Consider the following 115,099-nt stretch of genomic DNA (forward strand, 5'->3'; position numbering starts at 1 on the left):
CGGGGTTCAGCTGGCGCTTGTGACCGGAGGCTTGTTCCGGCACGGCGCATCAGGCAGGGTTGTTGAACAGAATTCAACAGGCCCGACCCGAGGCAATCTCATGCACCATGACTGACAGTCAGCTCCACCGGCTCGACCTCAATCTTCTCGTGACCTTCGAGGCGCTCATGACCGAGGGCAGCGTCGCGAAAGCCGCCGAGAGGTTGAACAAGACCCCCTCGGCGGTCAGCCACGCGCTGGCGCGGCTGCGCGACCAGCTTGGCGATCCGCTGATGGTCAAGGTCGGTGGCCGGATGCAGCCCTCGCCCTTCGCCCGGACCCTGATCGAGGATGTCCGCCCGATCCTGCGCAGCATCCAGCGCGTCGTCGCGCCGCCCCAGCCCTTCGATCCCGAGACCAGCACCCGCACCTTCCGCATCGCCGTGCCCGCGATCACGGCCCTCATCGCCGAGGTCTTCGCGCGGATCAACCGCGACGCGCCGGGGGTATCGCTGGAATGGGTGGGCCTGGGCCCACATCTCTATACCGCCGTGGCGGATGAACAGGTCGATCTTGCCCTTCTGGGGGCCGACAGCCCCCTGCCCGACGGGCTGATGGAGCAGAAGATGCCGACCCTGCACCGCCTCACCTTCCTGCGCGCGGGCCATCCGGCGGCGGAAAACTGGACCAGGCAGGCCTGGCTGGACTGGCCGCATGTGATGGTGGGCCTGTCCAGCGCCGCGCGCGAGACCGTCGAGGACCGCGTCGCCCGCGACGGGTTGCAGCGCCGCATCGGCGCGCATCTGCCCGAGTTCTCCGGCGTCGCGCCGCTGCTGGCCCGCACCGACATGCTGGGAACGACCGTGCCGCCCTTCATCGCCGAGGACATGCGCACCTACGGCCTGATCGCCAGACGCCCGCCGGTGGACCTGCCCGACATCACATTCCGCTTTTTCTGGAGCGCCCGCCTGTCGCAGGATCCCGGCGGCAAATGGCTCCGCGCCCTGGTGATCGACGCCTACCGGGCCGTCCACGACCGGGCGCTGGAGATCTGCCAGCCCTCCGGCTGAGACCCGCGCGAAAGATCGCCTTCCCTCCCCCCCTTTCCTTTTTCGTCCCACCCGCCCAATACTCGTCCCCACCAATGGGGGGAGGACCACGATGGGCTGGATGAAGGACGAAACCGGGCTGGAGAAACGCGCCGCGAATTACGTGCCGCTGACCCCGCTCAGCCACCTGGCCCGCGCGGCGCAGGTCTTTCCCACCCACGATGCCCTGGTCTACGGCACGTTCCGCAAGACCTATGCCGAATACCATGCCCGCGTCTCCCGCCTCGCCTCGGCCCTTGCCGCGCGTGGCGTGCGCCCCGGCGATGTGGTCGCCACCGTGATGCCCAACATCCCCGCCCAGGCCGAGGCGCTCTTCGGCGTGCCGGCCTGCGGGGGCGTCCTCAACACCATCAACACGCGGCTCGATATCGGCACCATCTCCTACATCCTCGATCACGGCGAGGCGGCGGTGGTCCTCGTCGATACCCAGTTCCTCGGCACGGTCGAGGAGGCCATCCGCGCCCAGGAGGCCGACACCCTCCCCCTCATCGTCGAGGTGCCGGACGAGCAGGCCGGCTACCCCGCCTCGACCCGCCACCTGACCTATGAGGAGCTGCTGGCCGAAGGCGACCCCGACGCGCCCTGGCAGATGCCGCAAGATGAATGGGAATCCATCGCGCTCAACTACACCTCCGGCACCACCGGGCGGCCCAAGGGCGTCGTCTACCACCATCGCGGGGCCTACCTGATCACGCTCGGCACGCCGATTTCCTGGCGCATGATTCTGCACCCGCGCCTCCTGACCATCGTGCCCTTCTTCCACTGCAACAACTGGTGCCACACCTGGATGCTGCCCGCGCTCGGCGGCACCGCCATCTTCTGCCGCGACGTGACCGCCAAGGCCATCTACGACGCCATCGCGGATGAGGGCGTGACCCATTTCGGCGGTGCCCCCATCGTGCTCAACGCCATCGTCAACGCAAACCCCGCCGACCGCCGCGACTTCGACCATACCGTCGAGGTCTTCACCGCCGGCGCGCCACCCGCCGCCGCCACGCTGGCCCGGATCGAGACCATGGGCTTCAACGTCACCCAGGTCTACGGGCTGACCGAAACCTATGGCCACGCCACCGAATGCGTCTGGAAGGATACGGATTGGGCCGATCTGCCCCAGGACGACATCGCCGCGATGAAGGCCCGCCAGGGCGTCGCGCTCCCCAATATGGAGCCCGTGGTCGTGACCGCTGACGACATGACCCCGGTGCCCCGCGACGGCGCAACCCTGGGCGAGGTCATGATCCGCGGCAATTCGGTGATGAAGGGCTATTACAAGAACCCCCGCGCCACCGCCGAGGCGTTCCGGGGCGGCTATTTCCACTCCGGCGACATCGCCGTGCAGCATCCCGACAGCTACATCCAGATCGCCGACCGCGCCAAGGACATCATCATTTCGGGCGGCGAGAACGTGAGTTCGGTCGAGGTCGAGGGCGCCCTCATGCACCACCCCGCCGTCCTGCTCTGCGCCGTGGTGGCGAAACCGGACGAGAAATGGGGCGAGGTGCCCTGTGCCTTCGTCGAGTTGAAGGAGGGCGCGGAGGTCACGGAAGCCGCCCTCATCGCCTTCGCCCGCGAGCGCCTGGCAGGCTTCAAGACGCCCAAACAGGTGGTGTTCCAGGAACTGCCCAAGACCTCGACGGGGAAAATCCAGAAGTTTGAGTTAAGGAAGATGGTGGTGGGGTGAGGGGGGGCTGCGCCTCGCCGAGGGCGGCCCGCCAAGCACATCCGCCCTCCGAGCGTCGCGCAGGAGGCAGCCAATCGCCGTGCCGGGGGGCGGCCCGGCGATGCGCGGCGGCCTGCGGCCTTGGTTCCGCTCGGTGGGATGGTGGGGGGCGGAGGTTCGCGGCAGCAGCAAGAAATCAGATTCTTGATGTGCTGAGACTGCGTTAGACAACTAAGTGAGACACTCCTCAAGCACGGAGAACACCACTTCAAAGCGAGCAAAGTCTGCGGCATTTCCATTGTCGCATAGCCAATCGCACAAATTGCGCTTTTCATCCCTGTTTATCACCCAAGTCTCGGGACTTTCGATTTCTTGCCCTCTTACTGTGCGCGTCGTAGCCGGTGTGTGATCGATAAAGGCTAATTTGTGGTCTCTAGCTTTTCGCAAAGTGTCTTCTGTGAAGAGGTTCTCGATTCCTTTTTCAACCATCGAGCCCATCTTTGGAATCGTCCTTTGGAAAGCTTTACCGATCTCATTATCTTTAGGGTTAACATCGCAATCGTAGAGCAAAACGGTCTTTTGCGTTACATTTGACCATCGCTCAGCGTAGAGATTCTTCCAAATCTTGTCGAGTCCCTTGAAGCCGTCCCCATCAAGAATTTCAAATGAATCAAGGATATCTGTCTTTCCTAGATGCTCTGCGGCCTTCCTAATGTAGTCGATGTCAGTGGTGCCCTCGACAATCAGTAAAGGCTGGGTCGCATCAGATAGTCTTGCGTTCAGATCGGACTCAAACTTCCTGGTACTAGCAAGGTACTCATAGGCTTCCTCGAATTCGGAGAACCGCTCGGCCGAAATTTCTGCACCAGATGGCATTTCGAGAATGGTCACACCAGCTTCGCCGAAGCACTTCTCCATCCCAAGAAGGAACAACGGCGAGTGGCTTGAAAGAATAAACTGTACTCCGGGTAGCATATGGATAAGGTTCGGGAGCATTTCAAACTGAAGACTTGTATGCAAATGCAGGTCAACCTCGTCGACCACCACCAATCCTTTCACTTCGCTCAGTTCATTGACCTGTTGACCAGAAAGATCGGCATGACGCAGGATTGTTAGAAATAAATCGAATAGAACAGCCTGCCCCGTCGATAGCGCAAGCAAGTTTGACGTGAGTTCGTTTTCTCCAGCACTGACAGATATTGTCCTTCTAGAGCGCCCTCCAACTCCCCATGCTACTTGTCCCTCACCACCCAATAGGAGTTTTACAAAATTCTCTATCTCGCTGAGAATTTTCGTGGCATCCCCATCCCTACTTACAGTGTATAACCCGGCAGGAACTGCCGGTATTGAAATTGGAGTGTGCTTACGTTCAACAGCAAAGGAGTCGTAGATTAGGTCCAATAGCCAACTTTGGTTGTCTCTCATGGGAGCATACTGGATTACTGGTCGATCTGACATTCCGTCGACTCTCTTCGCATCAAAATATGCAACCACGTTCTTTAGGTTGGATTCATTTAGCCACGCCGGGTCTTCAAATCTGCTTGGAGGGAAGTACAAGTGCGGCCCGATAAACGCCGCCTTCACCTTTGCAAGTTGATCGTAGAAGTTGCTGACAACTGCTGAATTCGAGTGAGGTTGGACTTTTTTCCATTGCTTGAAGATTGGTGTGGTCTTGTAGGTCTCTTCGTAGTCTTTCTTGCTGCGCACTAGCGTGACTTCGTCTTCAAAAAGGCCGTCAGTAAACTCCATGCGACATAGAGAGTACGTCTGACCTCTTCGGATGTAAGAAGGACTGCGAAGCTTGTAGACTTTGCCCTTCTCCATGTCGGTATCTTCAAAAATGGCATTGTGAGCGTTTATCATCGCCGAGACGATGTGGGACAAGAATATGCTTTTTCCTGAACCGTTAGGGCCAACCAGGATCAACGGCTTTGGCGCATCTTCACCTTCTGCCAGCAGTTGCTTCTCTAGAATGTCAATTGGTCCGGCGTTTTCAATTCTGATTGTTTTGAGGTACAAACTCTCGCCTTTCAAAAAAGCACAGGAATTGGCCGGCATAATAACTACTGTGGGCCTGTAACGAAAGAGGTATGTAGAACCCTTCGACGCAGCAAAAGTGCCGATGTTGAAGGCAGCTTTGGGCCACCCCCACCCTCCGTATGCACAGGGGGTGCATCGGGGGGTGTACGCATATGCACCCCCCTCGAATCCGCCCGTCCCCCTCCCCCGGACCCGTCACGTCTGGACATTCAGCCCCCTTAGATGGTCTCCTGCGCGGGGCGAGCAATCGAAAGGACCGGACAGATGGATGGGCTTCCCCAGAGCGTGGATGAGACGATCAAGTCCTTGTCCACACAGGATTATTTCAGCGGGCGAGATCTGGCCACGGTGGCCTTCCTGGCGCTTCGCCTCGGCAAGCCCCTGTTCCTCGAAGGCGAGGCCGGTACCGGCAAGACCGAGATCGCCAAATCCCTCGCCGCCGCCCTCGGCCGCCGCCTCATCCGCCTCCAATGCTACGAAGGCCTCGACGCAAATTCCGCCATCTATGAATGGAATTTCACCGCCCAGATGATCGCCATCCGGACCGCCGAGGCGACCGGCACCGCCGACCGCAAGTCCCTGCAATCAGAGCTTTTTTCCGAGGCGTTCCTGATCAAGCGCCCCCTCTTGCAGGCGCTGGAGCCGCATCCGGAAGGCCCGCCCGTCCTGCTCATCGACGAGGTCGACCGCACCGATGAACCCTTCGAGGCTTTCCTGCTGGAGGCGCTCTCGGATTTCCAGGTCACCATCCCGGAACTCGGCACCGTCACCGCCGAAACCCCGCCCATCGTCGTGCTGACCTCGAACCGCACGCGTGAGGTGCATGACGCGCTGAAACGCCGCTGTCTCTATCATTGGGTGGACTACCCCGATTTCGAGCGTGAGGTTGCAATCCTCAACGCCCGCGTCCCCGGCTGTTCGGACACGCTCTCGCGCGAGATCGTGGCCTTCGTGCAGGGCCTGCGCGGCGAAGACCTGTTCAAGACCCCCGGCGTTGCCGAAACCATCGACTGGGCGCGCTGCCTGATCGCGCTGGACGCGGTGGCGATCACCCCCGATGTGATCTCGGACACGCTCGGCGCACTCCTGAAATACCAGGACGACATCGCGCGGATCGCGGGCTCCGAGGCGATGCGCATCCTGACCGAGGCGCAGGCGCGGCTTCGGCTGGCCTCGTGACCCCTGATGCAAGCGCTGCCGCATACCGAGGGCCGTCTGGTCGAGAACATCGTCCACTTCACCCGCGCCCTGCGCAAGGCGGGCGTGCCCGTCGGAACGGCACAGTTGCGCAACGCGATCGAGGCGGTGATGGCGGCGGGCTTCACCCGCAAGGACGATTTTTTCGTCACCCTGCGCGCCACGCTGATCTCGCGCCCCGAGCATTTCGAGACATTTGAACAGGTCTTTGCCCTTTTCTGGCGCGACCCCGAATTCCTGGAACGCATGGTGCGCGAGATGCTGCCGCTGATGCAGGTGATGCAGCCAGACCAGCCGCCGCCGAAACCTGCGCAAAGGCGTGCCGCGGACGGGCTCTGGGGCGATCAGCCGGGGGCCGGGGACGCGCCCGAGCGCGAGGAGCTGGAGGTCGATGCCAAGTTCAGCATGTCCGACCGCGAGACGCTGATGCGCCAAGATTTCGAACAGATGAGCGCGGCGGAACTGACCGATGCGAAGACCGCCATCCGAACCCTGCGCCTGCCCGCCCCGCCGATCCTGACCCGGCGCTATCGGGCCTCTTCCAGCGGCGGCCGCGCCGATGTGAAGGCGATGCTGCGCCGGTCCCTGCGCAAGGGCGGCGAGATCGACCGGCTCAGCCTGAAACAGCGGCGACTGCGCCCGCCCAACCTGGTGGTGATCTGCGATATTTCCGGCTCGATGTCGGTCTACAGCCGGATGATGATGCATTTCCTGCACGCGCTGACCTGGGCCTCCGATGCCGGATGGGGCAAGGTGCATGGCTTCACCTTCGGCACGCAGTTGACCAACATCACCCGCTCGTTGCACCTGCGCGATATCGACATGGCGCTGGACGATCTGGGGCGCGAAGCCTCGGACTGGAAGGGCGGCACCCGCATCGGCGAGGCGCTGCACCGCTTCAACCGCGACTGGTCGCGCCGGGTTCTGGGGCAAGGCGCGGTGGTGCTGCTGATCACCGACGGGCTGGAACGCGGCGACGTAGGGCAATTGCGGGCCGAGGCCGAACGGCTGGCGAAATCCTGCAAGCGGCTGATCTGGCTCAACCCGTTGCTCAGATGGGACGGGTTTTCGCCGCAGGCGGCGGGCATCAAGGCGCTGCTGCCGCTGGTTGACAGCTTCCATAGCTGCCACTCGCTGGACAGCCTTGCAGAGCTTGGCGCGGCCTTCGCCCGCCATGGCGCGGGGCGGCCATCTTCCGCCGCGCCGTCATAATTTCTTGCATTGGGTCAAAGGGTTTCTAAACTCGGGGCCGGGAGACGAGGGAGGATAGATCGGGTGTTCCAATGGATATGACCGGCGAATATCGCATAGCCGCCCCGCGCGATGCGGTCTGGGCCGCGCTCAACGATGTTGATGTGCTGGAGGTCTGCATCCCCGGCTGCGAGGAAATCCACCAGGACAGCCCCACCACGATGACCGCCAAGGTGGTGCAGAAGATCGGGCCGGTAAAGGCGCGATTCGACGGCGCGATCGAGCTTTTGAATATCGAGGTCCCGGCCAGCTACACCATCAAGGGCGAGGGCCAGGGCGGCGTCGCGGGGTTCGCCAAGGGCTCCGCCGATGTCACGCTCGAGGAAGACGGCGACGAGACCGTGCTGCGCTATGAGGCGCGGGCGCAGGTCGGCGGCAAGCTGGCCCGCCTGGGAAGCCGGTTGATCGACGCCACCGCCAAGAAGGTCGCGACCCAGTTCTTCAACAATTTCCAACAGCATCTGAACGATCCCGATCCGCCGGAGGACGGCTGATCGGGCGAGATAACGCGGGCGTCAGACCCGCAAGCCAGGGAGGAAGAGATGACCAAGATTTCCATGAATGTGAACGGCAAGGCCGTCAGCCGGGATGTGCCCGACGAGACGCTTCTGTCGGACTACCTGCGCGAACATCTGCGCCTGACCGGCACGCATGTCGGCTGCGACACCAGCCAATGCGGCGCCTGCGTGGTGCATGTGAACGGGCGCGCTGTGAAATCCTGCTCGGCGCTGGCCGCCTCGCTGGAGGGGGCCGAGGTGACCACCATCGAAGGCATCGCGCAAAACGGCGAGTTGCACCCGATGCAGCAGGCCTTCACCGATCATCACGGGCTGCAATGTGGCTTCTGCACACCGGGCATGATCATGACCGGCGTTGATATGGTGAACCGCTACAAGGCCGAGGGCCGCGACCTGACTGCGCAGGCGATCCGGCATGAGCTTGAGGGCAATATCTGCCGCTGCACCGGCTATCACAACATTGTCCGCGCCGTCGAAGACGCCGCGGCGAAGATGTAAGGGAGGGTCACGCCATGTCCACGGGAATTGGTGCGCGCGTCAAGCGCAAGGAAGACAAGCGGTTCATCACCGGCAAGGGCAAATACACCGATGATGTGCGCAGCGAGAACCAGGCCTACGCCGCCTTTGTCCGCTCGCCCCATGCCCATGCGAAGATCAGGGGCATCGACAAGAGCGCGGCCCTGGCGATGGAGGGGGTCATCGACGTGCTCGACGGCCATCAGCTGACCGGCGACGGCATCGGCAATATCATCTGCGGATGGGCCATCACGTCGAAGGATGGCAGCGCGATGAACATGGGCGCATGGTCGGCGCTGGCCACTGAAAAGGTGCGCTATGTCGGCGACGCCGCCGCCGTGGTGATCGCCGAGACCCAGGCGCTGGCCCGGATCGCCGCCGAGGCGGTCGAGGTCGATTATGAGGTGTTGCCTGCCGTCTCCAATGCCGCCAAGGCGCTGGAAAATGGCGCGCCCGAGATCCACGACAACGCGCCCGGCAACCTGATCTATGACTGGGAGATCGGCGAGGAGGCCGCCACCGACGCGGCCCTTTCCGAGGCCGCCCATGTCACCGAAATGGAGATCACCAACAACCGCCTCTCGCCCAACCCGATGGAGCCGCGTTCCGCCGTCGCGACCTATGACGCGGCGGAGGAGCATTACACGCTCTACACCACCAGCCAGAACCCGCATGTCGCGCGCCTGGTGCTGTCGGCCTTCTACCAGGTCGCGCCGGAGCACAAGCTGCGCGTGATCGCGCCCGATGTGGGCGGCGGTTTCGGGTCGAAAATCTACATCTACCCCGAGGAGATCACCTGCCTCTGGGCCTCGATGAAGACCAACCGTTCGGTCAAGTGGACCTCGGACCGGTCCGAGGCCTTCATCACCGACGCCCATGGCCGCGACCATATCTCGACAGCGAAGATGGGCTTTGACGCGGATGGCAGGATCACCGGCTTCAAGGTCGACACAATCGCCAATTTCGGCGCCTACATGTCGCTCTTTTCCTCGGCGGTGCCGACCTATCTCTATGCGACGCTGCTGTCGGGGCAGTACGACATCCAGAACATCCACTGCAACGTGCGCGCGGTCTATACCAACACGGTGCCCGTGGATGCCTATCGCGGGGCCGGACGGCCCGAGGCGTGCTACCTGATCGAACGCATGATGGAGACCGCCGCGCGCGAGATGGGCAAGGATCCGTCCGAGCTGCGCCGGGCAAATTTCGTCCGTGAATTCCCGCATCAGACGCCGGTGATCATGGCCTATGACGCGGGCGATTTCGACGCCAACCTCGACCAGGCGCGCGAGGCCGCCGATGTCGCGGGCTTCCCCGCCCGCAAGGAAGAGGCGGCGAAACGCGGCAAGCTGCGCGGCTTGGGCTATTCCAGCTATATCGAGGCCTGCGGCATCGCCCCCTCGGCGGCTGTCGGCTCGCTCGGGGCCGGTGTGGGCCTCTGGGAATCCGCCGAGGTGCGGGTGAACCCCGTTGGCACCATCGAGATCCTGACCGGCTCGCACAGCCACGGCCAGGGGCACGAGACCACATTCGCGCAGATCGTGGCCGAACGCTTCTCGATCCCGATCGAAAACGTCTCCATCGTGCATGGCGACACCGACAAGGTGCAGTTCGGCATGGGCACCTACGGCTCGCGCTCGGGCGCGGTCGGCATGTCGGCCATCGTCAAGGCGATGGACAAGGTCGAGGCCAAGGTCAGGAAGATCGCCGCGCATGTGCTGGAGGCCAGCGAGGATGACATCGTCATCGAAGGCGGCGAGGTGAAGGTCAAGGGCACCGACAAGGCGATGGGCTGGCACGAGGTGGGCCTTTCCGCCTACACCGCGCATAACCTGCCGCCCGACATGGAACCGGGCCTGAAGGAAAGCGCCTTCTACGACCCGGCCAACTTCACCTTCCCGGCGGGCACCTATATCTGCGAGGTCGAGGTGGACCCCGAAACCGGCGTCACCGAGATCGTGCGCTTCACCGCCTCGGATGATTTCGGCACCATCATCAACCCGATGATCGTCGAGGGGCAGGTGCATGGCGGCATCGCGCAGGGCATCGGGCAGGCGATGCTGGAACAGGTCGTCTATGACGATGACGGCCAGCTGATCACCGGCTCCTACATGGATTACACCATGCCGCGCGCCGCCGATCTGCCGTTCTACGACGTGCATCACGCCTCAACCATCTGCCCCAACAACCCGCTCGGCATGAAGGGCTGCGGCGAGGCGGGGGCCATCGGCTCGCCGCCTGCCGTGATCAACGCGATCACGGACGCCATCGGCAGCAACACCCTGGCCATGCCCGCAACCCCGCACGCGGTCTGGTCCGCGTTGCAGGCGGCTCAGTAACGGAGGGACTGAACATGTATCCGACGAAATATCACAAGCCCGACAGCGTGGACGCGGCGATCACCGCCCTTTCCGGGGCCGAGGATGGCAAGTTCCTGGCCGGGGGTCAGACCCTGCTGGCAACGATGAAACAGCACCTGGCCGCGCCTTCCGACCTGGTCGATGTCCGGGGCATATCCGACCTCTCGGGCATCCGCATGGATGGCGACACGCTGGTCATCGGGGCGGCCACGACCCATGCCGAGGTCGCCGCCAGCGCCGATGTGAACTCGGCCTGTCCGGGCCTGGCCAGGCTGGCGGCGGGCATCGGCGATCCGGCGGTGCGCCACATGGGCACGATCGGCGGCTCCATCGCCAATAACGACCCGGCGGCGTGTTACCCGGCGGGGCTCCTCGCGCTCAACGCCACCATCGTCACCAACAGCCGCGAGATCGCCGCCGACGACTTCTTCCTCGGCCTCTTCACCACGGCGCTAGAGGAGGATGAGATCATCACCTCGGTCCGTGTGCCCGCCTGCGCCAAGGCGGCCTATGCCAAGTTCCGCCAGCCTGCCTCGCTCTTTGCGCTGGTCGGCGTCTGCGTGGCGCAGACGGCAGACGGGGCACGTGTCGCCATCACCGGCGCGGGCGAAGATGGGGTCTTCCGCCACGAGGGGCTGGAGGCGGCGCTGTCCTCGGACTGGTCCGCATCGGCCATTGACGGGGTCGAGGTCTCGGCGGACGGGCTGATGAGCGACATCCACGGCAGCGCCGCCTACCGCGCCAACCTGATCAAGGTCATGGCAAAACGCGCGGTTGCCGCCGCCTGAGCCCTGCGACAAGGACCGCCCCCGCCCTGCCGATCCGGCGGCGGGGGCGGTCCCCTCGCACACGCATCCTTGCCCCCTCCCCCCCCTTCGGGTAATCTGCCCGGCAAAACAAGGCGGTAGTCGGGCATGACGGCGCTCAATGAATATGCGAGGCTGGAAACCACGGGGCTCTGGCGGGAAACCCCGGACAGCCAGCGCCGCGAGGTCGTCGTGTCGCTTGGCGATGCCACGCTGGTGATCTCGGCGATGACCGATACCGCCCTGTCGCATTGGTCCCTGCCTGCCATCCACCGCCTCAATCCCGGCAAGCGCCCCGCCCTCTACGCCCCCGATACCGAGGCCGACGAGACCCTGGAAATCTCCGAACCGACCATGATCGAGGCCATCGAGAGGGTGCGCAGCGCCATCGAACGCCGCCGCCCGCATCCGGGCCGGTTGCGCCTGTGGCTGGCGGCGCTCCTCTTCCTGATCACATTGGGGATCGGCATCGTCTGGCTGCCCGACGCGCTGGTGCGGCAGACGGCCTCCATGCTGCCTGCCGCGAAACGCACCGAGATCGGGCAATTCATCCTCGCCGACATGGCCGATCTTGCCGGACGGCCCTGTTCCGGCACCCGTGGGTTGCAGGTCATGCGCGAGCTCAGCACCGCCGTATTCGGCCCCGGCGCGCCGCTGGTCGTGGTGCTGCCCTCCTCGGCGCAAAGCACCGCCGCGCTTCCGGGCAATATCATCGTGGTCAACCGCTCCCTCGTCGAGGATCACGAAGGCCCCGAGGTTCTGGCAGGTTTCCTCTTGACCGAAGACCTGCGCCGCAACACGCGCCCGCCCATGCGCCGCCTGCTGGACGAGGCCGGGATCTTCGCCACCCTGCGCCTCATGACGACGGGCGAGATCAATCGCAGCCACCTGCGCGACCATGCCGCCATGCTGCTCAGCAATTCGCCCACCCCGGTCGACACGCCCGCCCTGCTGGAGCGGTTCGAGAGGGCCGGTGTCAGCACCGAGCCCTTTGCCTATGCGCTTGATCTGTCAGGCGAATCCGTCCTCCACCTGATCGAGGCCGATCCCATGCGGGGCCGCCTGCGCGCGCCGCTGATGTCGGATCAGGACTGGATCGCGTTGCAGGAGATCTGCGGCGGCTAGGCCCCGCCCCCGTGCCGGTCCCGTCAGCGCGTCACCGCCCCCGAATAACCAAGCCCATGCGCCCGGCTCAATGTCCGGCTGAGCGCGGCGGCATCGTCGAAGGGACCGGCCAGCAGGACCAGCGACCCGCTGCTGCTGCTTTGGCCCAGGCTGGTGGGCATCCCCTGCCCGGCCAGCTGCGCGCGGGCGCGATCCGCCGTGGCGCGGTCGGAATAGCGGGCGATCTCGACATAGCGATGCGAGGACGCGACCGGGGCCGCCGGGGCCACAGGGGCTGCTGCCACAGGGGCCGTCACGGCCGGTTCCGCCACGCTTGGCGCGGGGGCCGCGATGTCGGGCGTGCTGGAGGCGCGGGTGACGGTGCCATAGCCCGGTTCGGGAATGATCACCACCATCAGGTCGATGGCCGTCAGCGGCACGTCGCCTTCCCAATAGCTGTCCTGCGCCGCATAGCCCTGCGGCGTGGCGAAGACCAGCCCGCGATAGGGGTTGAGGCGCCCATCCTCCCAGGCAGGCTCATACCCCGCCGGGACGCCGCCGCCAAAGGCCGCGACGCCGGGATGAACGGCCTGCGGCCCGCAGCGCACGTTGGTCCCCTGAATGTAGCGGCCCGCCGACGCCGGAAGGTTCGGGCAGCCCGAGACCCCCGCGGCGACGGTGGCTGTCGTGGTCGTGGTCGGCGCGGGCGCGGTGGCGGCGGGCCGGACTGTCACTGTGGTCTGCGCGGGCCGCGCGGGCGCAACCGGGGCCTGGGGCGCTGTCGCAACCGTGACGGCGGGGCGCGCCGGGGCGGCGGGGGCCTGCGGCGTTGCCGGGACCGCCGGGGCCGCGACCGTCGTGCCGCCCGTCGGCTGATAGCCGCAGAGCGGTTGCCGCGTACGGCTCACGCGGGGCACCCAGGTCTCCTGCCCGCCATAGCCCGCGCGGATGAACACGCAGCCCCGACTGTCGACATATTGATCGGCGCTGTAGCTGGCCGGTGGCGTCTCCGCCGGACCGCCCAGTTGCGACACGCTTTGCGCAAGACCGGGTGCGGCCCAGACCGCCCCCATTGCCAAAGCCGAAACCAAAGAAAGAATCCGCATAACAACCCCCATTGTCTATGCCCGGAAGACTGACAGAGCTTGCCCGCGACGTAAAGGGTGCAGGGCCTATTTGGTGCCGAACATGCGGTCGCCCGCATCCCCTAGTCCCGGAACGATATATCCCTTGTCGTTCAGATGGCTATCCAGCGCGGCGGTGACGATGGGAACATCCGGGTGCGCCTCCTTCATGCGGGCCACCCCCTCGGGCGCGGCCAGCAGGCAGAGAAAGCGGATATCGGTGGCGCCGGCCTGTTTCAACAGGTCGATGGCGGCGGCGGAGGAATTGCCCGTGGCCAGCATCGGATCGACCGCGATGACCAGCCGATCCTGCAATTCCGTCGGCACCTTGAAGTAGTATTGCACCGGTTGCAGCGTCTCCTCGTCGCGGTAGAGCCCGACGAAACCCACACGGGCCGAGGGGATCAGTTCCAGCATCCCATCGAGCAGCCCGTTGCCCGCCCGCAGGATCGAGACCAGCGCCAGCTTGCGCCCCGCCAGAACCGGCGCGTCCATCTCCTGCATCGGCGTGGTGATGCGCTTGGTCGTCATCGGCAGGTTGCGCGTCACCTCATAGGCCAGAAGCTGGCTGATCTCGCGCAGAAGCTGGCGGAACACGGCGGTCGAGGTGCCCTCCTCGCGCATCAGGGTCAGCTTGTGCTGCACCAGCGGGTGGTCAACGACGGTCAGGTGATCGGTCATGCGGCAGGCTCCAGTTTCTTGGCAATCTTGGCGCGGTTATCGGCATCGCAAAAGGCCGCGTCCAGCGCGTTTCGGGTGACCTCGGCAAAGATCTCGTCATCCCATCCGAAGGTCTCCGCAAGCATCTCGTATTCGCGCGTCATCGTGGTGTGGAAAAACGGCGGGTCGTCGGTCGAGACCGTGACCTTGACGCCTTTTTGGCGCAGCTTCTCGATGGGATGTGCCTTCCATGACGGGAAGACCCCAAGAAAGACATTCGACCCCGGACAGCATTCCAGCGTGATGCCGTCCTCGGCCAGTTGATCGACCAGGCCCGGATCCTCGATGGCCTGCACGCCGTGGCCGATCCGCTCAACCCGCAGGTCGCGGACCGCGTCGCGCACCGAGTCCGCCCCGCCCCATTCGCCAGCGTGACAGGTCAGCCGCAGCCCCGCCTCGCGCGCCATGTCGAAGGCATAGGCGAAATCGCCCGGCTTGCCCGCCATCTCGTCGCCCGCAAGGCCGAACCCGGTGACGAAATCGCCAGCAGTCTCGGCCGCGCAGCGCGCAATCGGCTTGGCGCGGTCCGGGCCGAAATGGCGAATGGGCGTGATGCAGGCGCGCAGGGCGATGCCATGCGCCGCCTCGGCCCGGTCCGCCGCCTCCCCGATAGCGTGCAGATACTCCCGCCACGCCCCAAGATCGCCACCCCCGCAGAAATCGGGCGAGATGAAGCTCTCGGTATACACCACGCCCTGCGCCGCGCTTTCCTCCAGCACCGCCGCCGTCAGGCGGGCGTAATCCTCGGGGCTTGTCAGCACGGAAGTCGCCGCCTCGTAGACACTGAGGAAATGGTTGAAATCGCGATAGGCATAGCCGCCATCGGCGTCAAAAATCCGGCTCAGATCGACCGATTTCTCCTTCGCCATGGCCCGGATGAGATCGGGCGGGGCCGCGCCCTCCAGATGCAGGTGCAACTCGATCTTGGGTGTCATAGGAAACTCCGTCCCGGTCCTTCAGCCGTCACGCCCAGATGCGCCGCCACGCTGGCGGCCACATCGGCAAAGGCGCACTGGCCGATCTGCCCTCTATAGGGACCAGCCGCAACCACCGGAACCCGCTCGCGGGTATGATCCGTCCCGGTCCAGCTTGGGTCATTGCCGTGATCGGCGGTGAAGACCATCAAATCGTCACCCCGCAGCCGCGCCAGGATCGGGCCGATACAGCGGTCGAACCATTCCAGGTGCCGCGCATAGCCCGAGATGTCGCGGCGATGACCATAGACACTGTCGAACTCGACGAAATTGGCGAAGACCAGCCCGCCCTCCGGGGCCTCGTCCACCAGATCTGAGAGATGCCCCATCAACACCTCATCCGGCCCCTTGCGCACCTCGTCGATACCGCGCATCGAGAAGATGTCGCCGATCTTGCCCACAGCCTGAACAGACCGTCCCGCCCCCTGCACCCAGTCGCAAAGCGTCGGCGCGGGCGGCGCAATCGCGTAGTCATGCCGGTTGGGCGTGCGGGTGTAATCGCCTGCCTCGCCGACAAAGGGCCGCGCGATCACCCGGCCCACGCGCATCTTGTGCAGCGTCGGGGCAAGCGTTTCACAAAGATCATAGAGCCGGTCCAACCCGAAGCTTTCCTCATGCGCGGCGATCTGGAAGACGCTGTCGGCGGAGGTGTAGCAGATGGGCCAGCCGGTTTCCTGATGGCGTTCGCCCTCGGCCTCGATGATGGCGGTGCCCGGCGCGTGGCGATTGCCCAGGATGCCACCCACACCGGCAATCCGCTTCACCTCTTCTACAAGATCATCGGGAAAGGCGGGCTGCTCATCGGGGAAATAGGTCCAGTCCCAGGGCACCGGCACGCCGGCCAGTTCCCAATGGCCCGACGGCGTGTCCTTGCCGCGCGACACTTCCGTCGCCGCGCCCCACAGACCGCGCGCCTCCGGGTCGATCCCCGGCGCGGCCTCGCCCGAGGCCAGCCGCACCGCCGCCCCAAGCCCGAGGCCCCCCAGATGCGGCATCGACAATGGCCCGCTGCGCCCGTCCTCCGCGCGCCCCTCGGCGCAGGCCGCCGCGATATGGGCCAGCGTGTTGGCCCCGGTATCGGGCCGGTCGCCGTTGAAGAACTGGTCCGCATCGGGCGCACCGCCGCAGCCCATGCTGTCCAGCACCACCAGGAACGCGCGCGCCATCAGCTAATCCTTTCCTGTATAAGATCGGGGCCGGAGCCACCGGAGGCCCCAAGCGTATAGGCCCGGTGCAGCGCCTCCGCCGCCTCTCTCGCCGCCTCCTCGCTGGCGGCATGGATGCGCGCCAGCGGGCGCTGTGTGTCCACCGCGTCGCCAATCCCGGCAATGTCGGACAGGCCGACACCATGATCCAGCTTGTCGGACTGCACCAGCCGCCCGCCGCCCAGATGCACCACGATCTCGCCCAGGGCCCGCGTGTCGATGGCCGCCACCGTGCCGGGATCGCGCGGGAAGACCTCGGCCACCACGGGCGAGGATGGCAAGCGGTCCCGCCAGCGGCTGACGAAATCGGACGGCCCGCCAAGCGCTGCCACCATTCTGCCGAAACGCTCTGCCGCCGCGCCCGTGTTGAGCGCATCGTTGATCCTGGCCTCGCCCACCGCCGCATCCTCGACCAGCCCGCCAAGCGCCAGCAACTCGCCGCCAAGCGACAGCGTCAACCGGCGCAGCCGGTCCGAGCCGCCGCTGCCCGTCAAAAGCTCCATCGCCTCGATCACCTCCAGCGCGTTGCCGGCCGACCGCGCGGCAGGCTGGCTCATATCGGTGATCAGCGCCGAGCATCTGCACCCCGCCCCCTGCGCCGTGTCGACCAGCGATTGCGCCAGTTTCAACGCCTCGCCCGGATCGGCCATGAACGCGCCCGAGCCGGTCTTGACGTCCAGCACCAGCCCGTCCAGCCCCTCGCTCAGCTTCTTGGACAGGATCGAGGCGGTGATCAGGTCGATGCTTTCCACCGTCGAAGTCACGTCACGCACGCCGTAAAGCCGCTTGTCGGCAGGCGCGATCTGGCCCGACGCGCCGACGATGGCGCAGCCCACCTCGCCCACGACGCGGGCCAGTTCGTCATTGCCGACGATGGCGCGGTAGCCCGGAATCGCCTCCATCTTGTCCAGCGTGCCGCCGGTATGGCCCAGGCCGCGCCCCGAAAGCATCGGCACATAGGCCCCGCAGGCCGCCAGCGCCGGGGCCAGCGGCAGCGACACGGTGTCGCCCACCCCGCCAGTGGAATGTTTGTCCAGCACCGGCCCGGACAGGTTCCATTGCAGCACCTCTCCGGTATCGCGCATGGCATGGGTCAGATGCACCCGGCCCTCGCGCCCGATGGCCCGCGTGCAGATCGCCATGGCAAAGGCCCCGGCCTGCGCGTCAGAGACCGTCTCATCGGCCAGCCCCTGCGCAAACCATTGATATTGCTCGGGCGTCAGCCCCTTCCCGTCGCGCAGCCGCGCCAGTATCTCGCGCGCATCCATCGGCTCACGTCCCTTCCATATGGCCCGCGCCGAAGGCCCCCGGCAGCAGCTCCGCCACCGTCATCGACAATGTCGCGCCGCGCGTCGTGGCCATGGTCACCACCACATCCCCCTGCGCGAATTCCTTGAGCTTCTGGCGGCACCCGCCACAGGGCGGCACCGGCGCGGGGCTGTCGGCGATCACCGTCACCTCGGCGATGCCGGTGTCACCCGCCGCGATCATCGCCGCGATGGCTCCGGCCTCGGCGCAGGTGCCTTCCGGGTAGGCCACGTTTTCGACGTTGCAGCCGAGATGCGTATTGCCCTCGATACTGCGGATCGCGGCGCCCACCTTGAAGTTGGAATAGGGCGCATAGGCGCGTTCGCGCACGGATTTTGCGGCTTCCAGCAATGACATCTGCCTGTCGCTCCTTGGCTTGCGGGTCGCGCCAGTTTGGGCGTTGCCCCGCCGGGTTGCAAGGGGCGCTCACGCCTCGCGGGCGGCGCGGCGCTCGACCTGCTCGATCAGGATGGCCAGCGCCTGCCGGCAGGTTGCGACCGGCGTCGGTGCCTCCTCCAGCCGCCCGCGATGCGCGGTGGCATTGAGCGATTCCGCCAGCCCCTGCAACCGGTCCGCGCCGACAGCACCCGCCAGCGAGATCAGGATATGCGTCTGCGCGCGCACCAGGCCCGCGTCGCGCCCCTCCACGCCCACGTGCAGCAGACGCGCGACGGATCGCAGATCGGCCAGCAGATGGCGCAGGAACTCCTCTCGCCCGTCGGGGCCCGCCGCCTGCAAGATCGCGTCGAAGCGGTTGCGGTCCAACTGCCCGATGCGCTGCGTCACCTCGGGGTCGGGCACCGGGGCGGGGCCATCGCCGCTGCGATCGACATGACGCCGGATCGCCTGCCCGAAATCCTGGATCGAGCGGATCGGCTTGGCGATGACCCCATCGGCCCCGGCGGCATAGATCGCCTCGCGGTTGTCGCGCAGGATATAGGCGGTCAGCGCCACCAGCGGCGTCTCGGGCACCGCGCCGCGCGCGCGCAGGTCGCGCATCACCTCGATCCCGGTCATGCGCGGCATCTCGATATCCAGCAGCGCGATGTCGAAACTGTCCACCTTGAGCGCGGCCAGCGCCTCGACCCCGTCGCGCGCCAGCCGCATCCGCGCGCCCATCCGCTCCAGCATCTGGCGCACGATGATCTGGTTGGTCTCGTTATCCTCGGCCACCAGCACGCTGAGATCCGAGAGGTCCGGCAGCACCGGCTCCGCCTCATCCGGTTGCCAGCCCTCGGGCGGCAGGCGCAGGCGCACTTCCGCCCCGTGACCGGGCAGATTGATGACGGTCAGCTCCGCCCCCAGGCTGTCGGCCAGGTCCTTGGAGATATGCAAGCCCAACCCGGTGCCGGGGCGCGTCGCATCCTGCGGGCGGCCATCAGGGGTAAAGAGCCGCTCCAGCGCCGTGTCCGAGAACCCCGGCCCCTGGTCGCGCACGGAAAACTCCAGCTGATCGTCGCGGCACGCCACCTTCAGCGTGACCCGGCCCTGATCGGTGAATTTCAGCGCATTGGCAATCAGGTTGCCCAGGATCCGGTCCAGCTTGATCCGCGCCACGCTGACCCGCTCGGGCACGTCCCGGTCCACGTCCAGCCGAAAGGTCAGCCCCTGTTCGCGCGCCCGCCCCGACCAGCGCATTTCGACCCCGGCCAGGAAGCTGCGGAAATCGAACACCTGATCAACCGCGCTTTCATCCGCCCGGCCATCCAGTTCCAGAAGCGCCGCATCGACCAGTTCGGCCAGCGCCTCGCCGGCGATCTGGACCCGCTCGACCTGGTCCTGGGTATCGCTGTCCAGCCGGGCGCGGTCGATCAGGCGCAGCCCGCCGATCACGTCCGACACCGCGGCGCGGATATCGTGACTGTAGAGCTTGATTGCTGCCCGCACCGCCCGAATCTGCGCCCGGTCCGCCGCCGCGTTTCCCTCCCGCCGTGCCGTCACTGCCCGTGGTCCCCTTCCGTTACCCCGGGGGAGAGCCTAGGACAGATGGCCCAAAACCGGAAGCACCGAGCGCGGCGCGAGGCAGGAAACAGAGCAATTCCCGCCTTAACGCGGGTAGCCGAGCCCCTTCAGCGCCTCAGCGATCTCATCCAGGATGGCCGGATCGTCGATGGTGGCGGGCAGCTTGAAGTCTTCCCCATCGGCGATCTTGACCATGGTGGCGCGCAGGATCTTGCCCGACCGCGTCTTGGGCAGGCGACTGACCACGCAGGCCAGCTTGAAGGCCGCCACCGGGCCGATGCGCTCGCGCACCAGGCGGACGCAATCGGCGACCACATCGGCCTCGGACCGCTCCACGCCCGAGTTGAGGCACAGGAACCCCATCGGCATCTGCCCCTTGAGCGGGTCGGCCACGCCGATCACGGCGCATTCGGCCACGTCCGGGTGGCTGGCAAGAACCTCCTCCATGCCGCCGGTGGACAGGCGGTGCCCGGCCACGTTGATCACGTCATCGGTGCGCGCCATGATGAAGAGGTAGCCATCCTCGTCCCTGTAGCCCGCATCGCCGGTCTCGTAATAGCCGGGGAAATGCTCCAGGTAGGATTTGCGATAGCGCGCCTCGGCATTCCACAAGTTCGGCAGGCATCCCGGCGGCAGCGGCAGCTTGATGGCAATCGCCCCCAACTCGCCGCGCGGCACCTCGTGCCCGCCCTCGTCCAGGATGCGCACGTCATAGCCCGGCATCGGCACGGTGGGCGATCCCAGCTTGACCGGCAGCGGCTCGATCCCCATCGGGTTGCCCGCGATGCACCAGCCGGTTTCGGTCTGCCACCAATGGTCGATGACCGGCACGCGCAGCTTGTCCTGCGCCCATTCGATGGTGTCGGGATCGGCGCGTTCACCGGCCAGGAACAGGGTCTCCAGGCTGGACAGGTCATAATCGCCGACCAGCGCGCCCTGCGGATCGTCGCGCTTGATGGCGCGGAAGGCCGTGGGCGCGGTGAAAAGCGCCTTGACCCCGTGATCCTGGATCACCCGCCAGAAGGTGCCCGCATCGGGCGTGCCGACGGGTTTGCCCTCGAACACCAATGTGGTGCAGCCGAAGACCAGCGGCGCGTAGCAGATATAGGAATGGCCCACGACCCAGCCGACATCGGACGCGGCCCAGAACACCTCGCCGGGGTTCATGTCATAGAGATTGCGCATCGACCAGTTCAGCGCCACCAGGTGCCCGGCCGTGTGCCGGATCACCCCCTTGGGCGCGCCCGTGGTGCCGGAGGTATAGAGGATATAGGCCGGGTGGTTGCCCTCGACCGGCACGCAGTCCGCATCCTCGACCCCGTATTGAAACCCGTGCCAGTCAAAATCGCGCCCCTCTTCCAGGCGGGCCACCTCCTGCTCGCGCTGGAAGATGACGCAGAACTCGGGCTCGTGTTTGGCCTGCTCGATGGCCCCATCGAGCAGCGGCTTGTAATGCACCACGCGCCCCGGCTCCAACCCGCACGACGCGGCGATGATACATTTCGGCGTGCAATCGTCGATCCGCACCGCCAGCTCGCTGGCCGCGAAGCCCCCGAACACGACCGAATGGATCGCGCCCAATCGGGCACAGGCCAGCATCGCCTCAAGCGCCTCGGGCACCATCGGCATGTAGATGATGACGCGGTCGCCCTTCTCGATGCCCCTGGCCCGCAGCGCGCCCGCAAGGCTGGCGACGCGGGCCTGCAACTCGGCATAGGTGATCTCGTGCTTGGAATGGGTGACGGGGCTGTCATGGATGATCGCGACCCGGTCGCCGTGGCCGGCCTCGACATGGCGGTCGACCGCGTTCCAGCAGGTGTTGACCATGCCATCGGCGAACCACTCGTAGAGCGGGGCGTTGTCGGCGAACAGCGCCTTCGACGGGGCCCGGTCCCAGTCAATCGCCTCGGCGGCCCCCATCCAGAACCCCTCCGGGTCGCGCTGCGCCTCTGCATAGACTTCCTGATAGGACATTCATCTTCCTCCCGATCCAACCTGCCCCGTTGTTAGGCAGCGCCCGACGTTACGGCAAGCACGCAGGCGGGCGGGTGAGGCGGAAGGACGCAATTTATTTGCAGAAACGACCGGATCGGCTTTGCAAATTTTGCAAACCGACCGGGATCAGGGGAGCGATATGAATAGACGGCCTGGGTTTGCAAACTCTGCGCACCAGAGATGCAAACCCCGCTGATTCTGTCCTCAGCTATAGTGATGCACGGGCGTGCCCGCCAGCGCGGTCATGTTCAGCAATCCCCGCGCGGTAATCGAGGGCGTCACGATATGCGCCTTGTTGCCCATCCCCATCAGGATCGGCCCGACCTCCAGCCCGCGCGCCTTGACCTTGAGGATGTTGCGCGCCGTGCCCGCCGCATCGGTCGAGGAATAGACCAGGCAATTGGCCGCCCCCTCCAGCCGCGATCCGGGATAGATACGCTCGCGCAGCTCCCCGTCCAGCGCCGCATCGGTCAGCATCTCGCCCTCATAGGTGAAATCCAGCCCCATCGTGTCGAGGATCTGCATCGCCGCGCGGGTCCGCCTGCCGCTGTCGCTGTCCAGGTTGCCGAACTGCGAGCTGGAACAGATCGCCACTTTCGGCTCGACCCCGAACCGGCGCACATGGCGCGCGGTCCCGATCACGGTCTCGACGATCTGCTCGGGCGTGGGCATCGCGTGGACATGCGTATCGGCGATGAACAGCGGCCCGTCCTCCATGATCATCAGGCTCAGCGCCCCGACCGGGTGCAGCCCGTCGGTGTTGCCCAGAAGCTGGCTGATATAGTTCAGGTGCCACAGGTATTGCCCGAAGGTGCCGCAGATCAGGCTGTCGGCATCGCCGCGATAGACCGCGACCGCGCCAATGGCGGTGGTGTTGGTGCGCAGGATGGCGCGCGCCAGGTCCGGCGTGACCCCGTTGCGCTGCATCTTCTCCAGGTAGCTCTGCCAGTAATCGCGGTAGCGGGCATCGCTTTCGGGGTTGATCAGGTCGAAATCCCGGTCCGGCTTGATCTTGAGGCCCGCCCGCTCGATCCGGCTCTGCACCACTTCGGGGCGGCCAATCAGGGTCGGAATATCGGTCATCTCCTGCACCATCGCCTGCGCCACGCGCAGCACGCGCTCATCCTCGCCCTCGGCAAAGACGATGCGCCGCGTCGCGGTCGAGGCCGCCTCGAACACGGGCCGCATGATCAGCGCCGAGCGATAGACCGACTGGTCCAGCTTGGCGCGGTAGGCGTCCAGATCCTCCAGGGGCCGCGCCGCGACCCCGCTTTCCATCGCGGCCTTGGCCACGGCGCTGGCCACGACCCCGATCAGGCGCGGGTCGAAGGGTTTGGGGATCAGGTAATCCGGCCCGAAGGTCAGCTTCTCGCCCTGGTAGGCGGCGGCGGCCTCGGCGCTGGTGGTCTGGCGCGCCAGTTCCGCGATCCCCTCGACACAGCCGATCTGCATCGCGTCGTTGATCTCGGTCGCGCCCACATCCAGCGCGCCGCGGAAGATGAAGGGGAAGCACAGCACGTTGTTGACCTGGTTGGGAAAATCGCTGCGCCCCGTCGCGATAATGGCATCCGGTGCCACGCTGCGCACATCGTCGGGCGTGATTTCCGGGTTCGGATTGGCCAGCGCGAAGATGATCGGCTGATCGCACATCCTCGCCACCATCTCGGGCTTCAGCACGCCGGGCCCCGACAGCCCCAGGAACAGGTCCGCCCCGTCGATCACCTCGTCCAGCGTGCGCTTGTCGCTGGCCTGCGCAAAGGCCGCCTTCTGCGGGTTCATATCCTCGGTCCGGCCCTCATGGACCAGCCCGTGAATGTCGCACAGCCACACATTCTCGCGTTTCACGCCAAGTTTCAGCAGCATGTTGAGGCAGGCGATCCCCGCCGCTCCGCCGCCCGTCGAGACCACCTTGATATCGGCCCAATCCTTGCCCGCGACATGCAGCGCATTGGTCGCCGCCGCCCCCACCACGATGGCGGTGCCGTGCTGGTCGTCGTGGAAGACCGGGATGCCCATGCGCTCGCGGCAGATTTGTTCAACGATAAAACAATCCGGGGCCTTGATGTCCTCCAGGTTGATCGCGCCAAAGGTCGGCTCCAGCGCGCAGACGATATCGGCCAGCTTTTCGGGGTCGCTTTCATTCACCTCGATATCGAAACAGTCGATATTGGCAAATTTCTTGAACAGGACCGCCTTGCCCTCCATCACCGGCTTCGAGGCCAGCGCGCCGATATTGCCAAGCCCCAACACCGCCGTCCCGTTCGAGACCACGGCCACCAGGTTGCCGCGCGCGGTGTAGCGGGCCGCATCGGCGGGGTCGTTCTTGATCTCAAGGCAGGCCTCCGCCACGCCGGGGCTGTAGGCGCGGGCCAGATCGCGGCCATTGGCCATCGGCTTGGTGGCACGGATCTCCAGCTTTCCGGGGCGCGGAAACTCGTGATAATCCAGCGCGCCCTGGCGCAATGTCTCGCGTTCTTCCTTATCCATCACCGGACCTCCCTCTGGTTTAGTTTAGCACTAAACTATTTTTCTCACGCGCCCAAACGCGGTGCAACGTCGCGGGCCGCTCATGTGAATTGCTCGCTGATCAACCGCTCCTCCAGCCCGTGGCCGGGATCGAACAGGATGCGATGCGCGACGCTCGGCTCGGACCGGATCTCGACCGAGACCACATCCTCGACCGACCGGCTGTCGGCATCGGCGCGCACCGGGCGCTTTTCGGCATTGATCACGTCGAAGCGCACCACCGCATCCTTGGGCAAGAGCGCCCCGCGCCAGCGCCGGGGCCGGAACGCCGCCATCGCCGTCAGCGTCAGCACATCCGCCCCGATGGGCAGGATCGGCCCATGCGCGGAATAGTTATAGGCGGTCGAGCCCGCAGGCGTCGCCACCAGCGCCCCGTCGCAGACCAGCTCGGCCATGCGCATCCGCCCGTCGACGAAAATCCGCAGCTGTGCGGCCTGCGGCCCCGCGCGCAAAAGGCTCACTTCGTTGATCGCCAGCGCCTCGGTCACGGTGCCGTCGCGTTGCGTGGCGATCATGTGCAGCGGGTTGATCACCGCCTCCTCCGCCGCCTCAAGCCGGTCGATCAACCCATCCTCGGAATATTCGTTCATCAGGAACCCGACCGTGCCCCGGTTCATGCCATAGACGGGGGCCTCGATCTCCTGGGTGCCATGCAGCGTCGACAGCATGAAGCCATCGCCGCCAAGTGCGACGATCACGTCGGCCTCCTCGGGCGGGTAATGGCCGAACCGCGCCGCCAGCCGCGCCTGCGCCTCCGCCGCAATGGGCGCGTCCGAGGCGAGGAAACAGATGTTACGGGCAGCGGGCATCGCGCCTCCGGCGTTCATGAGCGTCCAGTGTTCACCCGGCCAGCGGCGAAACTCAATCCCTGATTAGGGCAATAGTCCCGCTCGAAATTCCGATCAAAGGACGGTTGCGGTCTTCAAAGCGGCGCTTTGAGGGCTTTCACCCCGCCCGCGCAAGCGCTATGGCGCACTCATCTTGCGCAACCCCGGACCCCAGAGAGGGAGTAGAGCCCATGACCGCAGCCCACCGTTCCCCCGGTTTCTTCACCGACAGCCTGGAGGCCCGCGATGCGGAGATCTCACGCGCCATCCGCTCCGAGCTTGGCCGCCAGCGCGACGAGATCGAACTGATCGCCTCCGAGAACATCGTCAGCCGCGCCGTGTTGGAGGCGCAGGGGTCGGTCATGACCAACAAATACGCCGAAGGCTATCCCGGTCGGCGCTACTATGGCGGCTGCGAATATGTCGACATCGCCGAAACCCTCGCCATCGACCGCGCCAAGGAACTCTTTGGCTGCGGTTTCGCCAATGTGCAGCCCAATTCCGGGTCTCAGGCCAACCAGGGCGTCTTCACCGCGCTGATCCAGCCCGGCGACACCATCCTGGGGATGAGCCTCGATGCAGGCGGCCACCTGACCCACGGGGCGAAACCCAACCAGTCCGGCAAATGGTTCAACGCGGTGCAATACGGCGTGCGCAAGCAAGACAACATGCTGGATTACGACCAGGTCGAGGAATTGGCGAAGGAGCACCAGCCCAAGCTGATCATCGCGGGCGGCTCGGCCATTCCGCGCCAGATCGACTTTGCCCGGATGCGCGAGATCGCCGATATGGTCGGGGCCTATCTGCATGTCGATATGGCGCATTTCGCGGGTCTGGTCGCGGCCGGTCTGCACCCCTCGCCCTTCCCGCACGCCCATGTCGCGACGACGACCACGCACAAGACCCTGCGCGGCCCCCGCGGCGGCATGATCCTCACCAATGACGAGGCCATCGCGAAAAAGGTCAACTCCGCCATCTTCCCCGGCATCCAGGGCGGTCCGCTGATGCACGTCATCGCCGCCAAGGCCGTGGCCTTCGGCGAGGCGCTGCGCCCCGAGTTCAAGGATTACGCCGCCCAGGTCATCACCAATGCGCAGGCGCTCTCCGATCAGCTCATCAAGGGGGGGCTCGATACGGTCACGCATGGCACCGACACCCATGTCGTCCTGGTCGATCTGCGCCCCAAGGGCGTCAAGGGCAACGCCACCGAAAAGGCGCTTGGCCGGGCCAACATCACGTGCAACAAGAACGGCGTCCCCTTCGACCCCGAGAAACCCACCGTGACCAGCGGCATCCGCTTGGGCTCGCCCGCCGGAACCACGCGCGGCTTCGGCGAGGAGGAGTTCCGCCAGATCGCCGACTGGATCATCGAGGTTGTCGACGGGCTGGCCGCCAATGGCGAGGACGGGAATGGAGACGTGGAAGAGAAAGTGAAGGCCGAAGTGGCTCAGCTCTGCGCCCGCTACCCGCTCTACCCCGACCTCTGATCCCATCTTCTTGGTCAAAATACTCGAAAAGAACCTGACCCCCGGCGCAACCCGTCGGGGGCCTCTTTTGCCCGTCCTTCTCCCTGCATATGCGTCAGGGGGTGTACGGGGGGTGCATCGGGGGGTGTACACAAAGGCACCCCCCCCTTTTTCGGCCAAGTCAGGCCGCCACCGCCTTGCGCACCATGTCCCAGTAGATCGCCTCGATATCGCCCCGCGCCAGCCGCCCGCCCTCGCGATACCAGGTGTTCACGCCGGTCAGCATGGCGATGATCGCCAGCGCGGCCAGCTTGCTGTCGGGCAGGTCGAAACTGCGCGCCGCCTGCCCCGCGCGCAGGATCATTTCCAGCCGATCCTCATACTGACGGCGCAGGGCTTCGATCACGGCGAAATTCTCGGGCTCCAGGTTGCGCAGCTCCATATAGGCGATGAAAACCAGTTCGGGCCGATCCAGGTGATAGCGGATATGGTGGCGGCAGAAGGCTTCCAGCTGTTCGACGGCCGAGCCCTCCGGCACCTGCCAGCTTGCCAGCAGATCCTCAAGGTGATCGCGCATGAGATCAAAAAGAAGTGTCTGTTTATCAGGGGTATAGAGGTAAAGCGCGCCCGCCTGCACGCCGACCTCCGCCGCGATCTGGCGCATGGAAACGGCGGCGAATCCGTGTCGCGCAAAGAGGCGCAGCGCCGCGTCGCGCACCTTGGGGCCGGTGATATCGGCGTGGGAACCTTGTTTGCGTGCCATGGGGGCACATTATCTGAACATACGTTCAATTCAAGCAGATGCTGGACGCGGGTGCGGCTTCCGCGATACAAAATAACAACGGCACATCATGCAGGCAGGCAATGCGGACTCTCACCCTCATCACGGTTCTCGCCCTCGTCGCCGCCTGTTCCATTCGCGCGCCCGAGCTTGACGCCTCGATCACCGATCAGAGCCGCGCCGCCGACTGGCCCGAGCTGGTGCCCCTCGGGCCGATCCTGACCCGGACCGAGCTTGCCGGGCCACCCCGCGCCGAAGCCGCGGGCCGCAGCCTGGAATGGCGCGCCGCCGATCTGCGCCGCCGCGCCGCCATCCTGCGCCGGATGCAGGTAAATTAGGGCAACAGCCTCTCGTTGCACCCCCCGGACGGGTCGGCTAACAGTTGCGCGACCGATTTCATTCCTGCCGGAGGCCCGCGCCACATGTCAGACCCGCTTCGCCTTGGCATCGCCGGGCTTGGCACCGTTGGATGCGGTGTCGTCAAGATCATCCAGCAAAAGGCCAACCTGCTGGCCGCGCGTGCCGGACGGCCCGTGGTGATCACCGCCGTCTCCGCCCGCACCCGCGACAAGGATCGCGGCGTCGACCTTTCGGCCTACGCGTGGGAGGATGACCCGGTCGTGCTGGCCGCGCGCGACGACGTGGACGTGTTCGTGGAACTGATGGGCGGGTCGGATGGCCCGGCCAAGGCCGCGACCGAGGCCGCGATCGCGGCGGGCAAGGACGTGGTCACCGCGAACAAGGCGATGCTGGCGGTGAATGGCCAGGCGCTGGCGGAACTGGCCGAGGCCGCAGGCCGCGTGATCCGGTTCGAGGCCGCCGTCGCGGGCGGCATCCCGGTGGTCAAGGCCCTGACCGAGGGGCTGGCCGGCAACCAGATTTCCCGCGTCATGGGCGTGATGAACGGCACCTGCAACTATATCCTGACGCGGATGCAATCGGCGGGCCTCAGCTATGACGAGGTCTTCGAGGAGGCCAACAAGCTCGGCTACCTGGAAGCCGACCCCAATCTCGACGTGGGCGGCATCGACGCAGGCCATAAACTGGCGCTGCTCTCGGCCATCGCCTTCGGCACGGCGGTCGATTTCGACGGCGTGACGCTGGAGGGCATCGGACAGGTCACCATCGAGGATATCGAACAGGCCGCCGATATGGGTTTCCGCATCAAGCTGCTCGGCGTCGCGCGCATGACCGGACGGGGGCTGGAGCAGCGCATGACGCCCTGCCTTGTTCCCGCCGACAGCCCGCTTGGGCAATTGGAGGGCGGCACCAACATGGTCGTTCTGGAAGGCGATGCCGTCGGCCAGATCGTGCTGCGCGGCGCGGGCGCGGGCGAAGGCCCCACCGCCAGCGCGGTCCTGTCCGACGTGATGGATATCGCGCGCGGCATCCGGCTGCCCACCTTCGGCCAGCCCGCCGCCGGGCTGGAACATGCCGCCCGCGCCGCCGTCGCGGTTTCGGCCCCCTACTATTTGCGCCTGAACCTTACCGACAAGCCCGGCGCGCTGGCCAAGGTGGCCTCGGTCCTCGGTGATTGCGGCATTTCCATCGACCGGATGCGCCAGCCAGAACATGGCGGCAGCGAGGCCCCGGTGCTGATCGTCACGCACAAGGTCTCGGCCCCGTCGCTGGCCGACGCGCTGGAAGCACTGCCGCAGACCGATGTGGTCCTGGGCCAGCCCGTGGCGTTGAGGATCGAAAACATCTGACGCGCGGCAGGCGGCCCGTCGACGGGCCGCGTATGCGCTCGGTCGACCGAGCGCGCGCGCCCCTGTTAGCGCAACCCTGACGCGACACGGGCTTGCGCGGCTTTCCGGCCACGGGTTACAGACAGGGGCAACCTCTATCCCACGAAGGACACCGGCCCCATGCCCACGAAAACCGATTTCAACGATCGCATGCTCTCGCTCGGGCTGGCCCGCGTCTCCGAGGCTGCCGCCATCGCCTCGGCCGGCCTGATCGGGCGCGGCGATGAGAAAGCCGCCGACCAGGCCGCCGTCAACGCGATGCGCGACCAGCTCAACAAGCTCGACATCGCGGGCGTCGTGGTGATCGGCGAGGGCGAACGCGACGAGGCCCCGATGCTCTATATCGGCGAGGAGGTCGGCAGCGGCAACGGCCCCGGCGTCGATATCGCGCTGGACCCGCTGGAGGGCACGACGCTGACCGCCAAGGACATGCCGAACGCGCTGACCGTCATTGCCATGGGGCCGCGCGGATCCATGCTGCATGCGCCCGATGTCTACATGGAGAAACTGGCGATCGGTCCGGGCTACCCGGAGGGTATCGTGTCCCTGGACATGCCCCCCGCCACCCGTGTCTCGGCGCTGGCATCCGCGAAGGGCTGCCTGCCCAAGGACATCACCGTCTGCATCCTCGAACGCCCCCGCCACCAGGAGCTGATCGCCGAGATCCGCTCGACCGGGGCCGCGATCCGCCTGATCACCGATGGCGATGTCGCGGGCGTCATGCATTGCGCCGAGGCCGAGGCCACCGGCATCGACATGTATATGGGCGAAGGCGGCGCACCCGAAGGCGTGCTGGCCGCCGCCGCGCTGAAATGTATGGGCGGGCAGATGTATGGCCGCCTCGTATTCCGCAACGACGATGAACGCGGCCGCGCGGGAAAGGCCGGGATCACCGACCTCGACAAGATCTATGGCCGCGACGAGATGGTGACCGAGGATGTGATCTTTTCCGCCACCGGCGTCACCAACGGCTCGATCCTGTCGGGCATCAAGCGCGAGGTCGGTTGGGTCACGACCGAGACCCTGCTGATGCGCTCCAAGACCGGATCGGTGCGGCGCATGACCTACCGCACGCCCGTCGCGTCCGAGGCATGACCAGCACGATCCTGAACGTCACGGCCTCGGCCACCGGGCGGCACTGGGTGGGCCTGTCACCCGAAGAGGACCGCCTGTCGGAGGCGCTGGCACAACGGGCCGATATCGCGCCTGCGCTGGCCCGCGTGCTGGCCCGGCGCGGCGTGCTGCCGGAGGCCGCCGACAGCTACCTGGCCCCTGCCCTGCGCGACCTGCTGCCCGATCCGCTGCGCCTGAAGGATATGGGGGTCGCCGCAACCCGCGTGCTTGCCGCCATGGCCGACCGCGAACGCATCGCGATCTTTGCCGATTACGATGTCGATGGCGGCACCTCCGCCGCCCTGCTGATCGACTGGCTGCGCCAGCAGGGCCATGCCGCGACGCTCTACATTCCCGACCGCATCGACGAGGGCTATGGCCCGAACGAGGCCGCGATGGCCGAGCTCGCCACATCCCACGACCTGATCATCTGCGTCGATTGCGGAACCCTGTCGCACGACCCCATCGCGGCGGCCAGGGGCGCGGAGGTTATCGTGCTCGACCACCACCTGGGTGGCGCGGAGCTGCCCGATTGCGTCGCCGTGGTGAACCCCAACCGGCAGGATGAACCGGGCGACCTGGGCTATCTCTGCGCCGCCGCCGTCGTGTTCCTGATGCTGGTCGAGGCGGGCCGTCAGTTGCGGGAAGCGGGCCGCAAGGGCCCCGACCTGATGGCGATGCTGGACCTCGTGGCGCTGGCCACCGTGGCCGATGTGGCGCAACTGACCGGTGTGAACCGCGCCTTCGTGCGGCAGGGCCTCAAGGTCATGGCGCGGCGCGACCGCCCTGGCCTGGTGGCGCTCTGCGACGTGGCGCGGCTGGACCGGGCGCCGACCTCCTACCATCTCGGCTTCGTCCTCGGCCCGCGCGTCAATGCCGGGGGCCGCATCGGCGAGGCCGACCTGGGCGCGCGCCTCCTGGCCTGCACCGATCCGGCCGAGGCACGAGCGATGGCCGAACGTCTGGACATGTTCAACACCGACCGGCGCGAGATCGAGGCCAATGTGCGCGATGCGGCCCTGGCGCAGGCCGAGGCGCGCTGTCTCGACGCGCCGTTGGTCTGGGCCGCCGACGAGGGCTGGCACCCCGGTGTCGTCGGCATCGTGGCAAGCCGCCTGAAAGAGGCCACCAACCGCCCCGCCGTGGTGATCGGCTTCGACGGCGATGACGGCAAGGGCTCGGGCCGCTCAATCGCGGGCGTCGATCTGGGTGCGTCGATCCAGAAACTGGCCGCCGAGGGGCTGATCCAGAAAGGGGGCGGCCACCGCATGGCAGCGGGCCTGAGCCTGAGCCGCGCGCAGCTAGAACCCGCCATGGCCCGCCTCTCGGAGCTCTTGGCCAAACAGGGCGCGGGCGAGGCCGGCCCCGCCGACCTGCGCATCGACGCCATGCTGATGCCGGGCGGCGCAACAGTCGAGCTGATCGAGGCTTTGGAGACGGCAGGCCCGTTTGGCGCCGGGTCCCCCGCCCCGCGCTTCGTGTTTCCGTCGCAGAGCATCCGCTTCACCAAGCCGGTGGGCGACGGCCACCTGAAATTCAGCTTCTCCGATGGCGGCCCCGTCACGCTGGAGGCCATCGCCTTCAATGCCCGCAGCACCGGGCTGGCCGACCTGATCGAAGGCCACGCAGGCCGCCCAATCCACCTTGCGGGCCGGATCGAGGTCAACCACTGGAACGGCCGCCAGAGCGTGCAATTGCGGCTGGAGGATGCCGCCTTGGCATGACGGAAGACCTTCGAAAATTTCCTTGCCCGATGCGTCAATTTCCCCTTGCGCATCACACCGGCTTTTCCTAGAACCCGCCTCACCGCCAAGCGTGGCCCGTTCGTCTATCGGTTAGGACGCCAGGTTTTCAACCTGGAAAGAGGGGTTCGATTCCCCTACGGGCTGCCACTTTACCTCTCCTTTATCGCGTCGGGTTCCGGGATCTCCCAACATTCCGATATGCTGCCCGCGAGTGTCTTTCATTCAAGCATCCGGCTCACGCGGGCGTGGCGGGTTCCGGCTTGCCTTTACCGCAAGGCCCATGATTGTAATGCACATTCATCCCGTTGCGCAGGCCGCTCTTCGACCAGGAAAGGTCCCCCATGTCCAAACTGACGGAATCCGCGAAAGGCGTCTACGTCATCGCCCCCACCCCTTTCGACGATTGCAGGACGATCGATGACGGCAGCATCGACACCATGGTGGAGTTCTTCCTGTCCGCCGGGGCCGACGGTCTGACGATCATGGGTATGATGGGCGAGGCGGAGAAACTGACGCAAGACGAATCCGTCGCCGTGATGACGCGCGTGATGGCCGCTGTCGCGGACCGGGTGCCGGTCATTGTCGGCGTGTCTTCGCCCGGGCTTGCCTCTCTGGTCGGGCTCTCGCGCACCGCGATGGATCTCGGCGCCGCCGGGGTCATGGTCGCCCCCACCCCTGCCTTGCGCACCGACGCACAGATCAAGGGCTATTTCGCGACCGTGGCCGACGCGCTCGGCCCCGATACGCCTTTCGTCTTGCAGGATTTTCCGCTGGCCACCGGGGTCCGGATCGACGCCTCGGTCATCATCGACATCATCCGTGACCACCCCAGTTGCGTGATGCTGAAACACGAGGATTGGCCGGGCCTGTCCAAGATCACTGCCCTGCGAAAGGCCTCGGATGGGGGCGGCCGCCGGATCTCGATCCTGTGCGGCAATTCGGGGCTGTTCCTGCCCGAGGAGATGGCGCGCGGCGCCGACGGCGCGATGACCGGCTTCGCCTTCCCCGAGATGATGATCGGCGTTTGCCGCCACGCGCAAGCAGGCGATCACGACAAGGCGCGGGACCTCTTTGACGCCTATCTGCCGATGATCCGATACGAAAGCCAGCCGGGTCTGGGGCTTGCCCTGCGCAAACACGTGCTGGCTCATCGCGGCATCATCGCGAACGCGGCCCTGCGCCGCCCCGGCCCCAAACTCGCCCCGCAAGACATCGCGGAGATCGACACGCTTCTGGACCGACAGGCCAGACGGCTGGCCGCCCTGGACGCGGCATGATGCGCCGCCCGCCTCATTGCGATAGCCGGGCGACCACGGCCTCCACCTCGGGGGCCTGGCGCTTGTCTGCGTCGCATCGGATGAAGTAGCACCAATCCTCGTCTATGGTGTGATCGGACAGCGTGACCAGGCGGCCCGCGGCCAGGTCGCGGCCCAGGAACCACTTTCGGCAGATCGCGACACCCAGACCGGCCACCGCCGCGCCTTGCAACAGGGCCGAGCCTTCCAGCATCAGGCCCGAGCCACTGGCCGGTTGGCGCGGGTGGCTTGAGCGCTCGTACCAGAGCGACCACATCCGCAGGTCTTCATCGAACAGAAGCGGTCCGGTCGTCAGCAACTCGTCCGGCTCCCGTCCCGCCAGCAGTGCGGGCGCGCAGACCGGAACCGCGTCGCCGGGGGCAAGCACGATATCATGCGTCATCAGCTGCGCGCGGCGGGCAAAGCGGATCTCGATATCGGGCGGCGGCGTCACCGGCCTGTCGGTCTGCAGAAGCGTGACATGCAGGTTGATCTCGGGATGCGCGGCGCTGAACCCCTTGAGGCGCGGCATCAGCCACCCGGTCGCCACCAGCGGCAGGCAGGCGATCGAGACACTGCGCAGCCCGCGCATCGGCAGCCGGTCCATCTCGTGCCGGATCGCGTCGAAGGCCTCATGCGTGACGCCCGCCAGGCTGCGGCCCGCATCGGTCAGCGTGGTCATGCGGCCCTGGCGGATGAACAAGGGCTCGCTGGCCCAGGCCTCCAGGATCTTGACCTGGTGGCTGATCGCGGAATGCGACACGTTCAGTTGATGCGCGGCATCGGTGATCGAGCCGGTCTGGTGGATCGCCTCCAGCGCGCGCAGGGCCTTGAGCGGTGGGAGGCGTCGTGTCGAGCTCATCTGTCCAATATGTTAGTTTTTTGAACGCTATCCAAGTTATTTGTGCTTTTTAAGTTAGGGTTTTGATTTCAGGATGAGAAGAGGGACAGGCATTCGGAGGACAATGTGCAGCGGAAGTTACGGCTATGCATGGCCCAGATGACATCGACCAACCGCCATGCGGGCAATATCGCCTTCGTTGAGGAGGCGGCTGCCCATGCCGCCGACCAGGGCTGCCACCTGCTCGCCCTGCCGGAAGCCGCGGGCATGATGAACAAGGACCGCGACGACGCGCGCAGCCAGATCACGCAGGAGGCCGATGACCCTTTCGTCACCGCCTGCAAGGCGCTGGCGGCCAGGCACGGCATCTGGATTCAAACCGGCTCGACCCCGGTTGCCAGCGGCGACGGGCGCTTTCTGAACCACGGCAACCTGATCGACGACACCGGCGCGTCGGTGGCGCAATACGACAAGATCCACCTCTTCGACGTGTTCCTGGAGGGCCGCCCGCCCACCGGCGAATCGAACCGCTACGCACCGGGCGGAGAGGCCGTGCTGATCGACACGCCCTGGGGCCCATGGGGCCTGACCATCTGCTATGACCTTCGGTTCCCGCATCTCTACCGCGATTTCGCCAAACGGGGGGCCACGGTGATGTTCATCCCCTCGGCCTTCACCGTCCCCACCGGCGACGCGCATTGGGAAACCCTGTTGCGCGCGCGCGCCATCGAGAACGGGGCCTTCGTGGTCGCGGCGGCGCAGGTGGGCCTTCACGATGACGGGCGCAAGACATGGGGCCACTCGATGATCGTCGATCCCTGGGGTAAGGTGATGGTCGATATGGGCGGATCCGAGCCGGGTCTTGCCGTTGTCGATCTCGACCTCGACCAGGTCACACGCACCCGCGACCAGATCCCGTCCCTGCGCAATGAACGCGACTACACGCTGCGGCATGTCACGGCCAGCGGCACCTGATCTTCACATCTCCCAGGAGGACTTGTCATGAAAACCACACGCAGAACCCTACTTGCCAGCGCCGCCGCCATCGGCACGGTCACGGCCCTGAAACCGTTTCGCGCCTATGCGCAGCAGGCGCGCCCCGACCTGGTGATCGCGGTCGATAACCTGTGGGAGACGATGGACCCGGTGATTGGCATCTCGACCTCGGGCGGCCGGGTGCATTCCAACCTTTTCGACACGCTTGTGCGCCGCAACCGGTGGGAAGACCCCGACGGGACCGAGCTTGTGCCCTGGCTTGCCACCAGTTGGGAACGCACGACGCCGACGATCTGGACGTTCCACCTGCGCGAGGGGGTCAAGTTCCATGATGGCCATGTGATGGATGCCGAGGATGTGGCTTTCTCGATCTCCGAGCAGCGGCTCTGGGGTGAGGAGCCCGACGCGCCGCGCGGCACGCGCTATGTCGCGGGCATCATCCGGGTCGAAGCGGTCGGCCCCCTGACTGTCGAGATCGAGACCGAGGCCCCCGACCCCTCGATCGCCTACCGCATGGTCACGCCGATCGGCTTTGTCCTGCCCAAGCATTATTACGAGGAGGTCGGCAAGGACGCCTTCGGCCAGGCCCCGATGGGCACGGGCCCCTACAAGCTGGTCTCGTTCGACCCGTCGACTGAACTGGTGGCCGAGGCCTTTGACGACTACTGGAATGCGCCGGTCCCTGCGGCGAGCCTGACCTTCCGCATCGTCCCCGAGTTCTCTACCCGCTACGCAGGTCTCGCCGCGGGCGAATTTGACGTCATCGTCAATATCCCCGCCGACCAGGTGGCACAGGTGCGCGATACGCCGGGCGTCGAGGTGATGGAGAAATCCATCGAGAACTACCCGATGTTCGCCTTCAACACGCTGGAAACCGAGGATCTGCCCAACAACCCGCTGACCGATCCGAACCTGCGCAAGGCGATGGTCTCGGCCATCGATCGCGAGGCCATCGTCGAGGCGCTCTGGGGCGACGCAACCTTCGTGCCGACGCCGTTCAACTTCCCCGAATACGGGCCCTATTACGACCCCGACCGGGAACGCGCCTACCCTTACGACCCGGACCGCGCCCGCGAGCTTCTGGCGCAGTCGGATTACGCCGGGGAGGAGCTGATCTGGCACATCACGCGCGGCTTCTACCCGAATTACGAAGTTGCGGCCGAGTTCATGGTCGAACAGTGGCGCGATATCGGGGTCAACGTGCGCATCCGCATCGTCGATAACTTCTCGCTGGCCTATCAGCGCCCGTTCCACCTGCTCAACATGTCGATGTCCAGCGAGTTCTCCGGCGACCCCTACCGCCCGCTCTGGCTGGACTGGGGGCCGAATTCCAGCCGCACCACGGCCGCGCACAGGACATGGGTGCCGACCGACCGTTTTCTGGAAATCGGCGAACGCTTCGCGGCGGCGCAGGAATTCGATGAACGTCATGCGGCCTATCTGGACCTCGTCGAGGAATGGGAAAACGTCACCCCCGGCATGTACCTGTGGCGCAACGTGGTCAGCTACGGCGTGCGCGAAGACCTTGACTGGGATCCGGGCAATGACTCGGTCACCATCTTCGACCGGATGTATATGGGCTGAATGACGCCCACGGACCTCTCTCCCGTCCTGGCGGTGCGCGATCTGACCATCGCGTTGCCGCCGGGTGCCGACCGCGCCCACGCGGTCACCGGTATCGACCTGACGATCGAACCCGGCCAGACCTTGTGCCTCGTGGGCGAAAGCGGGTCGGGCAAATCCGTGATCGCGCAAGCGATCATGGGCATGTTGCCTCCGGCCCTGCCCATGACCAGCGGCGAGATCGCCCTGCAAGGCACCCCCAACCCGCCGCAGCGCGCCTCGGCCTATCACCGCCTGCGCGGGCCCAAGGTGGCGATGGTGTTTCAGGACGCGATCTCCAGCCTCGACCCGATTCAGCGCGTGGGCCGCCAGTTGGAGGAAATCCTCGAAGTTCACGGCGTGCCGAAATCCGAGCGCCGCGCCCGCGTCATGGACATGCTGGCCGCCGTGCTCCTGCCCGACCCGGACCGCGCCTATCGCTCCTACCCGCATGAGATGTCGGGCGGACAGGCACAGCGCATCGTCATTGCGGGCGCGCTGCTGCTGAACCCCGCGCTCCTGATCGCCGATGAGCCGACCACCGCGCTCGATGTCACGACGCAGGCCGAGATCCTCGAACTGATCGAGAAGCTCAAGGTCGAATTCGACACTTCGGTCCTATTCATCACCCATGATTTCGGCGTTGTGGCCGATATCGCCGACCATGTCGTGGTGATGAAGGACGGTATTGCCGTCGAATCCGGCACCGCCCCCTCCGTTCTTCAAGACCCGCAGCACGACTACACCAAACGCCTGCTGGCCGCCGCAGCCCTGGCCCCTGCACGCGACCAGGCCGCGGATGGCGCGGCGATCTTCCAGGTCCGCGACCTGTCGCTGACCTACCGCCGGGGGCTGTTCTTCAACCGCACCGAGGTGCCCGCCGTGCGCGAGGTGACGCTGGACCTGCACAAGGGGCAGACCCTCGCCGTGGTCGGCGAAAGCGGCTCGGGCAAATCCTCGTTGGCCAAGTGCCTGTTGCGCTTGCAGGACACGGATGGCGGGCAGATGATCTTCAAGGGACGGGACATCACCGCGCTGCAAGGAGCGGCCCTGCGCGATTTCCGCTCCAAGGTGCAGGTGGTGCTGCAAGACCCGTTCGGCGCGCTCGACCCGCGCTTCAAGACTATCGACGCGATTGCCGAGGGGCCGATCATCCACGGTGTGCCGAAGGCTGAGGCTCGCGAGCGCGCGCTGAGGATGCTGGAGCTTGTCGGCCTGACCCCGCAGGCCGCCGACCGCTACCCGCAGGAGTTTTCCGGCGGCCAGCGGCAGCGCATCTGCATCGCCCGCGCGCTGGTGCTGGAACCCGAGGTGCTGATCGCGGATGAGGCGGTCTCGGCGCTCGATGTGTCGATTCAGGTGCAGGTGCTGGACCTATTCACCGACCTTCAGGACCGCCTGGGGTTCTCGATGGTGTTCATCACCCATGACCTGCATGTCGCGGCCGCGATCTCGGACAACGTGTTGGTGATGCAGCATGGCCGCGTCGTAGAACAGGGGCCGACGGCGCAAATCTTCGCCAACCCGCGCGACCCTTACACGCGGGCCCTTCTGCAATCGGCACCGGGGCAGAAGCGGGGGCTGGTGGCATGATCGGCTTCATCCTCTCGCGCGTCGCCCGCGCCATCATCACGCTGCTGGTGACGGTCACGCTGGTCTTTGTCTTCATCCGCTTTTCCGGCGATCCGGCGGCAGCCCTCGCCCCGCCCGACGCGCCGCAGGAGGTGATCGAGCAATACCGCCGCGCGCTTGGTCTCGATCAACCGTTCTGGGTGCAATATACCGGCTACCTGGGCCGTTTGATCCAGGGCGATTTCGGCTATTCGATCCATTCGGGGCGCCCGTCGCTGCAAATCTTCCTCGACCGCCTGCCCGCCACCTTGCGCCTTGGCGGCACCGCGCTTCTGATTTCGCTGGTCTGCGGCATCACGCTTGGGGCCGTGGCCGCGCTGAACCGGGGCAGGCCCATCGACCGGGGCGTAATGGCCTTTTCCGTCTTCGCCTTCGCCATGCCGAATTTCCTTTTCGGCCTTGTGGTGATCCTTGTCGGATCGCTGGCGTTCCAGGTCTATTTGGGCGGTCAGGGGGCCAGCAGCACCGCGCTTGGCCTGATCGCGCCTGCCCTGACGCTTGGCCTGGCGTCGATGGGCAGCTACGCGCGGTTCACGCGGTCCTCGCTTCTGGAAACCATCAACAAGCCCTTCATGCTGGCCGCCGAGGCGCGCGGCATCCCCTATAAACGCCGCCTCATTCGCCACGCCCTGCCCAATGCCGCCATTCCACTGGTGACGCTGGTGGGTCTGTCGCTCGGCTCTCTCATCGCCGGGTCCGTGGTGACCGAGCAGGTCTTTGCCTGGCCCGGTGTCGGCCAGCTTCTGGTGCGCTCGGTCGCCACGCGCGACATCGCCACGGTGCAGTTCCTGGTGCTGGCGATTGCCGCGACCATGATCACCGCCAACCTCATTGTCGATCTGCTCTACCTCGTGATCGACCCGCGCATCCGGGCCAAGTGACTTGAGCGACGCCACCACATATCAGCGCCCCGCCATCCCATGGGCCGTTCGCCTGGCGCTTGGCTTCATCGCGGTCTTCGTCCTCTTCGCCCTCTTCGGCCAGTGGCTGTCACCGCACGAGTTCCGCGCCACGTCGCTCCTCGATCGGCTGCGGCCCCCGGTCGGGTTCGGCGGCACCTGGGAGTATCCACTGGGTACCGATGCACGTGGGCGCGATTTGCTGGTGCGCCTTGCCGTGGGGGCGCAGATAACGCTGATCGTCGCCGTTGTCGGCACCCTGATCGGCGCGGTCCTGGGCTCGCTTCTGGGCGTGCTGGCCGCCGCACGGCGCGGCTTTGTCGAAACCGTCGTGGTGGGCGCGGTCGATGTGCAGGCATCGCTGCCGATCATTGTCGTGGCCCTCTTCGTGCTGGCCATGTTCGACAGCAGTTTCACCCTCTTCCTCCTCCTCATCGGCCTCACCGGGTGGGAGGTCTATGCCCGCCTGATGCGCGGTGCGGTGCTGTCGGCCAAGGAACAGGGCTATGTCACCGCCGTGCGCGCGCTCGGGGCCTCGCCCTACCGTATCTACCTGCGCCATATCCTGCCCAACGTGGTCTCGGTCGCGCTGGTCCAGTTCACCGTGAACATGCCGCTGACGGTGCTGCTGGAAACCGCGCTCAGCTTTCTGGGACTTGGCGTGCAATCGCCGCTGACCAGCCTGGGCCAGATCATGAGCGAGGGGCGCGACCGGCTGCTGACCGCCTGGTGGCTGACGCTCTTCCCCGGCGTGATCATCTTCCTGCTGGCGCTGTCGATCAGCCTGGTGGGCGACTGGGTCCGCGACCGCTTCGACCCGACATTGAGATCCGAAAACTGAGGGTTCCCCCATGTCCAAACCCCTGCCCCGTCCGCGAAAATACACCATCGGTCCCGAGCCCGCCGCGCTGGAGCCCGACCTGATCACGCTGATGGGCCGGCTTGAGACGACGATGCTTGGCCACATCCTCTACTGGGGCTGCATGGATCGTGGCATTCAGGCCAGCCGGGGGTTCGGGCCCCGCACCGTGGGCCGCGCCCTGACCGTGCAATGCCCGGCGGCGGATTCGACGATGCTGCACCACGCCATTGGCCTCGCGCGGCCCGGCGACATGCTGGTGATCGACCGGTTGGGCGATGACAAATACGCCTGCCTGGGGGATGGAGTCGCCTCTGCCGCCCAGGTGGCAGGGATCGTGGGCGCGGTGATCGACGGGCCCTGCACCGATGCCGACGAAATGGCCGGGATGGGCTTTCCCGTCTGGTGCCGCGGCACCGCGCCGGTGACAACACGCCTTCTGAACATCGCGGGCCGCGCGCATGTGCCGGTCAGCTGCGGCGGCGTCGTTGTGATGCCCGGGGCGGTGGTGCTGGCCGATGCCGATGGTGTCTTTGCCCTGCCGGCGGATGAGGCCCGCGCCATGGGCGAGATTGCCTTGACCCGAGGCCAGATCGCGCAGGAGCGTCGCGCCAATCGCGAACCGGGCGTGCCGCTTGGCCGGATTACCGGCGCGACCGCTCTGGTCGAGGCCGAGTTGAATGACGGCAGGGGCTGAGGGCCTAGGACGCCTCCGCCCCGCCCGCCTCATCCGAGAATGACGCGATCAATTGCGCACAGGCCCGCATCGCCAGGTCGTATTTCTTCGCCTTGATCTGGTCCTGCACCCGCAACAGCGCCTCCGGCGTGTTGTCCCGGTCGAACGCCCGCGCGCCCAGGGCCTCCCGGCGCTGCACCGTCAGGTATCGGGTCTCCTTGTCGGTGGTCCCGTAGGAGTATTTGTAGGGCTCGTTCCCATGGCAGAAATCATAGACCCGGTAGCCATGCGCGATGGCCCATTCGATGCTGCCCAGATGCAGGATTTGCCCCGCGAAGGGCACGTCCGCATCGACATCGCGCCCCGCCACGATGAAATGGACGGTCTTCTGTTCATGGTCGAGGATATGCCCCAAGGCCCCTAGGGGCGTATCCCCGCGCCACAGCACCGGCAGGAACAGCGTGTCCGTCTCAAGCCCCGCGCGCAGCGTGCGCCGGTACATGTCGGCGGCCTTCGCGGCGGTCGCGGCCCCCTTCTTCGGGATCCATTTCCGACCCCAGAACTCCAGCAGGATCTCCAGATGCGCGTCAAACGTCTCGGCGCCGGTATCGGTCAGGTGAAGTTCGCCCGTGTTCAGGTGCTTGCGCTCCAGCCGTCGGAACTTCTGCCGTGAATTCGCGCTGAGGCCCTCGTTCAGGAACGCGTCGAAACTGTCCGGCAGGGTCACCTGCGGCGACACCAGGTTGTCGGTCTCGCCCTTGTTGATGAGGTAGGGGCGAAATCTGGTCGAATACTCCGCCCGCGCAAACCCGGCCCGAAACGCCTTGATCCGGTCGATCTGGTCGACATAGCGCAGCGAGAGCGTGGTCCAGGGCATCTGGTCCAGCGTCTGCGCGAGGGCGGGCAGCGCCACCTCCTCCCAATCCGGGTCGCAGATGAAGCCGGTATATTCACCGCCGATGAGCCGCCCGGCGGCCTGATACTGGGTCTGGAACTCGGATTTCGACCGGCTCCAATGCACGCGCGACTTCAGCGGCAGGATCGCGACAACCTGGTCCGACACTGCATCGGCCCGCGCGACAAGCACGGTGAAGCGCCCCGGATTGTCACGAAACCCACGCATCATCCAGTCCCAGCTGAGGAACAACCCCGCCTGCGGATCGCGTCGGTGCAGTTCGGTCCAGTCGGCGCGCAAGTCCTCGACCTCCGAGAGGCTGCGCAGCAGGTGGACCGTCAGATCCTGCGAGATGTCGCGCGGGGCCATGTTCACACCCTGCCCTCCTCCAGCGTTGCCAGGATGATGCTCAGGAACATCTTCTGCGCCGCCTCGAAATCGCGCGCGATCGGCGCGGTCAGCCGGTTACGGGCGGCGAAATATGCTCCGACCCGGCAGATCTGCGCCCCGAATTCGGGGTGGACGCCCGCATCGTCATATTTACGGATGCGGCGTTTCGACAGCCAGCCCCGTTTGCCGGCCTCCTTCACGATCAGCTTGAAACGCTGCGCACAGTGAAAGGTCAGGTAGAGCGAGAGGTAGTTCAGATAGGGCTCCAGCGCATGGCCGCAGCCGGGGTCGAATTCCGAGCGCACAATCTCAAGCATCACCTCCGGTGGCACTGGCCACGCCTCGTCGCCGATCAGCCAGGCGATATCCTCGGCCCCGTGACGCAACCCGCTATACTCGAAATCGAACCAGCGCAGCACGTCGTCGCGGCCAATCGCGGCATTGCCCGACCGGCAATCCCATTTGACGAATTGCCGCCCCGGCTGCGCCACCGCCGCTTTGATCGCATCGAGGTCCACCGGGCCCGAGCGCCCGCCCGAATAGGGCTCCAGCCCGCGCACGCCCTCGGCGAAATTGTCGATCCAGTCGCGGTTGTTGCCCAGGTGCGGCATGATCTCGTGCAGCCGGGTCTTGCGGGACGCCTCCTGCACCTTGAAGATCGCGCGCACGGCTTCGGCCGCCAGATCGGCCTGCCCGCCCGCGTCACGGGCCGCGATTTCCATGTTCAGGCGGCGCCCGCCGACATCGGATTGGAACATCACCTCACCGACTACGCCGAGGCAGCGCGGGACCAGGTCGCAATGGGGTGCGAGCTGTTTCAGGACATGTGCCTCAAGATGGGTGCGGCGGAAATTCGGGCGCAGCGTGGCGAAGACCGTGCGGTCGTCGAAATGCAGCTTGTAGCTCGCACGCCCGTCGCCGCCGGGCGCCGTCACCCGCCGGATCTTGTTGCCGAAATGCCCTTCCGCGGCCCGGACGACCTGGGTCAGACGTTTCTGCCGAGAGCTGTTCGTCACGTGAATACCTAGCAGTTTGGCGCGCCGGATGCCGACGCGGATCTGGAACCAAGGCCATGAATACCGCGGAATTGAGCCCGAATTGAGAACAGTCTTTGGCAACAATGGGCAAAGGAGGTCGCGTGATTCGGGCGCGAATTGCGCCAAGACCGCAATGGATTGTTCCGGAACCCCGTGAGAATCTTAATAGTACAATCAAGACTGTTTCCCGATCGAAAACCAAGCGCCTCATTTTCGACGAAAAATAACGAAGAATTTGCCCGATTTCGGAATTGTCCGTAAAGTTCCTATCGGATGGGGGTCCGAAATCTGAACCGGAATAGTCGCCTTTTGCGCAAGTGAAAGTGCTGCCCGAATGAATGCTGCCTGAAACAGGGGGACTCTCGATGTCTGAAGAATACCAAACCATTTATGAAAATGCCGGTGCCGGAAATGGCTCCGGATCGGGAGGAACGCGCGGATCTGGCTCCGGTGGCTCCAAGGGATCGGGCTCGGGCGGATCGCAAGGCTCCGGCTCTGGCGGCTCCAAGGGATCGGGCTCGGGCGGATCGCAAGGCTCCGGCTCTGGCGGCTCCAAGGGATCGGGCTCCGGCGGATCGCAAGGCTCCGGCTCTGGCGGTTCCAAGGGATCGGGCTCGGGCGGATCGCAAGGCTCCGGCTCGGGCAATGATACCGCCAGCACGACCAAGGCCTATCACAATGGCGGCGTCGAGGGTGACTCCTTCGCGGATTGGTATTCGGCCAACCTGGAGACCGAGTTCAGCGCGTCCGGGTCCGAGGGCCAGACGATCCTGGACCTGTCCGATGCCGGTGCGGCCAAGACGATCAACGAATCCGTCGCCCCCGACGGCACCCATAGCGGCACGGTCGAGTTCTCCAACGCGGATGGTGAGCCCGTCGGATGGGGCCATTACGATGGCGTGGACGAGGTCATTCCCTCGGACGATCCGACCAGCAAGTATTACACCGAAGACGATCTCAACGTGATCGGAGCGCACGGCCCCGGCCAACCGCCGGAAGTCTCGCTCGATCAGTTCATGACGGATGGAAGCGACGGTTCCGACGCGGGCGGCACGAAAGGCTCCGGCACGGGCGGCTCTGGCTCCGGCGGCACGAAGGGATCCGGCTCGGGTGGCACGGGCGGGTCCGGGTCTGGCGGCACGGGCGGGTCCGGCTCCGGTGGCTCCAAAGGCTCCGGGTCTGGCGGCACGGGCGGGTCGGGATCCGGCGGCTCCAAGGGCTCAGGCTCCGGTGGCACCGGTAGCTCCGGGTCTGGTGGCTCCAAGGGGTCCGGCTCGGGTTCCGGCGGCACGGGCGGCTCCGGCTCCGGTGGCTCCAAGGGCTCCGGCTCGGGTGGCACGGGCGGCTCCGGCTCCGGTGGCTCCAAGGGCTCCGGGTCTGGCGGCACGGGCGGGTCCGGGTCCGGCGGCTCCAAGGGCTCCGGGTCTGGCGGCACGGGAGGGTCCGGCTCCGGTGGCTCCAAGGGCTCCGGGTCGGGTGGCACGGGCGGGTCCGGCTCCGGTGGCTCCAAGGGCTCCGGGTCTGGCGGTACGGGCGGCTCCGGCTCCGGCGGCTCCAAGGGCTCCGGGTCTGGTGGCACGGGGGGCTCCGGCTCCGGTGGCTCCAAGGGCTCCGGCTCGGGTGGCACGGGCGGCGGCACGCAGTTGACCGCGGCTGCGGCAGCGCTGCCGACGTTCAGCTATGACACCCAGGACGACGCCTTGTCGGTCGAGGACGTCATGGCCCTGATGAACCAGGATGTCGACGATCCGTCCAACCAGCAGCAGGGCTGGGAAGATGACGGGATGGACGATCTCCTCCTCTGACAGGAGGCCCATCCGATCAAACCGGCGCTGCGGGACCTGAACTGTCCCGCAGCGCCTTTTTCATGCCGGTGCGCCCGCGACATAGACCTGCGCAATGGCGCGGTCATCGCCCATGATCTGCAACACGAAAAGCTCTTCGGCCAGCGTCTCGGCGCGCTCCATCCGCAACGCCATCGCGTCGGTGGCGCGCGCGTCCAGCACCACGATATCGGCGTCGCTGCCGGGCGCGAGGGTGCCGATCTTGTCCTCCATCCCCAGGGCCACCGCATTGCCGCGCGTGATCCAGTGGAAGGCACGCAACGGGTGCAGGCGCTGGCGCTGGAGTTGCAGGATCTTGTAACCCTCGTTCAGCGTTTGCAGCATCGAATAGCTGGTGCCGCCGCCGACATCGGTGGCAATCGCGTTGATCGTCCCGCGCGCACGCAGGCCCGCATCGTCGAAGAGGCCGCTGCCCAGAAAGAGGTTCGAGGTCGGGCAGAAGACGGGCCGCGCGCCGGTTTCGACCAGTACGTCGATCTCGCGCGGTTTGAGGTGGATGGAATGACCAAGCAGCATCTTTTCCGACAGCAACCCGTGCGACTGATACACGTCCAGGTAATCGCGCGCCTCCGGGTAAAGCGCGGCGGTGAAGGCGATCTCGTCGTGATTTTCCGACAGGTGCGTCTGCACGAAACAGTCGGGATGCTCAGCGACCAGCGCGCCGGCCATCTCCATCTGTTCCGGTGTCGATGTGATCGCAAAGCGCGGCGTGATCGCATACTGCGCGCGGCCCCGCCCGTGCCACTCGGCGATCAGCGCCTTGCTGTCGTCATAGCTTGATTGCGGCGTATCGCACAGCCCGTCCGGCGCATTGCGGTCCATCATCACCTTGCCGCCGATCATGCACATGTTGCGGCGGGCGGCTTCCTCGAAATAGGCCTGCGCCGAGGTCTTGTGCACCGAGCAATAGGCCACCGCCGTCGTCGTTCCATGCGCCAGGATCTGGTCGTAGAACCTGCCCGCCATCGCGGCGCTGTGGGCGGGGTCTGCATATTCGGTCTCCGCCGGGAAGGTGTAGTTGTTCAGCCAATCCAGCAGTTGCGCCCCCCAGGAGGCGATGACCTGCACCTGCGGGAAATGAATATGCGGGTCGATGAAGCCCGCCATCAGCAGGTGCGGGCGGTGGTCGATGATTTCGGCATCCCCGGCCTGGCGGTTCACCTCGGCAAACCCGCCGCGCGCCACGATGCGGCCCCCCTCGATCAGGATCGCGCCGTCCTCGATATGGATATGGGCGCTGTCATCCTCGGGGCTCTGCGGCTCGGCCACGAAATCCAGGATGCGGCCGCGCAGGAGGGTCTTTTGGGTTGTCATGGCTCAGGTATCCGTTTCTTGAAAGCACAGGGCGCATGGGGTCCACGCGCCCTGTGAAGTGTCCGGGTGAAAACGAAGGATTATTCGCCCGGGGTTGCGTGTGGCGCATCGGTATCCATGAAATCGGGCTCGTCCGGCACGATGATACGATGTTCCAGATCCTCCTTCGGCGCAATTGCCGGGTAGAAATAGAGGAATGCGCCAATGATCAGGTATCCGATGGTGATGCCGTCGAATTGCGGGGCCTGCAGCGTGTTGCTGTGGATGATCCCGACCGAGGACATCGCCGCCGCCGCGAGGGCGAAGCCGCCCGCGAAGCGGAACCGCCCGTCGATCACATCGGCCACGATCGCGCCCCAGACAAGCCCGGTGATGATCGCGCCCTGGCTGAGCGCGAGGTGCCCTTCGTAATGCGCCCCCTCGATCAGCAGCGCGGCGGTCAGGTCGGCATCCCCCAGGCCCGGCAGCCCCTCGACCCCCGTTGTGCGCAGCGCGTTGATCAGCGATCCCCACTTGGTCACCAGGAAGGCCGAGATATGCGGCAGGATCGCGAAGGCAACGGCGGCCATATGCGCCGGTTTCACCGCGAAGGCCGTGTTGGTGATCAGGCTGACCGAGACGAAGACCAGCACCGGGGCGGCGGCGGCAATCGGGATCAGACCGGCCAGGAAGGACAGGAAGCCCAGGAAGGCCGCCGCCGCGATGACCAGCGCCACACCGACGATATAGCCAGCATGGGCATCCAGCCGCTTGTAGGCGGGATGGCCGATATAAACGGTCGTCGGAAAGGGCGAGCCGAAAAGCGCGCCGATCATGGTGCCCGCGCCATCGGTCACCTGGCAGACGGCGACGGGGTAATGGTCGCCCGCGGCTTCGGCCGATTCGACGTTGTTCATGGTCTCGATGAAATTGTAGATCTGGACCGGGATCAGCACCAGGAACAGCTCGGGGTTGGCGAAGAGATACTGGATGCCCACGATCATGTCGCCCAGGTAGGGAACCGGCGGGTAGAACCCGATCCCCTCGGTGGTGAAGCTGGACTGCCCCAGGAAGATCGCGATGACCGTGCCGACGCCGATGGCCACCAGACCCGCGGGAACGTTGCCCGGCAGGCGGAAGCGCCCTATCAGGCCCCAGAGGATGAACAGAAGCGAGGCAAAGCCGATGATCGGATACTCGAAGATCTCGGCCAGGGGCACCGATCCGATGAAGACCAGCGCGATACCGCAAAGCGTGCCAAGCATGCCCGCGCGCGGCGTGATCCGCTTCAGGAACGGCCCCACGATGGCCCCGAGCCCCGCGACGATACCGCCCATGAAACCCGCGCCGATGCCCACCTGCCAGGCCAGAAGCGCGTCATTGGTGGCCCAGTAGATCGGGCCGATCACGCCGAATAGATAGACGAACATCACCGGGGTCGAAATGCCATAGGGCAGCGCGGTGACATCCTTGCCCTGCCGGTTGGCCGCCCATTTCGCCAGGTAGGTATAGACCGCGACACCGGCGAGGATGGCGATGGCCGCCCCCGGCACGATGCGGCCAAAGACGATCTCGGCGGGCATCTGAAAGACGAATTGGCAGATCCCGGACAGGATCAGCAGGTTGACGAGGTTATCGGTAAACAGCGCCCAGAAGGCGTTGAAATCGCTACGCGTGAACAGCTTGTAATTGTAGGTTGTGCCGTCCATGACGGTCTCCTCCTCCTAAGACCGGGCCTGTTGCCTATGGGGCGACAGGGTGGCCGGTTTCCGTGCCCGTGGCGGGCGCTCCCTTTGGCCGTTCCGGCCGGTTCACGACAGTTTCACAGGTCAATTCGGCCATCACCTCGGCAACCACGAAGGCCGCGATGACGCCGGGCCGCTTGTCGCGGCTGCCGTTCGCCCCGATGGGGCAAATCAATTGGTCGATGGGCTGGCCCGCGTCGGCTTCACGGGTCCAGGTGCGGAATCTGGCGCGCTTGGTGGCCGAGCCGATCATGCCGACATAGGCGGCATCGCCCCGCTCCAGCGCCGCCGCCGTCAGCAGGAAATCCAACGCATGGTCATGGGTCAGCACGATGAAGGCGCTACCCTGGGGCGCGGCGGCAATCTCGGCCTCGGGGATGGCGGAAAGGCGCGTCTCCACATCGGCGCGGCAGAGCGCCAGCTCCTCGGCCCGCGTGTCGATGAGGATGCAGCGCACCGGCAAGTGCTGGAACAGATCGGCCAGCGCGCGGCCCACATGGCCCGCCCCCATCACGTAGACATGGGGGCGTGCCTCCGTCTCCTCCCGCGCCCGCTCCATCGCGGCATAGCGGTCGGTCCGGTGCATCCGGGTGAGGCGCAACGCCACCCGCCCGCCGCAGCATTGCCCGATCTCGGGGCCAAGCGGCACGTCCATATCGCTGCGTGTCTCGCCGCTGCGCAGCATCGCACGGGCCTTGTCCAGCCCCATATATTCCAGTTGCCCGCCACCGATGGTGCCGAAAAGGCCGGTCTCGCTCACGAACATCTCGGTCCCCGCCTCGCGCGGCGAGGATCCCCGCACGGAGGTCAGCAGCACCCGGATCACCGGGCCTTGGGACAGGAAGTCTTCGAGCCTCATCGCCTCAGGCCCCCTTCATCCGCTGGACGGCCATCAACACCCGCTCGGGCGTGGCGGGCGCATCCAGACGCGGGCATTCGCGGTAATCGGCAACCGAGGCGACCGCCATCGACAACGCCTCGAAGACCGAGATGCCCAACATGAAAGGCGGCTCACCCACGGCCTTGGACCGCTTGATCGTCAGCTCGCGGTTCTCGGACCAATCGGCCAAATCGACGTTGAAGACGCGCGGTCGATCCGAGGCCAGCGGGATCTTGTAGGTCGAGGGCGCGTGGGTGCGCAGCCGCCCCTCCGTGTCCCACCACAACTCCTCCGTGGTCAGCCAGCCCATCCCCTGGATAAACGCGCCCTCGACCTGGCCCCTGTCCAGAACGGGGTTCAGCGACCGGCCCACATCGTGCAGGATATCGGTCCGTTCGACCCGGTATTCGCCGGTCAAGGTGTCGATGGTGACCTCGGAACAGGCCGCGCCATAGGCGTAGTAGTAGAACGGCCGCCCCTGCCCCTTGTCGCGGTCCCAATGGATGTCGGGCGTCTTGTAGAACCCGGCGGCGGAAAGCTGTACCCGCGCCATATAGGCCGCCTTGATGAAGGCGTCAAAAGACAGGGTTTCCTCACCGATCCGCACCCGGTTGGGCAGGAACGCCACTTCTTCCGCCGCAACGCCCCAGTGCTCGCAGGCGAAATCCACCAGCCGCGCCTTGATCTGCTCGGCGGCATTCAGCGCCGCCATCCCGTTCAGGTCCGAGCCCGAGGAGGCCGCTGTCGCCGAGGTGTTCGGCACCTTCTCGGTGGTCGTCTTGGTGATCTTGATGCGCTCGAAGTTGACCTGGAACGCCTCGGCCACCACCTGCGCCACCTTGGTGTTGAGGCCCTGCCCCATCTCGGTGCCGCCATGGTTCAGGTGGATCGAGCCGTCATTATAGACATGGATCAGCGCGCCCGCCTGATTGTACCAGGTCGCGGTAAAGGAGATGCCGAATTTCACCGGCGTCAGCGCGATGCCCTTCTTCAGCACCCTCGATGAGGCGTTGAAATCAATGATCGCCTGCCGCCGCGCGCGGTAGTCGGCGCTCTGCTCCAGCTCGCCGACCAGACAGTCGAGGATATTATCCGTCACCTGCTGGTGATAGGGCGTCAGGTCGCGGCCCTCGCCGCCGTAGAAATTCGCCTTGCGCACGTCCAGCGGGTCTTGGCCGGTGGCATAGGCGATCTCCTCGATCATGCGCTCGGCCACGATCACACCCTGCGGCCCGCCAAAGCCGCGAAAGGCGGTGTTCGACACGGTGTTGGTCTTCATCGGGCGGCTTTCCAGCCGCACATGCGGATAGAAATAGGCGTTATCGGCATGGAACAGCGCCCGGTCGGTGACGGGGCCGGAAAGGTCCGAGGAATAGCCACAGCGCGCGGCGAAACTGCCGCCAACCGCCTCGATCCGCCCCTTGTCGTCAAACGCGACATCGTAATCGACCACGAAATCATGCCGTTTGCCGGTCGCGGTCATGTCCTGGTCGCGGTCGGGGCGGATTTTCACCGCCCGGTTCCATTTCTTCGCGGCCAGCGCGGCGACGGCGGCGAAGATGTTCATCTGGCTTTCCTTGCCGCCGAACCCGCCGCCCATGCGCCGCACATTGACCACGACCGCGTTGGACGGCACGCCCAACACATGCGCCACCATATGCTGCGCCTCGGACGGGTGCTGCGTGGAGCAATGCACAACCACCTCGTCATCCTCGCCGGGAATGGCGAAGGCGATCTGGCCCTCCAGGTACATGTGATCCTGTCCGCCGATAACCATCCGGCCCTTGATCCGGTTGGGGGCGGAGGCGAACCCTGCCTCGACATCGCCGCGCTCCAGCTTCAGGGGCGCGGTGACATGCGGATAGCCTGCCTCGATCGCCGCGACCGGGTCCAGCGCGTGGGGCAGCGCCTCGGTCTCGACCTTGGCCAGTTCCGCCGCCCGCCGCGCCGCATCGCGGGTTTCGGCGACCACGGCAAAGAGCGGCTGGCCATGAAACTGGATCAGGTCGGTCGGAAAGACCGGCTCATCATTCTGGCCCGTGGGGCTGATATCGGTATGGCCCGGAATATCGGCGGCGGTCATCACGCCGACGACGCCGGGGGCCGCGCGCACGGCGCTCAGGTCCAGTGAAACGATCCGCGCATGGGTGACGGTGGAGACGCCCAGATAGGCGTGCAGCGTGCCTTCGGGCTGCGCAATATCATCGGTGTAGTCTGCGGCCCCCGTGACATGCTTGATGGCGCTGTCATGGATGCGGTCGGTATGGGCGGAGCCGGTGATGGTGACGTTGTCTTTCATCTCTTTGATCCTTCCCTCAAGCCGTCAGTTGGACGGGTGATGCGGCACCGTCTTGTTCCAGGTAGAAGCGGCGGAGGAGGTTCTGCGCCGAGAGCATCCGGTAATCCGAGGAGGCCCGCCAATCGCTCAACGGTTTGAAATCCCTCGGCAATGCCTCGGCCGCTGCGCCAAAAGCCGCCTTGCCCCAGGTCTTGCCAAGCAACGCCGCCTCGGCCTCGCCCGCGCGCTTCGGCGTCGCCGCCATGCCGCCGAACGCGATGCGCGCGGCGGTGATGGTCTCGCCCGTCAGGGTCACGCTGATGCCCACGGCGACCGAGGATATATCCTCGTCCCGCCGCTTGGAGATCTTGTAGGCCGCGTCGCGCTGGCCCTGGGCGGGCAACGGCACACGGATGCTCTCGACGAACTCGCCCGCCGCGCGGTCCTGCTTGCCATAGTCGATGAAGAACGCCTCAAGCGGCAAGGTCCGGCGCGCATCACCCTTGCGCAGGACCACCTCGGCCCCGAGCGAGATCAGAACGGGGGGCGTGTCCCCGATGGGCGAGCCATTGGCGATATTGCCCCCCACAGTGCCCATATTGCGCACCTGCCAGCCCGCGATGCGGTCCCAATAGGGGCCAAGATGCGGAAAATGGCGCCCAATCGCGGCCTCGCAATCGGTATAGCTGGCGCCCGCGCCAATGGTCAGGGCGTCCGAGCCCTCCTCGATCTCTTTCAGCCCGTCCAGATGCCCGATGAAGATCGCGGGCCCGATGGGCTTGAGGAATTTCGTCACCCACAGCCCCACATCGGTGGCCCCTGCCACGATGGTGGCTTGCGGGTATTCCAGCAGCGCGGCGGCGAAATCACCGACACTGGCGGGCAGGATGGCGCGGTTGTCCTCGGGGCCGGTGACGATGCGTGCGCCGTCCTGCATCGCGCGCAGTTGCGCGGTGATCGCCTCACGCTCGGTGGTCAGGTAATCGGCGGCGGGGCTGCCATATTCACTGACCGCGACGGCGGCGCGGATGATCGGCGCGTAGCCGGTGCAGCGGCAGAGATTGCCTTGCAGCGCGGTCTCGACCTGTTTCTCGCTCGGCTGCGGGGTCTCCATCCACAGCGCATAGAGCGACATGACGAAGCCCGGTGTGCAGAAGCCGCATTGGCTCCCGTGATGCTCCACCATCGCCTGTTGCACGGGATGCAAACGGCCATCGGGGCCGCTCAGATGTTCCACCGTCACCACATGACAGCCGTCGCAGGAGGCCAGGAACCGGATGCAGGCATTGACCGGCTGATAGCTGAGGCCCTCCGCCCCGAGCCGTCCGACCAGAACCGTGCAGGCCCCGCAATCGCCCTCGGCGCAGCCCTCCTTGGTGCCGGTCAACCGGCGGTCGAGGCGCAGGAAGTCGAGCAGGGTCTGGCTGGCCCCCACATCCGCGACGCTGACCTCGCGCCCGTTCAGCAAAAACCGGATCTCGCGACGATGTTGCATGTGATTTCCCCTAACCATTCGGGCCGAACCTCCTCCGGCTTGTGAAAACACTACCGCGAATGACTGCCCCGAAAAATCCACCCAATCGGGAAGCACTTTCAACAACGCGTTGATAAAATCGCCGATCCGTGCCACCTTGGGTTGCGCGCGGCAGGGAAGAGGAAGGCAGATGTCCTATATCGAGAGCCTGCGGCTCTTCATCCGGGTGGTCGATCTCGGCTCGATCACCTCGGGCGGGCGCGACCTGCGCCTGACGCCTGCTGTCGCCAGCAAGCGCATCAAGGAGCTTGAGGCCCATCTGGGCGTGCGCCTCTTCAACCGCACCACCCGGTCACTATCGCCCACCGAGGTCGGCAAGGTCTTCTACGGCGAGGCGCGCAAGGTGCTGGCCACGCTGGACAGCGCCGAGGCGCGGGTGGCCAATTTCTCGGACCATCCGCGCGGCGTGATCCGGGTGACAGCACCGCTTGGGGCGGGCCGCAGGATCATCGCGCCCCTGGTGCCGCAATTCGTCGATACCTACCCCGAAACCGAGGTCCGGATGCGCCTGTCGGATCGCAAGGTCGACATCATGGCCGACGGGCTGGACGTGGCCTTTTTCATCGGCAGCCCCGGCGACAGCACGCTGAAACTGCGCAAGATCATGGATTGCGACCGGGTGCTGTGTGCCGCGCCCTCCTACCTGGCGGAGTTCGGCACCCCCGAAAGCCCCGAAGACCTGATGCACGGCAAGGCCAATTGCCTGCTGCTGCGGTTTCCGCGCAGTCCCGAGTATTTCTGGGTGCTGCAAACCCCCGATGGCCCGCGCAAATTCGAGGTCGAGGGCAAATACGACGCCGATGACGGCGACGTGCTGACCGCCTGGGCGCTGGACGGGCGCGGCATCATCAACAAGCCACGTTTCGACGTGGCCGATCACCTGCGCGACGGGTCGCTGGTCGAGGTTCTGCCCGACACGCCGCCCGCGCCGTCGATGTTCGGCTGCCTCTACCCGCACAAGAAACTGCTCGACCCCAAGATCCGCGCCTTTGTCGATTTCATCGTCGAGCGCGGCGCGCCCCGGCTGGACCCCGAGATCTGAGCCCCCCGCATGTCGCAAAGGGGCTTGACCGGACCGACCCGCGCGGAGCCTTCTGGCTTTGAACCGGAAGGCAGGGAACATGAAGACGCAAACTCGGGTCGTCGTCATCGGCGGCGGCATCGCCGGATGCTCGACACTCTATCACCTGACGCAGGAGGGCTGGTCCGATGTGGTGCTGGTCGAACGCGATGAGCTGACCTCGGGCACCACCTGGCATTCGGCGGCGCAGGTGACGAATTTCGGCATGACCCAGACCATGGTCGGCCTCAAATCGCATTCCATCGCGCTCTACAAGAAGCTGCGCGACGATCCCGATTACCCGGTCGGCTATCACCATGGCGATGGCGGCATCCGTCTGGCCAACCGGCCCGAGCAGATGGAGGGCTATCGCCATTTCGCCTCCGTCGCGCGTGGCATGGGGGTGGAGTTCGAGGTCATCGACGCCGCTGAATGCGCCCGCAGGCATCCGCTGATCACCACCGACAACCTGATTGGCGGGCTTTGGGATGGCGAGGATGGCGATATCGACCCGGCGCAGCTGTGCCAGGCACTGGCCTTCCATGCGCGCAAGGCCGGGGCCGAGGTCTATCGTAACACTGCCGTCACCGGGCTGACGCAGAAAGCCGATGACAGCTGGACCGTGCATACCGACAAGGGTGACATCGACGCCGAGATCGTGGTCAACGCCTGCGGCTACCGCGTGAACGAGGTTGCGGCGATGATGGGGGTGCAGCACCCCGTGGCCTCGATGGAACATCAGTATTTCGTGACCGAGGACATCCCCGAGATCGCCAATGCCGACCACCGGATGCCGCTCTTGCGCTGTCCGATCAGCGATTACTACTGCCGCCAGGAAAAGAACGGGCTGCTGCTCGGGTTCTACGAACAGGATTGCAAGACCTGGGGGCTGGACGGTATCAGCCCGGACTTCTCCAACGACCTCTGCCCCGACGACCTCGACCGGGTGATGCGCGTGCTGGAAGGGGCCTTCGCGCGGATGCCGGTCCTGACCGAGGCCGGGATCAAGCGGGTGGTGAACGGCCCGATCACCTACACGATCGACGGCGCGCCGCTGGTGGGGCCCATTCCGGGCAAGCGCAATGCGTTCTGCATCATCGGACTGCGGGCGGGCGTTGGCGAGGGCGGCGGGCATGGCTGGCTGCTGGCACAACAGATCGTGCATGGCGAGGCCTGCTATGACACCTGGGGGCTCGACCCGCGCCGCTTCGGGCCACACGCCAATGTGGAGCTGACCGCGCTGAAGGCCATCGAGGATTACCAGAACGAGTTTCGCTTTCACTTCCCCAACGAACACCGCCCCGCGGGCCGCATGGCGCGCACCACGCCGCTGACCCCGGTGCTGGCCGCCGAGGGCGCGGCGTTTACCGTTGTGAACGGATGGGAACGGGCCGAGTATTTCAAGCCCGCCCCCGGTTTCCACGTCACCCACGGCTTTCGCTTCGACGAGAGCTTTGACGTCGTGGCGGCAGAGGTCGCCGCCGTGCAGACCGGCGTGGGCCTGTGCGAAGTGAACGGCTTCAACCGCTTCGAGATCACCGGCGCGGATGCGGTCGGCTTCCTTGACCGGATGATCTGCGGACGCCTGCCGCGCAAACCGGGCCGCGTCGGGCTGGCCTATCTGCTGAACCACAAGGGGCGGCTGAAATCCGAGGCGACGATTGCCAACATCCCGGCCTCGGATCGGGGACCGGGCCGGATCTGGTATGGTTCCGCCGCCGCGTCGGAACTGCATGACATGGATTGGCTGCGGGCCAATCTGCGGCAAGATGAAGACGTGCAGATCCGATCCCTGACCAATGACATGACCATCCTCGTGCTGGCCGGTCCGAAGGCGCGCGCGGTCCTGTCCAGCGTCGCGCGCGGCGACTGGTCGGCTGCCGCCTTCCCCTGGCTGTCCTTGCGCGAATGCTTCATCGGCATTGCGCCCGCGACCGTTCTCGCGGTCAGCTTCTCGGGCGAGCTGGCCTATGAGATCCACATCCCCAACGCCTCGCTGCACGCCGCCTACCTGGCGCTGCGGCTGGCGGGGGCCGACCATGACCTGCGGCTGTTCGGCGCGCTGGCGGTCGACGCCATGCGGATGGAGAAAGGGTACCTGCACTGGAAGGCCGATATCCTGACCGAGTTCGACCCCTACGAGACCGGCCTCGACCGTTTCGTCGACATGTCGAAACCCGATTTCATCGGCAAGCAGGCGCTGGCGGCGCGCGGCGGCAGGGTCGAACAGCGACTGGTCACGCTGACCCTCGACAGCACGGACGCCCCGGCCCATCCCGGGGCGTCCGTGTTGCTGGACGGCGTGGTTGTCGGCAGCGTCACCTCTGGCGCATGGGGGCACCGGGTGGGGCAGAACCTGGCCTATGCCTTCATCCGCCCCGACCTGGCCGGACCCGGCACCGGCATCGTGATCGACAGCCTCGACCGACCGGTTCCGGCCAAGGTCATCGCCGCCTGCCCCTATGACCCCGAGGGCACACGGATGCGCGGTTAGGCCGGGTTACTCACCCAACACCGCTTGCAGCCGCGCCATGACTTCCGCGCCCATGGCGGGGTTGTTGCGGGCCTGTTCGATCGCGGTGACCAGCGCCTCGCGGGCAATGGCGCCGATCTCGGCCCCCTCGACCATCTCCAGCGCGGCATCGGCGTCGAAAGTGGGCAACCCGGCCTCGGTGCTGTCTTCGGTGGCGTCCTCCATCGCGCTGGCGGCCTGTGCCTCCTCCACCTCAGCCTGCAGTGCCGCCATGTCGCGCTCGGCGCGGGCAAGCTCCGCCTCCAGCGTCACGACCTGATCCTCAAGCCGGGCGATCTGCGCTTGCGCCTCCGACGCCCCGGCGGCGGTCCCCTCCAGTTCCGTGCTGCGCGCCTCGGCGGCGGCGAGACGCGCCTCCAACTCGGCGCGGGCGGCGGCCCCGGCCTCGACCTGGGCCTGTGCCTCGGCCATGGCGGCCTGTGCGCGGGCCTCGGCGCTCAGGCTCTCTGCAAGCTCGCGTTCCAGGCTGGCGATCTCGGCGGCATCCTGGGTGCGGGCGGCCCGCATCTCCTCCAGCGCGGCCTGCGCGGCATTGCGCTCGGCAATCGCCGTCACCAGATTCTCCTGGCTGGCCTCCAGCGCCGCGCGCATCGTGGCCAGACGCTGTTCAAGGGCCGCCATCGCGCCATCATCCGCAACGCTGCCCGGCGTCGGCACCGGGCCGGTCGCGGCGACGCAATCCCATTTGCCGACATCGGGCCCGCCACTGATCTGGGCGCGGGTCTCGCTCAACAGCAGGTTGCCTTCGGCCAGGGCGACGCGGTAATTGCCCTGCGCCATTTCGATGACGACACCGTCATGGCCGACGAGGATATCCCCCCTGATCGTGTAGCGCTCGGTTCGGCCATTGACCTGGCATTCCACATCCAGTTCAACATCCGAAGATTCCCCGACCATCGGCGCGACGCCGTCGCCGGGGCCTTGCGTGGTGACGGGCGGCCCCGCCAGCGCGGGCGCGGCGAGAACCAGTGACAGGGGCAAAGCGGTGATGAAACGGGTCATGGCGGATGAAACCTCCCTGGAATTGCGTATATTGAATAAACGGTGCGACGGACGAATTTGTTTCCGGCTCGCATCCTCCCGCCCGAAAGCCTAGCCAATTTCCCGCATTCTGCATAGGGCGGTGGGTCAGGTCGGTGCCCGTGTACTCTGGAACCTGTGCGGCGAAATGCCGAAACGCGTACGGAACCTGCGCGAGAAATGGCTGCTCGAGTCGAACCCGCAGGCCGAGGCGACATCGGCCACCTTCAGGTCGGTTTCCGCCAGCAGCATCCGGGCACGGGTCAGGCGCAGATCGGTCAGGTATTGCTTGGGCGTGACGCCGACATGGGCCAGGAACAGCCTCTCGATCTGGCGGCGCGAGACGTCGAACTCCTCCGCAAGCTCATCCAGCGTGAAGAGGTCCTCGATATGCTCCTCCATGTAGCGCAGGATGCGCAGAAGCTTGCGGTTGCGGGTGCCGAGCGAGGCGGCGCGGCTGGCCTGCTGCGCCTCCTCCTCGGCGCGGTGGACCGGGTGCAGGCACATGTTCAGCACCGCCTGCGACAGGCCCGAGCCGAAGCGCCGCGAGATCAGGCTGAGGAAAAGATCGGTCGCCGCCGACCCGCCGCCACAGGTCAGGATACGCCCGTCGATGACGTAGAGCTGATCGAGCGGCTCCAACCCCGGAAAGGTCTCGCGGAAGGGCGGGATATTCTCCCAATGCAGGGTGAAGTCATGGCCCTTGAGGATGCCCGCCTTGGCCAGCGCGTAGGCCCCCGAACACAGGCCGCCGACGCTGTGGCCAAGCCGCCAGTGATGCCGGAGCAGCCCCGCGACCCGGTCGGTCACCACGGTGTCGGGCTCGACCCCGGAACAGACAAAGAGGCTGTCGGTGATCTCGGCCCCCGCCATGTCGGTCGAGGCGCTGATCTCGACCCCGTTGGAACAGCGCACCGGGCCGCCATCCTCGGTGATGGTCTGCCAGCGGTAAAGCTCCTGCCCTGTCAACTGGTTGGCGATGCGCAGGGGCTCAATGGCCGAGGAAAAGGCCAGCATCGACAGCTTGGGCAGCATCAGGAAGCTGATCACCTCGGCGGTCTGTCCCCCGGCCAGGTCCACCTGCGCCACGCCTTTGGGCACCACCGGCACGATCATAGCCCGAGGGCCCTGCGCCGTTCCTCCGCGAAGCCTTGCACGATGCGGTCCGAGATCAGCGCCAGGATCGCCATCGCCGCCCCCGCCGCGATGCCGAGGCCGACATCCGCCTGGCCAAGCGCCAGGTAGATCGACTGGCCAAGCCCGGTTGTGCCGATAAGCGCGGTGATGACCAGCATGGCGAAGGCATAGAGGATGGTCTGATTGAGCCCCAACAGGATCGTGGGGGCCGCGAAGGGTGCCCGCACGTCGCGCATGATCTGGGTCTTCGTGGCCCCCGCCGCGACCGCCGCTTCCAACAGCTCGGGCGGCGTCGTGACCAGCCCATGCCGGGTGTAGCGGATCATCGGCACGATGGCGTAGAGGATGATCGCCAGGAAGGCCGAGAACTCGCCGATCTGGAAGAACATCAGAACCGGGATCAGGAAGACGAAAAGCGGGATCGTCTGCAGCATGTCGCAGACGGGGCGGATGATCGCCCAGGCAATGCTGGAGACCGCCGAGAGAAGGCCAAGCAATCCGCCAAGCACCGCGCAGGCGATGACCGCCGCGCCGCAGAGGTAGAGCGACAGTAGCGCCCGTTCCCAAAGCCCCGATACCAGGATCAGCGCCAGCAGGACCAGCGCCAGCCGCGTCAGCTTCCAGCCGCCCGCGACCCAGGCCACCGCGCCGACACCGAAGAGGACGAAGGGCCAGGGCAGGTCCGCCACCCCGGTCTCAAGCACCACGGCCATGACCGGCAGGCTGGCCCCGAACGCCACACGGCCCGTCAGCGCGACCGCGAGGCCAAGCGCCGCACCGCCACCAAGCAGCACCCAGGACATGGTGGCGGTCCAGGAAAACCCCCAGGTGAAGGGCAAGACGGCGCCGTCCAACCCGATCCGCAGCGGCAGAAGGCCATAGAACATCGCGGTGTTCTTGATGCTGTCCAGCGTGGCGCCGGTCGCGCGGGTGAATTGGGTCAACGCGCCATCCACGGCCTCGACCGTCGGTGCCAGCAGCGCGATATCCGAGGCCGCGGGCAGCGCCGCCCAGGCATAGACCGCCAGCGCAGCGGAGGCGGCCAGGATGATCCAGGAAATCCGCAGGTCGTGGCGGTCCCGGTTGGTCGCCATCCGGGCCGAGATGCGGTCGATGATGATCGCGAAGGCCACGATCACCAGCCCGGCCAGAAAGCTCTGCCCGAAATTGGCCTGCCGCATCGTCAGCAGAACCTCCCAACCGATATCGTCGAAGCCCCCGATCACGGCGGCGATGATGACCATCGACAGCGCCGCCATCAGCGACTGGTTCACGCCGATCATGATCTGGGTGGAGGCCGCCGGAATCTCGACCAGCGCCAGTTGCTGGCGGCGGGTGGCACCGGCCATGATGCCCGCCTCCTTCACCTCCGCTTCGACCCGTTGCAGGCCGAGAAGCGTGTTGCGCGCCATCGGCGGGGCGGCGTAGATCGCGCTGGCGATGAGGCCCACCACGGGGCCGAACCCGAACAGCAGCAGCAGCGGCGTCAGATAGGCAAAGGTCGGCACAGTCTGCATCAGGTCCAGCGTCGCCTCGATCCAGGGCCGCGCGCGCGGGCTTTCATTGGCCCAGATGCCGATGAAAAGGCCCAGGATCAGCGCCAAAGGCACCGAGACGAAGACCAGCGCCAGCGTGTTCATCCCCTCGACCCAGTAGCCCGAGGCCAGCACGAAACCGAGGCCGATGGCGGAAAGCAGGGCCAGCGACAGCCCGCCCGCATACCAGCCAAGCGCCACCGTCGCGCCGATGATCAGCGGCCAGGGCGTCTGAACCAGCGCGACATTCACCCAATCCATCGGATAGCGCAGCAAGGTCGAGATCACTCGCACCACAGGCCGGATCAGGTCGAAGAGCCATCCCAAACCTTGCGAAATCCAGTCGGTCACCGGCAATGTCCAGGCCTCCGGCCACTCCCACAGCCAATCCGCCCGCCCCTCCAGCGCCAGGCAGATCGCGGCGACCAGCAGGCTGGCCAGCGCCGCGCGGGTGCCGGGGGTCAGGTACGGCAGGGCGGTAGCGGGGGGGGCGGTCTGGTCGGTCATTCGCTATCGACCGTCAATGCGTCGGCCAGTTCCTTGGGGTGGACATAGCCCGCCATCTTGCCGTCGCGGTCATAGACCGGCACCGGCTGATACAGATACATGCAGGCGGCAAGCGCGTCGTCCAGCGTCATGTCGATGCGCAGTTTGGGGTCGTCCGGCATCTCGGGCAGCGGCCCCTCGGTCTGGATCACGGAATCGAGGCAGGCATGGCGGCCCCGCGCCACGTCCTTGGAAAACTCGCGCACATAACCATCGACCGGTTTCAGCACGATCTCGGCAGGCGTGCCGATCTGCACGATACGCCCGTCGCGCATGATGGCGATGCGGTCGGCCAGTTTCAGCGCCTCGGTGATGTCATGGGTGATGAAGACGATGGTCTTGCGCAGGCCCGACTGGATCTTGAGGAACTCATCCTGCAACTGGCGGCGAATGAGCGGATCGAGCGCCGAGAACGGCTCGTCCAGGAACCAGATATCGGGATTCACGGCCAGCGACCGGGCAATGCCGACGCGCTGCTTTTGCCCGCCGGAAAGCTGCCTTGGATAGCTGTCCTCGCGCCCGTCGAGGCCGACCATGTCAAGCACCTCGAAGGCGCGCGCACGCCGCTCCGCGCGGGACTTGCCAAGCATTTTCAAGGGGAAGGCGACGTTCTCGGCCACCGTCATATGCGGGAACAGGCCGAAATGCTGGAACACCATGCCCAGTTTGCGGCGGCGCAGCTCGATCAGGCGCTTGGGGCTGGCGGCAAGAATGTCCTCGCCGTCGATCAGGACCGACCCGGCGGTCGGCTCCACCAGCCGCGAGATGCAGCGCACCATGGTCGACTTGCCGGACCCCGACAGCCCCATGATGACGAAAAGCTCGCCCTCGCGGACCTCGAACCCGGCATCCTGCACGGCAGGGATGAGTCCCAGTTGCTTCAACTCCTCGGCGGCCTCGGGGGCGGATCCGGTCCGCCCCCGTGCCTCTTTCAGCCTGGCCCTGGCATCATTGCCAAAGACCTGCCACAGCCCCTCGACGGCAATCGCCGGAGTGCCGTTCGCATCGGGTGTGGTCATGTCAGGCCCTTATTCGGTTGCCGCGGCGATCATGGCCGAGATTTCCTCGGAGTTCGCTTCCACATAGGCGGCCGCGACCTCCTCGACCGATTGCCCGTCGACATCGACCGCACCCATCATCGGCTGCTGGTCCTCGGTGGCCAATTGGTAGGCTTCCAGGATCTCATAGGCGGCGGGCCATTGCTCCTCGAACCCGGACCAGGCCACCTTGAAGATGCGCGAGGGCAGGAAATCGCAGTCAAAGGTCGCATCGGGGTTCACGCCCCAGGACGGATCCTCGTAGCATTCCGGCGTGCCCGCGGGCAGATCGACAAAGGTCAGATCATAGGCCGAGACCGCCCAATGCGGCTGCCAGAACACCATCAGAAGCGGCGTCTCGCGTTCGGTCGAGGCGCGCAATTCGGCGATCAGCGCCCCTTCGGACCCTGCGGGCACGGCGCGGTAGGGCAGTTCCAGACCGGCAACGCGGTCCGCCCCCGGCGTGCCCCAATCGGCGGGGTAATCCACCAGGCGGCCCTGGGGGATGGTTTCCGCCGTTGCGAATTGCATCGCGCAGTCATTCAGCGCCTCCCAGGCCGGCAGGCCGGGGCAGATCTCGGCGACATGGGCGGGGTAGACAAAGCCCTCGCGCGCGGTCAGGCCAAGGTCCGAGACCTCGACCACGCCGCCCGCTTCCAGCTGGTCGTAATACTGGTCCGAGACGTTCGATTCCCACACTTCCAGCGCGGCGTGAATCTCGCCATCGGCCATCGCCTGGTACATGTTCATGTAGCCGGCGGTGACATATTCGACGGTATAGCCCGCCTCCTCCAGGATCTGGCCCGCGATTTGCGTGGTCAGGTGCTGCCCGGTCCATTCATTGATCGCCAGCCGGATCGGCGTGCCGGTATCGCCCAGTTCGGCGGCCTGCGCGCCCCCGATGGTGGACAGCACAACGGCTGCGATTGCGAGTTTCTTCATGTCTTGCTCCCTGTTGTTGGCCGCCCTTCGCGGGCCGCTCTGATCAGATTACGGGCGTCCCCCTGGTGATCCTCACCGGAATGGACACCAATTTGACCGGATCGGCCCTGGCGGGCCGAGCCGAAGCACTCTTCCTTGATGCAGACGGTCGCCGCCCGCGCGCCGGTAACTCCTGTATTCCGGGCGCAGTATGGCGCGGTTTCGTGCCAAGATTCCACCCCCTTGCGCGCCCTGCCCCCGCTTACTGCCCCTTGGCCGCCCGTTCGGCCAGCAGTTTCGACAGCCAGTCGGGGTCCATCTCGGGCACCGAGGACAGCAGCAATTCCGTGTAGGGATCATGCGGCGGCTGGAACATGTCGGTCTTGGGCCCCTGTTCGACCACCCTGCCCTCCTTCATCACCACGACCTCGTCGGCGATGGCCTTCACCGTCGCCAGATCGTGGGTGATGAACATATAGGCTAGGTCGAACTCGGTCTGGAGCTTGTCCAGCAGCTTGAGGATGCCCTCGGCGACCAGCTGATCCAGCGCCGATGTGACCTCGTCGCAGATGATGAACCGGGGTTCGGCGGCCAGGGCGCGGGCGATGCCGATGCGCTGTTTCTGCCCGCCCGACAGCTCGGATGGCAGGCGGTCGATATAGTCGTCCGGCTCCAGCTCGATCAGGTCCAGGAGGTTGCGGATGCGTTCGGTCAGCTTGCGGCCGCGCAGCCCCAGATACATCTGCGCGGGCCGGCCGATCAATTCGCGGATGCGCAGTTTCGGGTTCAGCGCGGTGTCGGCCATCTGGTAGATCATCTGCGCCTGGCGCAACTGGTCACGGCTGCGCTGGCGGTAATCGGGCGGCAGTGCCTCACCGTCGAACAGAACCTCGCCCCGGCGCGGCGGCAGGAGGCCGGTGATCACCCGCGCCGTGGTCGATTTGCCGGACCCGGATTCGCCCACCACGGCGACGGTGCGGCGCTGGTGAATGTCGAAATTCACATCCATCAGCACATCGACCGTGCCATATCCCGCGGTCACGTTGCGCACCGAGACAACGGGCGTGGTGCCTTTCCCGACCGGCGGCTGTTCCGCGCGGGTATGACTGCGCACGGCCCAAAGCGACTTGGTATAGTCCTCCTGCGGGGCGCTCAGCATCGTGTAGGTATCGGCCTCCTCGACCTCGTCGCCCTTCAGCAGCACCTTGATCCGGTCGGCCATCTGCGCCACCACCGCCAGGTCATGCGTGATGTAGATCGCGGCGGTGTCGAATTGCTCGACGATATTGCGGATCGCGGCCAGAACCTCGATCTGCGTGGTCACGTCCAGCGCCGTGGTCGGTTCGTCGAAGATGATCAGATCGGGGCGGCAGGACATCGCCATTGCCGTCATCGCGCGCTGCAACTGCCCGCCCGAGACCTGGTGCGGATAGCGAAAGCCGATGCTGTCGGGGTCGGGCAACTGCATCCGGCGGTAGAGGTCCACCGCGTCGCGCTCGGCCTCCGCCTTGCCCATGACGCCATGCTGCACCGGGGCCTCGGAATACTGGTCGATCAGCTTGTGGGCGGGGTTGAAACTGGCCGCCGCCGATTGCGCGACATAGGCGATGCGCTTGCCCAACAGCTTGCGCCGCGTGTCCTTTCCGGCCTTGCGCAGGTCGATCCCGTCAAAGTCGATGGTCCCGCCCGAGATGCGGCAGCCGTCGCGCGTGAACCCCATCGCGGCGAGGCCGACGGTGGATTTCCCCGCCCCCGATTCCCCGATCAGGCCCAGAACCTCGCCCTTGCGCAGGGTCAGGTCCACACCGTTGACGATCGGCGACCAGGTCTCGTCCGAGCGGCCCTCGATCCGGAGATCCTTGATGGTCAGCAGCACATCCTTGTCGGCGAATTGATCGCTCATATCGTTACTCCTTCAATCCGCTGGCGCGATGCAACTGCCAGTCGACGACGAAGTTCACCGAGACCGTCAGCAGCGCGATGGCGCCCGCCGGCAGCAGCGGCGTGATGTCGCCAAAGCTGATCAGCGTCGCGTTTTCCTTCACCATGGAGCCCCAATCCGCCATCGGCGGCTGCAACCCGAGCCCAAGGAAACTGAGCGCCGAGATCGCCAGGAAGACAAAGCAGAAGCGCAACCCGAACTCGGCCACCAGCGGGGCCAGCGCATTGGGCAGGATTTCCCGCGTGATCAGGTGCCACTTGCCCTCGCCGCGCAGCTTGGCGGCCTCGATATAGTCCATCACCACGATATTGACGGCGACGGCACGCGCCAGGCGATAGACACGGGTGGAATCGATCACCGCGATCACCAGGATCAGCGTCACAATGGAGGTGCCGAAGATGGTCAGCAGCAGAAGCTGGAAGATCAGCGACGGAATCGCCATCAGCGCATCGACAGCCCGGCTGAGAACCTGGTCCAGCCAGCCGCCCACGGTCGCCGCCAGCAGCCCCAGGATGGATCCGATGAGGAAGGCCAGCGCCGTGGTGGCGAAGGCGATGCCGACCGTGTTGCGCGCGGCAAAGATCATCCGCGACAGCATATCCCGGCCAAGCGTGTCGGTGCCGAGCCAATGCTCACCGTCCCAGGGCTGGAACTCGCGCCCCACGATCTGCGTCTCGGGGTATGGCGCGATCAGCGGCGCGAAGACCGCGACGACGATATAGATCAGGATCATCAGCATCCCGAAACTGGCGGTCAGCGGCGCGGTGCGCATCTCCTTGGCGATGCCCCTGGGGCTGACCAGGGTCATCACCGTCTTGAACAGCCAGCCCGCGGCCATGGCGGCCACGATGAAACCGATGAAGTAAAGGATGTTCAGCAGAATTCCCATATCCCAACCCCCTCAGCGACGATGGATGAGACGCGGGTTCGACAGGGTCGAAAGCACGTCCGCAAGAAGGTTGAGCAGCACATAGGCCGAGGCGAAGATCAGCGCCACCGCCTGCACCACCGGCATATCGCGCGAGGCGACGCTGTCGACCATCAACTGGCCGAGGCCGGGATAGACGAAGACCACCTCGACCACCACGACGCCAGTGATCAGATAGGCGAGGTTCAGCGCGATCACGTTGATGATCGGGGCCAGCGCATTGGGCAGCGCATGTTTCACGATCACCCGCATCGGGTTCATGCCCTTGAGACGCGCCATCTCGATATAGGGCGATGCCAGCAGGTTGATGATCGCGGCCCGCGTCATCCGCATCATGTGGGCGGTCACCACCAGCGTCAGCGTCAGCGCCGGCAGGAAGGTGCGATAGAGGATCTCTCCCCACCCCGCCGTGGCCGGGATCCGCGCCATTGACGGGAACACCCCGGTCTGCGCCAGCCACAGGATCAGGATATAGGCCACGAAGAATTCAGGGAAGGAAATCGCCGTCAGCGCGGAGGCATTGGCGATGCGGTCGAACATGGAGTTGCGAAAGAGCGCCACCAGGATGCCCAGGATCAGCGACAGCGGCACCGCGATGGCCGCGGCATAAAGCGCCAGGAACAGCGTGTTGCCAAGCCGCGTGGCGATCAGGTCGGCCACGGGGCGCCGGTTGGACAGAGAATTGCCGAAATCGCCCGTCACGACCCCGCCGAGCCAGTCGAAATAGCGCGTCACCATCGGTTGATCGAGCCCCAGTTCGCGCCGGATGGCGGCCACAGTCTCCGGCGTTGCGGACTGGCCCAGGAATTCTTGCGCGAAATCGCCGGGCAGAAGTTCCGTCGCCAGGAAGATCAGCACCGATACGATAAACAGCGTAAGCAGCCCGAGCGCCAATCGCTTCGCGATCATGCTCCAGATATGTGACATTCGTTCCCCCTCGTTGGGTCGCCGCGCCATCTTGCGTGCCGCTGGCCATGGGTCGTCATTTGAAAAACCCCCGGCCGTTTGGCCGGGGGTCAGGGGTGGGATCAGGCGAACCACCAGCGTTCCGCGATGCGGTGACCGTCATTGGCCCAGTTCGAGGCAATCTCCTCCTCGTGGGCAAGGCTGTCGGAATACGCGCTGACATAGGCCGCGAACATCGGGATGATGGTCGAGCCTTCGTCGGACACGATCCGCTGCATCTCGAAATACATCTCGCGACGCAGGTCGTCGTCCAGCTCGGACCGGGCCTGCACCATCAGCTCGTTGAAGCGCTCATGGCTCCAGTAGCTCTCGTTCCAGGGCGCGCCGTCGGCATAAGCCGTGGCGAACATCCAGTCCTCGGTCGGGCGCCCGCCCCAATAGGTGCCGACAAAGGGCAGCTGCATCCAGACATTGGACCAGTAACCGTCATTGGGCTCGCGTACGACATTGAGGTTGATCCCCGCCGCCGCCGCCGATTCCGCGAACAGAACCCCTGCGTCAATCGCGCCCGCAAAGGCCGCATCGGCCAGGTGGATATCGACATCCAGGCTGTCGACACCGGCCTGTTGCAGGTAGTAGCGCGCCTGGTCGGGATCGTAGCTCTTCTGTTCCAGCTCGGTGTTGAAATAGCGCTGGCCGGGGCCGATCGGATGGTCGTTGCCGACCGAGCCATAGCCGTTGAGGATGGTTTCGACCATCTGCTCGCGGTCGATGGCATATTTCAGCGCCATGCGGATGTTGTTGTCGCTGAAGGGGGCGGCGCGGCTGTCCATAGGCAGGCCGTAATGCTGCGTCCCGGTGATCGACAGGACCTCCACGCTCGGCGCGCGGGCCAGAAGGTGAACGGTGTTCAGGTCGACGCCGTCGATGTAATGCACCTCGCCCGACATCAGCGCGTTCTGGCGCGCCGCGTTGTCATGGATCGAGATGATCTGAACGCCGTCGAAGAAGGCCGAGTTCGGCTTCCAATATCCTTCATGGCGCGAGAAATTGGCCTCGACCCCCATCTCGATGCTGTCCAGCACATAGGCCCCGCAGCCGTCGGTCGTCATCGGATCAATCGCGCCATCGGTCGAGGGCAGGATCGGCAGGTGGTAATCCGACACGATGAACGGGAAGTCCGCGTTACCTTCGGAGAGCGTGATGATCACGTTCATGCCGTCGGCCCGCATCTCGGTGATCGATTCGATGATCGGCTTGGCGGCGGAGGTCGAATCCTCGCCCAAGTGATGCTGCAATGACGCGATCACGTCTTCGGCCGTCACCGTGCCGCCCGAATGATACTGCACATCGGGACGGATGGTGAAGGTCCAGATCCGCGCATCCGGGGAGGCTTCCCAGCTTTCGGCCACTTCCGGCACCAGGCTGCCATCGGTGGCGATCTCGGTCAGGAAACCGTTGCGCGTGTGCGACATCAAGATGGTGAAGTCGTTCTCCCACGAGCCGGGATCGAGGCTGTCGGTGGTCGAGCCATGCGCCAGCCCGATCTTCAGCGTGCCGCCGCGCGTCGGTTGCGCACGGGCCATGCCCGCGCCCATCGGCCCGATCAAGGCCGCGCCGCCAAGCGCCGATGCGCCCTTCAGCACGCCACGGCGGCTGACACCGCCGGTAATCAAGGATGAGTTCCTCATTTGTCTTTCTCCACTGTTGGTTAATTCAGGTCAGGGACCCTCCCGGGTTCATCCCGGGTTGGGCGCAGAAATCGGGGCGCGCCGGACAAGGCTAGGCCGCCGCGGCAAGAACTGATGGATTCCCCAAACATGAGCGCAGTTTTGCATGAGACGGTCGGGACCGGAACCACTTTTCGACAGGTTGGGGCCGGTTTGCGACATCACTTCACGGTGTAAGGCAATATTCTTTCGCGTTCACGCGCCGAAAACGTCCAAACTTCGCCGGTTTCGGATGCGCGCGAAATGCGTGATGTTGCGACAAACCGCGAAAACCGCAGCCCGACAGACCCGGAGGACCACGCATGCCCACCCCGCCCAATATCGTCCTGATCATGGCCGACCAGCTTGCCCCGCACTTCACCGGCACCTATGGCCACCCGCTGGTGAAGACGCCGCATATGGATGCACTGGCCGAAACCGGCACGCGCTTCGATGCCGCCTATTGCAACTCGCCGCTTTGCGCGCCCTCGCGCGCGTCTTTCATGACCGGGCAGTTGGTCTCGAAGATCGGCGCCTATGACAACGCGGCCGAGTTCGGCGCCTCCATCCCCACCTTCGCGCATTACCTGCGGATGATGGGCTATCGCACCTGCCTCAGCGGCAAGATGCATTTCGTCGGCCCCGACCAGCTGCACGGGTTCGAGGAAAGGCTGACCACGGATGTCTACCCCTCCGATCACGCCTGGACGCCGGATTGGGATCACCCCCACGACCGCATCGACAAATGGTATCACAACATGGAGTCGGTGCAGGAGGCCGGCCCCGCCGCCACCAGTTTCCAGATCGAGTTCGACGAGGAAACCACCTTTGCCGCCCGCCGCCGCATCTTTGAATACGCGATGTCTGGCACCGCCCCCTTTGCGATGGTCGTCAGCCTGATCCACCCGCATGACCCCTACGTGCCCCGGCCCGAGTTCTGGGACCTCTACGACACTGCCGACATCGACATGCCCGAAACCGGCCTGACCGACGACCCGCACACCCGGAGAGTTCATCACGGCATCGCCGCCGACATCCAGCCGGTCACCGATCAGCAAATCCGCAACGCGCGCCACGGCTATTATGCCAACACCTCCTATTTCGACAGCAAGGTCGGCGAGGTCGTGAAGGCCCTGAAGGAGAGCGGCCAGTATGACAACACGATCATCATCGTGACCTCGGACCATGGCGACATGCTCGGCGAGCGCGGGCTGTGGTACAAGATGAGCTTCTTCGAGCACTCCGCCCGCGTGCCGATGATCGTCTCCGGCCCCGGCGTGCAGGCCCGCGCCGTGGGCGAGCCTGTCAGCCTGATGGACCTGCTGCCCACCTTCCTCGACATCGCGGCCAGCGAAGGGGCCGATACGCCGCCCCCTGCCATGCCTCTGGATGGCCGGTCACTCTGGCCGCTGCTGAAGGGGGCTGTGGATAACCCTGATGGGGGCGAGGTGCTTGGGGAATATTGTGCGGAATGTGCAAGCCACCCCATTTTCATGATCCGGCGCGGTCCGTGGAAATACATTCACTGCCAGGTTGATCCCCCTCAACTCTTTAACATTTCCGATGATCCGATGGAGCGCAACAACCTGGCCGACGATCCCGCGCAGGGGGCACGGGTGGCAGAATTCCAAGCAGAGATTGCCGAGCGCTGGAACGAGGCCGATCTGTATTCCCGCGTTCTGGCCTCGCAAAGCCAGCGCAGGCCGGTCTATCAGGCGATGGAGATCGGCAAACTGGTCTCCTGGGACTACAACCCGCCCCGCGACGCGTCACAGGAATATGTCCGCAACCACATGGATTGGACCGTCGCAGCCGAGAAAACCCGCTTTCCACCTTTCCAAAAGAAATGAATGGCTTACAGGTCGTTCTTCCGTGGATATAAATTTGATCAAAAGATTTCGGCCTGTTTGCGGGCCGAAATCCCCCCTCCGGCCCCGTCATGTCTCTTGCGATTCAATGAACTGGACGGGACGCCGTTTAGACATTGTTTATCAAGGCCTTGCGCGCCCTGGATAAGGCAAAATAAAACGCTCTGGCCGATTTCCAGACCGTCACCGCCCCGCGACGCGCCAGAATCCGGCGAAAGCGTCAGCCGTCCCTGTCCAGAATATCGCAGGCCTTGCGCGCCAGCGGCCCCGCCAGCGCCCCCACGGCCATCGCACGATCCGAGGAGGCATTGCCCTGCAACGCGCGGAACTTCACGCCCTGCACAATCGCGGCCAGACGAAAGAGGCCGAAGACCAGGTAGAAAGGCCAGTCTCGGATCTCTGAAATCCCCATCCGCTCGCAATAGCGCGCGACGTATTCCGCCTCCTCCGGCAGCCCCGATGCGCCCCTCTCGACGCCCTCCAGACCGCTCAACACAGGTCCCGGCGGCATCCGCCACAACATGCATTGATAGGCCAGATCGGCCAGCGGATGGCCAAGCGTCGAGAGCTCCCAATCCATCACCGCAACCACCCGCGGGGCGTCATCCGCGAACATGATATTGTCCAGCCGGTAGTCGCCATGGACCAGCGAAACGCGCCCGTCATCGCCCACCATATTGGCCTCCAGCCAGGTCATGATGCGCTCCATTTCCGGCATCTCGCCGGTTTCCGTGGCGCGATACTGGCGCTGCCATGTGGCGAATTGGCGGGCGTAATAGCCGCCCGGACGGCCAAAATCCGACAGCCCCGCCGCCTCCAGATCGACCGAATGGATCGCCGCCAGCGTCGCGTTCATCGCGTCATAGACCTGCGCCCTCTCGCCCGCCTCAAGCTCGGGCAGGGCGGGGTTCCAGAACACCCTGCCCTGGACAAACTCCATCACGTAGAACATCGCCCCGATGACATCCTCGTCGGCGCAAAGATGCAGTGTGCGGGCCACCGGGACGTCGGAACCTTCCAGCGCGCGCAGCACCCGGAACTCCCGATCCACCGCATGGGCCGATTTCAAAAGCGCGCCACCGGGCTTGCGGCGCAGCACATAGCGTCCGCTGTCGGCCTCAAGCAGATAGGTCGGATTCGACTGCCCGTCGCTGAATTTCCGCACCGCGCGCAGGCCGCGGAAGCCGTCCAGATGCGCCTCCAGGTAGCGCCCGAGGGGTCCGACAGCCAGGTCACTGCCCATGATGCGCCCGCACCAATTGCCGCCCGAGCGCCATCATATGCACCTGGTCCGGCCCATCCGCGAGCCGGATCTGGCGCGCGTAATTGAACAGCTCGGCCAGCGGAAAGTCCCCGGTCAGTCCCGCGCCGCCATGGATCTGGATCGCCCGGTCGATCACTCTCTGCGCCATCTTCGGGGCCACGATCTTGATCGCCGCAATGAGGTCGCGGGCGGATTTGGCCCCTTCGGCATCCACCTTCGCCGCCGCCTTCAGCGTCAAGAGCCGCGCCTGCTCGATCTCGCACCAACTGAGCGCGATATCCTCGCGCACCGACTGATGCTCGCTCAGCTTCCGCCCGAAGGTGCGCCGCTCCTCCACGCGGGTCAGCACCAGGTCCAGCGCCCTTTGCGCTGCCCCCACCAGCCGCATGCAGTGGTGAATCCGTCCCGGCCCAAGCCGCCCCTGCGCGATCTCGAAACCGCGCCCCTCCCCAAGCAGCATGCTCTCGGCCGGCACCCGCACGTCGCGAAACACGATCTCGGCCTCGCCGAAGGGCGCGTCATTATAGCCGAAGGTCGAGACATGGCGCACGATCTCCAGCCCCTTCGCGTCGCGCGGCACCAGGATCATGCTCTGCTGCTTGTGGCGGTCGGCTTCCGCGTCGGTCTTGCCCATCACGATGAAGACGGCGCAGCTCTCGCGCATGCCGCCCGTGGTGTACCATTTGCGCCCGTTGATGACATACTCGTCGCCGTCGCGGCGGATCTCGGTGCGGATATTCGTTGCATCGGAGGAGGCGACATCGGGTTCCGTCATGGCAAAGCCCGAGCGGATCTCGCCCGCCATCAGCGGCGTCAGCCAGCGCGCCTTCTGCGCCTCCGAGCCATAGAGCAGCAGCGTCTCCATATTGCCGGTATCGGGCGCGTTGCAGTTGAAGATCTCGGGCGCCCACCAGACCCGCCCCATGATCTCGGCCAGTGGCGCGTAATCGAGGTTGCTCAGGCTGCCGCCATGCGCGGGCGGCAAGAACAGGTTCCACAGCCCCGAACGCTGCGCCTCGCGCTTCAGATCTTCCATGAAATCGGGCGTGCGAAAGGGCGTGTCCGTGGTCTCGAAATGCGCCCGGAACCCGGCCTCGGCGGGGTAGATATGGGCCTCCATGAACGCTTCCAGCCGCGCCCGCATCTCCACCACTTTCTCACTCGGTTCAAAATCCATGATTGCCCTTCCCGCCATTTGTCCAGAGCCTCCGCCGCCGGTCCGCCCAAGTCAACGCTTGCCTTCGGGTCCGCCCCCTCTTTAGCCTTGCCTGACCCATCAGGAGGCCCGCAGATGACCCCCCATCCCCTATTCGACCTCACGGGCCGCATCGCCCTCATCACCGGGGCCAGCCGCGGCATCGGTGAGGCCATCGCCCACCTGCTGGCCGAGCATGGCGCGCACGTGATCTGTTCCAGCCGCAAGCCCGAGGGGTGCGAGGCCGTCGCACAGGCCATCCGCGACAAGGGCCTCCGCGCCGAAAGCCATCCCTGCCATATCGGCGAGATGGACCAGATCGCGGCCACCATCGCGCATGTCGAGGCCAGGCATGGGCGGCTCGACATCCTCGTCAACAACGCCGCCACCAACCCCTATTTCGGCCATATCCTGGACACCGATCCGGGCAGCTTCCAGAAGACGCTCGACGTGAATATCCGCGGCTATTTCTTCATGTCGCAAGCGGCGGGCAAACTGATGCGGGCGCAAGGCAAGGGGGCCATCGTCAACGTCGCGTCAGTGAACGCGCTGGAGCCCGGAGACGCGCAGGGCACCTATTCCATCACCAAGGCGGCGGTGGTGAACATGACGCAGGCCTTCGCCAAGGAATGCGCCTCTCTCGGTCTCCGCGTCAACGCCATCGCACCGGGATGGACGCGGACCAGGTTCGCGGGCGCGCTTCTCGACAGCAAACCGCATCACGACGCGATCATGGCCCGCCTGCCGATGAAGCGCCCGGCAGAGCCGCAGGAAATGGCCGGGGCCGCGCTCTACCTCGTCTCCGACGCGGCAAGCTACACGACGGGCGAATTGCTGGTCGTGGATGGCGGCCTGACGATCTGAAGCGGCACCCTGCCCCCATCTTCTTGGCCCAAATACTCACCCTTCCGCGCCCGAAGGGCGCGTGGATCGACGCGCGCAACGCGCGCGGCGACACCTCCGCAGAAGCCCCGATTTCTCATCTTCTTCGTGTAATTACCTGAAAGAAAGCGCGCCCGAAGGGCGCGCGGATCGACGCGCGCAACGCGCGCGGCGAAACTCCTCCATACGGGAGAAAACGGCGGATCCCGAACGCGATCCGCCGCTCGATCCTTGTCACCCCGGCGACATCCCCCGCAGCCGTTCCGACCGCCGCCTGAGCAACTCCACCGTGGTCAGCAGGCAGATCGAGATGATCACGAGGATGGTCGCCACCGCCAGGATCGTCGGGCTGATCTGTTCGCGCAGACCGATGAACATCTGCCAAGGCAGCGTTTTCTGCCCCGCCGACCCCACGAAGAGGACCACCACGACCTCGTCGAACGAGGTGATGAAGGCAAAAAGCCCGCCCGAGATCACGCCGGGCAGGATCAGCGGCATCTGCACCCGGAAGAAGGTCGTCACCGGATCGGCGCCCAGATTGGCCGAGGCCCGCGTCAGCGACTTGTCGAACCCCACCAGCGTGGCGGTGACGGTGATGATCACGAAGGGAATGCCAAGGGCCGCATGGGCCAGCACGACGCCCAGATAGGTGCCCTGCAACCCGATCCGGCTGTAGAAGAAATACATGCCGGCGGCCGAGATGATCAGCGGCACGATCATCGGCGAGATCAGGATCGCCATGATCGCGCCCTTGAAGGGCACATGGCTCTGGCTCAAGCCGATCGCGGCCAGCGTGCCCAGTGACACCGACAGCAGCGTCGCGGCGGGCGCGATCTTGACCGAGTTCCACAGCGGCTGCTGCCAGTCGGGGTTGGTGAAGAAATCGCGGTAGTGTTGCAGGCTGTAACCCTCGGGGTCCAGCCGCAGCATCTCCGGCGTGAAGGTAAAGAAATCCTCGGCGTTGAAGCTCAGCGGGATGATCGTGATGATCGGCGCGATCAGGAAGAAGAAGATCAACCCGCAGATCACCCGAAAGCTGTAATACCAGATCTTCTGGCCGGTGGAGGCATAGATTGGAAGGCTCATGATCTTTACCCCAGTTTCACGTTGTCGATGCCGACGATCCGGTCATAGGCCCAGTAGAGCGCCAGGACGAGGATCAGCAGGATGGACCCGAGGGCCGCCGCCAGACCCCAGTTGAGCGAGGTCGAGATGTGATAGGCGATCCGGTTCGAGATGAAGGTGCCGGTGCGCCCCCCCACCAGTTCGGGCGTGATGTAATAGCCGATGGCGAGGATGAAGACGAGGATGCAGCCCGCCCCGATCCCGGGCACGCTTTGAGGGAAATAGACCCGCCAGAACGCCGTCCAGTCGGTCGCGCCAAGCGATTTGGCGGCACGCACATAAGAGGGCGGGATGGTCTGCATCACCGAATAGAGCGGCAGGATCATGAAGGGCAGCAGGATATGCGTCATCGCGATGATCGTGCCGGTCTGGTTGTTAATCAGCGCCAATCGGTCATTGTCGGCCACCAGGCCGATCCAGACCAGGATATCGTTGATCACGCCCTGTTGCTGCAACAGCACCTTCCAGGCCGAGGTCCGCACCAGCAGCGACGTCCAGAACGGCAGCAGAACCAGGATCAGCAGGATGTTCGATATCCGCATCGGCAGGTTCGCCAGCAGGAAGGCAATGGGATAGCCAAGCAGCACGCAGGAGCCCATGATCACCAGCGACATGAACATCGTGCGCTTGAAGAGCGTCAGGTAGACCCGCAGGTCTTCGGATTGCGGCTCGATCCCGTCGGCGGTCAGTTGCAGGTCGACGGCGGTCAGGAAATAGCCGGCGGTGTAGTTCGGGCTGTAGACCCAGATGGTCTCGAACACGGCCGGGTCCAGCCAATCCTCGTCGATCTCGGCGAATTGCTCGCGCAGCGACACGGTCTCGAACGCGCCGACGGCCTCCGCCGCCTCGGAGAGCATCGCGTTGGACCCATCATATCCGCGCGCCGCAAGATCACGATAGAGCGCCGTATAGACGTAATCTTCGACATCCTCCTCCAGAGGGTCATCCTCGTTGGCCTCGATGGTGACATTGACCCAGCCGTCATAGGCGCTGGCGGTTTCCGGCAGGGCGGCGCGGACGCTTTCATCCGCCATCAGCGTGGCCCAGACCCGCGGGTCGGCCCAATCGGCGTTCAGCTCGGTGAACTGGTCGGTATAGATATCGGTGTCGAACCGGCCCACGCCGCGCCCCGACTGGCGGAACAGCGACGACACGCCGGTCATCTCGTAATTCAGGCGGCTGCCGACGCGGCTGTGGATGCGGAACTCGGCGGCCTCGAAAAGGTCATAGTAGAGCGCGGCATAGACGTCTTCGGATGGCGGCTGATCGTGATCCTCCCAATCCTCCAGCGCGACCACCGTGCGCGGCAGCGTCTCGGAGACGATCTGGTTCTCGACCGAGCGAAACAGCATATCCGCGATCGGCATGATGAAGGTGATCATGATGAACAGCAGAAGCGGCGCGATCAGCAGAAGCGCCCGCATCTTCTGGGCCCTCAGCGCCCGGCGCAGGCTGGCCTTGAGGGGGCGTCCGTCGGCGGCCAGGACGGGGCCGGATTTCGCTTCGGTCTGTGCGGCTGCGTCTGTCATGTCTCAGGTGCCTTCCACGACGAGGATCACGCTGTCGGCACTTGCCCTGCGGATCGCTGCGACATCTTGATATTCGGGATCGTTATAGGCAGCGAGGGCCGCCTCATAGCTTGGAAACTCGATCACCACATGACGGTCGCCGGCTTGGCCTTCCATCACCTGCGCCTGACCGCCCCTGACGATGAATTTCGCGCCGAGACGTTCCAGGATGGGCGTGTCGCGGCGGATATATTCCGGGTAACTGTCGGGGTCTGTCACCGTGATATGGCCGATGATGTAGCCTTTGGGCATCTGTCCCGCCTTGTTGGTTTTTCTCTGGGCGGGGAAGGCGGGGAACCCCCCGCCCTACCCTGTTTTTCAGGTCGTGGGGCGGGGGTCACCCCGCCGCCACGGATCGCTTATTGCGACAGCCAGGCCTGGAAACGGGCGTCCAGGTCGTCACGGTAATCGGCCCACCACTCGTAGTTGTAGAGGAAGGTGCGTTCCGCGTTTGCCGGATCGGTCGGCATATGCGGGGCCATGGCGATACCCAGTTCGGCGTGATCCCCCACCAGCGGGGCCGAGCTTGCGCGCGCCGGGCCGTAGGAGATGTATGCCGCCTGATCACCCAGACGCTGCGTGTCGGTGGCGAAGTAGAGGAAGTCCAGCACGCGGGCCAGGCGATCCTCGGGCAAACCCTCGGGGATGATCCAGCCATCGAGGTCATAGACCTGCGCGTCCCAGAGCATGGCGACCGGCTGGTCCTGCTCTTCGATCACGCTGAAGAGACGCCCGTTATAGGTCGAGCCGATCACGACCTCGCCATCAGCCAGAAGCTGCGGCGTGTCGGCACCGGCGGACCACCAGACGGTCTCGTCACGGATGGTTTCCAGCTTGTCGAACGCCATCTGGATACCTTCTTCGGTCTCCAGCATGTCATAGACGTCTTCCTCGGCAACACCCGAGCACAAGAGCGCCCATTCCATGTTGTTGATCGGGCGACGCTCCAGCGACCGCTGACCGGGGAAGGCTTCCAGGTCGAACACGTCGCAGATGTCATCCGGCGTGCGGCCGTTCCATTCCTCGACATCGGTGCGATAGCCGAAGGTGGTGGAATAGACGATCTGCGGGATGAAGCAGTCGCTGACGATCAGGTCGCCGAAATCCTCGGAGGCAGGGGTGCCATCGGGGGCCGGGGCCAGAACCTCGTCATGGTCGATCTCCATGGCCAGACCCTCGTCGCACAGACGAATGGCGTCCGAGGCCACGACATCGACCAGGTCCCAGGTGATGTTGCCGGCTTCGTTCATGGCGCGCAGACGGGCCACGGCCTCGTTCGAGCTTTCGTCCCAGACGATCTCGACGCCGGGATTGTTCTCCATGTAGGGCTCCGCGTAGGCGGCAACCTGGCTGGCCTGATAGGCCCCGCCCCAGCTGACCAGGGTCAGGCTGTCGGCCATATGCGCTTCGGCGCTGGCCATGGTGGCGGACATCGCCATACCAGTTGTCAGCATAAGTGCTGATTTCAGTTTCATATTTCTCTCCTCTGTTGGTCGTTCTGTTCGCGTTATCGGCCCCCTTTGGCATTGCACGCGCCGGGGGCTCTCCACTTTGCTCAGGCGTCCAGTGCCCGGCAATCCTTGGCCCGCCAGCCGATCTCGATCTGTTCGCCGGGTTGCAACCGGCGCTGATCGGGGGCGTTGCGGGTCTTGATAAAGAAATCATCATTTCCGGCGACACGCAAACGGGTGCGGTAGATGTCGCCCATATAGATGAACTCCAGCACCTCGGCCTTGACGGTGTGGGCGCCGGGTTGCAGGCGGGAGGGGTCGTATTCGACCCGCTCGGGCCGGATCGAGACCAGCGTGCGGTCGCCCACCTTGGTGACGTTGACGGGCAGCGTGTCGATCAGCTCGCCATCGTCCAGCTTGACCACGGCAAGGTCGTTCTCGATGCTTTCGACCGTGCCCATCAGCGTGTTGTTCTCACCGATGAACTGCGCGACGAAGCTGTTTTCGGGCGATTCATACAATGTATCGGGTGCGGCAAGCTGCTGGATGCGGCCATCGTCGAACACCGCGACCCGGTCCGACATGGTCAGCGCCTCGGTCTGGTCGTGGGTCACGTAGACCGTGGTGATGCCCAGATTATGCGCCAGGTTGGTGATCTCGAACTGCATCTTCTCGCGCAGCTGCTTGTCCAGCGCGCCAAGCGGCTCGTCCATCAGCACCAACTCGGGCTCGAAGACCAGCGCCCGGGCGAGTGCCACCCGCTGCTGCTGACCGCCCGAAAGCTGCGCCGGACGGCGGCCGCCAAACGATCCCATCTCGACCATGTCCAGCGCGCGCTGCACCTTCTGTTCGCGGTCGGACTTGCCGATCTTGCGCACCTCCAGCGGGAAGGACAGGTTCTCCGCGATCGTCATATGCGGGAACAGGGCGTAATTCTGGAACACCATTCCGATACCGCGCTTATGCGGCGGGATGTTGTTGATCGGCTGGCCGTCCAGCAAGATCTCGCCATGTGTCGCGGTCTCGAAGCCCGCCAGCATCATCAGGCAGGTCGTCTTGCCCGAGCCCGAGGGCCCCAACATGGTCAGGAATTCACCTTTGCCGATTGCGAGATTGAGGTCTTTTACGACCAGGTTTTCACCGTCATAGCTTTTCTGCACACGGTCAAAGACCACGAAATGGTCTGCGTCAGAACTTGCGTTCATGAATCTTCCCTGTTCTTCGGCGCTTGCGCGCTTCCTGTGGCCATTGCGGCATCATTGCGGCGCTTCCTGATACAACCGGGTCGAAAAACGACAATACACGGCCAGAAAACGACATCGTCCCAGCCTCTTCACTGTAAGAGCTTGATATTCGCTGTCCACCCGTTTTCTTGAAGGTCACTGGAAACGACCTGCAAGAGGCCACCATCCCGGAACCTGCATTGAGGTCGGATGGCATCCTGAAGCACTCAATTTTTTCGTTCATGATCAGAGGGTTAGGCCCATCCTCTCCGGTCTTCAAAAAGGATGCGGACCAGCCCTTGCCACAATCGAACAGAGGTTCCGCACCCGGCCCGACGAACGCTTGTCAACCCTCCAAAACCGCGCGCCTCGAATCATGCCCCGTCAGCCCCTGTTCCAGCACCGCGAGGTCAGGCACCGGCAGCGCGGCCATGATCCGCGAGAACCGCTCTCGCGCCGCCACGCCCGGCCAGCCTTCGGGAAAGAACGCCGGTGGCAGGTCCGGGTGGCGCAGCAGGATCCGGCGCCAGCTATGCACCACCAGCCCGCGCAGCGCGGCGGCCTCGGCCCCGGTCAAGGGCGGGCTGCGGTCGAGGCAGTCCAGCACGTTCTCGAACGCCGCCAGACATTCCGCATAGGCCCGCATCAGCGGTTCGGGGCAGATCTGCGCGCGCAGCCAGTCGGGCACCGCGACCGCGCCCGTCTCGACCCCGAGCAGCCCGCCGTGATCGTCGGGCAGCGGACCGGGGGCCAACGCCGCCTGCCCGCCAAGCGCGATATAGTCGTCGCTTTGCAAGAAAGCCTCCAACCGCGCCGCGCCAACCGTGTCGCCCGCGATCAGCAGGTGCCACAGGTCGGGGCTCGGCACGCCGGTCCCGTAGATGCGCGGCGATGCGGCGGCCGATTGCGCACGGCCATAGCCCGTCAGGAAATGCGTGCTGGCCCGCCCCTCGCGCAGGCTCTCGATCCAGCCATCCTTGCGCAGCCGGTGCAGCGCCACCCGCATCGCCTCGGGCCTCACGCCCATCAGCCCGGTCAATTGCGACAGCAAGGGCCCGCTGATCGCGTCGCCCTTTCCTTGCGCGAGATCGCCGAAGATGGTCACGATCAGCGACCACACCCGATGCCCCTGATCGCCCGTGAGGGCGGCGGCGCAGGCGCGGAAGGTGGGGCTGGCGGACTCGTGCATGGAGGCCATGCTACGCGCGCCGCCCCGCCCCGCTCAAGAGGCGTTCATCGTCAGCAGCTCATATTCGGCCACCGCCTCGCCCTCCTCATCGGTCACCCGCACGGCCCAACGCACCTCGCCATACCCATCGTTGCGGCGGGTCTTCTTCCTGACCGTCAGATGAACCCGGATGGAGCTTCCCGCGACCAGCGGCTTGAGGAAACGCAGATTGTCGAGGCCCGTATTGGCCAGCACCGGCCCTTCATCGGGATCAACGAACAGCCCCGCCGCAAAGCTCAGCAGCAGGTAGCCATGCGCCACGCGGCCCGGAAAGAACGGGTTTCGCGCGGCGGCCTCCTCGTCCATATGGGCGTAGAAGGTATCGCCGGTGAATGCCGCGAAATGCTCGATATCTTCCAGCGTGACCTCACGCGGGTCGGTGGTGATGCTCTCGCCGATCTGCAATTCGTCGAAGGTGCGCCGGAACGGGTGCGCCGGACCTTCCCGCACCGTCGCGCCCTTGACGTAGACGCCGCCGATCGCGGTCAGGATGTCGGGGCTGCCCTGGATCGCCGTGCGCTGCATGTAGTGCATCACGCCACGCACGCCGCCCAACTCCTCGCCGCCCCCCGCGCGTCCCGGCCCGCCATGGACCATATGCGGCAGGGGCGAACCGTGGCCCGTGCTTTCCTTCATCGAATCGCGGTTGTTGATATAAAGCCGCCCGTGGAAGGCACCGGCCCCCAGGGCCACCTGACGCGCCACATCGCCGTCATGCGTGATGAGAGAGGCCACCAGCGACCCCTGCCCCTTGTTGGCCAGCGCAATGCCATGGTCCAGATCGCGGTAGCCCATGATCGTGCTGACCGGCCCGAAGGCTTCCGTGTCATGCACGCGGGCCGCCGTGTCGGGGCTTTCGCAATGAAACAGCATCGGCGGCAGGAACGCGCCCTTGGACCCGGCCATCGCGAAATCCTCGGGGTCGCCGAAGACGCGGGTAGCCTCCTCCCCGATGGTGCCGATCTTCTCCAGCACGTCGCGTTTCTGGCCGTTATTGACCAGCGCGCCCATCCGCGTACCCTCAGCCTTCGGGTCACCCACGGTCGTCTTGGCCAGCCGCGCCGAAAGCGCCTCGATCAGCGCCGCGACCTGCCCCTCCGGCGCGATGATCCGCCGGATCGCGGTGCATTTCTGCCCTGCCTTGGTGGTCATCTCGCGGGCCGCTTCCTTGACGAAGAGGTCGAACTCCGGCGTGCCCTGCACCGCGTCCGGTCCCAGGATCGAGGCGTTCAGACTGTCCTGCTCGGCCACGAAGCGCACCGAGTTCTGCATGATCACGGGCGCGGAGCGCAGTTTCAGCGCCGTCGCCGCCGATCCGGTGAAGCCCACGACATCCTGACAGGTCAGATGGTCCAGCATGTCGCCAAGCCCGCCCGAGACCAGTTGCAGCGCGCCCTCGGGCAGGATGCCGCTTTTCAACATGATCCGCACCGCAAGTTCGGTCACGTAACAGGTCGCCGTCGCCGGTTTCACGATCGCCGGAACCCCCGCCAGCAGCGTCGGCGCGAGCTTTTCCAGCATCCCCCAGACCGGAAAGTTGAACGCGTTGATATGGACCGCAACCCCTTGCAAAGGCGTGCAGATATGCTGCCCCAGGAAGGTGCCGTCACGGCTGAGCTGCTCAACCTCGCCATCGAGGTAGACATGCCCATCCGGCATTTCCCGCCGCCCCTTGGAGGCGAAGACGAACATCGTCCCGATGCCGCCGTCAATGTCGATCAGGTGATCGCTCTGCGTGGCCCCGGTCGCGAAGCTGAGGTCATAGAGCGCCTGCTTGTGCTTGCTCAGTTCCACGGCCAGCGCCTTGAGCATCCGCGCCCGGTCATGGAAACTCAGCGCACGCAGGGCAGGCCCGCCCTTGGTCCTGGCAAACTCCAGCATCGCGGCCACATCCAGCGTGTCATTGCCCGCCCGCGCCATCGCTTCGCCGGTGACGGCATTTTCGATCAGGCGCGCATTCGCGTCCGGCGCGATCCAGCGTCCGGCGGCAAAACTTGAAACATCTTGCAGGCTCATCTCGCTGCTCCTTTCAATTGATCGGCAATCACCCACGATCCCGGGCTCGCCTCGGCCACGCGGGCCATGTCCTGTGCCACCATGTCCCAGCCGCGTTCGGAGGCGTAGTGCATCGGCCCGCCGCGCCAGCGCGGAAAGCCGTAGCCGTGGATCTGCACCGTATCGACATCGCCGGGGCGTTCGGCGATCCCTTCCTCGACGATCCGCGCGCCCTCGTTGATCAGCGCCGCCATGAGGCGGTTCACGATCTCATCGGCGCCGAAGTCCCGTCGGGTGATCCCGCGCTCCGCCGAATAGGCCCGGATCATGCCCTCGACCTCCGGGTCGCGCTCGGGGATTCGGCTGCCCTCGGCGTAGCGATACCAGCCCTTGCCCGCGCGCTGGCCCAATCGACCGAGATCGCAAAGCGTGTCGGCAATCGTCTCGTAACGCTCGCCCTCGGGCCGCGTTGCCGCCTGCCGCTGGCGATTGGCCCAGGCGATCTGCAATCCGGTCAGATCCTGCAACTCGAACGGTCCCATCGGCATCCCGAAGTCGCGCATGGCCGCGTCCACCTCATGCGGCAGCGCGCCATCGGCCAGCAGGTATTCCGCCTCGCGCCGATAGGCGGCCAGCATCCGATTTCCGACAAACCCGTCACAAATTCCTGACAGAACTGTCATTTTCTTCAGTTTGCGGCCAAAGGCGAAGCCCGTCGCCAGCACCTCCGGGCCTGTCTCGGGCATCACCACGATTTCCAGCAGCTTCATGATATGCGCGGGCGAGAAGAAATGCAGGCCGAGGCAGCGGGCGGGGTTTGGAAGCCCCGCGAAAATCTCGGTCGGATCGAGATAGGAGGTGTTTGTCGCGAGGATCGCGTCGTCGCCCATCGCCTTGGCAAGGTTGCGGAACACCTCGCGCTTCACCTCCAGGTCTTCAAAGACCGCTTCAATCGCCAGATCGGCCCCGGCAGCGGCCCCGTAGTCCGGTGCAACGCTGAAATTATCCCGTTGTTTCTCAAAGTCTTCCCGGCTTATCTTGCCGCGTTTCAACGCCCCTTCCAGCAGCCCGGTGACGCGCACTTCGGCGGCTTCGGCCTCGGCCTTTCCCCGCTCGACGATCACGACCTCATACCCCGCAGACAGCGCCGCCGCCGCGATGCCCGCCCCCATCAACCCGCCACCGACAACGGCGATACGGGCGATGTCGCGCGGGGTGACGCCCTTGATCGCATCGGGCTTCGCGGCCTGCCGCTCGGCAAAGAAGGCATGGCGCAGGGCGCGGCTCTCGGCGCTTTGGCGCAGTTCCAGATGGCGCGCCCGCTCCTTCGGTTGGCCCTCCGCGAAGGGAAGTGCAACCCATTGAAGGGCATTGAGATTTTCCAGCGGTGAGCTCTGCCCCTTGGCCCTTTTTCGCACCTCATCCGCGACCCCGCTCAGGTCCGGCACATCGACATCGCGCGCGCTGACAGGCTCGGGCCGGGGCGGAAGATCCTCGGCGAACGCCTTGATATCGGCAATGATATCCTTTGAAATCAGGTCGATACCGCCCAGGTCAAAGACCTCTTCAGCCGCGAAGATCCGCCCCCGGCAGGCCATGTCAATCGCCGCCTCCATCCCGATCAGTCGCGGCGCGCGCTGCGTGCCGCCAGCGCCGGGAATGAGGCCCATATTGACCTCCGGCAGCCCGATCTTCACGCGAGGTGCGGCGATCCGCCAGGCGCAGCCCATGGCAATCTCCCAGCCGCCGCCAAGCGTCGCGCCATCCAGAACGGCCAGGAACGGCACCGGGCTGTCTTCGATTTTCTGAACGACATCAGGCAGATGCGGTTCCTCCGGGGGGCGGTCGAACTCGGACATGTCGCCGCCTGCGACAAAGCAATTCCCGGCCCCCCGCAGCACGGCCAGTCTTGCGCCATGCACCGCATCGACCGCCTGCCACAGCCCTGCGCGCACCAAAGTCGAGGTCGCGTTCACCGGCGGATTGTCGATGGTCACCCAGGCGATATCGCCCTCTCGCACCACCTGCACGACATCGCGTTCCGACATGAAAAATCCCCCTTGGTCTGACATGCGGAATTTATTGACCAACCGTTCGGTTTATGCAAGGTAATTGTCAGGCAAAGGGGGGATCGGCGGATATGAGCGACACGATACGCGTTGAAAACAAGGGCGACTGGCGGGAGATCACGCTGAACCGCCCGGATCGTTTGAACAGTTTCAACGATGAGATGCACGGGGCATTGCGGGCCGCACTTGAGGACGCCCGCGATGAGGGGGCCCGCGCGGTGCTGCTGACCGGCGCGGGCCGTGGCTTTTGCGCGGGCCAGGATCTGGGCGACCGCGACCCTTCAAAGATGGACGGCCCGCCCGATCTGGGCCGCACCGTGCGCGAGTTCTACGCGCCGCTGGTGCGCCTGATCCGCGAGTTGCCCTGCCCGGTGATCTGCGCCGTCAATGGCGTCGCCGCCGGGGCCGGAGCCAATCTGGCGCTGGCCTGCGATATTGTGCTGGCCGCCGAGAGCGCGAAATTTATCCAGTCTTTTGCGAAGGTTGGCCTGATCCCCGACACTGGCGGAAGCTGGCATTTACCCCACCTGATCGGCGAGGCACGCGCCAAGGGCTTGGCGATGACCGCGATGCCCCTGCCCGCCCGCAAGGCCGCCGATTGGGGGCTGATCTGGGATGTTCACGCCGACGACATGCTGATGGAAGAGGCCCGCGCGCTGACCGCGAGCCTCGCCGCCGGCCCGACCTTCGGGCTTGCGCAGACCAAGGCCTGCATCCAGGCCGCCGCGACCCATGACCTGTCCGATCACCTCGACATGGAGGCCGACGCCATGAAGCTCTGCGGTGAAAGCGCGGACTATGCCGAAGGGGTCAGCGCCTTCTTGCAAAAACGCCCGGCGGAGTTTCAAGGCAGATGACCCCCGAGACCCGCGCCAGCCGCGCCGCCCGTGCCATGTGGGAGGGCGATGAAGCCTCCAAGTGGTTGGGAATGAAGATCATTTCCGTCACCGAAGGCTGCGCCGAGCTGTCCCTGATGGTCGAGCGCCACCACGCCAACGGCCACGGCATCTGTCACGGCGGCATCACCTTCGCGCTGGCCGACAGCGCCTTCGCCTTCGCCTGCAACAGCCGCAATCAATCCACCGTCGCGCAGATGAACGCCATCACCTACCTGGCCCCGGCCCATGTCGGCGACACGCTGACCGCCCATGCCCGCGAGGTCAGCCTGAGCGGGCGCAGCGGCATCTATGACGTCACCGTCACCAGCCAGGCCGGAACGAAAATCGCCGAGTTCCGTGGCCATTCCCGCGCCATTCGCGGCCAGCTTTTCGAGGAGGAATAGACCATGAAAGACCTGACCCCCGCCAAGGACAGCCTCGACGCCATCGAGATCGCCTCGCTGGACGAAATCCGCGCGCTGCAACTGGACCGGCTGCAATGGTCGCTGAGCCACGCCTATGAAAACGTGGCGATGTATCGCAAACGGTTCGACGATGCGGGCGTGCATCCTTCCGACCTCAAGTCCCTGACGGACCTTGCGAAATTCCCCTTCACCTACAAGACCGACCTGCGCGACAACTATCCCTTCGGCCTCTTCGCCGTGCCGCGCGAACAGATTTCGCGGATCCATGCCTCCTCGGGCACGACGGGCAAGCCGACAGTAGTGGGCTATACGAAGAACGACCTCTCGAACTGGGCCGACCTCGTCGCGCGGTCGATGCGCGCCAGCGGCACGCGGCCCGGCGACATCGTGCATGTGGCCTATGGTTACGGGCTTTTCACCGGCGGGCTCGGCGCGCATTTCGGGGCCGAGCGGCTTGGCTGCACGGTGGTGCCGATTTCGGGCGGGATGACGGAACGCCAGGTCACACTGATCAACGATTTCAAGCCCGGCACGATCATGGTCACGCCCTCCTACATGCTCAATATCCTGGAAGGGTTCCGCAAGGCGGGGCTCGATCCGCGCGCGTGTTCGCTCGATGTCGGCATCTTCGGGGCCGAGCCCTGGACCAACGCGATGCGGACCGAGGTTGAGGCGGCCTTCGACATGCACGCCGTTGATATCTATGGCCTTTCCGAAATCATGGGGCCGGGTGTCGCGAATGAATGCGTCGAGACCAAGGACGGCTTGCATATCTGGGAGGATCACTTCCTGCCCGAGATCATCGACCCCGAAACCGGCGATGTCCTGCCCGATGGCGAGATGGGCGAGCTTGTCTTCACCACGCTCACCAAGGAAGGGCTGCCGATGATCCGCTACCGCACCCGCGACCTGACGCGGCTTTTGCCCGGCACGGCGCGGTCGATGCGGCGGATGGAGAAGATCACCGGACGCTCGGACGACATGATCATCCTGCGCGGCGTCAATGTCTTCCCGACCCAGATCGAGGAACAGGTGCTGGCCACCGGCGGCCTTGCCTCGCATTTCCAGATCGAGCTTTACAAGGCGGGCCGGATGGACGCGATGCGCGTCCATGTCGAGGCCACGCTGGATGCCGCCGACGAACTGAGCCGAACCGCCGCGACCCGGATGCTGGTCAAGCGGATCAAGGATGTGGTCGGCATCTCGACCGAGGTGATCGTAGGCGATCCCGGCGCGGTGGAGCGCAGCCAGGGCAAGGCCCGCCGCGTCGTCGACAACCGGGACCGGGGGTAGGCACATGGCGCGCACCATCGCCAAGGACCATGACCAGAAGCGCGAGTTGATCCTGCAATCGGCCGCCCGCATCTTTGCGACCGACGGGTTCGACCGCGCCTCGATGGCGCAACTGGCGCGCGAATGCGGGATCTCCAAGGCCAATATCTACCACTATTACGACAGCAAGGATGCGCTGCTCTACGATATCCTGGACAATTACCTGTCCAGCCTGCGCGACCGGATCCTGGGCACGAATGTCGAGGGGCTGGACCCGGAGGCGCGGCTGCATGAGGTGATCCGCCAGATCCTGCGCGCCTACCAGGGGGCCGATCACGAGCATCAGGTGCAACTGAATGCGCTCGGCGCCCTGCCCGAGGATCAGCAGGCGCAGATGCGCGGCTATCAGCGTGACATGGTGCGGTTCCTCTCCGACACCATCGCCGCAGCCGCGCCCGAGGTCCTCGCGGATGACAAGCCAAAGCTGCGCGCCACGACCATGTCCGTCTTCGGGATGCTGAACTGGTATTACATGTGGAATACCGGGGCGGGGACAGAGGCGCGCGAAGACTATGCGCGGCTGGTCACCAACCTGACCCTGCGCGGGGTCGGCGGGCTCTAGGGCTTGCGGCCCGGCCCCACAGCGGCCAAAGTCGCGCCCGCCACCCTTGCCGCACCTCGAAAGCCGCCCATGCCCCGCCTGTCCGAGATCGCCCGCCATACCGGGGCCGCCGCCATCGGCCTCGCTATCGGCGGCGCGTTCTGGGGCCTTTACTGGGTGCCGCTGCGCTGGCTGGCGGGGCTTGGCATGGGGGGCGCCTGGCCCGGCGCGGTGATCTTTGCGGGCGCGGGCGTGATCCTCTCGCCGCTGATCTGGCGCTACCGGGCGCAGATCCGGGCCAACTGGTGGGCGCTGGTCAGTTGCGGGATGCTGACAGGGGCGGCGTTCTCGCTCTTTTCTACCGCGATCCTGATGACGGATGTGATCCGCGCCATCCTGCTCTTTTATCTCACCCCGGTCTGGAGCACCGGGCTTGGCCTGCTGTTCCTGGGCGAACGCCTGACCGTGGCGCGGGGCAGTGCGCTGGCGCTTGGGCTCATGGGCCTTCTGATCATGCTCGGGCTTGGCGCGGGCTGGCCGGTGCCGAGGTCGCTTGGCGACGGGCTGGCGCTGGCCTCGGGCGTGGTCTGGGCCGTGGGGTCGCTGAGGCTCTACCAGGGGGGCCATATCGCGGTGCCGTTGCAGGTGATCGGCTTTGTCGGCGGCGGGCTGGTGGTGACGCTGGCCACCATCGCGCTTGGCGGCCCGGCGATGAATCCGCTGGAGGGCGCAGGCGCGCTGACCGGCGCGTTTGGCCCCGTGCTGATCCTGTCGGCGCTGATCGTGGTGCCGGTCCTGTTCCTGACGGTCTGGCCAGCGACGGTCCTGCCGCCCGCGCGCGTCGGGCTGATCCTGATGACCGAGATCGTCGCGGGCGTCGTCACGGCGGCCCTGTTCGCGGGCGAGCCCTTTGGCTGGCGTGAAGCCATCGGCAGTGTCGTGATCGTCAGCGCGGGCCTGGTCGAGGTGTTGGGCCACCGGATTTCGGTGCGCGCAGTTCGGCCTTGAAGGGGCTGGTTGCGTTCAACCAGTCGAGGCTGAACCGCCCCTCGAAACAGGCCGCAATGATCGGGTTCAAGACGCCCGTGCGCTTGAGATGCTTCGCCACCCCGTGACCGAGATCGGAAAAGAGGACGTTCGAGATATTGGGCGCCTCGGGAAAACGCCGCCATTGCCGCCAATCCGGCCCCTTGCGCCCGGAGAAGAGGAAATACTCGGTCTCGGGCGAAAACCGGTCCTGAAGGCTGGAATAGCGCCAGTCTGAAATGGCTGCGCGGTATTCGCTCCACCGCGCCTCCTTGGGGATCACCTTGGGCCGGACGCTGAATTGCGGCACGAAGCCAACGACGCGCCTGATCGGCCATAACTGCGCCGCCAGCACGGCGAGGAACCCGCCCATGGAATTGCCAAGCGCAAAGACCTCGCGCCCCTGCATATGCGGGGCCAGCACCGCGCCGATGGCGTCGAAATCCAGCGCGTTGCCCCAGGAGCGGGTGATGTCGGTGACAAAGATCGTGTTGGCGAAGCCGTTGCCCGCGCTTGGAAATTCCGGCTTCTGCACACGGCCCACGCTCTTGCCATGGCCGATCCCGGTGAAGGACAGCAGCAGGCGGTCACCCGGCCCGTCCTCGGCGTCCCGCGTCTGGATCAACACGCTGTCATCGCTGTGAAGCTCGCGCATCCGCGTTACACCCTCGGCCGCTGCATTTCCCAACGCAGATGCGCGGAGATCATCGGCCATTCCGTGTTCAGGATCGAATAGACGACGGTGTCGCGCAGGGTGCCATTGTCCATCCGCATATGGTTGCGCAGGATGCCGTCCTGCTTCGCGCCGAGCCTCTCGATGGCGCGGCGGCTCTGCTGGTTGAGGATGTGGGTGCGGAATTCAACCGCGACGCAATCCAGCGTCTCGAAGGCATGGCGCAGCAGCAGGAACTTGGCCTCGGTGTTCAGCGGCCCGCGCTGCGCGGCGCGCGAGATCCAGGTCGATCCGATCTCCAGCCTCGGCAGACTCGCGTCGATATTCATATAGGTCGTCATCCCCACCGCGCGGCCTGCCGGGTCCAGCACCGCGAAGGGCAGCATCGCGCCCGCCTTGCGCAGCGCCAGCCGCCGGTCGATCTCGGCCTCCATCCCCTCGGCATCGGGGATCGTGGTGTACCAGAGCTGGTGCAAGCCGCCTTCGCCCGCCGCCACGCGCATGCCGCCCAGGTGATCGGGGCGCAGCGGTTCCAGCGTCACGTGATCGCCGCTCAGGGTGATGTCGTCGGGCCAGGGCATTGTCGCACCTTCCGGTTTGCGTCACCCCGCAAGCAAGCACAGGACGCGACGCTTGACCAGTGCCCCGCCGCCAACCCGCGGCATCGCCGGTCAATTAGGATGGGATTAAGGTTAACGCGCCCGCGCCCTGCGCCCCCCGAACGCCCGCTTGAGGCAGTCCCTCCCGGATCAGGGCCGCCCTTCCCTTCTTTGTTCTTCAAATATCCTCGTCCATTGCCCGACAGGCGGCGGATGCGGCCGAGAGGGAAGGCTGCAGAACCGCAAGGCAGGCGGTCCGCTCGCCGAAGACGCGCAGATGCCCAGGGCACAGTCTACCCCGGCTGAATACCGACCCGGTCCAGCGCGGCAAGCGCCTTGGCTTCCCATTCCGCGCGCATCTCGTCATTGCTGCGCTGGCGCAGGCCCATCTGTTTCTGCATCTCGTAACGGGGCGAGTTGGCCTGTCCGAAACTGGCGGCCACGCGCGGGAACCAGTAGCCGATCGAGGCGACGATGGCCTCGCCCTCGCCTTCGCCCATCAGGCGTTGCAGCCCTTCCTCGGCCAGGTCCGCGTGCCGCGCCTCGACCGGCGCGATCTCGCGGAACGCCTCGGCCAGCGGCTGATAGGAGACGCTTGTGTAATCGGCCAGTTGCACGGCGACGGCGCAGCCCATCAGCAGGTTCATCACCACGGCATCGGTCCAGCCCTGAAGCGGATAGTTGAACACCGCCAGCCGCATGTCGTGATCGCCCCGCGTGGTGCCGATATCGGCGTCACGATCCAGCCGCGCGGTCCAGGGGTGGTGGTTGGCGTAGCGTTCACTGTCGACGCCGAAGCCCTCCATCACGCGCAGGACTTTCCCGGCGTGATCGGTCTTTTCCAGCACGATCCGCGCCGCCGCGATGCGTTCCTTGATCCCCGGGCCCTCGTTGATGATGTCGGCAAAGCCCGCCGCGCCCGCCAATTCGCTGTCGACGAAACTGGTCATCAGCTTCAGCAACTCCGCCCGGTAGCGCGGCGGCACATTGGTCGGGTTCGACAACACGCCGCCCTGGGCCAGGTAGTCCTCGATGCTCATATCCATGGGGTCCGGTCCTTTATTGATCGTAATCGACGATGACACGGTCGGTGACGGGGTAGGATTGGCAGGACAGGACATAGCCCTTTTCCACCTCGTAATCCTCCAGCGCGTGGTTGGCGATCATCTCGACCTCGCCCTCCAGCACCCGGCAGCGGCAGGTCGAACAGACCCCGGCCTTGCAGGCATAGGGCGCGTCGAGATGCTCGGCCAGCGCCGAGTCCAGGATGCTTACCCCCTTGGCCGCCGCGATGGTGCGGGTCGAGCCGTCGAGCGTATAGGCGATCTCGGCCTGGTTGGCGGTCTTGCCGGCCTCCTGACTGACCGCGGGGCGCTTGGCGCGGCCCGGTTGGGCGCTGGCGAAAAGCTCGAACTTGATCTGTGCGTCGCTCAGCCCGTGGTCGCGCAGCGCCCGGGCAATGCCCAACATCATCGGTTCGGGACCACAGATGAAGGCGGTATCCACGCTGGCGATGTCGATCCAGCCCTTGAACAGCTCGGCGCATTTCTCTTCCGTCACCAGCCCGGTGAACAGGTCGATCTCCTGCGCGTCGGTCTCGAGGATGTGGATGACATTGAACCGGCCCATATGCAGGTTCTTCAGATCCTCCAGCTCCTCTCGGAACATGATCGAGTTCACGCCCTTGTTGGCATAGACCAGCGTGAAACTGGCGCGTGGTTCCTCGGCCAGCACGGTCTTGATGATCGAGAGGACGGGCGTGATGCCCGAGCCGCCCGCGAAACCGAGGTAATTGCGCTCGGCCCCCGCATCGAGCTGCGTGAAGAAACTGCCCATCGGGGGCATGGCCTGCAGCCTGTCGCCCGGTTTCAGGTCTTCATTGGCCCAGGTGGAAAACGCGCCGCCCTCGACGCGCTTGATGCCGACCTGGAGGTGGCCCTCGCCGCGCCCCGCGCAGATGGAATAGCTCCGGCGCAATTCCTCGCCGTCGAACTCGCGGCGGAAGGTCAGGTATTGGCCTTGCGTGAAATCGAAGGCCGCGGGGTCGTCGGGCTGCAACGTCACCACCACCGCATCGCGGATGGTCTTGGTCACGTCGGTAACGGTCAGGTCGTGAAATCGGGCCATCCATGCCCCTCCCTCAGATACATTTGAAATAGTCGAACGGTTCCAGGCAGGTGCGGCAGCGCCAGGACGCCTTGCAGGGGGTGGAGCCGAACTGGCTCACCCTCTCCAGATCCTCACCGCCGCATTGCGGGCAGCGCGCGGGGCCGCCTGCGGCCTGCGGCGGCGCGATGCCGTATTTCTCCAGCTTCTCGCGGCCCTTGTCCGACAGCCAATCGGTGGTCCAGGGCGGTGCGATCTGTTGCCTGAGGCGCACGTTGTCGACGCCTTTGGCCCCCAGTGCCGCAACGATATCGAGGTTGATTACGCTCGTCGCGGGGCAGCCCGAATAGGTCGGCGTCACCGCGATCTCCAGCGTGTCGCCCTGCCACTCCACGCCCCGGATAATCCCCAGATCGACCAGGGAAATCACCGGGATCTCGGGGTCCGGCACCTCGTCCAGCCAGGCCCAGACCTGATCTGTCGTGGGCTTGTCCATGATCACCACGCCGCCCCCGGATAGGCGCGTTGCAGCCATTGCATCGAGGTCAGCAGGTGGCCCAGATGTTCCGTGTGCATCACCCCGCTGCGCCCGCCCTTGTGGCTGTATTTCGCGTTCGGAACGCTCAACGTCGCCTCACCCATGACCCGGCTGATCAGCACGTTGAAATCTTCCTGCAAACTGGCGGGGTCGGGCGCGATGCCGGTGTCAGCCATGGCGGCGTCCACCTCGTCGCCCGTGAACATCTCGCCCACGTAAGGCCACAGATAGTCCAGCGCCGCCTGCATCCGGGCGTGGCTTTCCTCGGTCCCGTCGCCAAGGCCCACCACCGTGTCGGCGGAGCGTTCGACGTGATAGGCAACTTCCTTGGACGCCTTGGCCGCAATCGCCGCGACACGTTCATCCGAAGAAGAGATCAGCCGCCCCAGAAGCACCGACTGATACGCATCGAACAGGAATTGCCGCATCAGCGTCTGGCCGAAATCGCCATTTGGCAGCTCGACCAGCAGCAGGTTGCGGAAATCCCAGGCATCGCGGTGAAAGGCCAGGTCGTCGGCGGTGCGTCCCTTCCCCTCGACCTCGCCCGCCAGGCCAAGCCAGAACTGCGTCTGGCCGATCAGGTCCAGCGCCGTGTTGGCCAGCGCGATATCCTCCTCCAGCACCGGGGAATGGCCGCACCATTCGCTGACCCGGTGGCCGAGGATCAGCGTGTTGTCCCCCATGCGCAGGAGAAACTGGAAAAGCGCCTTGTCATGCGTCATCACATCTGCCCCGCTTCGTCGGGAATGTCGTAGAAGGTCGGGTGGCGGTAGATCTTGGCCTCGGAGGGCTCGAACATCGGCCCCTTCTCGCCCGGAACCGTGGCCGAGATATGCCGCGCCTCGACCACCCAGATCGAGACGCCCTCATTGCGCCGCGTATAGACGTCGCGCGCATTCTTGATCGCCATCTCGGCATCGGGGGCGTGCAGGCTGCCCACGTGACGATGGCTCATGCCGTGCTGGCCACGGATGAACACTTCCCAAAGGGGCCATTCGTTTTTCATCTCGCTACTCCCTTATTCCGCCGCGACCTTGCGCGCGGCCCGTTTCTGCGCATGGGCCAGCAGCCCCTCGCGCACCCAGGCGCCATCGTCCCAGGCGCGGTTGCGCGCGGCCAGGCGTTCCACGTTGCACGGGCCCCCGCCCTTCACGACGGTGAAGAACTCGTCCCAATCCGGTTCGGTGAAATCGTAGCCGCCCTTCTCCTCGTTCCATGTCAGGTCGGGGTCCGGCACCGTCAGGCCCAGGTACTCGGCCTGCGGCACGGTCTGATCGACGAATTTCTGGCGCAGCTCGTCATTGGTGTTGATCTTGATCTTCCACGCCATGGATTGCGCGGAATGGACCGAGTCCTTGTCGGACGGCCCGAACATCATCAGCGACGGATACCACATGCGGTTGAGCGCATCCTGCGCCATCTTTTTCTGCGCGGGCGTGCCGTTCGCCATCTTCATCATGATGTCGTAGCCCTGCCGCTGGTGGAACGACTCCTCCTTGCAGATGCGGATCATGGCGCGGGAATACGGCCCGTAGGAAGTGCGTTGCAGCGGCACCTGGTTCATGATCGCGGCCCCGTCGACCAGCCAGCCGACCGCGCCCATATCGGCCCAGTTGAGCGTCGGATAGTTGAATATCGAGGAGTATTTCATCTTGCCCGACAGCAGCATCTCGGTCAGCTCATCGCGCGTCACGCCAAGCGTTTCGGCGGCGGAGTAGAGGTAGAGGCCATGCCCCGCCTCGTCCTGCACCTTGGCCAGCAGGATCGCCTTTCTTTCCAGCGTCGGCGCGCGGGTGATCCAGTTGCCTTCGGGCAGTTGGCCGACGATCTCGGAATGGGCGTGCTGGCCGATCTGGCGGATCAGCGTGGCGCGGTAGTCATCCGGCATCCAGTCGCGCGGCTCGATCTTGATGTCGGCGTCGATCTTGTCCTGAAAATCGCGTTCCTGGTCGGTCATTTCCTCGCGGGACTTGATCCCGGTTCCGGCGATCTTCACCATTTGGGCATACATGTTTCGTCCTCCCATTCCTGTTTTTCGCGCAACTTGATCCGAAAACCGGTTCCCACTTTTCGGGCTGCGCTACACGCGTTCCAGGATCAAGGCAGCGCCCTGCCCGACCCCCACGCACATGGTGCACAGCGCATAGCGCCCGCCGGTGCGTTTCAACTGATAGGCCGCCGTCATCACCAGGCGCGCGCCCGACATGCCAAGCGGGTGGCCAAGCGCGATGGCCCCGCCATTGGGGTTCACATGGGGGGCATCATCGGGGATACCAAGTTCCCGCAGGCAGGCCAGGCCCTGTGCGGCGAAGGCCTCGTTCAACTCTATCACATCCATGTCGGAAATGCTCAGCCCCGTGCGCGCCAGGACCTTGCGGGTGGCGGGTACCGGGCCGATGCCCATGATGCGCGGCGCGACGCCTGCCGCCGCCATGCCGACAACGCGGGCAATGGGGGTGAGGCCGTTTGCCTCCGCCGCCGTGCCCGAGGCCATCAGGAGCGCCGCCGCGCCGTCGTTGACGCCGCTGGCATTGCCTGCCGTGACGCTGAGGTCGGGGCCGTTCACGCCCTTGAGCTTGGCCAGTTTCGCCGCATCCGTGCCGGGGCGCGGATGTTCGTCGGTATCGACCGTGATCGCCTCGCCCTTGCGCTGCGGGATCGTGACCGGGGTGATCTCATCGGCGAAAAGCCCTGCCTCATGTGCCGCCTGCCAACGGGCCTGGCTGCGCGCGGCGAAGGCGTCCTGATCTTCGCGGCTGACACCATACTCGGCGGCGACGTTATCGGCGGTCTGGGGCATGGAATCGGTGCCGTATTCCGCCTGCATCCTGGGGTTCACGAAGCGCCAGCCGATGGTGGTGTCATGGACCGCGTTGGCGCGGGTGAAGGCGGTGGTGGCTTTCGGCATGACAAACGGCGCGCGGCTCATGCTCTCAACCCCGCCCGCGATGGCGAGGTCATAGTCGCCCGCCTTGATCCCGCGCGCGACCATGCCGACCGCGTCCATGCCGGAGGCGCAAAGCCGGTTCACCGTGGTCCCCGGCACGTCCTGTGGCAAGCCCGCCAGCAGCGCCGCCATGCGGGCCACGTTGCGGTTGTCTTCGCCCGCCTGGTTGGCATCGCCATAGATCACGTCATCGACGCTGGCCCAATCCACCTGCCTGTTGCGCGCCATCAGCACGACGATGGGATGGGCGGCCAGATCGTCGGCCCGGACCGAGGACAAGGCCCCGCCATAGCGCCCGATCGGCGTGCGTGTGGCGTCGCAGATGAATGCATCCATTGGCGTCGGACTCCCCCTTGGCTCGCGCGGTCAATAGCTGACCGCACGGTCGGGATATGGGCTTTGCCGATTCGACGCAAGGGAAATGTTACGGCTTTCGGCGCACATCGGTTTCGGCTGTAACACGCCAAGCCGACATCGCGTAGGCGCGGCCCGTCGACGGGCCGCATCCCTTCACCGCGCGTAAGGATCCTTCAACGCGGGCAGCAGCTTGCCCTCGCAAGGGCCAAACCCGATCCGGTAACCGTCGCCCTTCGCCACGCCATGCAGCTCCAGCGTATCGCCATCTTCCAGGAAACTCCGCTCCTCGCCTGTCTCCAGCGTCACCGGCTCCTTGCCGCCCCAACTCAGCTCCAACAGCGACCCGCGCTGCGATGCCTCAGGGCCGGAGATGGTGCCGGAGCCCAAGAGATCGCCCACCCGCATCGGGCAGCCGCTGGTCGTGTGATGCGCCAGTTGCTGCGCGGCGGAGTAATACATCTGGCTGTAATTCGTGCGCGCGATGGTGCTGGCCGCCTTGCCCTCGGGGGTGAGCGTCACGGCGAGGTCGATGTCATAGAGCATCGGGCCCGCGTCCTTCAGATGCGGCAACAACTCCTTCTCGCGCTCGGGCGTGTCGCAGCGGAACGGTTCCAGAGCCGCCGCCGTCACGATCCAGGGGCTGATCGTGGTCGCCGTCGCCTTGGCCTGGAACGGCCCCAGAGGCTGGTATTCCCAGGCCTGGATGTCGCGCGCCGACCAATCGTTGAGCAGCACATAGCCGAAGATCATCGCATCAGCCTCGGCGACCGTCACCGGCCCTTGCGAGGGCGTGCCGACAATCGCGCCCATCTCAAGCTCAAGGTCGAAGCGTTTGCAGGGCGCCCAGATCGGGGCCTCCATGTCGGGGCCTTTCAACTGGCCCCAGGGGCGGCGCACATCGGTGCCCGACACAACCACCGAGGACGCGCGCCCGTTATAGCCGATGGGGATATGCAGCCAGTTCGGCGGCAGCGCGTTTTCCGCGCCCCGGAACATGGTGCCGACATTCACCGCGTGGTTCTTGCCAGCGTAGAAATCGGTGTATTCGGCGACATCGAAGGGCATGTGCATCGTGGCATCCGCCATCGGCACCAGGAAAGGCTCGGCCCGGCGATCCATGCCGGTCTTCTCGCCCAACAGCACGATCAGCGCCTGCCGGAACCCCTGCCAAGCCTCGGACCCGAGCGCCATGAAGGCGTTCCAGGACGGCTTGGTAAAGACCGGCGGATCACCCGCCGACAGCACACCCTCGGCCTCAAGCGCCTGCACGTCGAGGATGAAATCGCCAATGGCCACGCCGCAGCGCGGCCCCTTGCCCTCGGTGGAAAACACGCCATAAGGCAGGTTGTTCAGCGGAAAGTCGCAGTCGGGCGCATTGGCGCTCTCGACCCAGGAACGGCGCAGGTCACTCATCTCGATACTCCTTCAGTCGGCATCAGGCTGGTTTTCGGGCCGCGCGGCGTCGAAGGCCGACAGGGCCAGCGCGCGGGATTCGATCTCGGTCAGGCGGGTCAGCGGGGCCAGGTCGACGCCCCACCGATGCGCGTTGTAAAGCTGCGGGATCAGGCAGATATCGGCCCAGGTCGGGCGGTCGCCAAAGCAGAAATCACCCGTCGGCGCGATCATCTGCTGAAACGCGGCCAGGTTTCGCGTCATGAAATGCACCATCCAGGCGATCCCGCCCTCGGCATCCGCGCCGTATTCCCGTTTCAGGTGACCGACGACGCCCACATTCGTCACCGGCTGCGTATCCATCGCAATGACATGGGCCGCGGCCAGCATCCGGGCGCGCGCCAGCGGATCCTCCGGGACCAGCGAGGGGCTTGGATAGGACGCCTCCAGCCAATCCAGGATCGCCATCGACTGGGTCAGTTCGGTGCCATCCTCCAGCACGAGCGTTGGCACGAAACCTGCGGGGTTATGCACCAGATAGTCCGGCGCGCTCTGCTCGCCCTTGACCAGGTGGACAGGAATACTCTCCCAGTCCAGCCCCTTCAGGCCAAGCGCGATGCGCACCCGGTAGGAACAGGAAGATCGCCAATAGGTGTAGAGTTTCATCGGTCCCGGTCCCGTCGCGTTTCGCCACAGCTTACCCAAGCCATGGGGCCGGGTCGAACGGCTTTTCCGTCACCCACCCCAATAGGCCTGCGCCGAGGGCACGCGTCCGAATTCTAGGTGGAAATCATCCAGTTGCGGCGGGTCGATCCCGGCCTCCAGCACCATGGTATGGGCCTGCCCGCGATGGTGGATCTGGTGCTGCACCAGATGCAGGATCAGCGCGCCGACCTCCTCCTGCACGGGTCCGTCCTGCCGTTCCGTGGTGCGGGTCTGGGTCAGGGTCTCCTCGGTCAGGTCGCTGCAGAACCGCGCGAACCGCAGATCGACATCGGCCTGCGCGCGGGCCAGGTCCGCGACCTGCGCAATCCCCTCCCGCTCATAGACCGACCGCCCGCGCCCGCCCGCCTCCAGCGCATCGACATAGTAGAGGTCGACCTCGTGGATATGGTTAAGCGTTTCGCGCAGCGACGGGAAGAAACCGGGGCGCGGCGCGGCGAACTCGGCCGCGCTCATCCCCGCGATGGCCCCGTAAAGCGTCGCGTTGGCCCAGGCATTGTTCAACGCCATGGTTCGGTAGGGGTTCGGTGTCATCGGCGCGGTCCTCGTCTTCGTGGCGCTTATCCGCCCCGATTTTGTAACCGTCAACCGATCAGCGGGCGGTGGCCAGGATCGCGTCGAGGTCCAGGTGCCGCGCCATGTGCTCGGCCAGATCGTCCAGCACCGCATCGACGCCTGCGCCGTAGCTGGCCGCGCCCGCAACCGCGCCGAACCCTTCCAGGTAGGCCCGCCGGAACGTATCGCTTGCGAAAAGCCCGTGCAGATAGGTGCCCTGAATCTCCCCGTAGAGGGTCGAGGCCCCCTCGGGCCGGTCACCCACATGCGCGAAGGGCCGCGCCCGATCAGGGCCGTCGCTCTGCCCGATATGGATCTCGTAGCCCGAGACCTCCTGCCCGGTGAAGACATGCCGCGCCGTCACCCGCTCCAGGCTCTTGTCGCGCGACATAACCGTTTCGATGCCAAGAAGCCCCAGCCCCTCGGTGCTGCCCGGCGGCCCCTCGATCCCCTCGGGGTCGTGAATGGCGGTGCCAAGCATCTGGTAGCCGCCGCAGAGCCCGAGCACATGCCCGCCGCGCCTGATATGGGCGGCAAGGTCCACGTCCCACCCCTCGCTGCGCAGGTAAGCCAGGTCGGCGCGGGTGGATTTCGTGCCCGGCAGGATCACCAGGTCGGTATCGCCGGGGATCGCCTGCCCCGCCCGGATCATGGTCAGCGACACGCCCGGCTCCTGCGCCAGCGGGTCGAGATCGTCGAAATTCGCGATGCGCTCGAAGGTCAGGCAGGCGATCTTGAGGCCTTGCCCCGCGCTCCTGCCCCGCAGGTCCAGCGCATCCTCGGCGGGCAGCCTGGCGGCCTCCGCGAAAAAGGGCAGGACACCGAAGCCGCGCCAGCCGGTCTGTGCCTCGATCAGCCTGTAGCCGTCGTCGAAAAGGCTCACATCGCCGCGGAACTTGTTGATCAGGAACCCCGCGATCATGTCGGCATCGCCCGGATCCAGCACCGCCTGCGTGCCGACGATCTGCGCGATCACCCCGCCCCGGTCGATATCGCCTGCCAGGATAACGGGGACATCCGCGGCCCGCGCAAAGCCCATATTGGCGATGTCGCCCGCCCGCAGGTTGACCTCCGCCGGACTGCCGGCACCTTCGACGATCACCAGGTCATGCGCCGCCTTGAGACGCCCGAAGCTCTCCAGCACGCGGGGCAACAGGCGCGGCTTGAGATCGGCATAGTCGCGCGCCTTCACCGTGGTCAGCCGCCGCCCGTGTACCACGACCTGCGCGCCGATCTCCGATTCGGGCTTGAGCAGGATCGGGTTCATATCCGTCACCGGCTCCAGACCCGCCGCCTGCGCCTGCAACGCCTGCGCACGCCCGATCTCGCCGCCATCTACCGTGACGGCGGCATTGTTCGACATGTTCTGCGGCTTGAACGGGGCCACCGACAGCCCCCGCCTGCGCGCGGCCCGACAGAGCCCCGCCACCAGCAGCGACTTGCCCACATTCGAGCCCGCCCCCTGGATCATCAGGGCCGTCACCTTGCACACCCCGCTCGGCCCCGAGAGGGCGGGGTAAGCGCGGCGGCAGGAGCGCGGGGACAAGACCCTGCCCCGCAGGATCGAGGCTGACAGGAAATGATGAACAAATCCCTACCATCTTCCTGGCGGCAAATACTCACGCCCCGCCCCCTGCCGCGCGCACGAGATCGGCGGGCAGGAACGCCTCCACAGCCGCGCTTGCGATCACCGTGATCGAGCCACTGTCCGGGTTGGTGACGTTCAAACCGCCATGGACGGCACGCACCGAAACCTTACCGCGCGGCAACCCGTCGCGCAGCGCGTCACAATCCACCGCGTCCGGCGCCTGCACGCCGACCGTGACCCGCACCTCCATCGCCGCATGGTCGATCCCGAGCGCCTCGAATAGCGGGATCGAGGAGTGCCGGATCGCATCCTCGATCGCACGGGCCGCCGCCTTGGTGTAGTCCCGCCCGTAGAGATCGTTGCCCATCCCCATCTCGATGATGAACCGCTGCATCACGCGCCCTCCCGGTCGAAGGAGACCGAGATCGCGGCATTGGCGATCACCGTCGGGGCGCCATCCGGACGCGGCATGTCCAGCCCGCCCTCGACGATGCGCAGATCGACATGGCCATATGGAAATACCGCCGCGACCCGGTCCCGATCGACACGCGACGGCGCAGCGACACCGATCTCGACGGTGATCCGCATCTCGGATTTCTCGCGCCCGAACAGGCCGGCGAGGTTGATCGAGTTGTGCCACAGCGCATCCCGAACCGCCCGAATGGCGGCCTCGGTGTAATCCTGCCGGCGCAGGCTGGTACCCATGCCGAACTCGGTCAGAAGCCGCGGACCGGTCATGAAAGGACTCGCAGCAGAGGACAAACGCACAATCTTGGAGGCAGCCCCCGTGACAGATGTCGGAGCCTCCGGCGGAGGTATTTCGAGCAAAATGAAAGCATGGATGCACAAGAGACACGCCACGCCCAGTGCTGACAGATCAGGTTAGGCGCGGCGCTTTCACTTTGCGCGGTCATCGGGACCTCTCCCTGTACCGCTTCACCACCCTGGCAGGCAAATCCTAACAAACCATTGCTTTCATTTTGCTGAAAATACCTCGGGGTCCGGGGCAGAGCCCCGGCGGGTCGGATTGCCGAAGGCAATTCGAAGCCAAAGTCAAAACTCCACCCCCTTCTGCCCCTTGATCCCGGACCGGAACGGGTGCTTGACCAATGTCATCTCGGTCACAAGGTCAGCCAGGTCGATCAGGTCGTCCTTGGCGTTCCGACCGGTCAGCACCACATGCGTCATCTCGGGTTTTTCCTCCGCCAGGAACCGCACGACCTCGGCCAGATCGAGGTAGTCATAACGCAGCGCGATGTTGATCTCGTCCAGCAGCACCATCCGAATCGCGGGATCGCGGATCAGCTCCTTCGCCTTCTCCCACCCTTTCTCCGCCATCTCGATATCGCGGGTCTTGTCCTGGGTTTCCCAGGTGAAGCCCTCGCCCATCGCGTGAAACTGGCACAGATCGCTGAAATTGCCCTCCAGCAGCCGCCGCTCGCCGGTATCCCAGGCCCCCTTGATGAACTGCACCACGGCGCAGGGCATCCCATGCGCGATGCAGCGCAGGATCATGCCGAACCCGGAGGAGGACTTGCCCTTGCCCGGTCCGGTATGCACGATGATCAGCCCCTTCTCACCCTCCTTCTTCGCCATGATCTTGTCGCGCGCGGCCTTCTTCTTGGCCATCTTCTGCGCATGGCGGTCTTCGTCGGAAAGCGGTGTGTCGGTCATCTGGCGTCATCCTCATGCTTGACAAAGGGCTCGGTGATGGAGCAGGTGCGTAGCCGTGCTGGTTCCTGTCTTAGGACAGGCGAAGAGGGAATGCGACAGGCTTTGCGACCGATCACCGGTGGAAAGCCGCAAGCGCAGCCGCCCCCGCGACCGTGACCGGAGAATGGCCCCCGTATCCCACTGGCATCGACCGGGAAGGGTGAGGGGTCGCCGGGGCATCGCTCCGATATCCGCAAGCCGGGAGACCTGCCAGCACGGGACGGATGGATGAAGACCGCGCGAACGGGGTGTTTCGGGCTGGCTTTGGGGGCATGTGGCCAATTCGCCCCCGGCTGGCTTTTCCCCTTTTCCCGCATCGACCAAAGGGGGCCCGCGCATGGCTCAGGTGACACTCACGGTCTGCACGACCTGCCGCAAGACGGTGGATGGTACCCGCGTGGCCGAGGAGCCGCGCCCGGGCCTGCGCCTCTATGAGGCCCTCCGCGCCGCCGACCTGCCCGAAGGCGTGCGCGTGATCGGCAATGAATGCCTCTCCGCCTGCGACAATGGTTGCTCGCTGGTGCTGTCGGGTGGGCCCGAACGCTGGACCTATATCTACAGCCATCTCGATCCCGACGCCCATGTCGACGAGATCCTCCAGGGCACCGCGGCCTATGCCGCTACGCCGGACGGCATCGTCCCCTGGCGCGAACGCCCCGTCATCTTCCGCAAGCAAAGCCTTGCCCGTATCCCCCCGCAAAAGGACTGAGCCGATGTCTGAGCTTTCCAAGATCCCCGTCACCGTCATCACCGGCTTTCTGGGCGCGGGCAAGACCACGCTCATCCGCCACCTGATGGCGAACCCGCAGGGCAAGCGTCTGGCGGTCCTGGTCAACGAATTCGGCACGGCGGGCGTCGATGGCGATATCCTGAAATCCTGCGCCGATGAAAACTGCCCCGAGAATAACATCGTGGAGCTTGCCAATGGCTGCATCTGCTGCACCGTGGCCGATGATTTCATCCCCACGATCCAGGCGCTGATGGCCCTGCCGGAGACGCCCGAGCACATCCTTATCGAGACGAGCGGTTTGGCCCTGCCCAAACCGCTGCTCAAGGCCTTCGACTGGCCCGCGATCCGCAGCCGCATCACCGTCGACGGCGTCATCGCGCTGGCCGATGCCGAGGCCGTGGCGGCGGGCCGCTTCGCCCCGGATGTGGACGCCGTGCAAAAGCAGCGTGAGGCCGATGACAGCCTCGATCACGACACACCGCTTGGCGAGGTGTTCGAGGATCAGATCTCCTGCGCCGATATCATCCTGCTCTCCAAGGCCGATCTGGCCGGCGCGGACGGGCTGGCCAAGGCGAAAGCCGTGATCGAAGCCGAGATGCCGCGCAAGGTGCCGCTGATCGCCATGACGGAAGGCGTCATCGACCCGCGCGTCGTGCTTGGCCTGGGCGCGGCGGCCGAGGACGATCTGGATGCCCGCCCAAGCCATCATGACGGCGCGGATGACCATGAACATGACGATTTCGACAGCGTCGTGATCGAGCTGGATGAGGTAGAGAACCCCAAGGCGCTTGAGGCCGCGATCCTGCGGCTGGCGCGCGAGCAAGGGGCGCTCAGGGTCAAGGGGTATATCGCGGTGACAGGCAAACCGATGCGGATGTTGGTGCAAGCCGTGGGGGAGAGGTTGCGCACGCAGTATGACCGGCCCTGGGGCGAGACGCCCCGCCGCTCGCAGCTGGTGGTGATCGGCGAGCATGACAATATCGACGCCGCAAGGATTCGCGCTGTTCTGGAGGGCTAGATAGTGCCACACCGTTTGCCCCACGCGCCCAAAACGATGCGTCGACGCATCGTTGTCACCGGGCGTCGATGCCCGGTCGCGCGCCAGGCGATGGGGCTGCGCTAATGCACGTCGTCTTTCGCGAAAGCCATGGGTTGGAGGAGACCGACACGCCGCAGGATCTGGGCCAGAGCCCGGCCGATCTGGTGGTGCTGTCCTTCTCCGATTCCGACCTCGGGGCTTTCGCGGCAGGTTATCACCGGGCGCGAGCCAATGGGTTCGACCCCACGCTGCGCCTGGCCAACCTGGTGGCGCTGAAACACCCCCTTTCGGTCGATACCTATGCCGAACAGACCCTGGCCGGGGCCAAGGCGGTCCTCGTCAAGCTTATCGGCGGCGAGAGCTACTGGCCCTACGGCCTGGCCACCCTGCGCGAGATCGCCGACACCACCGGAATGGCGCTGGCGGTGCTGCCCGCCGATGGCAGGCCGGATGCGCGGCTGGACGAGATCTCCACCCTGCCCGTCTCCACCCTGCGGCGGCTGCAGCATCTTTGCGACGCGGGCGGCGCGATTGCGGCCCATGCGGCGCTGGCGCAGCTGGCACTGGCGGGCGGCATGTATTGCGGGCCGGTGATCGGTGAGAAGACCGTGCCGGATTTCGGGTATTACCACCCGGACACGGGCGCCACCCAGACCGCCCCCGCATCGGACCGGCCGCGCGTTCTCGTCAGTTTCTACCGCTCCTACCTGACCGCCGCCGATACCGAGCCGGTCGATGCCCTGATCCGCGCGCTTGAGGCCGGGGGCTTTGACGCCATCGGCCTCTTTGCCAATTCACTGAAGAACCCCGCCGCCGCCGACTGGATCCGCGCGCAGGCCGCCGACCACGCCCCGGCGGCCATCGTCAACGCCACCGCCTTTTCCGCGCAAGGTGCGGATGGCGCGCCCTCGCCGCTCAATGCCAGCGGCTGCCCGGTCTTCCAGGTCGCGCTGTCCACCGCGCGCCGCAAGGAATGGGTCGAGGCCGAGCGCGGGCTGTCGCCTGCCGATCTCGCCATGCATGTGGTGCTGCCCGAGGTCGATGGCCGGATCTTCGCCGGTGTCGCCAGTTTCAAACAGCCGGGGCGCAAGGATCCCGAGCTGGAATACTCCCGCTTCGCCCACCGCGCCGATGCGGGGCGGATCGCGGCGGTGGTGGCGCGTGTGGCCGCCTGGCACCGCCTCGCCACGACAGCGCCCGAGGAGAAACGCCTCGCCGTGGTTCTCTCGACCTATCCCGGCCGCGAATGGAACCTGGCCCACGCCGTCGGCCTCGACGCTTTGGCCTCGACCGACGCGTTGCTGAACGCGCTGGCGGAGGAGGGTCATGACACCGGCACCCGCCCCGAACTGGGCAAGGCCCTGCTGGACAGGTACATCTCCTGGCCCGTCGCGGAATACCGGGCGGCCCTCGCCCGTCTGCCGGACGCCATGCGCGAAGACCTCAGCGCCGCCTGGGGCGCCCCGGAAACCGATCTGGCCTGCAAGGACGGCGCGTTCCACTTCGCTGCGCTGCAAAGCGGCAAGACCACCATCGCCCTGCAACCCGAACGCGGCGACGTGGCGGCCCGCGACGACGAGTACCACGACCTCGCCCGCACGCCCTGCCATGGCTATGTCGCCTTCTACCTGTGGCTGACCGCGCGCACCGACGCCCTCATCCATGTCGGCGCGCATGGCACGCTGGAATGGCTGCCGGGCAAATCCGTGGCCCTCAGCGACACCTGCTGGCCCGAGGCCCTGACCGGCCCGCTTCCCGTGATCTACCCCTTCATCGTCAACGATCCTGGCGAGGCCGCGCAGGCCAAGCGCCGCATCGGCGCGGTCACCATCGGCCATCTGCCGCCGCCCCTGGCCGAGACCACCCTGCCCGCGAACATGGGACGTCTCGAACATTTGCTTGACGAATACTCCACCGCCGACGGGCTGGACCCCGCCCGCCGCGACCGGCTGATCGAAGACATCCGCGACGAGGCGCGCGGCACGGGGGTCGAGTCCGATCTGGGGCTCGATGCCGCCGCCTGCCCGGCAGAGGCCATCACCCGCATCGACCGTTTCGTCTGCGACATCAAGGAAAGCCAGTATGGCGACGGGCTGCACATCTTCGGCACCGGCGATTGCGGGGCCGAGGAACGCGCCGGGTTGCGCGCCGCGCTGATGGGTCGGCTGGTCGCCCCCGGCCCCTCCGGCTCACCCTACCGGGGCCGTTCGGATGTGCTGCCCACCGGGCGCAACCTCTTCACCACCGATCCGCGCGCCGTGCCGTCGCGCGCCGCCCATGCGCAAGGCGTCAAGCTGGCCGAGGAGCTTCTGCGCCGCCACCTGCAGGATCACGGCGATTGGCCGCGCGGTCTGGTCGTGGACCTCTGGGGCTCGGCCACGATGCGCACGGCGGGCGAGGAATTTGCCATGGCGCTGCACCTGGCGGGGCTGAAGCCGGTCTGGGACGAGGGATCGGAGCGCGTCAGCGGCTTCGAGGTGATCCCGCTGGCGCTGCTCGCACGCCCCCGGATCGACGTGACCTTGCGGGTCTCGGGCCTCTTCCGCGACGTGTTTCCGGGGTTGGCGCAGATGTTCGAGGCCGCCGCAAGCGCCCTGTCCGAGCGGGAAGAACCCGCTGAGGTCAACCCCTACCTGACGCAAACCCCACGCGTATTCGGACCGAAACCGGGCCTTTACGGCGTCGGCATGACCGCCCATCTGGACGACTATTCCGACGCCGCGCGGCATGCGGCAGGCGAGGCCTGGCTTGCGGCCTCAAGCTTCGCCATAGACGCGCAAGGCGCGAGCCACGAGGCCCGAGCCGCGCTGGAGTCCCGCGTGAAATCCGCCGACAGCTTTGTCCACCTGCAAGACCTGCCCGAAACCGACCTGCTGATGGCCTCGGACAACGCCGCGCATGAGGCCGGGTTCGCCGCCGCCGTGGCGCGCCTGGGGGGGGACAAACCTGCCCTCTACCACATGGACGCGACCCGCCCCGACGCGCCCAGGGCCCGCGACCTGACCGAGGAGATCGCCCGTGTCACCCGCGCCCGCGCGGCCAATCCCGATTGGGCGACGGGGATGATGCGCCACGGCTTCCGGGGTGCGGCCGAGATCGCGGCGACGCTCGATCACCTCGCGGCCTTCGCGCATCTCGCCGCCGCCGTGCCGCCGCATCTCTTTGATCTCTATCATGACGCCACGCTTGGCCGCGACGACCTGGTGGCGTTCATGGAAGAGGCCAACCCGCGGGCGCTGGCCGCGCTGCGCGCGCGCTTTCAGGCGCTGCATGAGGCGGGGCTGTGGGTGACGCGGCGCAACTCCATCGCCGCCACGTTGCAGGTGGCGCAATGAGCGCGCCGGTCCTGCGCGGCTGGTGCCCCGGCGCGCTGCGTCCGATGATGTCGGGCGACGGGCTGGTGGTGCGGCTCCGCGCGCCCTTGGGGCGCTTCTCGCCCCGGCAGGCGGCAGGCGTGGCGGAATTGTCGCGCCGTTATGGCAACGGGCTGCTGGACCTGTCGGCGCGGGCCAATCTGCAAATCCGTGGCGTGACGGAGGCGGATCACGGCGCGCTGATAGAGCGGCTGGCCACACTCGGGCTGGTCGATGAGGACGCCGAGACCGAGGCACGCCGCAATGTCGTGGTGCAGCCGTTCTGGCAGGCGGGCGATGAGACCGCGCGCATATCGCAGGCGCTGAACGACGCGCTGCGCGGCACGAGCGCACCGCAGACCCCCGGCAAATTCGGTTACGCGGTGGATTGCGGCGCATTGCCCTTTTTGCGAAACATCTCTGCCGATATCCGCATCGAACGCGCTGAGGGCGGGATGATCTGCCGTGCCGATGGAGCTGACACCGGGGCGCGCGTGACGGACGAAACAGCGGCAGAGGTCGCCTTGGACCTTGCCGACTGGTTCCTGGAGACAGGCGGCGCGCCCGAGGGGCGGGGCCGAATGGCGGCGCATCTGAAACGCACGCCGCTGCCGGAAAACTTCCGTCAAATCAATTCCATGCCGGAGACTTCTCAAGCCCCCACACCCGGCACAACCCCGCAAGGCCGCCTCGTCGCGCTTGAATTCGGCCAGATCGGCGCGGCGACCCTCGCGGCCCTTTCCACCATCGCCCCGCTCCGCCTGACACCCTGGCGGATGCTGCTGCTGGAGGGCACTGATCACGCCCCCGACCTGCCCGGCCTGATCCATGACGCGGCCGATCCGCGCCTCCGCATCCATGTCTGCACCGGCGCGCCGGGATGCCCGCAGGGGCTGTCTGAAACCCGCCCCCTCGCCCGCGCCCTCGCCCCACATCTGTCCGCCGATCAGCGCCTGCATATCTCGGGCTGCGCAAAGGGCTGCGCCCATCCCGGCGCCACGCCGCTGACCCTGACCGCGACCGCGCCGGAGCGGTTCGACCTGATCCGCAATGGCCGCGCGGGCGCCCCCCCCGATGCCCGCGATCTCACCCCAGATGCCCTCACGAAAGCCCTGCAAGATGCCCCATAGCTACGAGACCAACGGTGCCGCGATCTACGAGGAGAGCTTTCGCACCATCCGCGCCGAGGCCGACCTCGCCCGGTTCGGACCCGATGAGGAAGGCGTCGTCGTGCGCATGATCCACGCGGCGGGTCTGGTCGGGCTGGAACGCGACGTGCAGTTTTCCCCCGGCATGGCGACCGCTGCCCGCAAGGCGCTGGCGGATGGCGCGCCGATCCTCTGCGATGCCTATATGGTCAGCGAAGGGATCACCCGGCCACGGCTGCCCGCGAATAGCGAGGTGATCTGCACCCTGCGCGACCCCCGCGTGCCGGATATGGCGAAGGAGATGTCGAACACGCGCTCCGCTGCCGCGCTGGAACTGTGGCGGCCACATCTGGCGGGCGCGCTGGTGGCCATTGGCAACGCGCCCACGGCGCTGTTTCACCTGCTCAACATGCTGGAAGACCCCGCTTGCCCCCGGCCCGCCGCGATCATCGGCTGCCCGGTCGGCTTTGTTGGCGCGGCGGAGTCGAAAGACGCGCTGATGGCCGATCTGCCGGTGCCCGCAATGATCGTGCGCGGCCGACTTGGCGGCTCGGCGATCACGGTCGCGGCCGTGAACGCACTGGCGTCGAAGGCGGAATGATGGGCAAGGTGATCTGCACTGGGCTCGGCCCCGGCGACCCCGAGTTGATGAGCGTGCGCTCGGACCGCCTGATCCGGGGGGCGCGCCATGTCGCCTATTTCCGCAAGGCGGGCCGCAAGGGGCAAGCGCGCCAGATCGTCGAGGGCATGCTGCGCGAGGATGTCACGGAACACGCGATGGAATACCCGGTAACGACCGAGATTGCCGTCAGCGACCCCGAATACAACCGCATTCTCAGCGCCTTCTACGCGGATTGGGCCGACCGGCTTGAGGCGCTGGCCGCTGAGGCGGACGTGGTCGTGCTCTGCGAGGGCGACCCGTTTTTCTACGGCTCCTTCATGCACCTGCACAGCCGGTTGCAAACCCGCGTCGAGGTCGAGATCGTCCCCGGCATCACCGGCATGTCGGGCTGCTGGACCGCGACGGATCTGCCGATCACCTGGGGCGATGACGTGATGACCGTGGCGATGGCGACCCTGCCCGAGGCGGAACTGGCGCGGCGGCTCAAGGATACCGACGCCGCCGTCGTGATGAAGATCGGGCGCAACCTCGGGAAACTGAAACGCGCGCTGGAGACCGCCGGACGGCTCGACGATGCCTGGCTGGTCGAACGCGGCACGATGCCGACACAATCCGTGCAGAAGCTGTGCGATTTCAATGGCGAGGCCCCCTATTTCGCCATTTGCCTGCTGCACGGGAAAGGGCGCAGGCCATGACCGGGTGGGTGGCGGTTGCAGGGCTCGGCCCCGGGTACGATGACCTGGTGACACCCGAGGTGCAGGCAGCCCTTGGCGAGGCCACCGATATTGTCGGCTACATCCCCTATGTTCGCCGCGTGCCCGACCGCCCCGGCCTCACGAAACACGAAAGCGACAACCGGGTGGAGCTGGACCGCGCCGCCCATGCCCTGCAAATGGCCGCAGAGGGCGCGCGCGTCGTTGTCGTCTCCTCGGGTGATCCCGGCGTCTTCGCCATGGCCTCGGCCCTGTTCGAGGCGCTGGACTCAGGCCCGCGCCACTGGCTGGACCTCGATATCCGCATCCTGCCCGGCATCACCGCGATGCTGGCCGCCGCCGCGCGTCTCGGTGCGCCCTTGGGGCACGATTTCGCGGCGATCAACCTCAGCGACAACCTCAAGCCGTGGTCGCTCATCGAAACGCGACTGCGCGCGGCGGGCGAGGCCGGGTTCGCGATGGCCTTCTACAACCCACGCTCCAGGTCGCGCCCGCATCAGTTCGCCCGCGCGCTGGAGATCCTGCGCGACGCCTGCGGCGGCGAGACGCTGATTTCCTTCGCCCGCGCGGTCTGCACGCAAGAGGAGAGCATCACCACCGTCCCGCTGAACGAGGCGACGCCAGAGATGGCCGACATGCGCACCATGGTGATCGTCGGCAACCGCGACACGCGCCGCATCGGGCGCTTTGTCTACACGCCCCGGTCGGCCCCATGATCGAGCCAGTCCAGCACCGCGCCGACGCTGTCCAGCACCCGCCGCGCGGGGGTGGCGGGCCGGTCGATCATCACCACCGGCAGGGCCAGTGCACGGGCCGCCGTCAGCTTGGCCTCGGCCCCCGTCCCGCCGCTGTTCTTGGCCACGATATGGGTGATGCCATGCGCCTCCATCAGGGCTTCATCGCTGGCCACGTCGAAGGGTCCGCGCGCGATCTCGATGGCGCAATCGGGGAAAGGCAAGGGCGTTTCCGGCGGATCGACCAGGCGCAGGAGGTAGAAATTTCCGGGCTTGGCGGTGAAGGCGTCGACATGCTGTTTGCCGATGGCCAGGAACACCCGCGCGCCGGAATCGGGCAGCGCCGCCACCGCGCCGACAATATCGCGAACGCGGGTCCAATCGTCGCCCTTGCCCGCCCGCCATTCGGGCCGCTCCAGCGCCGCCAAGGCGACCTCGGCCCGGTCACAGGCCGCGACGGCATTGGCGCTCATTCCCGCGGCAAAGGGATGGGTCGCATCGACGACATGGGTGATGGTCTCGGCCCGCAGATACTCCACCAGCCCCGCGACCCCGCCAAATCCCCCCACCCGCGTGGGCAGCGGCTGCGCCACGGGAGTGCCGGTGCGCCCGGCATAGGAGAAAATCGCGTCATCCCCCCGTTCGGCCAGGGCGCGCGCCAGCGCCGAGGCCTCGGATGTGCCGCCGAGCAGAAGGATGCGTGTCATGGCTGACCCCTGGCTGACCATCATCGGATTGGGCGAGGATGGCCTGAATGGCCTGCCGCCCGCAAGCCGTGCCGCGCTGGACGCGGCCGAGATCGTCTTCGGCGCGCCGCGTCATCTGGACCTGGCGGATGTCGGGGATCGGGGCCGCGCCTGGCCGGTGCCCTTCGACATCGCACCGGTGCTGGCGGAACGGGGCCGCAAGGTCGCCGTGCTGGCCTCGGGCGATCCGTTCTGGCATGGCGCTGGCGGGTCGTTGGCGGGGCAACTGTCGCCGGATGACTACATCACCCAACCCGCGCCGTCCTGCTTTTCACTGGCCGCTGCCGAGATGGGGTGGCGGATCGAGGAGGTGCTCTGCCTCGGCCTGCACGCCGCGCCGTTCACCCGGCTGACCCCTGTTCTGGCAAAGGGCGTGCGCGTTCTATGCACCCTGCGCGACGGCGCGGCGGTCGGCGATCTGTCGGCGTGGCTGACCGGACAGGGGTTCGGCCCCTCGCGCCTCACCGTGTTGGAGGCGCTCGGCGGGCCGCGCCAGCATATCCGCGAAACCACGGCGGCGGGGGTCGACATCGGCGACATTGCCCATCCCGTCTTACTGGCGATCGAGGCCGACGGCGCGACGGGACTGCCGCGCGCCTCGGGCCTGCCCGACGACCTTTTCACCCATGATGGCCAGATCACCAAGCGGCCCGTGCGGGCGCTGACCCTTTCGGCACTTGCGCCCCGTCCCGGCACCCACCTCTGGGATCTCGGCGCCGGGTCGGGCTCCATCTCGGTCGAGTTCTGCCTCGCCGCCCCCGGTGCGACCGCCAGCGCCATTGAGGCCCGCGCCGACCGGGCCGCGACTATCCGCGACAACGCGGCGCGGTTCGGGCTGGAACATCGCATCTCGGTGACAGAAGGACGGACGCCGGACGCGCTGACCGGCCTGCCCGCGCCCAATGTGGTCTTCATCGGCGGTGGCGCGTCCGAGGCGCTTTTGCAGGCCCTATGGGACAGGATACCGCAAGGCGCGAGGCTGGTCGTGAACGCGGTGACGCTGGAGACCGAGGCCCTGCTGATGGCGTGGCACGGCGCGAAGGGCGGGCATCTGCTGCGCGTGGAGCTGGCCGAGGCCGCGCCGCTTGGCGCGATGCGCGGATGGAACTGCGCGCGCCCCGTCATTCAATGGAGCGTGACGCGATGATCGTCGCAGGCATAGGCTTGCGGGCGGCGGCCACGGCCGAGGCGCTGGATGCGGCCTTGACCGCCACGGGCCAAGCCCCGGACACGCTGGCCTGCCTTGAGGCCAAGGCAACGCCCGCGCTGCGCGACATGGCCCGCGCCCGCGCCCTGCCCCTCACGCTTCTGACCGAGGCCGAGATCGCCGGGATCGCGACGCCCACGCGCTCCGCCCGCATCCTCGCCCGCTTCGCCACCGGCAGCGTCGCCGAGGCGGCGGCCCTTGCGGCACTGCGCAAAACCGGCCATGAGGCACGGATCATCGCGCCCCGCGTGACTTCGCCCTGCGGCAGGGTCACGGTGGCATTGGCACAAGGGAGGCCGATATGAGTGTCCATTTCATCGGTGCCGGACCCGGTGCGGCGGACCTGATCACCCTGCGCGGGCGCGACCTGATCGCGGCCTGCCCGGTCTGCCTCTATGCCGGGTCGCTGGTGCCCGAGGCGCTGCTGGCGCATTGTCCCGATGGCGCGCACATCGTGAACACCGCACCCCTCAGCCTGGATGAGATCATGGCCGAGATCCGGGCGGCCCATGCGGCAGGCCAGGACGTGGCGCGGCTGCATTCCGGTGACCTCTCGGTCTGGTCGGCCATGGGCGAGCAATTGCGCCGACTGCGCGCGGAAAACATCCCCTATGACGTGACGCCGGGCGTGCCGAGCTTCGCCGCCGCCGCCGCCGCATTGGGCGCGGAACTGACGCTGCCGGGGGTGGCGCAATCGCTGGTGCTGACGCGGACATCGGGTCGCGCCAGCGCGATGCCGGAGCGCGAGACGCTGGAGAATTTCGCCGCCACCGGCGCGACGCTGGCCATCCATCTTTCCGTGCATGTGCTGGAGGACGTGGTCGAGCAACTGACGCCGCATTACGGCGCGGATTGCCCCGTCGCCGTGATCTGGCGCGCGACCTGGCCCGATCAACGCATCGTCAAGGCGACGCTGGCCACGCTGGAAGAGGCAACCGGCGGCGAACGCGGGCGCACCGCGCTGATCCTTGTGGGGCGCGCCCTGGGGGCGGAGGAATTCGACGAAAGCTGTCTCTATGCGGGCGATTACGACCGCCGTTTCCGCCCCGTCGGCACCAGCCCCCGCTTTCCGGAGGACGCGTCATGATCCCCCCCGGCCTGCTGATTTCCGCGCCTGCATCCGGCACCGGCAAGACGACGCTGATGCTGGGGCTTCTCGCCGCCTTCAAGGCGCGCGGCACCCGGGTTCAGCCCTTCAAATGCGGCCCCGACTATATCGACCCCGGCCTGCACCGGGCGGCGTCGGGGCAATTCTCGGTCAACCTCGACACCTGGGCGATGGGGCGCGAGATGCTGGCGGGGCTGATCGCGGGCGCGCAAGGCGCGGAGCTGATCCTGGCCGAGGGCTCGATGGGCCTTTTCGATGGCGTCGTGAAATCGGGGGCCTGCGGCACCGGGGCCAGCGCCCATGTCGCGGCCCTGACGGGCTGGCCGGTGGTGCTGGTGCTGGATTGCTCGGGCCAGGCGCAATCGGCCGCCGCCGTGGCGCTTGGCTTTGCCTCCATGCGGGCCGATGTGCGGCTGGCGGGCGTGGTGCTGAACAAGGTCGCCTCGCCCCGGCACGAGGCCATGCTGCGCGCCGGAATGGCCGAGGTGGGGATCGAGGTTCTGGGGGCCTTGCCGCGCCAGAAGGATATTGAAATGCCCGCCCGCCACCTCGGGCTGGTGCAGGCCGAGGATCAGGGGGATCTGGCGCGGATCCTGCACGCCGCGGGCGATTTCGTGGCCGAGCATGTCGATCTCGACCGCCTCCTCGCCGTCGCGGGCGACACCGGGCTTGTCGGCGCGACCACGGGGATCACGCCGCCGGGGCAGCGGATCGCGCTGGCTCGCGACGCCGCGTTTTCCTTCGTCTATCCGCATCAACTGGATGGCTGGCGCGCGGCGGGGGCGGAGATCACGCTGTTCTCGCCCTTGAACGACGAGGCCCCCGATCCCGGTGCCGATATCTGCTGGCTGCCCGGCGGCTATCCCGAGCTTCACGCCGGAACCCTCGCCGCCGCCGACACCTTCCGCACGGGCCTGCGCGACTTCGCCCAAACCCGGCCCGTGCATGGCGAATGCGGCGGCTACATGGCGATGGGGGCGGCCCTGATCGACAAGGAGGGCACGCGCCACGAGATGGCGGGGCTTCTGGGGCTCGTGACCTCCTACGCCAAGCGCAAGATGCACCTGGGCTACCGTCTGGCCACATTCGCGGAACCGATGCCGGGGCTGGCGGCGGGGGCCAGGGCGCGCGGGCATGAGTTCCATTACTCGACCATCCTGGAACAACCCGACACGGCCTTGGCCCATGTGGTGGACGCCAACGGCGATGCGGTGCCGGAAACCGGATCGCGGCGCGGAAACGCCACCGGCACCTTCTTTCACCTGATTGCGGAGGCGGCATGAGCGGCGTTGTCAGCTTCGTCTCCTCCGGCCCCGGCGATCCGGAATTGCTGACGCTCAAGGCCGTCGACCGCCTCACGCGCGCCGATGCGGTTCTGTTCGACGATCTGTCTTCCGGCCCCATCCTGACCCATGCCCGCGCCGGGGCCGACCTTGTGGGCGTCGGCAAACGGGCGGGCCGCCCCTCGCCCAAGCAGGACCATGTCAGCCGGTTGCTGGTCGATTACGCCCGCACCGGCCAGCGCGTGGTGCGGCTGAAATCCGGCGATTGCGGCATCTTCGGACGGCTGGAGGAAGAGGTGATCGCCCTGCGCGCGGCAGGCATCACCTATGAGATCATCCCCGGCGTCACCTCGGCCTCGGCCGCTGCCGCCGCCGCCGGTATCCCGCTGACGCGCCGCCTGACCGCGCGGCGGGTGCAGTTCGTCACCGGCCATGACGTGACCGGCGCATTGCCCGAGGGGCTTGACCTGAAGGCCCTTGCCGATCCCGGTGCAACCACCGTCGTCTACATGGGCAAGCGCACCTTCGCGGGGCTGGTGGCGGGCCTGGTGATGGAGGGGCTGCCCGCCGACACGCCCGCGATGCTGGCCGAAGCCGTCACCACCCCCGACCAGCGGCTGACGCGGGCCACGATCACCGACCTGGCCGCACAGCTTGCCCAATCGGACAGCAAACTGCCGGGTCTGATCCTTTATGGTCCGCTGGCGGATGGCGACGGCGGATGATCCATCTCGACCTCATCGGTATCGGCACTGGCAACCCGAAACACCTGACCTTGCAGGCGGTGGAGGCGATGAACGCCGCCGACCTGATCCTGATCCCGCACAAGGGCGCGCAGAAGGATGACCTGGCGGCGCTGCGGTACCGGATCTGCCGCGACGTGCTGACGGGCGAAACGAAGATCGTGCAGTTCGACCTGCCAGCGCGCGACCCCGCAATCCCCGATTACACCGCGCGGGTCGAGGCCTGGCACGACGCGATTGTCGCGATCTGGGTTGGGGCCATCCGCGAACATCTGGGCGATACGGGCCGCGTTGCGTTCCTGGTCTGGGGCGACCCGTCGCTCTATGACAGCACGTTGCGGATTGCCGAGCGCGTCGCGCGGAACCTGCCGCTCAGGCCCTGCGTCATTCCCGGCATCACCTCGATCC

At 66.0% G+C, this 115,099-nt stretch carries 100 protein-coding genes, 1 tRNA gene, 2 pseudogenes and 1 riboswitch (2 of these 104 cut by a window edge); of the genes and pseudogenes, 46 read left to right on the forward strand and 57 right to left on the reverse strand.

The features are described 5' to 3' along the window. From AC13C7_RS08900 to AC13C7_RS08910, 3 genes are all read left to right on the forward strand, one after another. On the forward strand, positions 1–23 hold the 3' end of the coding sequence (locus AC13C7_RS08900; RefSeq protein WP_482867251.1) for an SDR family oxidoreductase. 925 nt of this gene lie to the left of the window's left edge; 23 of the gene's 948 nt are visible here — the last part of the coding sequence; its start codon lies beyond the left edge, outside the window; it ends in the stop codon at positions 21–23. An 84-nt stretch (positions 24–107) separates the two neighbouring features. Further along, positions 108–1,049, forward strand: coding sequence for a LysR family transcriptional regulator (locus AC13C7_RS08905; protein ID WP_482867252.1), 942 nt, complete (start codon positions 108–110; stop codon positions 1,047–1,049). A 91-nt stretch (positions 1,050–1,140) separates the two neighbouring features. Next, entirely contained in the window at positions 1,141–2,769 is a 1,629-nt protein-coding gene (locus tag AC13C7_RS08910; protein ID WP_482867253.1) for an AMP-binding protein, read from the forward strand. A gap of 210 nt (positions 2,770–2,979) precedes the next feature. On the opposite strand, the gene AC13C7_RS08915 is transcribed toward AC13C7_RS08910, so the two are convergent. After that, positions 2,980–4,806 carry an AAA family ATPase gene (locus tag AC13C7_RS08915; protein ID WP_482867254.1) on the reverse strand — a complete coding sequence of 609 codons (1,827 nt, stop codon included), beginning with the start codon at positions 4,804–4,806 and terminating at the stop codon, positions 2,980–2,982. 246 nt (positions 4,807–5,052) lie between these two features. Here AC13C7_RS08915 and AC13C7_RS08920 point away from each other — a divergent pair, with 246 nt between their 5' ends. The 7 genes from AC13C7_RS08920 to AC13C7_RS08950 all read left to right on the forward strand — a co-directional run bounded on the left by AC13C7_RS08920 (position 5,053) and on the right by AC13C7_RS08950 (position 12,561). Next, positions 5,053–5,967, forward strand: a complete 915-nt coding sequence (locus tag AC13C7_RS08920; RefSeq protein ID WP_482867255.1) for an AAA family ATPase — start codon at positions 5,053–5,055, stop codon at positions 5,965–5,967. A 6-nt stretch (positions 5,968–5,973) separates the two neighbouring features. Then, positions 5,974–7,197, forward strand: a complete 1,224-nt coding sequence (locus AC13C7_RS08925) for a vWA domain-containing protein (RefSeq protein ID WP_482867256.1) — start codon at positions 5,974–5,976, stop codon at positions 7,195–7,197. Positions 7,198–7,274: 77 nt separating this feature from the next. Beyond that, positions 7,275–7,730 carry an SRPBCC family protein gene (locus AC13C7_RS08930; RefSeq protein WP_482867257.1) on the forward strand — a complete coding sequence of 152 codons (456 nt, stop codon included), beginning with the start codon at positions 7,275–7,277 and terminating at the stop codon, positions 7,728–7,730. A 48-nt stretch (positions 7,731–7,778) separates the two neighbouring features. Further along, entirely contained in the window at positions 7,779–8,252 is a 474-nt protein-coding gene (locus AC13C7_RS08935) for a (2Fe-2S)-binding protein (protein WP_482867258.1), read from the forward strand. Positions 8,253–8,266: 14 nt separating this feature from the next. Then, positions 8,267–10,609: a xanthine dehydrogenase family protein molybdopterin-binding subunit gene (locus AC13C7_RS08940; RefSeq protein ID WP_482867259.1), complete on the forward strand. Its 2,343-nt coding sequence runs from the start codon at positions 8,267–8,269 to the stop codon at positions 10,607–10,609. A gap of 14 nt (positions 10,610–10,623) precedes the next feature. Further along, positions 10,624–11,418, forward strand: coding sequence for an FAD binding domain-containing protein (locus AC13C7_RS08945; RefSeq protein ID WP_172321788.1), 795 nt, complete (start codon positions 10,624–10,626; stop codon positions 11,416–11,418). A gap of 126 nt (positions 11,419–11,544) precedes the next feature. Further along, a complete protein-coding gene (locus AC13C7_RS08950) occupies positions 11,545–12,561 on the forward strand; it encodes a M48 family metalloprotease (protein ID WP_172321789.1) in 1,017 nt (338 codons plus the stop codon). 23 nt (positions 12,562–12,584) lie between these two features. Here AC13C7_RS08950 and AC13C7_RS08955 read toward each other — a convergent pair whose 3' ends face one another. The 10 genes and pseudogenes from AC13C7_RS08955 to AC13C7_RS09000 all read right to left on the reverse strand — a co-directional run bounded on the left by AC13C7_RS08955 (position 12,585) and on the right by AC13C7_RS09000 (position 25,163). Further along, on the reverse strand, positions 12,585–13,646 hold the full coding sequence (locus AC13C7_RS08955) for an SPOR domain-containing protein (protein WP_482867260.1): 1,062 nt from the start codon (positions 13,644–13,646) through the stop codon (positions 12,585–12,587). A 66-nt stretch (positions 13,647–13,712) separates the two neighbouring features. Continuing rightward, on the reverse strand, positions 13,713–14,345 hold the full coding sequence (gene upp, locus AC13C7_RS08960; RefSeq protein ID WP_446122135.1) for a uracil phosphoribosyltransferase: 633 nt from the start codon (positions 14,343–14,345) through the stop codon (positions 13,713–13,715). Then, positions 14,342–15,319 carry an adenosine deaminase gene (locus AC13C7_RS08965; RefSeq protein WP_482867261.1) on the reverse strand — a complete coding sequence of 326 codons (978 nt, stop codon included), beginning with the start codon at positions 15,317–15,319 and terminating at the stop codon, positions 14,342–14,344. The genes upp and AC13C7_RS08965 overlap by 4 nt, the downstream gene beginning before the upstream one ends. After that, on the reverse strand, positions 15,316–16,524 hold the full coding sequence (locus AC13C7_RS08970) for a phosphopentomutase (protein ID WP_482867262.1): 1,209 nt from the start codon (positions 16,522–16,524) through the stop codon (positions 15,316–15,318). Before AC13C7_RS08970 ends, AC13C7_RS08965 begins: the two co-directional genes overlap by 4 nt. Further along, positions 16,524–17,831: a thymidine phosphorylase gene (locus AC13C7_RS08975; protein WP_482867263.1), complete on the reverse strand. Its 1,308-nt coding sequence runs from the start codon at positions 17,829–17,831 to the stop codon at positions 16,524–16,526. Before AC13C7_RS08975 ends, AC13C7_RS08970 begins: the two co-directional genes overlap by 1 nt. Positions 17,832–17,835: 4 nt before the next feature. Continuing rightward, positions 17,836–18,234: pseudogene (cdd, locus tag AC13C7_RS08980) on the reverse strand (cytidine deaminase); the annotation flags it as partial. Positions 18,235–18,297: 63 nt separating this feature from the next. Further along, a complete protein-coding gene (locus AC13C7_RS08985; protein WP_482867264.1) occupies positions 18,298–19,812 on the reverse strand; it encodes a response regulator in 1,515 nt (504 codons plus the stop codon). A 105-nt stretch (positions 19,813–19,917) separates the two neighbouring features. Beyond that, positions 19,918–21,807 carry a propionyl-CoA synthetase gene (locus tag AC13C7_RS08990; protein ID WP_482867265.1) on the reverse strand — a complete coding sequence of 630 codons (1,890 nt, stop codon included), beginning with the start codon at positions 21,805–21,807 and terminating at the stop codon, positions 19,918–19,920. Between the two features lie 225 nt (positions 21,808–22,032). Continuing rightward, positions 22,033–24,315 (reverse strand): NADP-dependent malic enzyme, encoded by a 2,283-nt coding sequence (locus AC13C7_RS08995; protein ID WP_482867266.1) that lies wholly within the window; start codon positions 24,313–24,315, stop codon positions 22,033–22,035. Positions 24,316–24,395: 80 nt separating this feature from the next. Continuing rightward, a complete protein-coding gene (locus tag AC13C7_RS09000) occupies positions 24,396–25,163 on the reverse strand; it encodes an NAD kinase (RefSeq protein ID WP_446122142.1) in 768 nt (255 codons plus the stop codon). A 209-nt stretch (positions 25,164–25,372) separates the two neighbouring features. On the opposite strand from AC13C7_RS09000, the gene glyA reads away from it, so the two are divergent. Continuing rightward, positions 25,373–26,668 (forward strand): serine hydroxymethyltransferase, encoded by a 1,296-nt coding sequence (gene glyA, locus AC13C7_RS09005; protein WP_482867267.1) that lies wholly within the window; start codon positions 25,373–25,375, stop codon positions 26,666–26,668. A 160-nt stretch (positions 26,669–26,828) separates the two neighbouring features. Here the strand turns inward: glyA and AC13C7_RS09010 are convergent, their stop codons facing one another. Further along, positions 26,829–27,410: a TetR/AcrR family transcriptional regulator gene (locus AC13C7_RS09010; protein WP_446122144.1), complete on the reverse strand. Its 582-nt coding sequence runs from the start codon at positions 27,408–27,410 to the stop codon at positions 26,829–26,831. A gap of 101 nt (positions 27,411–27,511) precedes the next feature. Between AC13C7_RS09010 and AC13C7_RS09015 the strand changes: the two genes are divergently transcribed. The 6 genes from AC13C7_RS09015 (at position 27,512) to AC13C7_RS09040 (ending at position 33,311) form a co-directional block, all read left to right on the forward strand. Then, positions 27,512–27,766 carry a hypothetical protein gene (locus AC13C7_RS09015; RefSeq protein WP_172320857.1) on the forward strand — a complete coding sequence of 85 codons (255 nt, stop codon included), beginning with the start codon at positions 27,512–27,514 and terminating at the stop codon, positions 27,764–27,766. A gap of 84 nt (positions 27,767–27,850) precedes the next feature. After that, positions 27,851–29,137 carry a homoserine dehydrogenase gene (locus AC13C7_RS09020; protein WP_172320858.1) on the forward strand — a complete coding sequence of 429 codons (1,287 nt, stop codon included), beginning with the start codon at positions 27,851–27,853 and terminating at the stop codon, positions 29,135–29,137. 159 nt (positions 29,138–29,296) lie between these two features. Beyond that, the gene (gene glpX / locus AC13C7_RS09025) at positions 29,297–30,271 is read left to right on the forward strand and encodes a class II fructose-bisphosphatase (protein ID WP_482867268.1); all 975 of its coding nucleotides are present in this window, start codon (positions 29,297–29,299) and stop codon (positions 30,269–30,271) included. After that, complete coding sequence (gene recJ, locus AC13C7_RS09030; RefSeq protein WP_482867269.1) at positions 30,268–32,013, forward strand: single-stranded-DNA-specific exonuclease RecJ; 1,746 nt, start codon at positions 30,268–30,270, stop codon at positions 32,011–32,013. Before glpX ends, recJ begins: the two co-directional genes overlap by 4 nt. 93 nt (positions 32,014–32,106) lie before the next feature. Next, a tRNA-Glu gene (locus AC13C7_RS09035) sits at positions 32,107–32,181 on the forward strand. Between the two features lie 194 nt (positions 32,182–32,375). Further along, a complete protein-coding gene (locus AC13C7_RS09040; RefSeq protein ID WP_482867270.1) occupies positions 32,376–33,311 on the forward strand; it encodes a dihydrodipicolinate synthase family protein in 936 nt (311 codons plus the stop codon). A 13-nt stretch (positions 33,312–33,324) separates the two neighbouring features. On the opposite strand, the gene AC13C7_RS09045 is transcribed toward AC13C7_RS09040, so the two are convergent. Then, positions 33,325–34,191, reverse strand: a complete 867-nt coding sequence (locus tag AC13C7_RS09045) for a LysR family transcriptional regulator (RefSeq protein WP_446122149.1) — start codon at positions 34,189–34,191, stop codon at positions 33,325–33,327. Between the two features lie 138 nt (positions 34,192–34,329). Between AC13C7_RS09045 and AC13C7_RS09050 the strand changes: the two genes are divergently transcribed. Genes AC13C7_RS09050 through AC13C7_RS09075 form a run of 6 tightly spaced genes read left to right on the forward strand, consistent with a single transcriptional unit; the run spans position 34,330 to position 40,855 of the window. After that, positions 34,330–35,145 (forward strand): carbon-nitrogen hydrolase family protein, encoded by an 816-nt coding sequence (locus AC13C7_RS09050; protein WP_482867271.1) that lies wholly within the window; start codon positions 34,330–34,332, stop codon positions 35,143–35,145. A gap of 27 nt (positions 35,146–35,172) precedes the next feature. After that, on the forward strand, positions 35,173–36,750 hold the full coding sequence (locus AC13C7_RS09055) for an ABC transporter substrate-binding protein (protein WP_482867272.1): 1,578 nt from the start codon (positions 35,173–35,175) through the stop codon (positions 36,748–36,750). After that, the gene (locus AC13C7_RS09060) at positions 36,751–38,361 is read left to right on the forward strand and encodes a dipeptide ABC transporter ATP-binding protein (RefSeq protein ID WP_482867273.1); all 1,611 of its coding nucleotides are present in this window, start codon (positions 36,751–36,753) and stop codon (positions 38,359–38,361) included. Beyond that, positions 38,358–39,281, forward strand: a complete 924-nt coding sequence (locus tag AC13C7_RS09065; protein WP_172320866.1) for an ABC transporter permease — start codon at positions 38,358–38,360, stop codon at positions 39,279–39,281. The genes AC13C7_RS09060 and AC13C7_RS09065 overlap by 4 nt, the downstream gene beginning before the upstream one ends. A gap of 1 nt (position 39,282) precedes the next feature. After that, positions 39,283–40,140, forward strand: coding sequence for an ABC transporter permease (locus AC13C7_RS09070; RefSeq protein WP_482867274.1), 858 nt, complete (start codon positions 39,283–39,285; stop codon positions 40,138–40,140). Between the two features lie 10 nt (positions 40,141–40,150). Then, positions 40,151–40,855 carry an RraA family protein gene (locus AC13C7_RS09075; RefSeq protein WP_482867275.1) on the forward strand — a complete coding sequence of 235 codons (705 nt, stop codon included), beginning with the start codon at positions 40,151–40,153 and terminating at the stop codon, positions 40,853–40,855. 4 nt (positions 40,856–40,859) lie between these two features. Here the strand turns inward: AC13C7_RS09075 and AC13C7_RS09080 are convergent, their stop codons facing one another. Then, positions 40,860–42,098, reverse strand: a complete 1,239-nt coding sequence (locus AC13C7_RS09080; protein WP_235952755.1) for a GNAT family N-acetyltransferase — start codon at positions 42,096–42,098, stop codon at positions 40,860–40,862. A gap of 2 nt (positions 42,099–42,100) precedes the next feature. After that, positions 42,101–43,135, reverse strand: coding sequence for a phosphotransferase family protein (locus AC13C7_RS09085; protein WP_446170324.1), 1,035 nt, complete (start codon positions 43,133–43,135; stop codon positions 42,101–42,103). A gap of 386 nt (positions 43,136–43,521) precedes the next feature. On the opposite strand from AC13C7_RS09085, the gene AC13C7_RS09090 reads away from it, so the two are divergent. Next, positions 43,522–44,961: a hypothetical protein gene (locus AC13C7_RS09090; protein WP_482867276.1), complete on the forward strand. Its 1,440-nt coding sequence runs from the start codon at positions 43,522–43,524 to the stop codon at positions 44,959–44,961. Between the two features lie 60 nt (positions 44,962–45,021). On the opposite strand, the gene guaD is transcribed toward AC13C7_RS09090, so the two are convergent. The 5 genes from guaD to xdhA all read right to left on the reverse strand — a co-directional run bounded on the left by guaD (position 45,022) and on the right by xdhA (position 52,691). After that, positions 45,022–46,314, reverse strand: a complete 1,293-nt coding sequence (guaD, locus tag AC13C7_RS09095; protein WP_482867277.1) for a guanine deaminase — start codon at positions 46,312–46,314, stop codon at positions 45,022–45,024. 80 nt (positions 46,315–46,394) lie between these two features. Further along, complete coding sequence (locus tag AC13C7_RS09100) at positions 46,395–48,002, reverse strand: xanthine/uracil/vitamin C permease (protein ID WP_172320872.1); 1,608 nt, start codon at positions 48,000–48,002, stop codon at positions 46,395–46,397. A 34-nt stretch (positions 48,003–48,036) separates the two neighbouring features. Then, positions 48,037–48,897 (reverse strand): xanthine dehydrogenase accessory protein XdhC, encoded by an 861-nt coding sequence (gene xdhC, locus AC13C7_RS09105; RefSeq protein WP_482867278.1) that lies wholly within the window; start codon positions 48,895–48,897, stop codon positions 48,037–48,039. A 4-nt stretch (positions 48,898–48,901) separates the two neighbouring features. Further along, complete coding sequence (gene xdhB / locus AC13C7_RS09110; protein WP_482867279.1) at positions 48,902–51,217, reverse strand: xanthine dehydrogenase molybdopterin binding subunit; 2,316 nt, start codon at positions 51,215–51,217, stop codon at positions 48,902–48,904. A 16-nt stretch (positions 51,218–51,233) separates the two neighbouring features. Next, on the reverse strand, positions 51,234–52,691 hold the full coding sequence (gene xdhA, locus AC13C7_RS09115) for a xanthine dehydrogenase small subunit (protein WP_482867280.1): 1,458 nt from the start codon (positions 52,689–52,691) through the stop codon (positions 51,234–51,236). Positions 52,692–52,860: 169 nt separating this feature from the next. On the opposite strand from xdhA, the gene AC13C7_RS09120 reads away from it, so the two are divergent. Continuing rightward, positions 52,861–53,772 (forward strand): LysR family transcriptional regulator, encoded by a 912-nt coding sequence (locus AC13C7_RS09120; RefSeq protein ID WP_474888938.1) that lies wholly within the window; start codon positions 52,861–52,863, stop codon positions 53,770–53,772. Between the two features lie 79 nt (positions 53,773–53,851). Next, positions 53,852–56,284: a GcvT family protein gene (locus AC13C7_RS09125; protein ID WP_482867281.1), complete on the forward strand. Its 2,433-nt coding sequence runs from the start codon at positions 53,852–53,854 to the stop codon at positions 56,282–56,284. 6 nt (positions 56,285–56,290) lie between these two features. Here AC13C7_RS09125 and AC13C7_RS09130 read toward each other — a convergent pair whose 3' ends face one another. The 9 genes from AC13C7_RS09130 to AC13C7_RS09170 form a co-directional block, all read right to left on the reverse strand. Beyond that, entirely contained in the window at positions 56,291–57,325 is a 1,035-nt protein-coding gene (locus AC13C7_RS09130) for a coiled-coil domain-containing protein (RefSeq protein WP_172320878.1), read from the reverse strand. A 126-nt stretch (positions 57,326–57,451) separates the two neighbouring features. After that, positions 57,452–58,459, reverse strand: a complete 1,008-nt coding sequence (locus tag AC13C7_RS09135; protein ID WP_172320879.1) for a GlxA family transcriptional regulator — start codon at positions 58,457–58,459, stop codon at positions 57,452–57,454. Then, a complete protein-coding gene (locus tag AC13C7_RS09140; RefSeq protein WP_482867282.1) occupies positions 58,456–60,522 on the reverse strand; it encodes an ABC transporter permease in 2,067 nt (688 codons plus the stop codon). Before AC13C7_RS09140 ends, AC13C7_RS09135 begins: the two co-directional genes overlap by 4 nt. Next, positions 60,519–61,580: a quaternary amine ABC transporter ATP-binding protein gene (locus tag AC13C7_RS09145; protein WP_482867283.1), complete on the reverse strand. Its 1,062-nt coding sequence runs from the start codon at positions 61,578–61,580 to the stop codon at positions 60,519–60,521. The genes AC13C7_RS09140 and AC13C7_RS09145 overlap by 4 nt, the downstream gene beginning before the upstream one ends. Positions 61,581–61,589: 9 nt before the next feature. Continuing rightward, positions 61,590–62,540, reverse strand: a complete 951-nt coding sequence (locus AC13C7_RS09150) for an ABC transporter substrate-binding protein (RefSeq protein ID WP_172320882.1) — start codon at positions 62,538–62,540, stop codon at positions 61,590–61,592. A gap of 241 nt (positions 62,541–62,781) precedes the next feature. Further along, entirely contained in the window at positions 62,782–64,422 is a 1,641-nt protein-coding gene (locus tag AC13C7_RS09155) for an ABC transporter ATP-binding protein (protein WP_172320883.1), read from the reverse strand. A gap of 4 nt (positions 64,423–64,426) precedes the next feature. Continuing rightward, positions 64,427–65,350: an ABC transporter permease gene (locus AC13C7_RS09160; RefSeq protein ID WP_172320884.1), complete on the reverse strand. Its 924-nt coding sequence runs from the start codon at positions 65,348–65,350 to the stop codon at positions 64,427–64,429. A gap of 12 nt (positions 65,351–65,362) precedes the next feature. Next, positions 65,363–66,316, reverse strand: coding sequence for an ABC transporter permease (locus AC13C7_RS09165; protein WP_172320885.1), 954 nt, complete (start codon positions 66,314–66,316; stop codon positions 65,363–65,365). Positions 66,317–66,417: 101 nt separating this feature from the next. Next, positions 66,418–67,986 carry an ABC transporter substrate-binding protein gene (locus AC13C7_RS09170; protein WP_482867284.1) on the reverse strand — a complete coding sequence of 523 codons (1,569 nt, stop codon included), beginning with the start codon at positions 67,984–67,986 and terminating at the stop codon, positions 66,418–66,420. A 341-nt stretch (positions 67,987–68,327) separates the two neighbouring features. Between AC13C7_RS09170 and betC the strand changes: the two genes are divergently transcribed. Next, positions 68,328–69,854, forward strand: coding sequence for a choline-sulfatase (gene betC, locus AC13C7_RS09175; RefSeq protein ID WP_172320887.1), 1,527 nt, complete (start codon positions 68,328–68,330; stop codon positions 69,852–69,854). A 238-nt stretch (positions 69,855–70,092) separates the two neighbouring features. On the opposite strand, the gene AC13C7_RS09180 is transcribed toward betC, so the two are convergent. Together AC13C7_RS09180 and AC13C7_RS09185 are read right to left on the reverse strand one after the other, a co-directional pair. Continuing rightward, entirely contained in the window at positions 70,093–71,115 is a 1,023-nt protein-coding gene (locus tag AC13C7_RS09180; protein WP_482867285.1) for a phosphotransferase family protein, read from the reverse strand. After that, positions 71,105–72,313: an acyl-CoA dehydrogenase family protein gene (locus tag AC13C7_RS09185; protein ID WP_482867286.1), complete on the reverse strand. Its 1,209-nt coding sequence runs from the start codon at positions 72,311–72,313 to the stop codon at positions 71,105–71,107. The genes AC13C7_RS09180 and AC13C7_RS09185 overlap by 11 nt, the downstream gene beginning before the upstream one ends. A 114-nt stretch (positions 72,314–72,427) precedes the next feature. Between AC13C7_RS09185 and AC13C7_RS09190 the strand changes: the two genes are divergently transcribed. Then, positions 72,428–73,195 carry an SDR family oxidoreductase gene (locus AC13C7_RS09190; RefSeq protein WP_482867287.1) on the forward strand — a complete coding sequence of 256 codons (768 nt, stop codon included), beginning with the start codon at positions 72,428–72,430 and terminating at the stop codon, positions 73,193–73,195. 252 nt (positions 73,196–73,447) lie between these two features. Here AC13C7_RS09190 and AC13C7_RS09195 read toward each other — a convergent pair. The 9 genes and pseudogenes from AC13C7_RS09195 to AC13C7_RS09235 form a co-directional block, all read right to left on the reverse strand. Beyond that, positions 73,448–74,272, reverse strand: a pseudogene (locus AC13C7_RS09195) (ABC transporter permease); the annotation flags it as partial. Between the two features lie 32 nt (positions 74,273–74,304). Then, positions 74,305–75,867, reverse strand: coding sequence for an ABC transporter permease (locus AC13C7_RS09200; protein ID WP_482867288.1), 1,563 nt, complete (start codon positions 75,865–75,867; stop codon positions 74,305–74,307). A gap of 3 nt (positions 75,868–75,870) precedes the next feature. Then, positions 75,871–76,158, reverse strand: coding sequence for a DUF1330 domain-containing protein (locus AC13C7_RS09205; protein WP_172320893.1), 288 nt, complete (start codon positions 76,156–76,158; stop codon positions 75,871–75,873). Positions 76,159–76,265: 107 nt separating this feature from the next. Beyond that, a complete protein-coding gene (locus AC13C7_RS09210; protein ID WP_172320894.1) occupies positions 76,266–77,381 on the reverse strand; it encodes an extracellular solute-binding protein in 1,116 nt (371 codons plus the stop codon). A gap of 80 nt (positions 77,382–77,461) precedes the next feature. After that, positions 77,462–78,562 carry an ABC transporter ATP-binding protein gene (locus tag AC13C7_RS09215; RefSeq protein WP_172320895.1) on the reverse strand — a complete coding sequence of 367 codons (1,101 nt, stop codon included), beginning with the start codon at positions 78,560–78,562 and terminating at the stop codon, positions 77,462–77,464. Further along, on the reverse strand, positions 78,546–78,824 hold the full coding sequence (locus AC13C7_RS09220) for a hypothetical protein (RefSeq protein WP_172320896.1): 279 nt from the start codon (positions 78,822–78,824) through the stop codon (positions 78,546–78,548). The genes AC13C7_RS09215 and AC13C7_RS09220 overlap by 17 nt, the downstream gene beginning before the upstream one ends. Before the next feature lie 102 nt (positions 78,825–78,926). Continuing rightward, positions 78,927–79,769 (reverse strand): PaaX family transcriptional regulator C-terminal domain-containing protein, encoded by an 843-nt coding sequence (locus AC13C7_RS09225; protein WP_172320897.1) that lies wholly within the window; start codon positions 79,767–79,769, stop codon positions 78,927–78,929. Between the two features lie 33 nt (positions 79,770–79,802). Next, positions 79,803–81,824, reverse strand: coding sequence for a phenylacetic acid degradation bifunctional protein PaaZ (gene paaZ, locus AC13C7_RS09230; RefSeq protein WP_482867289.1), 2,022 nt, complete (start codon positions 81,822–81,824; stop codon positions 79,803–79,805). Then, positions 81,821–83,875: an FAD-dependent oxidoreductase gene (locus AC13C7_RS09235; RefSeq protein WP_482867290.1), complete on the reverse strand. Its 2,055-nt coding sequence runs from the start codon at positions 83,873–83,875 to the stop codon at positions 81,821–81,823. Before AC13C7_RS09235 ends, paaZ begins: the two co-directional genes overlap by 4 nt. 68 nt (positions 83,876–83,943) lie before the next feature. Between AC13C7_RS09235 and paaG the strand changes: the two genes are divergently transcribed. The 5 genes from paaG to AC13C7_RS09260 all read left to right on the forward strand — a co-directional run bounded on the left by paaG (position 83,944) and on the right by AC13C7_RS09260 (position 88,056). Beyond that, complete coding sequence (gene paaG / locus AC13C7_RS09240) at positions 83,944–84,729, forward strand: 2-(1,2-epoxy-1,2-dihydrophenyl)acetyl-CoA isomerase PaaG (protein WP_482867291.1); 786 nt, start codon at positions 83,944–83,946, stop codon at positions 84,727–84,729. Then, positions 84,726–85,154, forward strand: a complete 429-nt coding sequence (gene paaI / locus AC13C7_RS09245; protein WP_482867292.1) for a hydroxyphenylacetyl-CoA thioesterase PaaI — start codon at positions 84,726–84,728, stop codon at positions 85,152–85,154. Before paaG ends, paaI begins: the two co-directional genes overlap by 4 nt. 3 nt (positions 85,155–85,157) lie before the next feature. Further along, the gene (gene paaK / locus AC13C7_RS09250; RefSeq protein ID WP_482867293.1) at positions 85,158–86,468 is read left to right on the forward strand and encodes a phenylacetate--CoA ligase PaaK; all 1,311 of its coding nucleotides are present in this window, start codon (positions 85,158–85,160) and stop codon (positions 86,466–86,468) included. A gap of 4 nt (positions 86,469–86,472) precedes the next feature. Continuing rightward, a complete protein-coding gene (locus AC13C7_RS09255) occupies positions 86,473–87,069 on the forward strand; it encodes a TetR/AcrR family transcriptional regulator (RefSeq protein ID WP_482867294.1) in 597 nt (198 codons plus the stop codon). A 69-nt stretch (positions 87,070–87,138) separates the two neighbouring features. After that, positions 87,139–88,056, forward strand: coding sequence for a DMT family transporter (locus AC13C7_RS09260; RefSeq protein ID WP_482867295.1), 918 nt, complete (start codon positions 87,139–87,141; stop codon positions 88,054–88,056). On the opposite strand, the gene AC13C7_RS09265 is transcribed toward AC13C7_RS09260, so the two are convergent. From AC13C7_RS09265 to cobO, 16 genes are all read right to left on the reverse strand, one after another. Next, positions 87,995–88,729, reverse strand: coding sequence for a hypothetical protein (locus tag AC13C7_RS09265; RefSeq protein WP_482867296.1), 735 nt, complete (start codon positions 88,727–88,729; stop codon positions 87,995–87,997). The two genes, AC13C7_RS09260 and AC13C7_RS09265, sit on opposite strands and share 62 nt — an antisense overlap. Positions 88,730–88,734: 5 nt before the next feature. After that, complete coding sequence (locus tag AC13C7_RS09270) at positions 88,735–89,328, reverse strand: GNAT family N-acetyltransferase (protein ID WP_482867297.1); 594 nt, start codon at positions 89,326–89,328, stop codon at positions 88,735–88,737. A 311-nt stretch (positions 89,329–89,639) separates the two neighbouring features. Further along, positions 89,640–90,392, reverse strand: a complete 753-nt coding sequence (locus tag AC13C7_RS09275; RefSeq protein ID WP_172320910.1) for a Phenylacetic acid catabolic protein — start codon at positions 90,390–90,392, stop codon at positions 89,640–89,642. 13 nt (positions 90,393–90,405) lie between these two features. Beyond that, positions 90,406–91,473, reverse strand: coding sequence for a 2Fe-2S iron-sulfur cluster-binding protein (locus AC13C7_RS09280; protein WP_482867298.1), 1,068 nt, complete (start codon positions 91,471–91,473; stop codon positions 90,406–90,408). 13 nt (positions 91,474–91,486) lie between these two features. After that, positions 91,487–91,948, reverse strand: coding sequence for a 1,2-phenylacetyl-CoA epoxidase subunit PaaD (gene paaD, locus AC13C7_RS09285; protein ID WP_482867299.1), 462 nt, complete (start codon positions 91,946–91,948; stop codon positions 91,487–91,489). 2 nt (positions 91,949–91,950) lie between these two features. Continuing rightward, entirely contained in the window at positions 91,951–92,712 is a 762-nt protein-coding gene (gene paaC, locus AC13C7_RS09290) for a 1,2-phenylacetyl-CoA epoxidase subunit PaaC (RefSeq protein ID WP_482867300.1), read from the reverse strand. Then, a complete protein-coding gene (paaB, locus tag AC13C7_RS09295) occupies positions 92,712–92,996 on the reverse strand; it encodes a 1,2-phenylacetyl-CoA epoxidase subunit PaaB (protein WP_446119031.1) in 285 nt (94 codons plus the stop codon). The genes paaC and paaB overlap by 1 nt, the downstream gene beginning before the upstream one ends. Positions 92,997–93,008: 12 nt before the next feature. Then, entirely contained in the window at positions 93,009–94,001 is a 993-nt protein-coding gene (gene paaA / locus AC13C7_RS09300; RefSeq protein ID WP_482867301.1) for a 1,2-phenylacetyl-CoA epoxidase subunit PaaA, read from the reverse strand. 69 nt (positions 94,002–94,070) lie between these two features. Continuing rightward, positions 94,071–95,273, reverse strand: coding sequence for a 3-oxoadipyl-CoA thiolase (pcaF, locus tag AC13C7_RS09305; RefSeq protein WP_482867302.1), 1,203 nt, complete (start codon positions 95,271–95,273; stop codon positions 94,071–94,073). A 174-nt stretch (positions 95,274–95,447) separates the two neighbouring features. Then, the gene (fahA, locus tag AC13C7_RS09310) at positions 95,448–96,707 is read right to left on the reverse strand and encodes a fumarylacetoacetase (RefSeq protein ID WP_482867303.1); all 1,260 of its coding nucleotides are present in this window, start codon (positions 96,705–96,707) and stop codon (positions 95,448–95,450) included. 12 nt (positions 96,708–96,719) lie between these two features. Continuing rightward, on the reverse strand, positions 96,720–97,352 hold the full coding sequence (gene maiA / locus AC13C7_RS09315; RefSeq protein ID WP_482867304.1) for a maleylacetoacetate isomerase: 633 nt from the start codon (positions 97,350–97,352) through the stop codon (positions 96,720–96,722). 69 nt (positions 97,353–97,421) lie between these two features. Further along, positions 97,422–97,943, reverse strand: coding sequence for a DinB family protein (locus AC13C7_RS09320; RefSeq protein WP_482867305.1), 522 nt, complete (start codon positions 97,941–97,943; stop codon positions 97,422–97,424). Between the two features lie 58 nt (positions 97,944–98,001). Further along, positions 98,002–99,447 (reverse strand): cobyric acid synthase, encoded by a 1,446-nt coding sequence (locus tag AC13C7_RS09325; protein ID WP_482867306.1) that lies wholly within the window; start codon positions 99,445–99,447, stop codon positions 98,002–98,004. Between the two features lie 136 nt (positions 99,448–99,583). Continuing rightward, on the reverse strand, positions 99,584–99,946 hold the full coding sequence (locus AC13C7_RS09330; protein ID WP_482867307.1) for a Lin0512 family protein: 363 nt from the start codon (positions 99,944–99,946) through the stop codon (positions 99,584–99,586). After that, positions 99,946–100,290, reverse strand: a complete 345-nt coding sequence (locus AC13C7_RS09335; RefSeq protein ID WP_482867308.1) for a Lin0512 family protein — start codon at positions 100,288–100,290, stop codon at positions 99,946–99,948. The genes AC13C7_RS09330 and AC13C7_RS09335 overlap by 1 nt, the downstream gene beginning before the upstream one ends. 315 nt (positions 100,291–100,605) lie before the next feature. Then, positions 100,606–101,226 (reverse strand): cob(I)yrinic acid a,c-diamide adenosyltransferase, encoded by a 621-nt coding sequence (cobO, locus tag AC13C7_RS09340; protein WP_172320922.1) that lies wholly within the window; start codon positions 101,224–101,226, stop codon positions 100,606–100,608. 42 nt (positions 101,227–101,268) lie between these two features. Beyond that, positions 101,269–101,494, forward strand: a riboswitch (cobalamin riboswitch). A gap of 108 nt (positions 101,495–101,602) precedes the next feature. Between cobO and AC13C7_RS09345 the strand changes: the two genes are divergently transcribed. The 7 genes from AC13C7_RS09345 (at position 101,603) to cobJ (ending at position 109,586) form a co-directional block, all read left to right on the forward strand. Beyond that, on the forward strand, positions 101,603–101,974 hold the full coding sequence (locus AC13C7_RS09345; RefSeq protein WP_482867309.1) for a DUF1636 family protein: 372 nt from the start codon (positions 101,603–101,605) through the stop codon (positions 101,972–101,974). Positions 101,975–101,978: 4 nt separating this feature from the next. Beyond that, the gene (gene cobW / locus AC13C7_RS09350) at positions 101,979–103,013 is read left to right on the forward strand and encodes a cobalamin biosynthesis protein CobW (RefSeq protein WP_172320924.1); all 1,035 of its coding nucleotides are present in this window, start codon (positions 101,979–101,981) and stop codon (positions 103,011–103,013) included. 104 nt (positions 103,014–103,117) lie between these two features. Next, entirely contained in the window at positions 103,118–106,369 is a 3,252-nt protein-coding gene (gene cobN, locus AC13C7_RS09355) for a cobaltochelatase subunit CobN (protein WP_482867310.1), read from the forward strand. After that, positions 106,366–107,517 (forward strand): precorrin-3B synthase, encoded by a 1,152-nt coding sequence (cobG, locus tag AC13C7_RS09360; protein ID WP_482867311.1) that lies wholly within the window; start codon positions 106,366–106,368, stop codon positions 107,515–107,517. Before cobN ends, cobG begins: the two co-directional genes overlap by 4 nt. Then, the gene (locus tag AC13C7_RS09365) at positions 107,507–108,136 is read left to right on the forward strand and encodes a precorrin-8X methylmutase (protein ID WP_482867312.1); all 630 of its coding nucleotides are present in this window, start codon (positions 107,507–107,509) and stop codon (positions 108,134–108,136) included. Before cobG ends, AC13C7_RS09365 begins: the two co-directional genes overlap by 11 nt. Continuing rightward, on the forward strand, positions 108,136–108,852 hold the full coding sequence (gene cobI, locus AC13C7_RS09370) for a precorrin-2 C(20)-methyltransferase (RefSeq protein ID WP_482867313.1): 717 nt from the start codon (positions 108,136–108,138) through the stop codon (positions 108,850–108,852). Before AC13C7_RS09365 ends, cobI begins: the two co-directional genes overlap by 1 nt. After that, positions 108,849–109,586, forward strand: a complete 738-nt coding sequence (gene cobJ, locus AC13C7_RS09375) for a precorrin-3B C(17)-methyltransferase (RefSeq protein WP_482867314.1) — start codon at positions 108,849–108,851, stop codon at positions 109,584–109,586. The genes cobI and cobJ overlap by 4 nt, the downstream gene beginning before the upstream one ends. Here cobJ and AC13C7_RS09380 read toward each other — a convergent pair. Continuing rightward, positions 109,562–110,311: a cobalt-precorrin-6A reductase gene (locus AC13C7_RS09380; protein ID WP_482867315.1), complete on the reverse strand. Its 750-nt coding sequence runs from the start codon at positions 110,309–110,311 to the stop codon at positions 109,562–109,564. The genes cobJ and AC13C7_RS09380 overlap by 25 nt on opposite strands. Between AC13C7_RS09380 and cbiT the strand changes: the two genes are divergently transcribed. The 6 genes in view from cbiT to cobF are tightly spaced (each overlapping or abutting the next) and all read left to right on the forward strand, a layout consistent with a single transcriptional unit that may run on beyond the window. Continuing rightward, the gene (gene cbiT, locus AC13C7_RS09385) at positions 110,310–111,497 is read left to right on the forward strand and encodes a precorrin-6Y C5,15-methyltransferase (decarboxylating) subunit CbiT (RefSeq protein ID WP_482867316.1); all 1,188 of its coding nucleotides are present in this window, start codon (positions 110,310–110,312) and stop codon (positions 111,495–111,497) included. The genes AC13C7_RS09380 and cbiT overlap by 2 nt on opposite strands. Further along, positions 111,494–111,862 (forward strand): cobalamin biosynthesis protein, encoded by a 369-nt coding sequence (locus AC13C7_RS09390; protein WP_482867344.1) that lies wholly within the window; start codon positions 111,494–111,496, stop codon positions 111,860–111,862. Before cbiT ends, AC13C7_RS09390 begins: the two co-directional genes overlap by 4 nt. Next, positions 111,859–112,644, forward strand: coding sequence for a precorrin-4 C(11)-methyltransferase (gene cobM, locus AC13C7_RS09395; protein ID WP_482867317.1), 786 nt, complete (start codon positions 111,859–111,861; stop codon positions 112,642–112,644). The genes AC13C7_RS09390 and cobM overlap by 4 nt, the downstream gene beginning before the upstream one ends. Beyond that, complete coding sequence (locus AC13C7_RS09400) at positions 112,641–113,948, forward strand: cobyrinic acid a,c-diamide synthase CobB (protein WP_482867318.1); 1,308 nt, start codon at positions 112,641–112,643, stop codon at positions 113,946–113,948. The genes cobM and AC13C7_RS09400 overlap by 4 nt, the downstream gene beginning before the upstream one ends. Beyond that, positions 113,945–114,673: a uroporphyrinogen-III C-methyltransferase gene (gene cobA, locus AC13C7_RS09405; protein WP_482867319.1), complete on the forward strand. Its 729-nt coding sequence runs from the start codon at positions 113,945–113,947 to the stop codon at positions 114,671–114,673. Before AC13C7_RS09400 ends, cobA begins: the two co-directional genes overlap by 4 nt. Then, a protein-coding gene (cobF, locus tag AC13C7_RS09410) for a precorrin-6A synthase (deacetylating) (RefSeq protein ID WP_482867320.1) crosses the window boundary here: on the forward strand, positions 114,670–115,099 show its 5' portion. The gene runs 329 nt beyond the window's last position; the window shows 430 of its 759 coding nt (coding positions 1–430); its start codon is at positions 114,670–114,672; the stop codon falls past the right edge of the window. The genes cobA and cobF overlap by 4 nt, the downstream gene beginning before the upstream one ends.

The sequence above is a fragment of the Alterinioella sp. B-7 genome, from assembly GCF_056857775.1.

Excerpts from the sequence above, each read along its gene's own strand:
- AC13C7_RS09335 (WP_482867308.1), bottom strand. The coding sequence starts at position 100,290 with ATGACCGGTCCGCGGCTTCTGACCGAGTTCGGCATGGGTACCAGCCTG.
- AC13C7_RS09210 (WP_172320894.1), bottom strand. The coding sequence starts at position 77,381 with ATGAAACTGAAATCAGCACTTATGCTGACAACTGGTATGGCGATGTCC.
- AC13C7_RS09185 (WP_482867286.1), bottom strand. The coding sequence starts at position 72,313 with ATGGATTTTGAACCGAGTGAGAAAGTGGTGGAGATGCGGGCGCGGCTG.
- cobA (WP_482867319.1), top strand. The coding sequence starts at position 113,945 with ATGAGCGGCGTTGTCAGCTTCGTCTCCTCCGGCCCCGGCGATCCGGAA.
- AC13C7_RS09225 (WP_172320897.1), bottom strand. The coding sequence starts at position 79,769 with ATGCACGAGTCCGCCAGCCCCACCTTCCGCGCCTGCGCCGCCGCCCTC.
- paaI (WP_482867292.1), top strand. The coding sequence starts at position 84,726 with ATGACCCCCGAGACCCGCGCCAGCCGCGCCGCCCGTGCCATGTGGGAG.
- AC13C7_RS09100 (WP_172320872.1), bottom strand. The coding sequence starts at position 48,002 with ATGGACGGCACAACCTACAATTACAAGCTGTTCACGCGTAGCGATTTC.
- AC13C7_RS09060 (WP_482867273.1), top strand. The coding sequence starts at position 36,751 with ATGACGCCCACGGACCTCTCTCCCGTCCTGGCGGTGCGCGATCTGACC.
- AC13C7_RS09400 (WP_482867318.1), top strand. The coding sequence starts at position 112,641 with ATGATCCCCCCCGGCCTGCTGATTTCCGCGCCTGCATCCGGCACCGGC.
- AC13C7_RS09145 (WP_482867283.1), bottom strand. The coding sequence starts at position 61,580 with ATGACCACACCCGATGCGAACGGCACTCCGGCGATTGCCGTCGAGGGG.
- AC13C7_RS09180 (WP_482867285.1), bottom strand. The coding sequence starts at position 71,115 with ATGGGCAGTGACCTGGCTGTCGGACCCCTCGGGCGCTACCTGGAGGCG.
- upp (WP_446122135.1), bottom strand. The coding sequence starts at position 14,345 with ATGACCGATCACCTGACCGTCGTTGACCACCCGCTGGTGCAGCACAAG.
- AC13C7_RS09150 (WP_172320882.1), bottom strand. The coding sequence starts at position 62,540 with ATGAAGAAACTCGCAATCGCAGCCGTTGTGCTGTCCACCATCGGGGGC.
- AC13C7_RS09155 (WP_172320883.1), bottom strand. The coding sequence starts at position 64,422 with ATGAGCGATCAATTCGCCGACAAGGATGTGCTGCTGACCATCAAGGAT.
- recJ (WP_482867269.1), top strand. The coding sequence starts at position 30,268 with ATGACCAGCACGATCCTGAACGTCACGGCCTCGGCCACCGGGCGGCAC.
- paaK (WP_482867293.1), top strand. The coding sequence starts at position 85,158 with ATGAAAGACCTGACCCCCGCCAAGGACAGCCTCGACGCCATCGAGATC.
- AC13C7_RS09050 (WP_482867271.1), top strand. The coding sequence starts at position 34,330 with ATGACATCGACCAACCGCCATGCGGGCAATATCGCCTTCGTTGAGGAG.
- AC13C7_RS09170 (WP_482867284.1), bottom strand. The coding sequence starts at position 67,986 with ATGAGGAACTCATCCTTGATTACCGGCGGTGTCAGCCGCCGTGGCGTG.
- xdhB (WP_482867279.1), bottom strand. The coding sequence starts at position 51,217 with ATGAAAGACAACGTCACCATCACCGGCTCCGCCCATACCGACCGCATC.
- AC13C7_RS09000 (WP_446122142.1), bottom strand. The coding sequence starts at position 25,163 with ATGCCCGCTGCCCGTAACATCTGTTTCCTCGCCTCGGACGCGCCCATT.
- AC13C7_RS09275 (WP_172320910.1), bottom strand. The coding sequence starts at position 90,392 with ATGGATATGAGCATCGAGGACTACCTGGCCCAGGGCGGCGTGTTGTCG.
- AC13C7_RS08945 (WP_172321788.1), top strand. The coding sequence starts at position 10,624 with ATGTATCCGACGAAATATCACAAGCCCGACAGCGTGGACGCGGCGATC.
- AC13C7_RS08915 (WP_482867254.1), bottom strand. The coding sequence starts at position 4,806 with ATGCCGGCCAATTCCTGTGCTTTTTTGAAAGGCGAGAGTTTGTACCTC.
- AC13C7_RS09380 (WP_482867315.1), bottom strand. The coding sequence starts at position 110,311 with ATGACACGCATCCTTCTGCTCGGCGGCACATCCGAGGCCTCGGCGCTG.
- AC13C7_RS09010 (WP_446122144.1), bottom strand. The coding sequence starts at position 27,410 with ATGGCACGCAAACAAGGTTCCCACGCCGATATCACCGGCCCCAAGGTG.
- AC13C7_RS08930 (WP_482867257.1), top strand. The coding sequence starts at position 7,275 with ATGACCGGCGAATATCGCATAGCCGCCCCGCGCGATGCGGTCTGGGCC.
- AC13C7_RS09270 (WP_482867297.1), bottom strand. The coding sequence starts at position 89,328 with ATGCCCTGGCCCGACGACATCACCCTGAGCGGCGATCACGTGACGCTG.
- AC13C7_RS09130 (WP_172320878.1), bottom strand. The coding sequence starts at position 57,325 with ATGACCCGTTTCATCACCGCTTTGCCCCTGTCACTGGTTCTCGCCGCG.
- AC13C7_RS09080 (WP_235952755.1), bottom strand. The coding sequence starts at position 42,098 with ATGGCCCCGCGCGACATCTCGCAGGATCTGACGGTCCACCTGCTGCGC.
- cobW (WP_172320924.1), top strand. The coding sequence starts at position 101,979 with ATGTCTGAGCTTTCCAAGATCCCCGTCACCGTCATCACCGGCTTTCTG.
- AC13C7_RS09280 (WP_482867298.1), bottom strand. The coding sequence starts at position 91,473 with ATGGCCCGATTTCACGACCTGACCGTTACCGACGTGACCAAGACCATC.
- AC13C7_RS08975 (WP_482867263.1), bottom strand. The coding sequence starts at position 17,831 with ATGGATGCGCGCGAGATACTGGCGCGGCTGCGCGACGGGAAGGGGCTG.
- AC13C7_RS09135 (WP_172320879.1), bottom strand. The coding sequence starts at position 58,459 with ATGATCGTGCCGGTGGTGCCCAAAGGCGTGGCGCAGGTGGACCTGGCC.
- AC13C7_RS09075 (WP_482867275.1), top strand. The coding sequence starts at position 40,151 with ATGTCCAAACCCCTGCCCCGTCCGCGAAAATACACCATCGGTCCCGAG.
- AC13C7_RS09220 (WP_172320896.1), bottom strand. The coding sequence starts at position 78,824 with ATGAACGAAAAAATTGAGTGCTTCAGGATGCCATCCGACCTCAATGCA.
- AC13C7_RS09055 (WP_482867272.1), top strand. The coding sequence starts at position 35,173 with ATGAAAACCACACGCAGAACCCTACTTGCCAGCGCCGCCGCCATCGGC.
- xdhA (WP_482867280.1), bottom strand. The coding sequence starts at position 52,691 with ATGCAACATCGTCGCGAGATCCGGTTTTTGCTGAACGGGCGCGAGGTC.
- paaG (WP_482867291.1), top strand. The coding sequence starts at position 83,944 with ATGAGCGACACGATACGCGTTGAAAACAAGGGCGACTGGCGGGAGATC.
- AC13C7_RS09015 (WP_172320857.1), top strand. The coding sequence starts at position 27,512 with ATGCGGACTCTCACCCTCATCACGGTTCTCGCCCTCGTCGCCGCCTGT.
- AC13C7_RS09165 (WP_172320885.1), bottom strand. The coding sequence starts at position 66,316 with ATGTCACATATCTGGAGCATGATCGCGAAGCGATTGGCGCTCGGGCTG.
- cbiT (WP_482867316.1), top strand. The coding sequence starts at position 110,310 with ATGGCTGACCCCTGGCTGACCATCATCGGATTGGGCGAGGATGGCCTG.
- AC13C7_RS08905 (WP_482867252.1), top strand. The coding sequence starts at position 108 with ATGACTGACAGTCAGCTCCACCGGCTCGACCTCAATCTTCTCGTGACC.
- AC13C7_RS09125 (WP_482867281.1), top strand. The coding sequence starts at position 53,852 with ATGAAGACGCAAACTCGGGTCGTCGTCATCGGCGGCGGCATCGCCGGA.
- AC13C7_RS08970 (WP_482867262.1), bottom strand. The coding sequence starts at position 16,524 with ATGGCGCGCGCGTTCCTGGTGGTGCTGGACAGCATGGGCTGCGGCGGT.
- AC13C7_RS08965 (WP_482867261.1), bottom strand. The coding sequence starts at position 15,319 with ATGACACCCAAGATCGAGTTGCACCTGCATCTGGAGGGCGCGGCCCCG.
- paaB (WP_446119031.1), bottom strand. The coding sequence starts at position 92,996 with ATGAAAAACGAATGGCCCCTTTGGGAAGTGTTCATCCGTGGCCAGCAC.
- xdhC (WP_482867278.1), bottom strand. The coding sequence starts at position 48,897 with ATGAGGCTCGAAGACTTCCTGTCCCAAGGCCCGGTGATCCGGGTGCTG.
- paaC (WP_482867300.1), bottom strand. The coding sequence starts at position 92,712 with ATGACGCATGACAAGGCGCTTTTCCAGTTTCTCCTGCGCATGGGGGAC.
- AC13C7_RS09330 (WP_482867307.1), bottom strand. The coding sequence starts at position 99,946 with ATGCAGCGGTTCATCATCGAGATGGGGATGGGCAACGATCTCTACGGG.
- AC13C7_RS09215 (WP_172320895.1), bottom strand. The coding sequence starts at position 78,562 with ATGAACGCAAGTTCTGACGCAGACCATTTCGTGGTCTTTGACCGTGTG.
- AC13C7_RS08990 (WP_482867265.1), bottom strand. The coding sequence starts at position 21,807 with ATGTCCTATCAGGAAGTCTATGCAGAGGCGCAGCGCGACCCGGAGGGG.
- cobI (WP_482867313.1), top strand. The coding sequence starts at position 108,136 with ATGGGCAAGGTGATCTGCACTGGGCTCGGCCCCGGCGACCCCGAGTTG.
- paaZ (WP_482867289.1), bottom strand. The coding sequence starts at position 81,824 with ATGAGCCTGCAAGATGTTTCAAGTTTTGCCGCCGGACGCTGGATCGCG.
- AC13C7_RS09390 (WP_482867344.1), top strand. The coding sequence starts at position 111,494 with ATGATCGTCGCAGGCATAGGCTTGCGGGCGGCGGCCACGGCCGAGGCG.
- maiA (WP_482867304.1), bottom strand. The coding sequence starts at position 97,352 with ATGAAACTCTACACCTATTGGCGATCTTCCTGTTCCTACCGGGTGCGC.
- AC13C7_RS09090 (WP_482867276.1), top strand. The coding sequence starts at position 43,522 with ATGTCTGAAGAATACCAAACCATTTATGAAAATGCCGGTGCCGGAAAT.
- cobJ (WP_482867314.1), top strand. The coding sequence starts at position 108,849 with ATGACCGGGTGGGTGGCGGTTGCAGGGCTCGGCCCCGGGTACGATGAC.
- paaA (WP_482867301.1), bottom strand. The coding sequence starts at position 94,001 with ATGTATGCCCAAATGGTGAAGATCGCCGGAACCGGGATCAAGTCCCGC.
- AC13C7_RS09190 (WP_482867287.1), top strand. The coding sequence starts at position 72,428 with ATGACCCCCCATCCCCTATTCGACCTCACGGGCCGCATCGCCCTCATC.
- AC13C7_RS09260 (WP_482867295.1), top strand. The coding sequence starts at position 87,139 with ATGCCCCGCCTGTCCGAGATCGCCCGCCATACCGGGGCCGCCGCCATC.
- AC13C7_RS08940 (WP_482867259.1), top strand. The coding sequence starts at position 8,267 with ATGTCCACGGGAATTGGTGCGCGCGTCAAGCGCAAGGAAGACAAGCGG.
- AC13C7_RS09205 (WP_172320893.1), bottom strand. The coding sequence starts at position 76,158 with ATGCCCAAAGGCTACATCATCGGCCATATCACGGTGACAGACCCCGAC.
- AC13C7_RS09365 (WP_482867312.1), top strand. The coding sequence starts at position 107,507 with ATGCCCCATAGCTACGAGACCAACGGTGCCGCGATCTACGAGGAGAGC.
- AC13C7_RS09160 (WP_172320884.1), bottom strand. The coding sequence starts at position 65,350 with ATGGGAATTCTGCTGAACATCCTTTACTTCATCGGTTTCATCGTGGCC.
- cobN (WP_482867310.1), top strand. The coding sequence starts at position 103,118 with ATGCACGTCGTCTTTCGCGAAAGCCATGGGTTGGAGGAGACCGACACG.
- pcaF (WP_482867302.1), bottom strand. The coding sequence starts at position 95,273 with ATGGATGCATTCATCTGCGACGCCACACGCACGCCGATCGGGCGCTAT.
- AC13C7_RS08920 (WP_482867255.1), top strand. The coding sequence starts at position 5,053 with ATGGATGGGCTTCCCCAGAGCGTGGATGAGACGATCAAGTCCTTGTCC.
- AC13C7_RS09255 (WP_482867294.1), top strand. The coding sequence starts at position 86,473 with ATGGCGCGCACCATCGCCAAGGACCATGACCAGAAGCGCGAGTTGATC.
- AC13C7_RS09235 (WP_482867290.1), bottom strand. The coding sequence starts at position 83,875 with ATGTCAGACCAAGGGGGATTTTTCATGTCGGAACGCGATGTCGTGCAG.
- glyA (WP_482867267.1), top strand. The coding sequence starts at position 25,373 with ATGACCGCAGCCCACCGTTCCCCCGGTTTCTTCACCGACAGCCTGGAG.
- AC13C7_RS09320 (WP_482867305.1), bottom strand. The coding sequence starts at position 97,943 with ATGACACCGAACCCCTACCGAACCATGGCGTTGAACAATGCCTGGGCC.
- AC13C7_RS09065 (WP_172320866.1), top strand. The coding sequence starts at position 38,358 with ATGATCGGCTTCATCCTCTCGCGCGTCGCCCGCGCCATCATCACGCTG.
- AC13C7_RS09020 (WP_172320858.1), top strand. The coding sequence starts at position 27,851 with ATGTCAGACCCGCTTCGCCTTGGCATCGCCGGGCTTGGCACCGTTGGA.
- cobM (WP_482867317.1), top strand. The coding sequence starts at position 111,859 with ATGAGTGTCCATTTCATCGGTGCCGGACCCGGTGCGGCGGACCTGATC.
- AC13C7_RS09140 (WP_482867282.1), bottom strand. The coding sequence starts at position 60,522 with ATGACCGACCAGACCGCCCCCCCCGCTACCGCCCTGCCGTACCTGACC.
- guaD (WP_482867277.1), bottom strand. The coding sequence starts at position 46,314 with ATGACAACCCAAAAGACCCTCCTGCGCGGCCGCATCCTGGATTTCGTG.
- AC13C7_RS08925 (WP_482867256.1), top strand. The coding sequence starts at position 5,974 with ATGCAAGCGCTGCCGCATACCGAGGGCCGTCTGGTCGAGAACATCGTC.
- AC13C7_RS08910 (WP_482867253.1), top strand. The coding sequence starts at position 1,141 with ATGGGCTGGATGAAGGACGAAACCGGGCTGGAGAAACGCGCCGCGAAT.
- AC13C7_RS09345 (WP_482867309.1), top strand. The coding sequence starts at position 101,603 with ATGGCTCAGGTGACACTCACGGTCTGCACGACCTGCCGCAAGACGGTG.
- AC13C7_RS09200 (WP_482867288.1), bottom strand. The coding sequence starts at position 75,867 with ATGACAGACGCAGCCGCACAGACCGAAGCGAAATCCGGCCCCGTCCTG.
- betC (WP_172320887.1), top strand. The coding sequence starts at position 68,328 with ATGCCCACCCCGCCCAATATCGTCCTGATCATGGCCGACCAGCTTGCC.
- AC13C7_RS08955 (WP_482867260.1), bottom strand. The coding sequence starts at position 13,646 with ATGCGGATTCTTTCTTTGGTTTCGGCTTTGGCAATGGGGGCGGTCTGG.
- AC13C7_RS08950 (WP_172321789.1), top strand. The coding sequence starts at position 11,545 with ATGACGGCGCTCAATGAATATGCGAGGCTGGAAACCACGGGGCTCTGG.
- cobO (WP_172320922.1), bottom strand. The coding sequence starts at position 101,226 with ATGACCGACACACCGCTTTCCGACGAAGACCGCCATGCGCAGAAGATG.
- fahA (WP_482867303.1), bottom strand. The coding sequence starts at position 96,707 with ATGAGTGACCTGCGCCGTTCCTGGGTCGAGAGCGCCAATGCGCCCGAC.
- AC13C7_RS09120 (WP_474888938.1), top strand. The coding sequence starts at position 52,861 with ATGTCCTATATCGAGAGCCTGCGGCTCTTCATCCGGGTGGTCGATCTC.
- cobG (WP_482867311.1), top strand. The coding sequence starts at position 106,366 with ATGAGCGCGCCGGTCCTGCGCGGCTGGTGCCCCGGCGCGCTGCGTCCG.
- AC13C7_RS08935 (WP_482867258.1), top strand. The coding sequence starts at position 7,779 with ATGACCAAGATTTCCATGAATGTGAACGGCAAGGCCGTCAGCCGGGAT.
- paaD (WP_482867299.1), bottom strand. The coding sequence starts at position 91,948 with ATGGACAAGCCCACGACAGATCAGGTCTGGGCCTGGCTGGACGAGGTG.
- AC13C7_RS08995 (WP_482867266.1), bottom strand. The coding sequence starts at position 24,315 with ATGGATAAGGAAGAACGCGAGACATTGCGCCAGGGCGCGCTGGATTAT.
- glpX (WP_482867268.1), top strand. The coding sequence starts at position 29,297 with ATGCCCACGAAAACCGATTTCAACGATCGCATGCTCTCGCTCGGGCTG.
- AC13C7_RS09040 (WP_482867270.1), top strand. The coding sequence starts at position 32,376 with ATGTCCAAACTGACGGAATCCGCGAAAGGCGTCTACGTCATCGCCCCC.
- AC13C7_RS09265 (WP_482867296.1), bottom strand. The coding sequence starts at position 88,729 with ATGCGCGAGCTTCACAGCGATGACAGCGTGTTGATCCAGACGCGGGAC.
- AC13C7_RS09045 (WP_446122149.1), bottom strand. The coding sequence starts at position 34,191 with ATGAGCTCGACACGACGCCTCCCACCGCTCAAGGCCCTGCGCGCGCTG.